This is a genomic window from Paenibacillus mendelii (assembly GCF_024498075.1).
In the GTDB taxonomy this organism is placed as follows: domain Bacteria; phylum Bacillota; class Bacilli; order Paenibacillales; family Paenibacillaceae; genus Paenibacillus_Z; species Paenibacillus_Z mendelii.
Map to the genome: position 1 here is coordinate 571396 of NZ_JANHOF010000002.1, position 115343 is coordinate 686738.

The 115343-nt window shown below is 51.6% G+C and carries 97 protein-coding genes (2 of these 97 only partly in view); 23 read left to right on the forward strand and 74 right to left on the reverse strand.

What is annotated here, in order from left to right; all coding sequences use genetic code 11:
- From NNL21_RS09865 to ilvB, 15 genes are all read right to left on the reverse strand, one after another.
- Positions 1-1277: the 5' portion of an MFS transporter gene (locus NNL21_RS09865; RefSeq protein WP_204817212.1), read on the reverse strand. Its footprint begins 4 nt before the window's first position; the window shows 1277 of its 1281 coding nt (coding positions 1-1277); its start codon is at positions 1275-1277; the stop codon falls past the left edge of the window.
- Between the two features lie 52 nt (positions 1278-1329).
- On the reverse strand, positions 1330-2862 hold the full coding sequence (locus NNL21_RS09870) for a leucyl aminopeptidase (RefSeq protein WP_204817210.1): 1533 nt from the start codon (positions 2860-2862) through the stop codon (positions 1330-1332).
- 286 nt (positions 2863-3148) lie between these two features.
- Positions 3149-4522, reverse strand: a complete 1374-nt coding sequence (locus NNL21_RS09875; RefSeq protein WP_204817207.1) for an ATP-binding protein — start codon at positions 4520-4522, stop codon at positions 3149-3151.
- Positions 4523-4795: 273 nt separating this feature from the next.
- Positions 4796-6319, reverse strand: a complete 1524-nt coding sequence (locus NNL21_RS09880; RefSeq protein ID WP_204817205.1) for an anti-sigma factor domain-containing protein — start codon at positions 6317-6319, stop codon at positions 4796-4798.
- Positions 6316-7125, reverse strand: a complete 810-nt coding sequence (gene sigI / locus NNL21_RS09885; RefSeq protein ID WP_204817203.1) for an RNA polymerase sigma factor SigI — start codon at positions 7123-7125, stop codon at positions 6316-6318. Before sigI ends, NNL21_RS09880 begins: the two co-directional genes overlap by 4 nt.
- A 105-nt stretch (positions 7126-7230) precedes the next feature.
- Positions 7231-7656: an FH2 domain-containing protein gene (locus tag NNL21_RS09890; protein WP_204817201.1), complete on the reverse strand. Its 426-nt coding sequence runs from the start codon at positions 7654-7656 to the stop codon at positions 7231-7233.
- Between the two features lie 191 nt (positions 7657-7847).
- Positions 7848-8396, reverse strand: a complete 549-nt coding sequence (locus tag NNL21_RS09895) for a peroxiredoxin (RefSeq protein ID WP_204817198.1) — start codon at positions 8394-8396, stop codon at positions 7848-7850.
- A 133-nt stretch (positions 8397-8529) separates the two neighbouring features.
- Positions 8530-9609: a 3-isopropylmalate dehydrogenase gene (gene leuB / locus NNL21_RS09900; protein WP_204817193.1), complete on the reverse strand. Its 1080-nt coding sequence runs from the start codon at positions 9607-9609 to the stop codon at positions 8530-8532.
- Positions 9610-9773: 164 nt separating this feature from the next.
- The gene (locus NNL21_RS09905) at positions 9774-11459 is read right to left on the reverse strand and encodes a DUF2339 domain-containing protein (protein WP_204817191.1); all 1686 of its coding nucleotides are present in this window, start codon (positions 11457-11459) and stop codon (positions 9774-9776) included.
- A 115-nt stretch (positions 11460-11574) separates the two neighbouring features.
- The gene (locus tag NNL21_RS09910) at positions 11575-12234 is read right to left on the reverse strand and encodes a response regulator (protein WP_204817188.1); all 660 of its coding nucleotides are present in this window, start codon (positions 12232-12234) and stop codon (positions 11575-11577) included.
- A gap of 10 nt (positions 12235-12244) precedes the next feature.
- A complete protein-coding gene (locus tag NNL21_RS09915) occupies positions 12245-13612 on the reverse strand; it encodes a sensor histidine kinase (RefSeq protein WP_204817185.1) in 1368 nt (455 codons plus the stop codon).
- Positions 13613-13871: 259 nt separating this feature from the next.
- Positions 13872-15416 (reverse strand): 2-isopropylmalate synthase, encoded by a 1545-nt coding sequence (locus NNL21_RS09920; RefSeq protein WP_204817182.1) that lies wholly within the window; start codon positions 15414-15416, stop codon positions 13872-13874.
- A 145-nt stretch (positions 15417-15561) separates the two neighbouring features.
- A complete protein-coding gene (ilvC, locus tag NNL21_RS09925; RefSeq protein WP_204817179.1) occupies positions 15562-16554 on the reverse strand; it encodes a ketol-acid reductoisomerase in 993 nt (330 codons plus the stop codon).
- A gap of 188 nt (positions 16555-16742) precedes the next feature.
- Positions 16743-17228, reverse strand: a complete 486-nt coding sequence (gene ilvN, locus NNL21_RS09930; RefSeq protein ID WP_204817177.1) for an acetolactate synthase small subunit — start codon at positions 17226-17228, stop codon at positions 16743-16745.
- Positions 17225-18970 carry a biosynthetic-type acetolactate synthase large subunit gene (gene ilvB / locus NNL21_RS09935; protein ID WP_204817175.1) on the reverse strand — a complete coding sequence of 582 codons (1746 nt, stop codon included), beginning with the start codon at positions 18968-18970 and terminating at the stop codon, positions 17225-17227. The genes ilvN and ilvB overlap by 4 nt, the downstream gene beginning before the upstream one ends.
- A 490-nt stretch (positions 18971-19460) precedes the next feature.
- On the opposite strand from ilvB, the gene NNL21_RS09940 reads away from it, so the two are divergent.
- Positions 19461-19931, forward strand: coding sequence for a GNAT family N-acetyltransferase (locus NNL21_RS09940; RefSeq protein ID WP_204817173.1), 471 nt, complete (start codon positions 19461-19463; stop codon positions 19929-19931).
- A gap of 14 nt (positions 19932-19945) precedes the next feature.
- On the opposite strand, the gene NNL21_RS09945 is transcribed toward NNL21_RS09940, so the two are convergent.
- From NNL21_RS09945 to NNL21_RS09970, 6 genes are all read right to left on the reverse strand, one after another.
- Positions 19946-20368: a hypothetical protein gene (locus tag NNL21_RS09945; protein WP_204817171.1), complete on the reverse strand. Its 423-nt coding sequence runs from the start codon at positions 20366-20368 to the stop codon at positions 19946-19948.
- Between the two features lie 199 nt (positions 20369-20567).
- On the reverse strand, positions 20568-20927 hold the full coding sequence (gene rplT / locus NNL21_RS09950; RefSeq protein WP_204817169.1) for a 50S ribosomal protein L20: 360 nt from the start codon (positions 20925-20927) through the stop codon (positions 20568-20570).
- A 51-nt stretch (positions 20928-20978) separates the two neighbouring features.
- The gene (gene rpmI / locus NNL21_RS09955; RefSeq protein ID WP_204817167.1) at positions 20979-21179 is read right to left on the reverse strand and encodes a 50S ribosomal protein L35; all 201 of its coding nucleotides are present in this window, start codon (positions 21177-21179) and stop codon (positions 20979-20981) included.
- 25 nt (positions 21180-21204) lie between these two features.
- Positions 21205-21702, reverse strand: coding sequence for a translation initiation factor IF-3 (infC, locus tag NNL21_RS09960; protein ID WP_204817930.1), 498 nt, complete (start codon positions 21700-21702; stop codon positions 21205-21207).
- Between the two features lie 354 nt (positions 21703-22056).
- On the reverse strand, positions 22057-22230 hold the full coding sequence (locus tag NNL21_RS09965; RefSeq protein ID WP_204817974.1) for a hypothetical protein: 174 nt from the start codon (positions 22228-22230) through the stop codon (positions 22057-22059).
- A gap of 120 nt (positions 22231-22350) precedes the next feature.
- A complete protein-coding gene (locus NNL21_RS09970; protein WP_204817164.1) occupies positions 22351-23589 on the reverse strand; it encodes a glycosyltransferase family 2 protein in 1239 nt (412 codons plus the stop codon).
- 699 nt (positions 23590-24288) lie between these two features.
- On the opposite strand from NNL21_RS09970, the gene NNL21_RS09975 reads away from it, so the two are divergent.
- Complete coding sequence (locus NNL21_RS09975) at positions 24289-24846, forward strand: phosphatase PAP2 family protein (protein WP_204817162.1); 558 nt, start codon at positions 24289-24291, stop codon at positions 24844-24846.
- On the opposite strand, the gene trmB is transcribed toward NNL21_RS09975, so the two are convergent.
- Both trmB and NNL21_RS09985 read right to left on the reverse strand, forming a co-directional pair.
- Positions 24765-25547: a tRNA (guanosine(46)-N7)-methyltransferase TrmB gene (trmB, locus tag NNL21_RS09980; RefSeq protein WP_204817159.1), complete on the reverse strand. Its 783-nt coding sequence runs from the start codon at positions 25545-25547 to the stop codon at positions 24765-24767. The two genes, NNL21_RS09975 and trmB, sit on opposite strands and share 82 nt — an antisense overlap.
- Positions 25548-25679: 132 nt before the next feature.
- Positions 25680-25883 (reverse strand): hypothetical protein, encoded by a 204-nt coding sequence (locus NNL21_RS09985; RefSeq protein ID WP_204817156.1) that lies wholly within the window; start codon positions 25881-25883, stop codon positions 25680-25682.
- A 519-nt stretch (positions 25884-26402) separates the two neighbouring features.
- Here NNL21_RS09985 and mnmL point away from each other — a divergent pair.
- The 4 genes from mnmL (at position 26403) to NNL21_RS10005 (ending at position 29589) form a co-directional block, all read left to right on the forward strand.
- Complete coding sequence (mnmL, locus tag NNL21_RS09990) at positions 26403-27365, forward strand: tRNA modification radical SAM protein MnmL/YtqA (protein WP_204817929.1); 963 nt, start codon at positions 26403-26405, stop codon at positions 27363-27365.
- A gap of 1 nt (position 27366) precedes the next feature.
- Positions 27367-27945, forward strand: coding sequence for a tRNA 5-(aminomethyl)-2-thiouridylate-methyltransferase MnmM (mnmM, locus tag NNL21_RS09995; protein ID WP_204817154.1), 579 nt, complete (start codon positions 27367-27369; stop codon positions 27943-27945).
- Between the two features lie 135 nt (positions 27946-28080).
- On the forward strand, positions 28081-28476 hold the full coding sequence (locus tag NNL21_RS10000; protein WP_204817152.1) for a VOC family protein: 396 nt from the start codon (positions 28081-28083) through the stop codon (positions 28474-28476).
- Positions 28477-28620: 144 nt separating this feature from the next.
- A complete protein-coding gene (locus tag NNL21_RS10005; RefSeq protein WP_204817150.1) occupies positions 28621-29589 on the forward strand; it encodes a type I phosphomannose isomerase catalytic subunit in 969 nt (322 codons plus the stop codon).
- A gap of 172 nt (positions 29590-29761) precedes the next feature.
- Here the strand turns inward: NNL21_RS10005 and NNL21_RS10010 are convergent, their stop codons facing one another.
- The 4 genes from NNL21_RS10010 to NNL21_RS10025 form a co-directional block, all read right to left on the reverse strand.
- The gene (locus tag NNL21_RS10010; protein ID WP_204817148.1) at positions 29762-30133 is read right to left on the reverse strand and encodes a VOC family protein; all 372 of its coding nucleotides are present in this window, start codon (positions 30131-30133) and stop codon (positions 29762-29764) included.
- Positions 30134-30399: 266 nt separating this feature from the next.
- Positions 30400-31392, reverse strand: a complete 993-nt coding sequence (gene mgrA, locus NNL21_RS10015) for an L-glyceraldehyde 3-phosphate reductase (RefSeq protein WP_204817146.1) — start codon at positions 31390-31392, stop codon at positions 30400-30402.
- Positions 31393-31611: 219 nt separating this feature from the next.
- Complete coding sequence (locus tag NNL21_RS10020) at positions 31612-33426, reverse strand: B12-binding domain-containing radical SAM protein (protein WP_204817144.1); 1815 nt, start codon at positions 33424-33426, stop codon at positions 31612-31614.
- 148 nt (positions 33427-33574) lie between these two features.
- On the reverse strand, positions 33575-35116 hold the full coding sequence (locus NNL21_RS10025; RefSeq protein ID WP_204817143.1) for a stalk domain-containing protein: 1542 nt from the start codon (positions 35114-35116) through the stop codon (positions 33575-33577).
- 210 nt (positions 35117-35326) lie between these two features.
- On the opposite strand from NNL21_RS10025, the gene NNL21_RS10030 reads away from it, so the two are divergent.
- From NNL21_RS10030 to csaA, 7 genes are all read left to right on the forward strand, one after another.
- Positions 35327-36412 (forward strand): RluA family pseudouridine synthase, encoded by a 1086-nt coding sequence (locus NNL21_RS10030; RefSeq protein WP_204817141.1) that lies wholly within the window; start codon positions 35327-35329, stop codon positions 36410-36412.
- A gap of 86 nt (positions 36413-36498) precedes the next feature.
- Positions 36499-37731 carry an aminopeptidase gene (locus tag NNL21_RS10035; protein ID WP_204817139.1) on the forward strand — a complete coding sequence of 411 codons (1233 nt, stop codon included), beginning with the start codon at positions 36499-36501 and terminating at the stop codon, positions 37729-37731.
- A 208-nt stretch (positions 37732-37939) separates the two neighbouring features.
- Positions 37940-39238 carry a TrkH family potassium uptake protein gene (locus NNL21_RS10040; protein WP_204817928.1) on the forward strand — a complete coding sequence of 433 codons (1299 nt, stop codon included), beginning with the start codon at positions 37940-37942 and terminating at the stop codon, positions 39236-39238.
- Positions 39239-39519: 281 nt separating this feature from the next.
- Positions 39520-40218 (forward strand): pirin family protein, encoded by a 699-nt coding sequence (locus NNL21_RS10045; protein WP_204817137.1) that lies wholly within the window; start codon positions 39520-39522, stop codon positions 40216-40218.
- A 424-nt stretch (positions 40219-40642) separates the two neighbouring features.
- Positions 40643-40978, forward strand: a complete 336-nt coding sequence (locus NNL21_RS10050) for a hypothetical protein (RefSeq protein ID WP_204817135.1) — start codon at positions 40643-40645, stop codon at positions 40976-40978.
- 24 nt (positions 40979-41002) lie between these two features.
- A complete protein-coding gene (locus tag NNL21_RS10055; RefSeq protein WP_204817134.1) occupies positions 41003-41455 on the forward strand; it encodes an NUDIX hydrolase in 453 nt (150 codons plus the stop codon).
- On the forward strand, positions 41455-41784 hold the full coding sequence (gene csaA, locus NNL21_RS10060) for a chaperone CsaA (RefSeq protein ID WP_204817132.1): 330 nt from the start codon (positions 41455-41457) through the stop codon (positions 41782-41784). The genes NNL21_RS10055 and csaA overlap by 1 nt, the downstream gene beginning before the upstream one ends.
- A gap of 122 nt (positions 41785-41906) precedes the next feature.
- Here the strand turns inward: csaA and NNL21_RS10065 are convergent, their stop codons facing one another.
- A complete protein-coding gene (locus NNL21_RS10065) occupies positions 41907-42566 on the reverse strand; it encodes an MBL fold metallo-hydrolase (protein ID WP_204817130.1) in 660 nt (219 codons plus the stop codon).
- Between the two features lie 196 nt (positions 42567-42762).
- On the opposite strand from NNL21_RS10065, the gene NNL21_RS10070 reads away from it, so the two are divergent.
- The 3 genes from NNL21_RS10070 to NNL21_RS10080 all read left to right on the forward strand — a co-directional run bounded on the left by NNL21_RS10070 (position 42763) and on the right by NNL21_RS10080 (position 47192).
- The gene (locus NNL21_RS10070; protein WP_204817128.1) at positions 42763-43518 is read left to right on the forward strand and encodes a TspO/MBR family protein; all 756 of its coding nucleotides are present in this window, start codon (positions 42763-42765) and stop codon (positions 43516-43518) included.
- Positions 43519-44926: 1408 nt separating this feature from the next.
- Complete coding sequence (locus tag NNL21_RS10075; RefSeq protein ID WP_204817927.1) at positions 44927-45532, forward strand: DUF2087 domain-containing protein; 606 nt, start codon at positions 44927-44929, stop codon at positions 45530-45532.
- Positions 45533-45677: 145 nt separating this feature from the next.
- Entirely contained in the window at positions 45678-47192 is a 1515-nt protein-coding gene (locus NNL21_RS10080) for a M14 family metallopeptidase (protein WP_204817125.1), read from the forward strand.
- A 178-nt stretch (positions 47193-47370) separates the two neighbouring features.
- Here NNL21_RS10080 and NNL21_RS10085 read toward each other — a convergent pair whose 3' ends face one another.
- The 19 genes from NNL21_RS10085 to NNL21_RS10175 form a co-directional block, all read right to left on the reverse strand.
- Positions 47371-48240, reverse strand: coding sequence for a carbohydrate ABC transporter permease (locus NNL21_RS10085; protein ID WP_204817122.1), 870 nt, complete (start codon positions 48238-48240; stop codon positions 47371-47373).
- A gap of 1 nt (position 48241) precedes the next feature.
- Positions 48242-49126 (reverse strand): carbohydrate ABC transporter permease, encoded by an 885-nt coding sequence (locus NNL21_RS10090; RefSeq protein ID WP_204817119.1) that lies wholly within the window; start codon positions 49124-49126, stop codon positions 48242-48244.
- A gap of 85 nt (positions 49127-49211) precedes the next feature.
- Complete coding sequence (locus tag NNL21_RS10095) at positions 49212-50624, reverse strand: carbohydrate ABC transporter substrate-binding protein (protein ID WP_204817115.1); 1413 nt, start codon at positions 50622-50624, stop codon at positions 49212-49214.
- Between the two features lie 178 nt (positions 50625-50802).
- Positions 50803-52383, reverse strand: coding sequence for a response regulator transcription factor (locus NNL21_RS10100; protein WP_204817113.1), 1581 nt, complete (start codon positions 52381-52383; stop codon positions 50803-50805).
- A complete protein-coding gene (locus NNL21_RS10105) occupies positions 52376-54181 on the reverse strand; it encodes a cache domain-containing sensor histidine kinase (protein ID WP_204817109.1) in 1806 nt (601 codons plus the stop codon). Before NNL21_RS10105 ends, NNL21_RS10100 begins: the two co-directional genes overlap by 8 nt.
- A 203-nt stretch (positions 54182-54384) precedes the next feature.
- Positions 54385-55374: a carbohydrate ABC transporter permease gene (locus NNL21_RS10110; protein ID WP_204817107.1), complete on the reverse strand. Its 990-nt coding sequence runs from the start codon at positions 55372-55374 to the stop codon at positions 54385-54387.
- An 11-nt stretch (positions 55375-55385) separates the two neighbouring features.
- Positions 55386-56258 carry a carbohydrate ABC transporter permease gene (locus tag NNL21_RS10115; protein ID WP_204817104.1) on the reverse strand — a complete coding sequence of 291 codons (873 nt, stop codon included), beginning with the start codon at positions 56256-56258 and terminating at the stop codon, positions 55386-55388.
- A 4-nt stretch (positions 56259-56262) separates the two neighbouring features.
- Positions 56263-58689, reverse strand: a complete 2427-nt coding sequence (locus NNL21_RS10120; protein WP_204817103.1) for a DUF5696 domain-containing protein — start codon at positions 58687-58689, stop codon at positions 56263-56265.
- Positions 58689-60800, reverse strand: coding sequence for a YIP1 family protein (locus tag NNL21_RS10125; protein ID WP_204817101.1), 2112 nt, complete (start codon positions 60798-60800; stop codon positions 58689-58691). The genes NNL21_RS10120 and NNL21_RS10125 overlap by 1 nt, the downstream gene beginning before the upstream one ends.
- Before the next feature lie 17 nt (positions 60801-60817).
- On the reverse strand, positions 60818-61717 hold the full coding sequence (locus NNL21_RS10130; protein ID WP_373567548.1) for a carbohydrate ABC transporter permease: 900 nt from the start codon (positions 61715-61717) through the stop codon (positions 60818-60820).
- 8 nt (positions 61718-61725) lie between these two features.
- Positions 61726-62733 (reverse strand): carbohydrate ABC transporter permease, encoded by a 1008-nt coding sequence (locus NNL21_RS10135; RefSeq protein WP_256555142.1) that lies wholly within the window; start codon positions 62731-62733, stop codon positions 61726-61728.
- Complete coding sequence (locus NNL21_RS10140) at positions 62711-65701, reverse strand: extracellular solute-binding protein (RefSeq protein WP_204817097.1); 2991 nt, start codon at positions 65699-65701, stop codon at positions 62711-62713. The genes NNL21_RS10135 and NNL21_RS10140 overlap by 23 nt, the downstream gene beginning before the upstream one ends.
- Positions 65702-65715: 14 nt before the next feature.
- Positions 65716-66834 carry an ABC transporter ATP-binding protein gene (locus NNL21_RS10145; RefSeq protein ID WP_256555143.1) on the reverse strand — a complete coding sequence of 373 codons (1119 nt, stop codon included), beginning with the start codon at positions 66832-66834 and terminating at the stop codon, positions 65716-65718.
- Between the two features lie 96 nt (positions 66835-66930).
- Positions 66931-68280, reverse strand: coding sequence for an ABC transporter substrate-binding protein (locus NNL21_RS10150; RefSeq protein ID WP_204817095.1), 1350 nt, complete (start codon positions 68278-68280; stop codon positions 66931-66933).
- Between the two features lie 225 nt (positions 68281-68505).
- Positions 68506-69282, reverse strand: a complete 777-nt coding sequence (locus NNL21_RS10155; RefSeq protein WP_204817093.1) for a hypothetical protein — start codon at positions 69280-69282, stop codon at positions 68506-68508.
- 14 nt (positions 69283-69296) lie between these two features.
- A complete protein-coding gene (locus NNL21_RS10160; RefSeq protein WP_204817091.1) occupies positions 69297-70679 on the reverse strand; it encodes a sensor histidine kinase in 1383 nt (460 codons plus the stop codon).
- Between the two features lie 5 nt (positions 70680-70684).
- The gene (locus NNL21_RS10165) at positions 70685-71383 is read right to left on the reverse strand and encodes a response regulator transcription factor (protein ID WP_204817088.1); all 699 of its coding nucleotides are present in this window, start codon (positions 71381-71383) and stop codon (positions 70685-70687) included.
- A 368-nt stretch (positions 71384-71751) separates the two neighbouring features.
- The gene (locus NNL21_RS10170) at positions 71752-73182 is read right to left on the reverse strand and encodes a S41 family peptidase (protein ID WP_256555144.1); all 1431 of its coding nucleotides are present in this window, start codon (positions 73180-73182) and stop codon (positions 71752-71754) included.
- Between the two features lie 141 nt (positions 73183-73323).
- Positions 73324-74271 carry an aldo/keto reductase gene (locus NNL21_RS10175; protein WP_309145318.1) on the reverse strand — a complete coding sequence of 316 codons (948 nt, stop codon included), beginning with the start codon at positions 74269-74271 and terminating at the stop codon, positions 73324-73326.
- 174 nt (positions 74272-74445) lie between these two features.
- Here NNL21_RS10175 and NNL21_RS10180 point away from each other — a divergent pair, with 174 nt between their 5' ends.
- Positions 74446-75246, forward strand: a complete 801-nt coding sequence (locus NNL21_RS10180) for a Cof-type HAD-IIB family hydrolase (RefSeq protein ID WP_204817085.1) — start codon at positions 74446-74448, stop codon at positions 75244-75246.
- A gap of 80 nt (positions 75247-75326) precedes the next feature.
- On the opposite strand, the gene NNL21_RS10185 is transcribed toward NNL21_RS10180, so the two are convergent.
- On the reverse strand, positions 75327-76343 hold the full coding sequence (locus tag NNL21_RS10185; RefSeq protein ID WP_204817922.1) for a YeiH family protein: 1017 nt from the start codon (positions 76341-76343) through the stop codon (positions 75327-75329).
- A gap of 158 nt (positions 76344-76501) precedes the next feature.
- On the opposite strand from NNL21_RS10185, the gene NNL21_RS10190 reads away from it, so the two are divergent.
- Together NNL21_RS10190 and NNL21_RS10195 are read left to right on the forward strand one after the other, a co-directional pair.
- Positions 76502-77404 carry a LysR family transcriptional regulator gene (locus NNL21_RS10190; protein WP_204817082.1) on the forward strand — a complete coding sequence of 301 codons (903 nt, stop codon included), beginning with the start codon at positions 76502-76504 and terminating at the stop codon, positions 77402-77404.
- 316 nt (positions 77405-77720) lie between these two features.
- Entirely contained in the window at positions 77721-78941 is a 1221-nt protein-coding gene (locus NNL21_RS10195; protein ID WP_204817080.1) for a hypothetical protein, read from the forward strand.
- Positions 78942-79038: 97 nt separating this feature from the next.
- On the opposite strand, the gene NNL21_RS10200 is transcribed toward NNL21_RS10195, so the two are convergent.
- The 14 genes from NNL21_RS10200 to NNL21_RS10265 all read right to left on the reverse strand — a co-directional run bounded on the left by NNL21_RS10200 (position 79039) and on the right by NNL21_RS10265 (position 98043).
- The gene (locus NNL21_RS10200; protein WP_204817077.1) at positions 79039-80223 is read right to left on the reverse strand and encodes a Gfo/Idh/MocA family oxidoreductase; all 1185 of its coding nucleotides are present in this window, start codon (positions 80221-80223) and stop codon (positions 79039-79041) included.
- 434 nt (positions 80224-80657) lie between these two features.
- Entirely contained in the window at positions 80658-82061 is a 1404-nt protein-coding gene (locus NNL21_RS10205) for an extracellular solute-binding protein (protein WP_204817073.1), read from the reverse strand.
- Between the two features lie 184 nt (positions 82062-82245).
- Positions 82246-83634: an extracellular solute-binding protein gene (locus NNL21_RS10210; protein ID WP_256555168.1), complete on the reverse strand. Its 1389-nt coding sequence runs from the start codon at positions 83632-83634 to the stop codon at positions 82246-82248.
- Positions 83635-83766: 132 nt separating this feature from the next.
- The gene (locus NNL21_RS10215; protein WP_204817068.1) at positions 83767-84678 is read right to left on the reverse strand and encodes a carbohydrate ABC transporter permease; all 912 of its coding nucleotides are present in this window, start codon (positions 84676-84678) and stop codon (positions 83767-83769) included.
- A gap of 8 nt (positions 84679-84686) precedes the next feature.
- Positions 84687-85565, reverse strand: coding sequence for a carbohydrate ABC transporter permease (locus NNL21_RS10220; protein ID WP_204817064.1), 879 nt, complete (start codon positions 85563-85565; stop codon positions 84687-84689).
- Positions 85566-85569: 4 nt separating this feature from the next.
- A complete protein-coding gene (locus tag NNL21_RS10225; protein ID WP_204817061.1) occupies positions 85570-87867 on the reverse strand; it encodes a DUF5696 domain-containing protein in 2298 nt (765 codons plus the stop codon).
- Entirely contained in the window at positions 87864-88487 is a 624-nt protein-coding gene (locus NNL21_RS10230; RefSeq protein WP_204817060.1) for a YIP1 family protein, read from the reverse strand. The genes NNL21_RS10225 and NNL21_RS10230 overlap by 4 nt, the downstream gene beginning before the upstream one ends.
- Positions 88429-89925, reverse strand: coding sequence for a 6-bladed beta-propeller (locus tag NNL21_RS10235; protein WP_204817058.1), 1497 nt, complete (start codon positions 89923-89925; stop codon positions 88429-88431). Before NNL21_RS10235 ends, NNL21_RS10230 begins: the two co-directional genes overlap by 59 nt.
- A 15-nt stretch (positions 89926-89940) precedes the next feature.
- The gene (locus tag NNL21_RS10240) at positions 89941-90828 is read right to left on the reverse strand and encodes a carbohydrate ABC transporter permease (RefSeq protein WP_256555145.1); all 888 of its coding nucleotides are present in this window, start codon (positions 90826-90828) and stop codon (positions 89941-89943) included.
- Positions 90829-90831: 3 nt separating this feature from the next.
- Positions 90832-91800 carry a carbohydrate ABC transporter permease gene (locus NNL21_RS10245; protein ID WP_204817056.1) on the reverse strand — a complete coding sequence of 323 codons (969 nt, stop codon included), beginning with the start codon at positions 91798-91800 and terminating at the stop codon, positions 90832-90834.
- On the reverse strand, positions 91793-94765 hold the full coding sequence (locus NNL21_RS10250) for an extracellular solute-binding protein (RefSeq protein WP_204817055.1): 2973 nt from the start codon (positions 94763-94765) through the stop codon (positions 91793-91795). The genes NNL21_RS10245 and NNL21_RS10250 overlap by 8 nt, the downstream gene beginning before the upstream one ends.
- Before the next feature lie 24 nt (positions 94766-94789).
- A complete protein-coding gene (locus NNL21_RS10255) occupies positions 94790-95902 on the reverse strand; it encodes an ABC transporter ATP-binding protein (RefSeq protein WP_204817054.1) in 1113 nt (370 codons plus the stop codon).
- A gap of 76 nt (positions 95903-95978) precedes the next feature.
- Positions 95979-97331, reverse strand: a complete 1353-nt coding sequence (locus tag NNL21_RS10260) for a sensor histidine kinase (RefSeq protein ID WP_204817052.1) — start codon at positions 97329-97331, stop codon at positions 95979-95981.
- The gene (locus tag NNL21_RS10265) at positions 97321-98043 is read right to left on the reverse strand and encodes a response regulator (RefSeq protein WP_204817050.1); all 723 of its coding nucleotides are present in this window, start codon (positions 98041-98043) and stop codon (positions 97321-97323) included. Before NNL21_RS10265 ends, NNL21_RS10260 begins: the two co-directional genes overlap by 11 nt.
- A 480-nt stretch (positions 98044-98523) precedes the next feature.
- Between NNL21_RS10265 and NNL21_RS10270 the strand changes: the two genes are divergently transcribed.
- Positions 98524-99402 carry a hypothetical protein gene (locus tag NNL21_RS10270; RefSeq protein ID WP_204817047.1) on the forward strand — a complete coding sequence of 293 codons (879 nt, stop codon included), beginning with the start codon at positions 98524-98526 and terminating at the stop codon, positions 99400-99402.
- A gap of 28 nt (positions 99403-99430) precedes the next feature.
- Positions 99431-99736, forward strand: a complete 306-nt coding sequence (locus tag NNL21_RS10275) for a hypothetical protein (protein ID WP_256555147.1) — start codon at positions 99431-99433, stop codon at positions 99734-99736.
- Between the two features lie 67 nt (positions 99737-99803).
- On the opposite strand, the gene NNL21_RS10280 is transcribed toward NNL21_RS10275, so the two are convergent.
- From NNL21_RS10280 to NNL21_RS10310, 7 genes are all read right to left on the reverse strand, one after another.
- Positions 99804-100985, reverse strand: coding sequence for a stalk domain-containing protein (locus NNL21_RS10280; RefSeq protein WP_204817044.1), 1182 nt, complete (start codon positions 100983-100985; stop codon positions 99804-99806).
- Between the two features lie 124 nt (positions 100986-101109).
- Positions 101110-102189 (reverse strand): sulfate ABC transporter substrate-binding protein, encoded by a 1080-nt coding sequence (locus NNL21_RS10285; RefSeq protein ID WP_204817041.1) that lies wholly within the window; start codon positions 102187-102189, stop codon positions 101110-101112.
- Positions 102190-102218: 29 nt separating this feature from the next.
- Positions 102219-103283, reverse strand: a complete 1065-nt coding sequence (locus NNL21_RS10290) for a sulfate/molybdate ABC transporter ATP-binding protein (protein WP_204817038.1) — start codon at positions 103281-103283, stop codon at positions 102219-102221.
- A 4-nt stretch (positions 103284-103287) separates the two neighbouring features.
- A complete protein-coding gene (locus NNL21_RS10295; RefSeq protein ID WP_204817035.1) occupies positions 103288-104085 on the reverse strand; it encodes a sulfate ABC transporter permease subunit in 798 nt (265 codons plus the stop codon).
- Complete coding sequence (gene cysT, locus NNL21_RS10300) at positions 104082-104897, reverse strand: sulfate ABC transporter permease subunit CysT (protein ID WP_256555151.1); 816 nt, start codon at positions 104895-104897, stop codon at positions 104082-104084. Before cysT ends, NNL21_RS10295 begins: the two co-directional genes overlap by 4 nt.
- 301 nt (positions 104898-105198) lie before the next feature.
- Positions 105199-105831, reverse strand: coding sequence for a YigZ family protein (locus NNL21_RS10305; RefSeq protein WP_204817034.1), 633 nt, complete (start codon positions 105829-105831; stop codon positions 105199-105201).
- A 51-nt stretch (positions 105832-105882) separates the two neighbouring features.
- Positions 105883-107232, reverse strand: a complete 1350-nt coding sequence (locus NNL21_RS10310; protein WP_204817032.1) for a glucose-6-phosphate isomerase — start codon at positions 107230-107232, stop codon at positions 105883-105885.
- A 602-nt stretch (positions 107233-107834) separates the two neighbouring features.
- Here NNL21_RS10310 and NNL21_RS10315 point away from each other — a divergent pair.
- On the forward strand, positions 107835-108731 hold the full coding sequence (locus NNL21_RS10315) for an NAD(P)-dependent oxidoreductase (RefSeq protein ID WP_204817030.1): 897 nt from the start codon (positions 107835-107837) through the stop codon (positions 108729-108731).
- 469 nt (positions 108732-109200) lie between these two features.
- Here the strand turns inward: NNL21_RS10315 and ppnP are convergent, their stop codons facing one another.
- The 5 genes from ppnP to NNL21_RS10340 form a co-directional block, all read right to left on the reverse strand.
- Positions 109201-109518 carry a pyrimidine/purine nucleoside phosphorylase gene (ppnP, locus tag NNL21_RS10320; protein WP_204817028.1) on the reverse strand — a complete coding sequence of 106 codons (318 nt, stop codon included), beginning with the start codon at positions 109516-109518 and terminating at the stop codon, positions 109201-109203.
- Between the two features lie 149 nt (positions 109519-109667).
- Positions 109668-111686, reverse strand: a complete 2019-nt coding sequence (gene tkt / locus NNL21_RS10325; protein ID WP_204817026.1) for a transketolase — start codon at positions 111684-111686, stop codon at positions 109668-109670.
- Positions 111687-112007: 321 nt separating this feature from the next.
- The gene (locus NNL21_RS10330) at positions 112008-113030 is read right to left on the reverse strand and encodes a succinylglutamate desuccinylase/aspartoacylase family protein (RefSeq protein ID WP_204817025.1); all 1023 of its coding nucleotides are present in this window, start codon (positions 113028-113030) and stop codon (positions 112008-112010) included.
- A gap of 35 nt (positions 113031-113065) precedes the next feature.
- The gene (locus tag NNL21_RS10335; protein WP_204817023.1) at positions 113066-113857 is read right to left on the reverse strand and encodes a phytanoyl-CoA dioxygenase family protein; all 792 of its coding nucleotides are present in this window, start codon (positions 113855-113857) and stop codon (positions 113066-113068) included.
- Between the two features lie 122 nt (positions 113858-113979).
- Positions 113980-114888: a nucleoside hydrolase gene (locus NNL21_RS10340; protein ID WP_204817021.1), complete on the reverse strand. Its 909-nt coding sequence runs from the start codon at positions 114886-114888 to the stop codon at positions 113980-113982.
- A 249-nt stretch (positions 114889-115137) separates the two neighbouring features.
- Here NNL21_RS10340 and NNL21_RS10345 point away from each other — a divergent pair, with 249 nt between their 5' ends.
- A protein-coding gene (locus NNL21_RS10345; protein WP_204817019.1) for an AraC family transcriptional regulator crosses the window boundary here: on the forward strand, positions 115138-115343 show its 5' portion. The gene runs 571 nt beyond the window's last position; 206 of the gene's 777 nt are visible here — the first part of the coding sequence; the start codon lies at positions 115138-115140; its stop codon lies off the right edge, out of view.

A 115343-nucleotide genomic window follows, 5' to 3' on the forward strand; every position in this document is an offset into this window, starting at 1 on the left:
CGTCTCTTGCGCCCATCCCGCATGACGACCGGACCAATCGTCAGCGCAAGCATAAGCAGCACGATTCCCGTCATGAAGGATATCCCATAGCTCTGCAGCCAGTACGGGCTATTCTCGATCTGTTTGTACAGGCGCCCGCCAAGCAGCGGCCCCACAAACCCCGTAAGTCCTGTCAGCGCCGAGAATATAGCTACGTACATGGGCCGGTCGGCCTTGGGCGTATCGCCAATCATAAAATTGAATACGAGCAGATTATAGCCGCCCATCCCAAATCCGAGCGCGGCATGTACGATCAGGAGAACGAGAATGACAGGCAGGACCTCAATCCCGGCCCACAGTACACAAGAGACCCCAATAATGGGCAGCGTCCAGAGCAGCAGCGTACGCGTCGCGAATCTAGCATTCATAACGCCCCAGTAATAGTAGCTGAACATCATAACAATCATTTGAACGGTTGTAATGAAGGTCACCCACCAAATGCTAATCCGAAGAATCTCCAGCATGACGAACGAAAATAGCGGAACTGCAATATTTTGCACCAATATAAATAGAGCAATGAATAGGGTTGCCTTCATGTAGGAAGGATCCTTGAGCGGCTTCATGAACAAGCCGGCTGAGCTGGACTCCGACGATCGCTCAAACGGAGGATTCGGATAACGCCACAGCTCGATCCCGTTCCACACCACGCACAAGACGCTGATCACATATAGGATAATAAAGGCGGTCTGCTGCTCGAATTGCTGCAGAATTTGACCGCCGACCAGAAGTGAGATGCTGGCCACCGCCCAATGAATCGTATTGCGAATTCCGAAATAGCGGCCGCGTACCTGAGCGGGCACCATATCCGCTATCAAGGAGGTAAAGAAAATGCCTCCGGTTGCACCCATAATGAAGGAGAAGAGGAACATGCCGATAAAGACGGCAACGCGCGAGCCCTCTGGAACCAGAAACGGGATAAGTCCAGTTGCGACCCATACGATCCGGTGGATTACACTGAATACCGTAAGGAGCAGACGGCGGTTATTGAATCGTTGAATATAATAAGCGGCAATGAGCTGCACCATGTTTGCTAGTGCGGGAATAGCAAGGGCCAGACCAACCTCTGCAGAGCCTCCGCCCAGATAGACGATATACGCGGTCAGGATTGGAGCACTCCCCAGAAAGTTGGCCATCATGACGGCCGGTATGCCTTCCACGATCGAGGTAAGAAGGCCTCGTCGTTGATCGGATAAATGCTTTCGATAGAAGACAGATAATATATGTCTGAAGAATGACATGGCGACCTTGCTCCTTCATGGTGTCTTATCCCTTGCCTTGCCTTATCTTGTCTTATCCCTCTTTATTCAATAGCTCTCCAAGGGTCCGAACCATGACGCCGGTACCGCCCTTCGGCTCCCATGAGCGTTCCCGGTCCAGCCATGCGGTAGCCGCGATATCCAGATGCACCCACGGCCGGTCTTCAGCGAAAGCGCCGATGAACAAGCCGCCTGTGATCGTGCCGCCCATCCGGCCTCCGCTGTTCTTCATATCCGCAGCATCGCTTTCCAGCTGCTTGCGGTACTCAGGGAAGGAAGGGAGCTGCCATATGCGCTCTCCCGACTGCTTGGAAGCCGTCATCACCTGCTCCAGCAGCTCCTCGTTATTGGTAATCGCGCCTGTCGCGACATTGCCCAAGGCAACGCCGACTGCGCCGGTGAGCGTTGCAAGATCGACCAGCTTAGTCGCGCCGCGCTTGATCGCGGTCGTAAGACCGTCGGCCAAGACGAGACGTCCCTCGGCATCGGTGTTAACGACTTCAACCGTCGTGCCGTTCATCATCTTCAAGACGTCGCCCGGTTTATAAGAACGGTCTGAAGGCATATTCTCCGCGGATGGGATGACGGCAAGAACATTCACCTTTGGCTTCAGTTCCCCGATAATACGCATCACCCCAAGAACGGAAGCCGCTCCGGCCATATCGCATATCATGCCTTCCATGCCTTCCGCCTTCTTCAAGGAAATACCGCCCGTATCGAACGTTATTCCTTTGCCGATCAAGCCCCATACCTCTGCACTGTCCGAAGCGCCTTCATAATGAATAACAATCATTCTTGGCGGGTTTGCGCTGCCTTGCCCGACGCCGAGCAGACCGCCCATTCCTTGCTCCGCGGCCGACCATTCGTCCAGCACTTCGATATCCAAGCCGTATTGCCCGGCCAGTACTTCCGCCTCCGATGCCAGCAGCTCCGGGGTCAGGTGGTTAGCCGGAAGGTTAGTCAAATCGCGCGCATATATGACCGCCGCCGCGAATACTTTTCCGCGCTGAATCCCTGCCTGCCATTGCTCCTGCGAATCCGGTGAATGACCGGCAGCTCCGGCAGGGGTAAAGTTGACCGATGTGACGGTGGATTGACGCAGACTATCGCCTGTCTTCACCGTCTTCCGCTTAAAAACGCCAAGTGCGTAACCTTCCGTCATGGCTTGCGCCGCTTGTGCCGGCGTACAAGCCGACGATCCCGCGCACGCTGCTTCTGGAAGCAATTGTTGAACACTGGCGGCCTTGAGACGCCCGGCGGCCTTGGCCGCTGCTGTTGCGGCATCCCTTAAGCTATCCGCCGTAAGCTCCGATCGGGCAATACCTACATAGATGACATGGCTGACCGGAAGCAAACCGAGCGAAGGGAGCGCAAGCACTTCCTTTGGTTCCGCTTTGAACAGCCCTCTCTCTACATGTACGCGAAGTGCCTCATCCAACTGCGGATGCACCCACTCCGCTTCCTCCTCCTGCAGCTCCTCGCGGCTGATCAGCTTGACGATGACATCAAAGTCTGCCGCTGCCTCACTGTTATTCACCCCGTATGTAAACTGAACCTCGCTCATCATTCATCTCTCCTCTCATATGTATCCGCTCACAAGAAGAAACGGTCCGCGCCATCCTTGGCAGCGTAGACAGCTTCTTCCCCTAGACTCTATCCAAATGTGTACATGCGAAACGTATCCATTCGGATACAATCACAAAAAGGGTTATCCCCGACCGCGTAAAACCGCCTCCCTCGCGATGATAAGTGACGTCGGACGGAAGCATACTCCCCGTTTCATCCTTCCATTATCATCACCCTTGCAGAGAGCCGATTGCCGGCGTTATCGGTTATAACCCGATTCTAATGCTTTACTCTACTAATGGCAAATAGATCTTGAATTCTGTTCCCTCTCCCATATCACTAGTCACTCTTATCGTGCCGCCGTGATTGCGGATGATTCGATAGCTGACGGATAAACCCAGGCCCGTTCCCTCGGCTTTTGTCGTATAGAACGGATCAAACAGCCGAATTTTCGTCGTATGATCCATCCCTTTACCGTTATCGCGTATCGCAATTTCTACATAGGAGCCCTCCCGCTTCGCAAAGATAACGATACAGCCGCTGCGCTCGCCGCCCAGCTCCTCGATCGCATCTAGCGCATTGCGGATAATGTTCAGAATAACTTGCTTGATCTGCTTCACATCAATGGAGACCGCCAGCTGTTCATCATAGATTTCCATCTGAATCTGACAGCCCTTCATCAGCGCTTCACTGTCACACAGCAGAACGACTTCCTTCAGCAGAGAGGTAATGTAAACTTTTTGCATCATCGGCGCAGAAGGCTTCGAGGAGTTGAGAAATTCGTATATGATATCGTTTGCCCGGTCAATCTCCGCCAATATAATCCGGGCGTATTCCTCTTTGCCAAGCTGCAGCAGGTGAGGCCTGAGCAGCTGGATAAAGCCGCGGATCGATGTTAACGGGTTGCGGATTTCATGAGCAATAGCCGCGGCGATTTTGCCGAGCATGGCCAGCTTATCATTCTGGTATGCGGTTTGTTCGATTTGTTTATATTCCGAGACGTCTTTGACGCTGAATAAATAATCGCCATCCAGCTGGTCCCCATAGGTAACCGTCACAAGCAGATGTTTGCCGTTCGCGTCTTGAAACTCCATATAGCGGCTTCGCCGCAAAAACATTTCCTTATACAGGCGAAGCAAGATGCGCTTCGTTCCCGTACGCAGCTGAGGATGCGTAAATAATTCCCGCAGGTTGCATCCGATAAGCGTTTTTCTCGGAATATCAAGCATCTTGGCCATCTGCAGATTAATGAAGGATAGGATGCCATCACTGTCGAAAATCGCAATTCCACTATCCATGTGCTGAAGCACATTCTCATATTTATTCTTGACCATGCGGAACGAGCGGTGTGAATTGAGCAGCATGTCGCGCATTTCGCTGAATCGCTGCTCTTGTGTTTGCTCTGGCTGTACTCGGAACCGGAAGGCTACCATCAGCTCAATCAGAAAGATGAAGGAGCGGCTGTACAGCTTTAATGCCTCTTCCGACTCTACATTCGCAACGAGTGTCTGCATCGACTCTTCATGAATCGCAATAATATCTTCCGGATGAACGCCGTGAAGCAACTTGCCTATCTCCGTTGCTTCGTTGAGAGAAGCTTCACTTCCGCTTCGTATGTATTCGGCAAGCGCCGGAAAATAGCGTTTTCGAATCGCTTGCATGTTCTATTCCTCCCTTGCGGCACAATAGGCGAAGCGAGTCATAGCCGGTTCACCAGCCGTTTCCAATAGAACAATAACCGTTTGTTTCACGACAAATATCGCTCTTTTCGGATAGGCTTACCGTAATAATAGTAATAGCTTCTAATAATTGTCAACAGGAGATCCTGTCGAATCACGCCTGCCCGCACAGCGGTTAAAAAGCCGCGCAAACACAGATTCAAAATACCTGAGTTCACGCGGCTTTCTCATGTTGTTCGGCGAATAAATGGACCTTTAGTGGCGATCATCGTCGCGCCCACGGTCTTTGTCATTCTTTTGAGTTTTCTCTTTCTCTTTCTCTTTTTCTTTCTCTTTTTCTTTCTGATCCTGCTGTTCTTTCTGTTTCTCTTTTTCTTGCTGCTTCAGCTTCTCTTGCTCGCGCTTGTTTTCCTGCTTACGGGTATCGTCCTCTTTATCACTGGTCTTGCCGGTCTCACCGGGTGACGGAAAAACGGCAGGGTGGCGGCCACTGCTGGTTTGTTTGCCAGCTTCCTGCCCGCCTGAACGATCCGAGTCATCCGAATCGTTTTTCGTATTCTTTTCTTGACTCTGCTTCTCCGACTGGGAATTCCTCGCTTGAATGACAGACCGGTCGTCATCGTCATCATCGTCGATATTCTTCTTATTCCAGCCGGATTCTCTTCGCTGGTCATCGTCGATATCGGTTTTATCCCGATCCGACTTGTTCTTGTCCTTATCCACTTTCCAATCCTTTTCTTTATCCTTGTGCGTAATCTTGTCTTTGTTCTTCTCCTTCTCTTGCTCCTTCTTTTCCTTTTCCTTATCCTTGTCCTTAGCCTTGTTCGAGTCGGTAACGGTAACGGCTTTGCCCCCTGTCGACACCGAACTTGCTTTATCGTTAAGCTTGGCGGTTAGGTCCTCACTATTCTTCACCCGCTGCTGCCTTTCTTTCTTCAAGAGCTCCTCGAGCTTCTTTTTCTGCTCCTGTTGTCTTTGCTCCGCTTTCAGAGCATCGGTCTGCTTCTTATCGTCCAATACCGCCCCAACGCCACCCCATGCCTTAGCCGTTTTGTGTATGGATGTACGCTTCAGCTTCATAATATCGACTTCATGACCTTGGCTTTTGGCTACCAGATAGAACGCCATTTTCCCCGAGGAGAGCCCGATCTCATTCGCTTCGTCCCGGACTTCCTTTGGAGCTGATACGGTATTGACCTGAACGGAGCGCTTGCTCTCTGCATCGTTCTTAGCCAGCGATTTCTTCACAGCTGCATCAACATGAGCGGTAAGCTGAGATTCAAAGTCAGCTTTGCCCGTCTCTTTGACAAGCACGCTTGCAATAAGTACATCGCCTTCTCCACTGTCAAAATAATGCGCGGCCTCCACACGATCCATGATCGTTTCAGCGACATGCTCCACCGGCAAACCCTCGTATTCCATGCCCTTGGTCAGCTGTCTGGCAGAGCCGTTCATCGCACGCAGCTCGATCACTTTCTCTTGGTCATCGACCCCAATCTCGATGCTTGGATTAATGTCCATTGTCAAATAGGCGACCACCGGAGACTCCGTCGTCTTCAGGCTCATAAACAACGGAACGAAGAGAAGCAGAACCATCGCCGCTGCACCGATACCCATACTGTACAGCATTTTTGGCTTGCGGATACGGGAGGTTTGATCGATTTGAATTTCGTCTCCGACCGAAACACCGGTTCTGGACGGTACACGCCGGAATTCGCCATCCGGCGTCAAGACGATGCTATGGCGTTTGTCAATTCCCATAATGATCCCGCGGTTCATGCTCTCACCCCTTTCACTTCGTTCTCGCTATCGTTCACCTGCTGCAAAGGCTGCAAATAAGCCTGCAGGTAGGGGTATTCCCCTTGATGTAATAAGGCAAGTGCAATTATGTATTTACGGTTCCGTTCGATGGTCTTTCTCGATACGCCTGCCAGCACGCAGAGCTCCTTGATCGGAATTTTTTGCGTTGCTTCGAACGAATGGAACAAGGCTGGCGTCGCCGCTAACGATAAGCTGATGGAAGCCAGCAGCAGCCTCGAATCCGCATGCTTTGGCGACAGGTCCGGCAGCTCGGCAAACGTGATGCCGTATTGCATCAGGCAGCTATCATATTCGGCAATCTCCATCCGCCTTGCATCAGCATCCTGCTGCATGCTGTAGCGCTGCAAAGCCTCTTGCGTTTCAATCGGATTAACAGCCTGCTCTTCTTCGTCGACGGTTTCAAAGGAACTGTATGAAATTGTATTGGAATGGCGTTGTTCTTTTCGGACATAGTCAATAAGCCTACGCCGAATGACCGTTTCGGCAAAGCCGAGAAACGATTTTCCTGCATGGCTTGCGTATTGCTCGATCGCTTCATTAAACGCGCTGAGCGCAATGCTGAATTCGTCATCGCGAGTAGGATCGATATATCTCTTGCAGAATCGACTCGTGACCTTGACGATATACGGCTGATAGGCGGCAATAAAATCATCGCGTGATGCAAGTCCTTCGCGTATTCGCGCGACGGTGTCTTCCGGTGATTCCTCACTGGTCCCAGCCGATCTTTGCTTACCGAAAAACCGCTTAAACAGTACGAGTAGCAACCGCTCCACCTCACATTATAGTTTTCGTGTTGTTCGCTGCAGTTGTGGGGGTCTTCGGATTAATTTATACAAATAAAAAGCCTCCTTCTACAGGAGGCAGAATGGTTAACAATATCCTTCTGAGGTGCGCCGCTGCCGCAGCTTAGCGCGGCGCTTACCGAGAATGCCCAAACGGTGTTTCAGTTCAGCCTCCCAAGCCTCATCGCTAATCTGCTTCGCAAAGCTCAGCAAATCAAGCGCCATATCGATTTGATTGGAGACGACGTCCATCGGATCCTCGTTCTCATTATTAACGCAGTTCTCGAATAGCTCATTGCCGTCCTGCTCGACATATTCAAGGAAATCAACTTCAGAAGCCCCATCCCCATGGGCATACTCAGCTAAAATTTCGTATTCATTCTCGATACCGTGGTGAATTTCAACCCGATGGCACACTGGACAAAACAATATTGGGACGTTATGGATGTGCGTCCGGAAATGCTTCAGTGTTCCGTTCGTGCCGATCATGCTGGCTCCGCAACAAAAACTCATGTCCGTCTCCCCCCTTACCACATTCTCATTCTCCAATTTACCGTGGAAACCCGGTTCGAACCTCTTCTAAAAAACGTATTCGAGATGGTGAGACGAAATTCCTGCTTTGCAAGTTTCGACAACAGCAAAAAAAACCCGGCATCGCTAGGCGATTCCGGGTTTTTGTAGGGAACATTAAAAATCGTTCATTATTATTTGGCTTGCAGATGCTTGTCGCCTGGTTTCCAGTTAATTGGGCAAAGACCACCGGATTGCAGAGCTTGAAGAACGCGAAGCGTTTCTTCTACGCTGCGGCCTACATCGTTATGGTTAACGACTTGGTATTTCACTTCGCCTTCTGGATCGATAATGTAAAGGCCGCGAAGCGCGATGCCTTCTTCTTCGATCAGGACGCCGTAGTCACGAGCAACGCTCTTCGTGATGTCTGCGGCAAGCGGGAAGTTCAATTTGCCAAGGCCGTTATCATTAACCGGTGTATTGATCCAAGCGCGATGGCTATGTTTGCTGTCTACGCTCACACCAAGAATTTCGGTATCAAGCTTGCTGAATTCGCCGGCTGCTTCGCTAAGCGCCGTAATTTCAGTTGGGCAAACGAAAGTGAAATCAAGAGGATAGAAGAAAAGTACGAGCCATTTGCCTTTGTAATCCGAAAGAGAAGCAGTACCAAAATCTTGTCCATTCCCTGTTGCCGTTTCCATGTTGAAATCTGGAGCCGGACGACCTACCAAACGTTCTGCCATTCGAGAATACCTCCTTGACGCTTTCGCGTTCCTAATTTAGATCAGTGTCACAAGGTGACTTCATTTAAAATCGTAACATTACATTGTAACAAAGTCAACATTGAAATTATTACATTATAATAATTATTATAAATTACTTTTTCATTGCCGCGATGATCAAATCGCCCATTTCCACAGTGCCGATTGCCTTGCTTTTGTCAACCGCGATATCGCCCGTACGGTGTCCGGCATTCAGAACATTCTCCACAGCATCTTCAATTACCTTCGCTGCTTCATGGTAGCCGAACGTCAAGCGGAACATCAGTGCAACGGACAGAATCGTTGCAATCGGGTTGGAAATGCCTTGTCCGGCAATGTCAGGTGCTGAACCGTGCACCGGCTCATACAAGCCGAAGCTTCCTTCTCCAAGCGATGCCGAGGAGAGCATGCCGATTGAGCCCGTCAGCATAGCTGCTTCGTCACTCAGAATATCGCCAAACATATTTTCCGTTACGATCACGTCGAAGCTTGAAGGACGGCGAAGCAGCTGCATCGCGCAGTTATCGACAAGCACATGCTCCAGCTCTACATCCGCATATTCCGGAGCGATCCGGTTAACCACTTCGCGCCATAGGCGCGACGTTTCAAGCACGTTCGCTTTATCGACAGAAGCAAGCTTCTTGCGGCGGGTTTGTGCGATTTCGAACGCTTGACGAACAATGCGCTCCACTTCCGTCACATTATATACGCAAGTGTCAACTGCCTCTTCGCCGTTTGCTCCTTCGCGGCGGAATTTCTCGCCGAAATAAATGCCGCCTGTCAGCTCGCGCACGACGATCAAATCCGTGCCTTCAAGCACTTCCGGCTTCAGTGTCGAAGCTTCCTTCAAGCAATCGAATACGTTCGCTGGACGGATGTTCGAGAACAGTCCGAGCGCTTTGCGGATTCCCAGCAAGCCTGTCTCCGGACGAAGCTCCTTGGAGTTGTTGTCCCATTTTGGACCGCCAACAGCTCCGAGCAGAACAGCGTCGGCATTCTTACAAATGTCGAGCGTTTCTTGCGGAAGCGGCGTGCCTTTCTCATCGATCGCAATACCGCCGAACAAGCCGTGCTCGGTTTCGAACTGGTATCCGAACAGCTCCTCCGTCTTTTTCAGCACTTTAAGCGCTTCGCCTACAACTTCGGGGCCGATACCATCGCCCGCGATGACTGCGATTTTTTTTACGTCTGCCATAGTGGTTGACACTCCTTCTGTTTCATTCCAGGCCCGCTTACGAAAGGTGGACGTTCGCCTCCGATTAGCAGGCCTTTGATTATTATTCTCAGTCTATCCTCAGTTGTACCACATTTACGTCCGTAAGACAAAGATATGAAAGCTATGATTTTTATAGGTTAGCTTTATAAGTCGGGTTTATCTTTGGTTGACCCCGCTTGTATCGCCGACCTGATCCTATTGATGGCCTCTTCCGGCAGCAGTCCCGCGCCGGCTTCTGCTGTCGGCTGCTGCTCAGCTTCCTGGCCCTGCCAGCGATTGTTGACCCACGAAATGAGGAACGAAATGGCGCCGAGCACGACGAATACGATCATTTTGTAAATCGTATCGGTATTTGACATATCGATGAACACTGCCTTCAGCGATACCAGCACAAGCACGATCGAACCAAACCAGCGGAACAGCCGCTGCCTGCTGTAAGCACCCCACACGAAGAGCAGCAGCGCATACACGCCCCACACCGCAGATAGCGTCAGGTTCAGACTGCCAGCGATATTCTGCTCTTCATAGAGGCTTTTAATTTGGACCGTGAGCAGCCCTCCGACCACCCAATGGGCAAATAACGCATATACGTTAGCAAATATCGCATTCGTCTGCTTATCTGCCACCCCATAATGAATGGCACGCGCACAGTAGAAACCGAAAGCCGCAAGCGCGATCCATGCGAGAGCTCCTCCGTTCAGGAAAGGTACGAATGTGCCGAACCAATTCAGCCTCGGCACATCCCACGACGTCACGAACCAATAGATGCCGGTGCACAGCCAGACCAGCGTTGCAGCTCCCTTAAGCACATCTGAGCGCAGCTTGCTGCCAAGAGCCAGCAGCCCTCCTGCTACACCTGCCCATACATAGACACCGATCATCGGGCGTATTTCCGAGCCGCTCCCAAGACCGGCCAGACCGATCAGCAGTGCGAGCCCTCCAAACGCCGCATGTATGGTAAACGAAAGGCTTTTCTCCCCTTCGCTGCGGTGCACAAACCCGGCAAGGGCAAGATAGAGCAGTCCAATGACCGTAAGTACGATCGTCACTTGGGCGCGGCCATCGAGCAGAACGGACATCCATAAGCCGAAGAGCACCGTATTCGCAAAGCTGAAGTAGACATTCAGACCGGCAAAGCTGCACTTTTCTCTCCAAGCAGCTGCATAAAACGCGATGGCGTAGAACAGGAACGCCGCCACGGCATATCGGACCGGCATGCTCCACCAGCCGCCAAGTTCCGGATCCATTTGCAGATAATAGACCCCGTACAGGATCCAAGTCAGTATAAAAGCGGCCGTCCGCAGCTCTACCCATGATTTGATTAAACTAATCAAGAAGAAAGCTGTATTGACGACGAATAGATAGAGGAACAGCGTGAATATTTGATCCGTATCCGGCCGCATGACGAGCGGGGCGAGCATGGCCCCGCCCAATCCCACCGCCATCAGCATCCGTGAATGAAAGGAGTACGCAATGAAAGATAGGGCAGCGGTAATAGCGATCATTACGAGCATCACGACGAGCGAATCCCACAGCGCCGTATAAACGCCGGCATAGGAGCAGGTCGAGTACCAGATGGCCGCACCGAGGCCGGTGCCGATCTCTCCGGCCATACGCCGGGTTCCGATTGGATTTCCGCCGCGACGGAAGCCGAATAGTGTAAGTCCAACCGCAGCGAATGCCGCGCCTGCCAGCAGGCCGATGCCGATCTTGATCGGATCGGTTAACAGTCCCTGATCCGATGTGTACTTAAACAAGGTTAATAGTGACGCGAGCATAAACAGCGATCCGACGAATGTCGTCCAATGCCTTTTCCATACATTCAACATGCTTTGGGCCTCCCGCTTGGGAACAAGTATTAGGATCAGATCCTTAATACTTATTGTACTCAGCCCCCGCTTTTGCAATAGTACCATCTTTCCATAGTACCCCGAACCCGCGTTCCTAGAATAAGCCCATATCCTTCGCCTGCTTGGCCGCTTCCTTGCTGCTCTTGCCGCCCAGCTTCCGCAGTATATTGTTGACATGGTTCTTCACGGTACGCAGGGACAGGAATGATTTTTCGGCAATTTGAGATTGGCTGTAGCCCTCGTTGATCATCGATAGAAGCTGAACCTCCGCAGGCGTCACCATCCGTTTGAACTTATCCACCTCATACTCCTGCTCCACTATCTTGAGACGGCGGAACTCCTGCAGCATATGCTGCGCCGCGGCTGCATCGATCGCAGATCGGTCCTCGGCCGCCTCCCGGACTGCCGACGGTATCGCAGCAAAGTCCGATTTCACGATATAGTTGACGGCCCCCGCTCGGAAAGCTTCCACGACGAAAGCCCGGTCCCCCATCGAGGTCAGCATGACAACGCGCGCACCGGAAGCGGCGGGCAGCTCTGCTGCCAGCCGAAGCCCTTCCGGGCTGTCAGCCATCATAATATCGAGCAGAATAACATCCGGCCTTGTTTCCGCAGCCATCCGGAGCGCTTCCTCCGGCGTCTCCGCTTCCGCCGCAACCGTTATATCCGACTCCTTGTTCAGATAAGCCTTCAAGCCCCTCCGCCAATCGGGGTCATCCTCCACAATCATGACACGTATCGATGTGCTGTTCATCGGCATCCTCCTACTCTGGCTCCTGATTCTTGCCCTTTACCGCCGGAAAATAAAACGTAACCGCCGTGCCCTTGCCCAGCTCGCTCTCGATTCGCAGCTCCCCGCCTTGCCGGCTCATCAGCTGGTAGCAGTAAGCCAGCCCAAGACCGAAATTCATCGTTCTTCCGCTCTTGGTCGTGAAGAAGGGCTCCATCACCTTACGCAGATGGCTCTTATCGATTCCGCAGCCGTCATCCCTAATTTCTATCGTGCTTCCGCGCTTGCCGCTTCGCACTTTAATATGGATCTGTCCGCCGCCCGGCATGGCCTCTACCGCATTATTCAACACATTGCTCAAGGCTTCCGCCGTCTGTGCATGATCGGCCACCGTGACGGCAGACTCGTCGTACTCCGCATACACCCGGATCCGGTCGCCGCCCAGCACCGCGATAGCCCCGAGCTGTTCCCGTACAATGTCCGCAAGGCGTAGTCGCTTCGGCTCGAGCTGCAGCTCTTGGGTCCGGTCGTGAACACTTCGGATCATCGCTTCTATATGGCTTGTCGCTGCCGCTATGACGCGAATGTCCTCGCGCAGCTCTGCCAGCTCCGCTGTGTCCGCTGCCTGTTCGATTTTGTGGCTGAACAGCTTGATCTTGCCAATATCATTCTTAATCGCATGATTCAGCATCGAAGTGCCGCTCGTAATGGCGCGAAGCGAGTAATTCATTTGGCGGCGCTCGATGAGCAGCTGTACACCCAAGAAACCGAAGTTGAATAGCGCGATAATGAACACTCCGAAGGCGAATGCAATTGGCCATACATTGTACCGCCACATCCGATAAATGCCAAACAGCGGCATCACATTATTCATCGTTAACGCAATTAGAACAGCAGGCAGCACCGCCGCAATCACAACCAGATGCGCTCTCCGCTCAGCCGGATTCATCCCCCGTTTGCGGAGAAGAAGCATGCCGCCGGCAAGCGTATAAGGAATCGCCCATACGGCAAGCAAATTGTGATGAACCGGAAGCTCCTCCGGGATCGGAAGCGCAAGCATCCCTAGCGGCAGAACAAGCGCCGCATAAGGAAGCAGTCTAGCAGCGGTGACCGGCAGCGCTTCTTTATTATATGAAGCAGCGAAGCATAGGAAGCTGTATGGCAAGCCGTAATAGCTCATCCATGAGCAGCCGCGCTGTGCGATACGCAGCCATTGCTCCTGGGCAGCCGTAATACGCGCCCCATCTGCAAGAGATACGATTACGCCTTCCATGACAGAGGCCAGCGCGCCGAACCCTCCGCAGAGAGACATCAGGCTGAGCCAGCGTACAACAGGATTGTTCCGATTCGTGACGAGCAGCAGCCCTGCTGCAAGCCACAGCGCGATCCATACAAACAACATGCGAATTCTCGTCCCCCGTGTCCAGCTCGTTTGCCCCATTATAGCATGGGGATCTAGTCCTACGGGACAACAAGTTCGAAGACGCCCATTACCGGTTCATCCCATCTAACAGCAAAAAAAGCCGCCTCCCCCCGCTTTCGTCCGGTTAACCGGTTCGAGAATGCGGCAGAAGACGGCCTGACCGAGAGCGGACAATCATCCGTTCTAAGCCTAACCCTGACTATTATAGCCACCTGTTATCAGATAGGCCGTGAATGCTTTAGATCAAGCTCATTTTGTCGCGTCGGCCCGGTGATTTGCGCTTCTCGATCAGACGATTCAGCGCATCGGTGTAAGCGCGGGCACTGGCTTCCAGAATGTCCGTGCTCAGGCCGCGGCCTTGTGCGGATACGTCATTCTGCTTTAACACAACATGCACCTCACCGAGCGCATCCTTGCCTTGTGAGACAGACTTAATGGAGTAATCCTCCAGCTCGACCGTCTCGCCCGTGGCCATATCGATTGCGTTGTAAATGGCATCGACAGAGCCGTTGCCTTCGGCGGAATGTTCTTTCGAACCGCCTTCCGGTGTACGGATGGTTACCGTTGCACTTGGAACAGAGCGGTTGCCGTACGTGACATGGATGGTTTCCAGTGCATACACTTCCGGCGTTTCGACAAGCTTCTCTTCGAGCATCGCCCGGATATCCTCATCGCTCACGTTCTTCTTCTTATCGGCTAGATCTTTGAACTTCGCGAATACGGCATTGACGGCTTCCTCGTCCAGCTCATAGCCCAGATCGATCAGCTTCTCGCGGAACGCATGACGCCCGGAGTGCTTACCGAGCACGAGCTTCGATTCCTTGAGCCCGATGGTTTCCGGCGAAATGATCTCGTACGTCGTCTTCTCCTTCAGCATGCCATCCTGGTGAATGCCCGATTCATGCGCGAAGGCATTCGCGCCGACGATCGCCTTGTTGCCTGGTACGACCATGCCTGTCAGCTTGCTTACCAGACGGCTCGTCTTCGCGATTTCCGTCAGCTTCAGCGAAGTCTTCGCACCGAAAAACTCAGCACGCGTCTCAAGAGCCATCACGACTTCTTCGAGCGACGTGTTACCGGCACGTTCTCCGATACCGTTAATCGTGCCCTCGATCTGATCGGCACCGTTCAGAACGGCTGCCAGCGCATTGGCTGTAGCCATGCCGAGGTCGTCATGACAGTGGGCGCTAAGCTGAATTTTCTCGATACCCGGCACTTCCGATTTCAGCGTCTTGAAGATACCGCCGAATTCCGATGGCGTCAGATAGCCGACCGTATCAGGGATGTTCACGACCGTAGCACCCGCACGGATCGCCATTGCCGTTACTTCGCACAGGAAGTCGATCTCCGTACGGCCTGCATCCTCAGGAGAGAACTCGACCTTGTCAAAATAACGCTTGGCATAGCGGATCGCCTTCTCGGCCGTTTCAAGCACCTGCTCCTTCTCCATTCGCAGCTTATGCTTCCGATGGATCGGCGAGGTTGCCAGAAACAGGTGGATACACGGATCTTCCGCGCCTTGAAGCGCTTCGCGCACCGCATCGATATCCTGCTCGCGCGAGCGTGACAAACCGATAATGGTCGCTCTCTTTACTGCACGTGCTACGGCGTTAACCGCAGCGAGATCACCAGGAGACGCTGCCGGAAAACCAGCCTCGATCCGGTCTACGCCGAGCTTCTCCAGCTGCAGGGCGATCTCGACCTTTTCCTTCGTATTCAGGTTGACCCCCGGGGATTGCTCGCCGTCACGGAGCGTCGTATCGAAAATGTATATTTTGCGCATCGCCAGCACCTCCATGAACAGAATCATCCCGAACGGGCGAAACGACCCCCGCATAAGCGTCTATGGCTCACACGGGCGCCGTTCCGATAATCGGGATTGCGTACATATCTATTCTTATTATTCTACCGCTTGCGGCAGACCGTTATTATTTCTTGATCCAGTGCATCAATTCACGAAGTTGTCCGCCTACTACCTCGATCGGATGCTCCGCTTCATTGCGGCGAGTAGCTGTCAGCATAGCACGGTTGGATTGGTTCTCCAGGATGAAGTCGCGAGCGAAACGTCCGGATTGGATATCTTCCAGAACCGCTTTCATCGCTTTCTTCGTTTCGTCCGTTACGATGCGTGGTCCAGTAACATAGTCACCATACTCAGCTGTATTGGAGATGGAGTCGCGCATCGATGCAAGACCGCCTTCATACATCAGGTCGACGATCAGCTTCAGCTCGTGCAAGCACTCGAAGTAAGCCATTTCTGGCGCGTAGCCAGCTTCAACCAACGTTTCGAAGCCTGCTTTGACAAGCGCAGTTGCGCCGCCGCAAAGTACAGCCTGTTCGCCGAACAGATCGGTTTCGGTTTCTTCGCGGAACGAAGTTTCGATAACGCCTGCACGCGTGCAGCCGATACCTTTCGCATAAGCAAGACCGATCGCTTTGGCATTGCCTGTTGCATCCTGCTCGATCGCGATCAGACCTGGAACGCCGAAGCCTTCCACGTATGTGCGGCGAACCATGTGGCCCGGGGATTTAGGAGCAACCAACAATACGTCAGTATCTTTATTAGGGATAATTTGTCCAAAATGAACGTTGAAGCCGTGGGAGAACATCAGCGCCGCGCCTTTTTTGAGGTTCGGTTCGATTTCGGCTTTGTACACGCTAGCTTGCGTTTCATCCGGCATCAAAATTTGTACCACGTCAGCAACTTTTACTGCTTCGCCAACGGAAAGTACTTCAAAGCCGTCGTTTTTAGCTTTTTCTGCAGATTTACCTGGGCGAAGACCGATAACCACTTTCAAGCCGCTGTCGCGAAGATTTTGAGCTTGTGCGTGGCCTTGGCTGCCGTAACCGATAACTGCAATTGTTTTGCCTTGAAGAACGCTTTGGTCTGCATCTTTTTCATAGTACAATGTAACTGCCATTTGGAATAATGCCTCCTTTAAATTTGAACCCTCTTGAGCGGGTGTTGAAGGAGGGAAACGCGATCATCAAGATGCATTCAGCTTCCCCCACTTGAACCCCCGCTCAAAGCGGGCGGTTCTCTTGTTCAATTATTCTTCAACTTTGTTGCCGGATGACTGCACAGCTGCCGACATCCGGCAACTCTTTCTTATCGTGCATTGCCGCGAACCATTGCGGTTACGCCGGTGCGTGACAGCTCGCGAATGCCATAGGGCTTCAGGAGCTCCGTCATGGCATCGATCTTCTCCGAATCGCCGACAACTTGTACCATTAAGGAATGAGTGCCGATATCGACGACAGCTGCACGGAACGTCTCTACAACGCCGAGAATTTCGGGCCGCGATGCCGGCTCTGCATTCACCTTGATCAGTGCAAGCTCACGTCCAACCATTGGATTCGAGCTCAAATCCACGACTTTAATGACATCGATAATTTTGTACAATTGCTTGGTGACTTGTTCCAGTGTCTTGTCGTCACCGCTCGTCACGATCACCATCCGGGACAAGCCGGCTTCCTCGCTTGTCCCGACAGTGATACTTTCAATGTTGAAGCCGCGGCGGCCGAACAAGCCGGAAACACGCTGCAGGACGCCGGGCTGATCGTTCACAAGAACGGAAATCGTGTGCTTTTTCATTCCGAATCCCCCATTAGCATATCATCGATCGTGGATCCTTGCGTAACCATCGGATAAACATTCTCGCCCTTGCGAACGACGAATTCGACAACTGCCGGACCCGGATGGTTCATCGCTTCGATCCACGCCGCGCGCGCTTCTTCTTTGTTCGTTGCGCGGAACCCCTTGACACCATAGGCTTCAGCCAATTTGACGAAGTCAGGGCTGCCGGCCAAATCGATATGGCTGTAGCGGTTATCATAGATGATCTCCTGCCACTGACGAACCATTCCGAGCACTTGGTTGTTGATGATGGCCACTTTGACAGGAATGTTGTTAATCGCACAAATCGCCAGCTCCTGCGCACACATCTGCATGCCGCCATCGCCATTGATGGAAACCACCAGCCGCTCTGGATGCGCCATCTGTGCGCCGATCGCCGACGGGAATCCGAAGCCCATCGTGCCGAGACCACCCGACGTAATCCATGAGCGCGGCTGGTTGAACCGGTAATACTGCGCCGCCCACATTTGATGCTGACCGACGTCTGTCGTTACGATCGCTTCGCCCTTCGTCTCGTCATGAATCATCTCAATGACCCATTGCGGCTTCAGCTCTACGTCGGAATCGATGTACTTGAGCGGCTTATCCTGCTTCCATTCAGCCGTCTGAGCACGCCATGCATCTGCCTTGCCTGCCCACTGTACATCCTGGTTCACAAGCTGAAGAACGGTCTTAATATCGCCTACAATCGGGATATCCGTTGGCACGTTCTTGCCGATCTCCGCCGGATCGATGTCGATATGAACGATCTTCGCGTGCGGTGCGAAGCCATCCAGCTTCATCGTCACCCGGTCGTCGAAGCGAGCGCCGATATTAATAAGCAGGTCGGCTCCTTGAATCGCCTTGTTCGACGCGTAGGTGCCATGCATACCCGGCATGCCCATCCATAGGTCATTCCCGCTTGGGAATGCGCCGAGTCCAAGCAGCGTCGTTGTAACAGGGATGCCCGTCTTCGTAATAAATTCGTATAATTCTTCGTGACCGCCGGAGTAGACGACACCGCCGCCCGCAAGCACGACCGGACGTTCCGCTTCCTGGATCGCCTTCAGCATCTTGTCGACCTGCAGCTTATTCGGCGAAACCGTCGGGTGATAACCGCGGATGTTCACTTCATTAACCGGTTGGAACAGCGTCGTCTTCGCCGACACATCCTTCGGAATATCGATAAGCACTGGACCTTTACGGCCGGTATTGGCAATATAGAAAGCTTCGTGAATGATGCGTGGTAAATCCGCCACATCACGCACCAAGTAGCTATGCTTTGTAATTGGCATGGTTATGCCGGTAATGTCCGCTTCCTGGAAGGCGTCCGTCCCGATAAAGTTCGTTGCGACGTTACCCGTTATGACAACCAATGGTACCGAATCCATATAAGCGGTTGCGATCCCTGTCACAAGATTCGTCGCACCTGGACCCGATGTTGCGATACATACGCCGACTTTACCACTTGCCCGCGCATAACCGTCGGCAGCGTGGATGGCGCCTTGCTCGTGGCGGGTCAGCAAATGGTGAAAATCAGAGAAACCGTGCATAGCGTCATAGATGAACAACACCGCTCCGCCGGGATAACCGAAGACGCAGTCCACGCCCTCTAATACTAAACTGCGAAGCAGAATTTCTGAACCAGTAATGACCTCGGGCTTCGACAGTCTTTCCATTATTTCTTCTTTAGACCTTAACGTTGCACTTTGCGCGACCATCAGTCGTCCTCCTCTCTAAGAACAAAAACAAAAAAAACCTTCCTATCCCTGATGCTTAAAAAGCAACCAGGGACGAAAGGTTTAGCTTCCGTGGTACCACCCAACTTTGTTACATGCCTCACAGCATGTAATCTCAATAGGTAAGAACGGCGTGCACGCAGTCGTTCATACCTTGGCACATTAACGCGTGCCCCGCGATTCTCCCTAATACGACCGATGGGTCTTTTCAGGAAAACAGCTCCGAGGTGAGCTCGTTGGAAAGGGATTCTGGCGACGGTTGCAGCAAATCCGTCCGCTCTCTGATCAAAAGAGCCCTTAACACTTCGTCCTCATCATAGCCGATGCATATATTAGCTTAAAACTTATTATATGCTTAGATAATCCGTTCGTCAAGGACTAGGATGCCAGCATCAGTAAAAAGTTATGTAACCTTTCGCGCACGGCATTCATTCCTTCTACATACGATACTACATCCAATGCAGAAAGCGGGATGAATGCTATCGCACTCATACGAAAACGCCGTTCCCGCACGGATGACTCTGAGATCATCCGTTTAATCCGAACGGAGCTGATGCCGCTCTCGTACACCGCCAATCCGAACGATACGAAGACGATCCGTGAGCTTCCTAACCGGCTTCGTCAAGGGGTCACCTTCGTCATCTCCCGTACGAAGACGAGCATGCCGCTTGGTTTCCTCCACCTTTATATTATCGGTGACGTACTTCAATACGACATGCTCGCCGTCCATCCCCAGCATCGCGGCAAACAATGGGGCAAGATGCTTATGGCGCACGGCGAAGCGTATGGCCGTTCCAAATCGTGTACGCTCGCCCGGCTATTCGTGGACGACGGCAACGACAAAGCCAAGCGGCTGTACGAAAAGCTCGGGTACCAAACAATCCGCTACTACCCGGACGTCCGATGCTATGAAATGCTAAAGGCCCTCACAGCTGCATTCTGATGATGGAGTCTTCCTTAATAAAACCCGTTGTTGTAACCGCCATAGCCGACAGGTCCGCCGTAACCGACAGGTCCGCCATAGCCGCCGGGTCCGTCGTAGCCACCAGGTCCATATCCGCCATAGCCGACAGGCCCACCGCAGCATTGATTATCGAAACCGCCGACAGGCGGGCAACAGCCACCACCGAACCCTCCACCAAAACCACCGCCGAAACCGAAATATGGAAGCGTGCCAATGGCAAGTAAATCGAATAAAACGAGCGGCAATATCGCCTTCGTTCTGACTTTCTTTCCTTTATCTTGGCTTGTCGGCTGTAGAAACAGTTTATTCTGATGAAGACGGACCAGTTTACCCGATGCAATAGATCCGTCCTTGCGCATTACGTAGACCGTCTTGCCAACCAACCTCTTAACTTGCTCTTTGGAGACGCGCTGCATGCGTATTCCCTCCTTTATCCCGTTATTCTATACGTTATTCGGAATGTGCCGGATTGGCCTGTACCGTTGTCCATACGGAGGGAAGATTGGGCAGGCGGCATGACTCCTCTCATCCAAATCAATACCTCCCGTCTCTAATGCGTCCAAAACAAAAAGAGCGCCTCCCTGCGAAGGGCGGACGCTCTTTGTTATCGCGTTGTTACGCGTTTACTTTCTCTTTTGCAATGCTTGCAAGCGAGTTGAACGCACTGATGTCGTTGACAGCGAGGTCAGCAAGCATCTTGCGGTTCACTTCAACGCCGGCTTGCTTCAAGCCGAACATGAACTTGCTGTAGGACAAGCCATTCTGGCGAGCCGCTGCATTGATACGCACGATCCACAGTTTGCGGAAGTCACGTTTCCGTTGACGACGGTCACGGTATGCGTAGATCAGGGACTTCATCACTTGCTCTTTTGCTGTTTTAAATAAGCGGTGTTTAGAGCCGAAGTAGCCTTTGGCCAGTTTCAAAATTCTTTTACGACGACGTGCACGGACGAATCCGCCTTTAACTCTTGCCATAAGTAGTAACCTCCTGAAAGTTGGATAAACGTATTGATTTCCGTAACCGGATTATTTGATGTTAGCTAGGCCTTGCTTCAAGCGACGAACGTCGCCTGGCGCCATCAGCGGCTGCGTTGCAAGAACGCGTTTTTGACGAGCGGATTTACCGGAAAGCAAATGGTTTCTGAACGCTTTGTAGCGTTTCACTTTGCCGGTACCCGTAATTTTGAAACGATCTTTCAAGCTGCTATGCGTCTTCATCTTCGGCATATGGTGATCCTCCTCAAGAATTTCTTTAGTTAGTAGTTTTCGGTGCCAGAATCATGATCATGCTGCGGCCTTCCAGCTTCGGAAAGCGCTCAACAACACACAGATCGGCAACCTCTTTCGCTAGCCGGTCAAGAATACGCTGACCGATGGCGGCATGTGTAATTTCACGGCCGCGGAAGCGGACGGAAGCTTTCACTTTGTCGCCTTCGCCAAGAAACTTCACGACGTTGCGATACTTGACTTGGTAGTCGTTTTCTTCGATGTTAGCACGGAACCAAACTTCCTTCAGATCCACAATCTTCTGGTTCTTGCGTGCTTCCTTCTCTTTCTTCTGCTGCTCGTAACGAAATTTACCGTAGTCCATAATACGACATACCGGCGGCTTCGCGGTCGGCGCGACGTTCACGAGGTCAAGGCTCAAATCGATTGCCATCTGAAGCGCCTCTCGCAAAGGCTTGATCCCAATCTGTTCGCCTTCCGCGCCTACGACGCGTACTTCTCTCGCCCGAATCTCGTCGTTGATTTGATGTTCCCTGCTAATAACGTGCCACCTCCAAAAGTGTTTTCATATATAGCGCCCGCAGGCGCAGGCTCAAATAAAAAATGCGAGCCCTATCGGGACCCGCATTCCATTAACCAAGATTGTTGGCATTTCAATCATCGCAAGCTTGCGATGCTGCCAGGGCAATTCTTCGGTCGCATACCAGCCAGCAGTGCCAGGCAGGTGAGAAGCGGGTGCTTCTGCTTGTGCGTCTGATGCATTCATCAATCGTACCGACTTACTATAGCATAGTGCTAAGCATGATGTCAACACCCATTCATGCAGCATCGGGGCAAAAAAAAACAGGGCACAACGACTTGCATGCCCTGTTCCTTCCTACTCTTCGGTATGGATGTATTCGTTCGGAATATCCTCACCTTGAGGATTATTATTTTTGAATAAGCTCTTGCGTCCCTTCCGGAATTCACCGCCATGCACATTGGAATTGCTCTGGCCGTTATTATCGCTGCCCTTGTTGCGGTTCCGGTTATAGTTGGCATTGCGTGACATCTTTGGTCCACCCCTTTTGCTTCAAGCATGGATATCGCTAGATCAGCGCTCCATCATAGGTTCTGAAGCCGGGGCCGACTTTATGCATCGCAAACGGGCTTACCAAGAATTCATCCTTGCTTATACCTGCTTGCTCTGTACCTCTTCCAGCCGGATGACGCGCGTATGCTGGGTATGGCTCCACTGCTTGTTGTTCTGCGTGAAGAACGCGTAGAACGTAATCGGCAGCCAGGACAGCTGGAAGAAAATCATCGATATCAGGTGTGCGTACATTTTCCAAGACTTCACGCGTTCGAGCATCATGACGAGCGGGAACATCAGAGCGGCCAAACTAATGGCAACGACCGCGATCCAACTTGGCAAGTATTGATAAATCGAGACAAATACGTTCTCCGCCGGAATGATGTTATCGATCCAGATCATTGCGGTCGCTATAAAGCCGAAGAACGTGGTATACACAGAAGCCGAGTAAATGGCAGCATCGAATTTAATGAAGCTGCGCTCTTTAATACTCGCCCAGATGAGCGGGAAGAAATAATGACGCGCCACGGTGAAATGTCCCTGCATCCAGCGCAGGCGCTGACGGGCAGACGCTTTGAACGAAATTGGCTTCTCGTCGTATACCTTCGCCTCGTAGTTCAGTACCGGGTGAATGCCGCGTTTGATACAGCGCATGGAGAATTCCAGATCCTCCACGAGGCTTGTTGCACCCCAGCCCATTTCCTTGAGCAAGCTGGACTCAAAGCACATCCCTGTACCGCCCAGAAAGTTGGCCATATTCAGGTTGCGGCGGGACAGCTGCCATAGCCGGTTGCAGTACCAGTACGTAATGCCATAGGATGCCGTTACCCATGAGTCGTCCGGGTTCTTCGTATCCAGGTATGCCTGGATTACTTGGTGTCCATCACATAGATCGTTGTTCATATGCTGCAGGAAATCTGTTTTGACCAGGTTATCCGCATCGAACATGACGACGGCGTCATATTGGCGGGGCCTTGCCCACAGCTCCTTGAGCATCCACTCGATCGCATGGCCTTTGCCGCGAAGATGCGGGTTGTTCCGTTCACAGGCTATGACGCCATGTTCCCGGGCAATGTCCGCTGTTCCATCCGTACAGTTATCGCAAATCACAAAAATATCGTAAAGTTCCTTCGGGTAGTCAAAATTTTTCAGATTCTCGATGAGCGCGCCGACGACAGCCTCTTCGTTATGGGCTGCGACGAGGACGGCAAACGATTTTTGCGGTTTGTGCTTAAGCTCCTTGCGCTTTCTTACGATTCCAAACAGGGCAAGACCAAACTGGTACACGCCGACAAAAGCCAGAAACACTTGAAGCGCGATTAAAACAACGTTAATCATATACAAATACTGCCCCCTTGAGACCCCATTTTTGATACTCTCTCTGTTTGTTTAATTCCTTTAATCAAGCTGCATCATCGGCGGCTTCTTTTTTTTTTAGCCGCGACCATACTGATTTTCCACACATTGAGCCATTTTGTCAAAACCGTAAATTGCGCCTTTACAGCCGGAAGTGCGATGAAAAACGCTTGCAAAGCGCTTCCACCTGCCCGAAGCCTTGTTTTTCAATCATCCTGGTCTTATTTTCTTCCGTTTACGAAAAAAACATGACACATTCCCTTAACGATTCAGAGGTAAAAAAGGTTTCAAAATCCTTTGTTTGCCGCAGGAACCCACTTGCGAGTCGGTGGCACACTAAAACAGCGGCTGCTCGATGCCGCGGATCTCGGGCATAAATAGCCGCCCCTGGGGATCCTTACCCATTTGTTTAAAGGGTGAATCCGATTGTATCTCAATAACATCTTAACCATCCAATGCGGTTTGTAAAACGGCAAATAGCAGTCAAAATACGTATAATACGCAATGACCCAAAAATCGTTTCATTTTGGTTGTTATACAGGGGCTCGTCCTAAGGAGTTAAGGAGTCCAGGAAGAATCTAACATTAATCCGTTGTTGGCAAACCGTTTACATGGCGGAAACAGTGTTGCGTTATAATGGGTAATAATCAGCAGGAGAAAATAGTTGCGGAGGGGATAGGTATGGAACGCATGGTTACTTGGCTGCGGACATTCGAGCACGCCATGCTGCAGTGGGCGAACCGCCGTCCGGCACACACACGCGTTAACATATGGCTAGGTCGCTGGTTGGGGACGGTGACGCACATGGGCGGCGCTACTTTCACGCTTATGACCGCCCTTCTGTGCGCACTGCTTGCGCCCGAACCATGGGGGACGGCAGGCCTCCAAGGCCTTGCCGCCGTCGTGATCAGCCACATTCCCGTCGCCGCGGTCAAGCGGCTGTTTCGACGTCTTCGTCCGTATCAAGCTCTGCCCAATGTCAACACATGTCGTAAGCCGCTTCGTGATTCGTCATTTCCTTCCGGACATACGACTGCGATCTTCGCTTGGCTGACGCCCTGGCTGCTAATCGACACGGCATGGCTGCCTCTGCTGCTGCCGATTGCCGTCATTTTGGGACTTTCAGTCGCATGGTCACGCATGTTTCTAGGACTTCATTACCCCTCGGACGTTATCGTCGGGGCGATGCTCGGCTCACTCGTCGCCACAATCGTATCGCTTTCTTGGCCGTTTGCCTGAGCGGCCTTCTTCGCAGTCCGATAGCGGGAGAGTGCCTCGCTTCCGATAACGGCTTCAAGCCGGTAAATATTGTTGCCCCGCTCCACGAACTTGGATTCGTATTCAGTCAGCACCAAATCGTCGCGCAAGCCGTCCTTATGCAGATGGAGTGAAATATTGCGCATCTGCAGCTCCATCTCGGAGAAGCTGTTGAGCGAGAATTCGAATAGCGACTGCGAGTCCGTCTTAAAATGGATCTCGCCCTGTTCATTAAGAATTTCGCTATATTTCGCCAAAAATCTCGGATGCGTCAGACGACGCCGCGCATGCTTGCTTTTCGGCCACGGATCGCTGAAATTCAGATGAATCCGCTCAATCTCGCCCGGTGCAAAAATATCCTCGATGCTTTCAATATTGGCACGCAGCAGCGCCAAATTGGGCGGCTCGGCAACTCCCTGCGCTCCCCAGGCCGCATGCGCCTTCTCACTCGCACGGCGGATCAGCTCATCGTACATGTCAATGCCGATAAAGTTAATATGCGGATTGCGTACGCTCATATCGCTGATGAACCGTCCCTTACCCATCCCAAGCTCAATGTAAATAGGCTGTTTATTCCCAAAAAATTCATGCCAGCGTCCCTTATGCGGAGCCGCGTCCAGCACGATGAGCTCGGGCTGACTTTGAATGCTTTCCAGAATTCCTTTTCTTCCTCTAAGACGCATAGTCGATTAATTCCTCCAATTCAAACTAGACACTATTGTGCCGAACATTTCGGCCATTGTAAAGCCCATACGAAACAAAATAAAAAGCCGAAGGCGCGTCGGCCAGTCGGCTTGAAGGGATCGATCCGTTTATTAGTTGAGCATTTGGCGGGGGACACCCTGCTCATTCTCAAATTCATACGATTCTTCGAGCGCTTCGTTTAGCTTCTTGCGTGCGGATATCTCAATGTTGTGATTTCCGTGAAAACGAATGCCGGCCAGCGCCATGACTTCCTTAATGGTAAGTTCTACCGTAACCTTAGAATCGCCCTGCGGGATTTTTACTTGCGTGCTCATTCTCATCACCTCGACGGTTTTATAAAAAGCCTTTCCAGAAAACCGACCTGCTATAACAAAAGGATAAGAGGATCGATAAAATAGCTGCAACCATTGATTTTCCGCACTTTTAATATAACACCTCATGTAAGGTATAGCAAGCCCTTTTCCGTAAATAAAGTTGGAATATAACCGGTTTTTCAACACGCCTGTCCAACGGAAGCGAACTAACGCGATTGGAGCATTTGCAGATGCTGCGTAGCTTTCCAACGTATTTTTCGCTACAATTATATTTAACCTCAGTTGAAATGACTCAACCTCGCCTTAACCGGTTGTCTGTACAAATCGCACGTACCCGAAGCACCCCAGGTGTAGAGGTCGATGCTTAACTTAGATGCTCCGCTATCTGCGGGATCGAAGCTGGAAAAAGCGAGCTGTGACGCCTATTTAGCGTTACAGCTGCGGAAACCGCACTTTCATGCGGCTGATTCGGCGCCGGAACGGTACAGACTACAAATTTATACGTATAGGAGCATGAATATGCAAGCTTGGGCACAAACCGACTTGGCCGCGCCACTGCTGTGGAATGACAAGCGGTTTCATACATGGAATTACGAAATGCGGGAGCAATTTAACGGAAAAGTGTTTAAAGTCATGCTCGATGCCGGCTTTACTTGTCCGAATCGGGACGGGTCGACCGCTATTGGGGGCTGCACCTTTTGCAGTGCCCGGGGGTCGGGTGACTTTGCCGGCAAACGCCGAGACGACCTGATCACACAGTTCAATACGATTCGCGATATGCAGCATCAAAAATGGCCGGATGCGCAGTATATCGGCTACTTTCAGGCCTATACCAACACGTATGCGCCAGTCGAAAAGCTGCGTGAATACTATGAAGCGATTCTAGCTCAGCCCGGTGTTGTAGGCTTGTCGATCGCTACGCGCCCGGACTGCTTGCCTGATGATGTGGTCGATTACTTGGCCGAGTTGAACGAGCGCACCTACCTATGGATAGAAATGGGCCTCCAATCGATTCATAAATCGACATCCGAGCTGATTAACCGCGCGCATGATACCGAATGCTATTATGATGCCGTCGCCAGGCTCCGGGCCCGCGGCATTCGCGTCTGTGCGCATATTATCCACGGCCTGCCGCAAGAAACGCATGAGATGATGCTCGAAACGGGCAAAGCGGTTGCCGGCATGGACGTTCAAGGCATCAAGATTCATTTGCTTCATCTAATGCGCAAAACGCCTATGGTCAAGCAGTATGAGGCCGGGCTGCTCAACTTCCTTGAACGTGACGAATATGTAAAGCTAGTCGTAGATACGCTGGAGCTCCTTCCTCCGGGCATGATCGTCCATCGATTGACCGGGGACGCGCCGCGCGACCTGCTGATCGGGCCCATGTGGAGCCTCAAGAAATGGGAAGTGCTGAATGCGATCGACCAGGAGCTCCTCAGCCGGAATACCTGGCAGGGACGGCTGTGGGAGGCGAAGTAATATGGGCTTCCTATCCGTGCTTAGCATGGCTCACAAATTGGCCGCTGAACGTGTCCATTCCGGGGATACCGTCATTGACGCTACCTGCGGGAATGGTGTAGATACGCAATTTCTGGCCGAGCGGGTGGGCCCTCGGGGGGCCGTCTACGCATTCGATATCCAGGAACAGGCCATTGCCCGGACGCGCGAACGGCTGGAGTCGTTAGAAGCGGCAGATAAGCTGCCTCGTTTGCGCCTTGTGCAAGGCAGCCACGCTGCTATGAAGGAGCATTTGGCTTCTTCTGAGCATGGTCATATTGCTGCAATTATGTTCAACCTCGGTTATTTACCCGGCGCAGATCCTCATGTGATTACACTTGTTGATTCCTCGCTCGAAGCACTTAAGGCGGCTATTGTGCTGCTGCGGTCCGGCGGCATTCTAACCATCGTTCTATATCCCGGACATGAAGGGGGCGACACGGAGGCTTCAGCAGTCGAAGCATGGGCGGCGGCGCTTCCGCAGTCAGTGGGACAAGTCCTAATCTATCGGATGGCACAGAAGCCAGCTGCACCCTACCTCATTGCTATCGAGAAGAGATAAACGATCATGATTAGCGCTGCAGACTCATAGATAGCGACATAGATACTAGGTTATCTAGACCGTTATTGGCGTGCTCTTGCACGATGTTACGGTTAGATATATATTGGTCTCGATACCCCAAAGGAGGAATTGTTTATGGCAGTCCGCAAACTCGAGCATGTCGGTATTATGGTAAAAAATATCGAGAAGTCCATTGCCTTCTACACTGAGGTCGTCGGCTTGACGCATCTGTACACGATGACGCACACAAACGGCGTAATCCGTCTCGCTTTTATGACAGGTACGGACGGTCAAGAATCGGAGATTGAACTCATCGAAGGCTTTGACGAAGAGCTCGCGGCTGAAGGCATCGTCCATCATTTGGCCTTCACCGTTGACGACGTGGAAGAAGAATTCGCGAGAATCAAGGGGCTGCCGAATGTGGAGCTCAAGGAAACGGAAATCACGACACTGCCGAACGGCGCTCGTTATTTCTTCTTCTACGGTCCTGATGGCGAGTTTCTAGAGATGTTCCAGCCCGCTGCTAAGTAAGAGGAACGTATAGAACCCGTGACCCGGACTTCATTCATCCAAGTTAGGGACGTTGATAAGATCGGCATTCAAAGCCGCAGCTATTGAGCTGTGCGGCAGCAAGAACAATCATAGAGAATCTACATCCGATTGGAGAGAACCACTGTGACACAAGCATATCCACTGCAATTTAAGCCTGAGATGAAAGAACGGATTTGGGGAGGCCGGGCGTTGGAGCAATTTGGCCTTGAGCTGCCGGACGGCGTTATCGGCGAGGGCTGGATGATCGGCGACCACCCCAATGGGACGACGAAAGTGATGAACGGCGAGCTTGCCGGCCTCGGGCTGGATGAAATCCGCGAGAAATACGGCCGCGAGTTTTTCGGTACGAAGGGCTTCTCAGAACGGAACGGCCGCTTTCCGCTGCTGATTAAGCTGCTGGACTGCAATGACGATCTCTCGGTTCAGGTTCATCCAACCGATACGTACGCGGGACTTCCGGAGGGAGAGCTCGGAAAGACCGAAATGTGGTATATTCTCGAAGCAGCGCCGGGAGCAACCATCCTATATGGCCTACAAGAAAATGTTGACCGCGCCGCGCTTGCTTCGGCTATCGAGGAAGGCCGTGTCATGGATTGTCTGCAGGAGGTTCCTGTTGAAGCCGGGGATGCTTTCTACATACCTGCCGGCACTGTGCATGCACTCCGTGCAGGTGTCGTTGTCGCCGAAATCCAGCAGAATTCGGACACCACGTACCGCCTGTACGATTATAACCGTCCTGGCTTGGACGGCAAGCTCCGCGAGCTCCATATCGAGGATTCGCTCAACGTTATCGCTTATGATGGCTCCGGCGCAGCGCGCATGAAAACCGACGCGATCGGCTCCAATGAATGGCTGCAAATTGCGGAATCTCCTTACTTTGTCGTCGAGAAAGGCATCGTAAGCGCACCTTGGCAGCTGACGACAACGAGCGAGAGCTTCGTTATTCTCGTTGTCGCAGGCGGAACGGGTTCGCTGAGCTGGGATGGCGGCAAGCTGAATGTCAAGGCCGGGGAATGCTTCCTGCTTCCGGCAAGTCTGGGCAGCTATGAGCTGGACGGCAGCATGACCGTTCTGCGAAGCGTCACCCCTTAAGGTTCACATTCAATATTCAAATAAGCTCCATCTGATCAACAACAGGCAGCCCGGTACCTCTACCGGGCTGCCTGTTTCGTTGCCATGCATAGGTTACCGCTGCCCATCGATCAGTGAATCTATCCCACCATACACCAAGCCGTCTGGGTGAATCGCTTTGATTACGACATTGTTACTCGCGACAAATCATAATGAGGTTCCCGTCGGGATCCTTCACGACAAACCAATGATTATGCTCGATAGCAGAAACAAGCTCCATGCCGCTCTCCTGTGCAAATACATATGAGGCATCGAGATCTGACGTGAGCAGCATACAGATTGGCGTCGTAATCGGAGGAGCGCCTCCAGGCTCTTCCCCTCCCCACATCGGCATCGTATCCAAGATAAGACCTGTACCCTGCATCGGGAGCGGACAGAGGTGGCCGGCCATGATCTCGCAATCAGCGGGTATGCCGAGCAGCTTGCAATACCAATCGCGTGCCCTCTCGATATCTTTGACGGGAATAAATACACCGCCGACTTTGTTCTTAATCGGACTAAACATAGGATCTCCTCTCGTAACTTGAGAATGATAGGGAACACATCACGATTCATCACGAATATAGGTGCATCTCATCAAGCTCTAGAAAGAATAGCCTGCCACTATTATCCATGTAATCCCATTATAACAAACAAACGTTCGTACTTGAATAGAAAACTAGAAATTTCTGTAACCCTTCTCATTACAAGCTATAGCCGATGAGAGTGAAACAGCAAAAAAAAGCTTCCCCAGCGACGAAAGTCACTTGAGAAGCTTCTAATAATATTCGATTAAGATTTTAAAATGGCTTCAATCCGCGATAATTCATCTTCTGAGAAATCGAGGTTATCCAGTGCGGCCACGCTATCCTCCACTTGGCTGACACGGCTAGCGCCAATTAGTGCCGAGGTAACGCGTCCCCCGCGTAGAACCCATGCCAGCGCCAGCTGAGCCAAGGATTGGCCCCGATCTTCCGCAATGGCGTTCAGCTTGCGAAGCTTGTCCACCACTTCCGGTGTGACAGAGCTCTCCTGCAGGAATCCGGTAGGCTTCGCTGCTCTGGAATCACTCGGAATTCCATTCAAATACTTATCAGACAGCAGACCCTGCGCCAATGGGCTGAATACGATGCTGCCGACGCCGCCTTCATCCAGCACATCCTGAAGGCCGTTCTCGATCCAGCGATTAAGCATGCTGTATGATGGCTGATGGATCAGTATCGGAGTACCAAGATCCTTGGCGATCGTAATAGCTTGCGCAGCTTGCTCCGCGCTGTAATTGGAAATCCCTGCATATAAGGCTTTCCCCGAGCGGACAATTGCGTCCAGCGCGCCCATCGTTTCTTCGAGCGGCGTATCCGGATCCGGACGGTGATGATAGAAAATATCAACGTAATCCAGTCCCATCCGTTTCAAGCTTTGGTCCGCTGAAGAGATCAGGCTTTTGCGTGAGCCCCACTCCCCGTACGGGCCAGGCCACATGTAATAGCCCGCCTTGGTCGAGATAATCATCTCATCCCGGTACGGCTTGAAGTCAGCTGCAAGCACACGGCCGAACATTTCTTCCGCCGAGCCTGCCGGAGGTCCATAGTTGTTCGCCAAATCAAAGTGCGTTATGCCGAGGTCGAATGCCCGATGGAGAATGGCACGGCCGTTCTCATGCGTATCCACACCTCCGAAATTATGCCATAGGCCGAGCGAAATCGCTGGAAGCTTCAGTCCTGATTTTCCGCAGCGATTATACTTCATTGAAGCATAGCGCTCCTTGCTTGCCGCGTATACCATTTGTATCACTCCTTTATATTCGTATATCTATATAGATTGAACGAAAGAAAGGGACAATGAGTGGAGCAGGAAGAATGATTCTGGAGAAGCGTTAGCGGTCGCCTTTGTTCCCGGATATCAACCTATAAATACAATTCAATGAAATCCGGGAACAACAGCGATCGGAAGAACATTCTGCCTGCGCAACGGCTTGTGCAAATCTTTCGTTCGAATAGCCGATTACAACGATACCGCCTTGTCCAGAAGCAGCGTGAACGCCTTCGGAGGCGCACCGTCCTGACGGCCGCCGTTGCCATATACAACGATTAACAATGTTTCGGAAGCTTGAATTTCACCTGTCTTGAGATAGGTCTCCAGATCAAATGGAAGCCGTTCGATGACCGAATGCTTGTGCATCTCCTTCTCGCCAAGAGCCAGTTCTGCAAAGTCGCCGGAAACCTCACCAGGACGATCCGCAAGACGCTGCATCCAACCGTTCAAGACTGCTTTATCCATGACGAAATCCCACCAAACCTTGCGCGGCTTGTATTTATGGTTCAAGAAGTAATCGAGCTTCATCAGGCCGAGTACGACATCTGGCCGCCAAGTAAGCGCGGTGCCGGAAATCCGGGCATCTTCAATCGTTTTCTCCAGGAATGACCAGAGTCTGGAGAACAGATCCTCCAGCTGATGACCGATCTTCTGCCAGCCCTTGCTCTCCCAGAAATCGCCGAAGCGCTGGAAGAAATCGAACGGCGAAGGAAACGCCCGCTCCACGAGATAGAGCAGCACATGATCCATCCGATGCGCATTCCAATACTTCTCCAGCACATCCTCGACGCGTTTAATCCTTACAATATCACCAAACGGAAGCAAATTGTTGCCCAGAATTTCATAAGGCGCCCGGTCCATATAAACATAACCGTGTTTCTCTGCCTCTCGCCGCATTCCCGTGCCGCGCAGCATCTTCAGAAAGCCCAGCTGCATCTCCTCCGGACGGAGAGCGAACACTTCGTTAAAGGTTTTGCTGAACGTGTCGTAATCCTCATGCGGCAAGCCTGCGATCAAATCAAGATGCTGATCGATCTTACCGCTTTGCTTGGCTTTCAGGACGGTCCGCGACAGCTTCTCGAAGTTCTGCCTGCGCTGAACCGCTTCATTCGTCAGATCATTCGTCGATTGCACGCCGATCTCGAATCGGAAGATGCCCGGTGGCGCATGCTCAGCTAAGTAATCCATCACATCCGGGGGCATAATGTCGCCCGTAATTTCGAACTGGAACACGCATCCGCGATGGTTCTCGATCAGAAACCGGAACATCTCGAGCGCATAATCCCGTTTGATGTTGAACGTCCGGTCAACAAACTTGATTAATTTCGCCCCGGAATCGATCAGATACACAATGTCTGCCTTCGTCCGCTCGATATCATAGTAGCGAACGCCGCTCTCAATGCTGGATAAGCAGAACTGGCAGCTGAATGGGCAGCCCCGGCTCGTCTCGAAATAGACGACCCGGTTTGCAAGGCTGGGCACATCCTCGGCGAACCGGTGCGGCGAAGGAAGCTTGGCCAGGTCGAGCTTCGGCCTAGGCGGATTAACGATAACCTCTTCTCTGCCGTCCGCGTGCCGTTTCCGGTAGGTCACACCGAATACCATATGGAACTTCTGCGTGTCCCGAATCTCAGTGAGCAGATGGTGGAAGGTTTCTTCTCCTTCGCCTACGACGATAAAATCGACCTCAGGAAGCCGCTCCATCCAAAAGTTCATATCGTAGCTCACTTCAGGCCCGCCGAGCACGATTCGTACGGTCGGCATGATTTTTCGCAGCATATCGATAACCGTAATCGTCTCCTCAATGTTCCAGATGTAACACGAGAAGCCGACCACGTCCGGATTGCGCGCATACAGATCCGAGACGATGTTCATCACCGGATCTTTAATCGTATATTCCGCAATATCCATGTCGAACTCGTCTCCGCAGTACGCTTTCAGGCAGCGCAGCGCGAGCGAGGTGTGAATGTATTTGGCGTTCAAGGTCGCCAGTACAACTTTCATTTTTGTAGTGTCCCTCATTTATGAACCAAAGTTGTTTCCATTGTACCGAAAATACGGTCAAAAAAGAAGGGCTCCCCTTCTGCAGCGCGAAATCGCTCTGTCAAGGTCAGCCCTTCACTCTTATACGCTATCGATAAGGATGTCAAGATTAAGAACGTACCTGCACATGCATCTTATCCTTCTCCTGCATGTCGATCACCGGATAACGCACACGCCACGTTCCGTTCCCCAGGTTCGTCACTTCACCCTCTTTGAAACCACGAGGCTCGAAGTTGAATACCTGCTCATAATATACAACTAATTGAATCTGGTCCTCAGGAAGCATGCGACGAAGCTCTGCCCCCGCATCGACTGCCCAGTAACGCAGCTCATCGACCGTGGAATGACCGTATAGCATATAGAAGGAAGGATCAATAATGGCTGTAATAAGCAATCCGCTCTTCGCATCGCGCGATACGTTCCAGCGCTCCAGCTTCGTCTCCCCTTCTGAGGTCGGCAGCGTTCCGAATTCGTCCTCCATCAGCTTACGGATTTCATCTGTAGAGGATCCAACCAGCGTATCCGGGAGACGGCTCGGCAGGAATGCCACCTCCCCGACAGGATACTCTATGCTATCAAGCAGTGAAAAGACATTCGACATCGGAATGGCAAAATTCAGATCGGCGGAAGATTTATCTATGCCGGAAGAGGTGATACCCACCAGCTCGCCGTAATCGTTAAACAGCGCACCGCCTGAGCTGCCGTGGTCGATTGGCACACTGATTTGGATCGCATCATAATAAATATTGCTTACAATTCCTTCGGACACGGTATTCTGCACACCGAGCGGGCTGCCGATCGCCACGACATGATCGCCCTTCTGCAGATCGTAGCCGGTTCCAAGCAGAACCGGGTCATATCCGATTTCCTGCTTGGTCTGAATAACGGCAAGGTCGTAATCTTCGTCGTAAGCAACGATGCCTTCCACCTCTAGCGAATCGCCGTCTATGGTGATCACCGTTGCTTCGGATGCATCGGCTATGACATGATAATTGGTCAGAATCTGGTTGCCCCCGATGACAACACCGCTTCCCTGCGCACGTTTCGTATTAATCATAACTACCTTCTCATCATTCAACTGTACGATCTTGCTCGTTGTCAGCTTCGGCTTCGCAGCCTCCAAAGCTTCCTGTGCCTTCCGCCAGGCTTCCTCTCGTGCTGCATAGAGCCTCTCGGCGGAGGTGATTCGAATCACCTTCGTCTTCGAATCCATGGCAACATCGGCGCCTAATGCCTCTGCCACGAAGCGCAGCGGTACGAATGTAGCGCCATTCCGTTGCTGGGCAGGCACGTCCAGCTTCACGGCCTTTCCGTTCTTAATCGCCTGCTTGGTGCCGATCTGCAGGGATATCTTCGTATTGCCTTTGCTTGCAATGATTGTTTTGGTCTCCGGCTCCCAAGCTACATCCGCATTCAATGCGGTGAAGATCGCCCGCATCGGTACCAGTGTTGTCCCATTCGTAACGATCGGTGACGGGGATAAAATTAATTTCGTTCCATCTAAAAATACGGAGATGGTGGAGGATTGCGAGGCTGCGGTACTTACAGGCGCTGCGGCAGCATGACTGGGTGAAAGTCCCGACAGCGGCGCTAGTACAAGTCCGGCAGCGAGCACGGACAGCAGCATGTGTTGCTTCATCTTTAATTTCACTTCTGATTTCCTCCAATTATCTCCTAAAATTCCATGTGGCTATCGTATCACCCCCCCTAGCTTTTTGTCTATGAAAATGATGAAAACAGGCCTCTTCTCATAGGAATAGCGGTAGATTCATAGTCACGGGCGCAACCAATCCCTTCATGGCATTGCAAGGCTGTTCGTGCTATATTGAGGTTAACTTGCAGAGGACGGTGTTATAGCGTAATGACGGATCGACAAAGAGACAAGAAACAAAGCAGGGATAATGGCAGCCGTGGAACGAGGCGTAAAGGTACCGTTCCTCCCCCCGCGGCAAAGCCCGGGCATGCCCCTAGCCGCGCCAAGACGCCCTCAAGCCGCGGTACAGGTAATGGAACAAGTCAGAGAAACGACCGGACCCGTGTCGATCGTGATCGCAGAACGATTCCGGACAAACAATTCACCGTTCAAGAACCGGCCGAGCTGCTGTCGTTCCTACTGCTGAATCTCTCGCATATGGGCCGCAACTCCGTCAAGGCATTGCTTGCCCGCGGACAAGTATCGGTCAATGGACATGCTGCCGTAACGACCTACAACTATCCCTTGCAGCCGGGACAGACAGTCACCATCCGCATGGATAAGACTGATGCCGCTCCACCTATGATCGGTCTTACGATCTTGCATGAAGACGAAGACATTATCGTCATATCGAAGGATGCCGGTTTGTTATCGATCGCTTCATCCCAGGAGCCCGAATTAACCGCCTATCGCCAGCTCACCGACCATGTTCGCAGAGAAAACGCCAAGAACCGTATATTTGTCGTGCACCGCTTGGATCGGGACACTTCGGGAGTCATGATGTTCGCCAAGAGCGAGCAGGTGCAGCAAACGCTGCAGAACGGCTGGAAGGAGCTCGTTAATGAGCGTCTGTACGTTGCCCTTGTCGAGGGATCGATCAAGAAGCCTGAAGGCACCATATCCTCTTGGCTGAAAGAGAGCAAGACGCTGAAGATGTACTCCAGCCCTTATCCTAACGATGGTCTGCATGCCGTAACGCATTATAAAGTGATACAGACCAATCGAAGCTTTTCCTTATTAGAAGTCCAGCTCGAAACCGGTCGGAAAAATCAAATACGCGTACACATGCAGGATATCGGGCATCCCATCGCAGGCGACAAGAAATACGGCTCTACCTCGAAGCCCATCGGCCGCTTGGGGCTGCATGCGCGCGTCTTGTCCTTTACCCACCCCACGACAGGGGACGCGATGCGCTTTGAGACAGACATTCCCAAGTCCTTCCTCACACCTTTTCGCACTGAATCCCCACAATAAAATCGTGCGGGGTGAATTATGAATCCTTCGGCCAAGTGAGGTATACTAGACAAAGTAAGCGACATTCTTGAAGGGAGTTTGATACCATGGCAGCATTGGAACAACAACTAGAGCGTTATGCAGAATTGATCGTTAAAGTCGGTGTTAACGTACAGCAGCATCAAGAAGTGTTTATAACCGCTTCCATTGAGATGGCTTCCCTTGCGCGACTTGTCGCAGGCAAAGCCTACGAAGCCGGCGCGAAGAACGTGCATGTGGATTGGGTCGACGAAGCATTGTCACGTTTGAAATACGAGAAGGCCGAGGATGAAGTGTTTAATGTATTCCCCGAGTGGGAAACCGCCAAACGAAACGATTTTGTCAAGCGCGGCGCGGCATTCATCTCCATCGTTTCGTCCAGTCCCGACCTGCTCAAGGGGATTGATTCCAAGCGGATCGGCAGCTATCAGAAAGCATCCGGCCTTGGACTCCGCGAGTTCCGCCGGGCGATTCAATCGGATAAAGTGAGCTGGACCGTTGTCGCAGCAGCTTCGAAAGCATGGGCGGCGAAAGTATTCCCGGATGCTACGGCAGATGAATCTGTCAGCAAGCTGTGGTCGGCCATCTTCGATTCCGTTCGTCTCCAAGCTCCCGATCCGGTTCAAGCATGGAAGGACCACAATGCGAACCTACATAGCAAAGTCGATATTCTCAATGAGCGGCACTACCGGAAGCTGCACTACCGGGCTCCAGGAACGGATCTGACGATAGAGCTTCACGATAAGCATCTATGGGTAGGCGCGAGCAGCACCAATGTGGACGGCATTCCATTCATGGCTAACATGCCGACTGAAGAAGTATTCACGGTTCCGCTTAAGGAAGGTGTGAAAGGCTATGTGTCCAGCACCAAGCCGCTTAGCTACGGCGGGAATATCATTGATCGGTTTAAAGTCACCTTCGAGAACGGCCGCATCGTGAAGACGGAAGCCGAGGAAGGGCAAGCTATCCTCCAGCAGCTCGTCGATAGCGATGAAGGATCCCACTATTTAGGCGAGATCGCCCTGGTGCCGCACGAATCCCCGATCTCTCAATCGGGCGTGCTGTTCTACAATACATTGTTCGACGAGAATGCCTCGAATCACCTTGCCATCGGCAGCGGATATGCCTTCAATGTAGAAGGCGGCAAATCGATGAGCCCGGAAGAGCTGGAGAAGCATGGGGTTAACAGCAGCATTACGCATGTCGACTTCATGATTGGCTCGGCGGATATGGATATCGACGGCATACGTCCAGACGGTACGGTCGAACCTATATTCCGTAAAGGCAACTGGGCGTTCTAACTGCGTATTAACCGTTCAACAAGTTCATAAGGAAATAATCACAGGACGGGGCGTCTGCTGACAGGCGTCCCGTTTGTTATTTCATTTGGTCATATTTTGTCTAAAGACCGCTCAATCTGGTATCATACATCTAAAAGGCCTTCTGGAGGCGATCTTCTTGCGTTTACCTTCCCGCAAACGGAGGTTAAGTTCTGTACAACTTGTCGTTATGCTCTATATTCTAACAACCTTCCTTGCTGCGGTTCTGCTTCGCCTCCCGATCTTTCATAAGCCAGGGGTCAGCTTGAGCTTCATCGATTCTTTGTTTACGGCAGCCAGCTCGGTGAGCGTGACAGGTCTTAGTGTCGTTACCGTTCATGAGGTGTTCAACAACGGGGGTATCGTTCTGCTTACCGTCTTATTTCAAATCGGCGGTATCGGCATCATGACGCTCAGCACACTATTCTGGCTGCTATTCGGCCAGCGGATCGGACTAGAGCAGCGTATGGTCATTGCGACAGATCACAATCGTCCGGGACTTTCCGGTCTCGTTCAATTAATGCGAAGCATTCTGATGATCGCTCTCATTATTGAATTGATTGGAACCGTTCTGCTTGGTACCTATACATGGTTAGCCGGTTATCACGATCACTGGTACACCGCCTATTTCAACAGCTTCTTCACATCTGTCAGCGCGTTCACCAATGCAGGCTTCTTCCTGCAGAGCGATTCCATGATCAGCTATGCCAATGATTACATCTATCAGGTGATCGTGATGTTTCTCATTATTAGCGGTGCAATCGGATTCCCGGTTCTGCTTGAGCTGAAGCGCCGGCTGGTGAACCGGAAGCAGCGGCAGCATTTCTCGCTCTTTACGAAAATAACGACGCTCACCTTCGCTGTATTGATCGTTGTCGGGGCGCTCTTGTTCTATGTATTCGAGCAGGGACGGTTTCTGCAGGATAAATCCTGGCATGAATCCTTCTTCTACGCTCTGTTCCATTCCGTTTCATCCCGCAGCGGCGGGTTGTCGACGATGGACATTTCGCTCCTCTCGACATCGACGATGATGATGCTGTCCGGACTGATGTTTATCGGGGCATCGCCAAGCAGCGTCGGCGGCGGTATCCGCACCACCACTTTCTTCGTGTTAGTGGCGGCGGTATTCGCCTATATGAGGGGCTATAAGGAGGTTAAAGTATTCGGCAGGGAGCTGGAGGAGGATGACATTAAACGTGCCTTCATCGTTTTCTTCGCGGCCATTGGCCTCATCTTTACATCCGTCCTTCTTCTTACGGCCTTTGAAGACATTCCATTCGAACGGTTATTGTTCGAGGTTTGCTCCGCATTCGGAACGACCGGCCTCTCCGCAGGTATAACCGAAACGCTAGGTACCGCAAGCAAGATCGTACTCATTATCACGATGATTATCGGCCGGATCGGACTCGTCAACCTCCTTCTCCTGAAGAAGGACGATCAGCCGGTGCGGATCCGCTATCCCAAGGAGCATGTCATCGTCGGTCAATAACGGCTGCGTCCGCTGTTGATACGTACTACCGAAAGGTTGAACTCTTTCCCGAAAGAACAAAGGCGCACCCCGCAATTCAACGGGATGCGCCTTTGTGCATTGCAGGGCTTCTTTCCTATTGCCCGGGAAATTATGACACGTTCCGAACATCCTATACTGCTGCAGCGAAGCTATTGTTTAAAAACCAATCGTCAGACTAGCCTCCATACTCATTGTCCCAATTTTGCAACCCAACAGCTAGTCATGATATCGTAATAAGTAAATGAAGGGAGCGATAGCTCATGATAAAGATTTATCCGGATTCATCCCGTTTTGCGGGGGACAGAGGATGGCTGCGCAGCCGGTTCAGCTTTTCATTCGGCGATTATTACGATGAAACCAACACCGAATTCGGTGCATTACGCGTTTTTAACGATGATATTATACAAGGGGGCCATGGCTTTGGCGCTCATCCGCATCGCGAGATGGAGATCGTATCCGTCGTACTCAAGGGACAACTGAAGCATGAAGACAATACAGGCCATACGGCCGTTACAGGCTTCGGAGGCGTACAGCGAATGTCGGCAGGTACGGGAATCATCCACTCGGAGGTTAATCCATCGGACGAGGAATGCCGCCTGCTGCAAATATGGTTCACGCCGGGAGAGAGCAAGCTTCCTCCTTCCTACGAAACAACTTCTTATGACCCAGCCGCTATGAAGAACGCGCTGCTGCCTATCGTTTCGCACCAATCCAGCATACATGTCGCGCATATCCACCAAGATTTGACGATGTATTTATCGCAGCTGGACCCCGGACAATCCTTGCGATTCCAGCAGCCGGAAGGCCGTAGAATCTATCTCTTCGTGATCGAAGGCGGACTGTTGCTGGAGGGCTCTATACAGCTTGAAGAACAGGATTCCGCTCGAATTACCGAGCAGCCAGAGCTAACGATGGAGTCCGAATCAGGCGCAATGTTCATGCTGATTGATTTGCCATAGCTCCACAAAACTTTAAGCCTATGCTTCCGAAGCGAGTTTTGTTACGAAGATTATCCAGAGAAGTCTTGCTCCACAAAACTTTAGCTATGCTTCCGAAGCGAAGTTTTGTTACGAAGATTATCCAGAAGTCTTGCTCCACAAAACTTTAAGCCTATGCTTCCGAAGCGAGTTTTGTTACGAAGATTATCCAGAAGTCTTGCTCCACAAAACTTTAAGCCTATGCTTCCGAAGCGAGTTTTGTTACGAAGATTATCCAGAAGTCTTGCTCCACAAAACTTTAAGCCTATGCTTCCGAAGCGAGTTTTGTTACGAAGATTATCCAGAAGTCTTGCTCCACAAAACTTTAAGCCTATGCTTCCGAAGCGAGTTTTGTTACGAAGATTATCCAGAAGTCTTGCTCCACAAAACTTTAAGGAGGTCCATTATGCCCGAACAGGTGAATAAAAGACTGCTGATTAAACAAGTCATCGGGAGACTTTTGCTGGATACTTCCGTCACTGGTTGTCCGTTCACACTCGAACCAACCGGTGAGCATTGGACCGTGACGGTTCAGAATGTCCCGCTGCCTATCGGCGCAGAGGTGAAGCGCCTCGCAAACGATCTCAATCTCTTTTACTTTGAGGAGCTGCCCGGCTCCACTGCGCCGCGGAAGTGGTGGTTATACGACCGCCATCAGCCAGCGGTTGAATGGGATGAAGCTCGGCATAGTCTCAAGCTCACACTGGACTCGCGGGTATCCTATACGAACGAGAACGTTTGATTCTTGCCAAGAGGAGGCGATGCTGTGTTTATCGTGAATGTCGAGGTGGCTCTATACCGGGAGCGTAAATGGTTAATTATCGAGCGTAATGATCCAGACACGCATGCTAACGGAGCACTTGCCTTTGTTGGCGGGAAGGTCAAGCTGGCGCATCATGACGCTGATATATTAGAAAGAACGGCAAGACGCGAGGTTATGGAAGAGGTGGGGCTGGAGGTTAGCGGCCCCTTTCATTATGTACATAGCACTTTATCTGCTATGGATTCCGGAGAACCGGTTATAAACATCTTATTTCTGTGCGAAGCCGGGGAAGGAAAACCGTATCTAGCAAGTCCGGAAGAAATCGCAAACTTAAGCTGGATGACAACGGAGGAAGCATTATCCCATCCAAGGACTCCTGCTTATACCAAAGAAAACGTGAGACGCGCAGAGCGTCTTCGCCGTTCTATGAATCATGCTCAGGAGGTTTCTTACTAATGGCCGAAATTGAAGATTTATTCAAGCTGGATATTCGAATCGGGACGATTATCGGCGCTGAGCCATTCCCAGAAGCTCGTACTCCGGCTATTAAGCTGCAGATCGATTTTGGGGAGCTTGGCATCAAGCCGTCCAGTGCCCAGATTACACAACGCTATTCGCCTGATTTGCTGATTGGCCGTCAAGTAGCGGCCGTCGTTAATTTCCCCCCGCGCCGGGTTGCCGGTTTCAAGTCCGAGGTTCTCGTGCTGGGAGGCGTTCCTGTTGAAGGCGACGTCGTACTGCTTCGCCCGGACGAATCTGTCCCGAATGGCACTCCAATAGCGTAATAAGTCTTAGCTCAAGAGCAGGCAGACCCCTTCGTCCGCCTGCTCTTATTATGAAGGCCCATCTTTCCTGCAGCCAAATCTTGATACGAGTCCCCGCTCCGCCGGCCATTCATCCAAAACGCTCATTGCTGCAAATAAACCTTCATTTGCTCCGCAGGAGCAAGCACCGGCCCGCCATGGCAGACCTCAAGCCGCTTGGGCCGCAGCTCGCTTACGATCCTGCTGCTCCGCATCGCTTCATCCATATCCGCCGTGAACATCGCCATGGGCTTGCGAAGCTTTCCTCTCTTCGAGGTAAACAAGTCTCCCGCCAGCAGCACACCATCTTGCTCGTGGTAATACACTACATGTCCGGGCGAATGCCCCGGGGTAAAATGCGGCTTCAAGCTGCCCACTCCCGCGAGTTGTCCCTCCTGCATTTCTTGAAGCGCCTTCGCAACTCCTTTCCTCACGGATTGTGCGGCTTTCTTACGGCGTGGATAGGCAGCATCTCCCTCCATATAAGGCATCTCAATATGATGCACATAGATCGGAACAGACCTCTCCTTCAAAATACGTTCCACTGCGCCTACATGATCGGAATGCCCATGTGTCAGCAAAATGGCTTTAAGCGGTCCTGCATTCAGCCTGTCAATGAATGATAAGATTCCTTTGGCCATGCCGGGAATGCCAGCATCGATCAGGACGACACCATCCTCCTCTTTGACAACCCACACGGTGACAGGGATAAGCATCCACGTTCGTAGGCTCCATACATGCTTCGATATTTGTTCGATCTTCATCTGATTTCCTCCGTTTCATTTTCAATAACCATTGGTTACTAACCGATGGTTATAATATATCGTGCCTTCTTTCAGCTGTCAATCCTTTTTCCTTCGTACAAGTTCGTTTAATCAACAAACGTAATGGTGAATATATACCATCATAGAGGTCCGTTACCTATCTCAACGATTGAATGCCAAGAAGGAGGGAATCTACATGTATACCCGAAACGTATATCGCCTGTGGAACATCTTCGGAATACTTGCCGTCATCGTCATTAACGCCTTAGCCAATCTACTGTCGATTAACGGAAAAACAACCGGTGAGTTATCCGCTAAATACCCCGTTCTCATTACGCCAGCCGGATACGCATTCTCCATTTGGACGCTCATCTATGTGCTGTTGATCGGATTTGCTATTTATCAAGCTAGAAGAAGAGCAATGGATCGAACAACGGTTAAGAGTATCGGACCCTGGTTCCTATTCAGCTGCGTGTTGAATATGGCCTGGATCATCGTCTGGCATTATGAATATGTGACGAGCAGTGTTTTTGTCATGCTCGCTCTTCTTATTACATTAATCGTCATCTACTCACGCGTTCAATCCGCCACCTCTGCCCCGACGACAGGGGAGCGAATTCTGGTGCAGCTGCCTTTCAGCATCTATCTTGGGTGGATTAGCATCGCTACGATTGTCAACGTTACCGTGGCTCTCTATAAATTAGGCTGGGAAGGATTTGGATTATCCGCTTCTGCATGGACCGTCATTCTTCTCGCTCTTGCGACACTTCTCGCACTGGTGATCGGAGGAATCTATGGCGATCCGTTCTACGTACTCGTGTTGGTATGGGCATTCATCGCCATTGCAGTTAAGCAGCAGGAGAACAACACGGTCGCCGCTGCTGCTAGCATCGCCGCCGGCCTGCTTGCGGTTTACGCCATCTGGATCGCAATCCGTAAGTTCCGGAGATAGATAGTTAATCTGGTTGTTCTATAAAGAGGCTTAGCCCTGCTGCGGCGGGGTTAAGCCTCTTTCACTATGGTGTATGCCATATTTATCCACCAAGCAATATGGAGGAATTGTAAAGAAAACTAAGGAAATAACAGCATATAGGCAGTTAACTTGTACCAATCACTGTTTTTGCAATTTTCTGAATATTTACATAATTGTGCATCCCCCTTACAATAAAGACATATCATTCAACTTCAGTTTCGCAGATGAGCTGGAGAGGGATGATGCACTACACCGAAAGGGGATAGTCCAATGAAGCAGGTTAGCGAAACATGTCTCTGAACTGCAACCGTTAGATCCGAGATTTATCGGAGCTCGGTTGACAGTAAACTGCAACCGTTAGATCCGAGATTTATCGGAGCTCGGTTGACAGTAAACTGCAACCGTTAGATCCGAGATTTATCGGAGCTCGGTTGACAGTAAACTGCAACCGTTAGATCCGAGATTTATCGGAGCCCGGTTGACAGTAAACTGCAACCGTTAGGTCCGAAGTTAATCGGAACTCGGTTGGTAGTAACTGCAACCGTTAGGGCCGTAATTAATCGGAACTCGGTTGGCAGTAACTGCAATCGATAGGTCCAGAGTTTACACGGACTCGGTTGACAGCAAAGGAAAGAATTTGGAAAGGAGTAAGCAATGTGCTTGCTTGAGACATGTGGGAACCCAAGAACTAGGATGAAACTTTTCGAAGTGATGATGACCGGTTATTATTAGGCAACGCGAGTTGTGTTGAACGGAGTGTGTCAGTAACAATTGAATAGTATGGATTGGATGAAATAGGGATTTCGGTTGTCATTGGACAAGCGAAATCCCTATTATCGTTGGTCTGTAATTTCCAGCAAGCATTGCAAGCCCAAGTTAGCTTTACATAAAAAACAGACGCTCTCTATACAAAGACGGCCTGTTTCGACACGCATGCACATAAGTCTATGGAGTCCTGAAGCTCATTTACCCATTTTGCCCCAATCACACAAGAACCGATATCGATGTCGTTCAGCGGATGCTTCCAAAGCGATCGCAGCAGTGAGACAGGAATTGCAGCAATATGGCCGCCGGCAATAGCTGCCTGCACCACATGGCCTACGTTACGAATGATGGCAACGATAATCTCTGTAATTATCGATGACCGTGCGCAGCTCAATCAGCCTCATGCCGTCTACTGCGCTATCATCAAGTCTTCCGACGAACAGCACTCCTCATGATTGGTCATCGCTTGACCTCTCCTTTTAGTTTACTCCTTTTTCTAACCATCTCATAACGAAAATAATACTTTACCCCGGACGAAAGTGGATTGACTTCCGATCTTTAATTAGATTAATATCTAATTAGATAATTATCTAAATAAAGAAGGTTGTGATCCATAATCATGATGCAGCTGGATAAAATCGTCGGCTACCACAAAGCACTTGCAGATCCGACACGTGTTCGAATATTAATCTTATTGGCGGATGGGGAGCTGACAGGCCAGGCACTCGCAGAGAAGCTCTGTCTCTCGCCTGCAACGGTCACTCATCATGCTGCGAAGCTGCGCGCTGTCAGCCTCATTAATGAACGGCGGGACAAGAACGCGATTTTCTTTTCATTAAATATGTATTTTTTGAAGCAGTATGCGGGTGCCATGCAGCGATTGTTTGACCGCCCAACTGATGAATTAAAGGAGAACGAGCCGATGGATGAGAAGAATGAACGATTGAAGCAGTCCGTCCTAAGAAACTTTATAACCTCCGAAGGCAGGCTCAAGCATATCCCCGCTCAGCTGAAGAAGAAGCGCATTGTACTGGAGTATCTGGCCGAGCAGCTAGAGCCCGGAAGATCTTACAAGGAAAAAGAAATAAACGAGTTTATTCAGCAGTTTCATCCCGATTTCGCCACAATTCGAAGAGAGTTTATTATGCACGCTTATCTATTTCGTGAGCAGGAGATCTACGAACGAAACCCTCGGGATATGTGGGAGAAATGGGAAACATTAACGTGACCATAGTCTTCTATTATTCGAAAGCAAGGTTCTTTCGATATAATTAGGACAACGAAACGGATCGTATTGGAAGGATTTAGGCCTATAATGTCGAATTAAGTCATCCTCACCCAAAATTCGACATTATAGGAGCGACTTAAGTCTTATGCAGCCTTACACACAGCAACATACCCGTCATCCATTCCGCTGGATAGCCTTGCTTTGCGCAATTACCCTTCTCTGCATCGCTGTACCGAGTACACCACCTGCCCATGGTGCTTCATCGACCATTGTCAAACCGCAGCAAATCTATACCTATGACCGTATGAGCGCCGATCTGCAGCTGCTTGCAGCCCGTTATCCCGAACTCATTCATATTGGTTCCGCCGGCGAGAGTGAATACGGCCGCGAGCTGTGGACCGCCGAAATTGGCAAAGGCCCCGCCGTCATTCTGCTGCTCGGCTCCCATCATGCCCGGGAATGGATTACGACCGTCACCATGATGACGCTGATGGAACAGATGGCCGTTCAATATGATAACAATGCCGCCACCCCAGACGGGTATAATGCCCGCGATCTATTGGACAGAGTTACGTTCAAGTTGGTGCCGATGGTCAATCCGGACGGCGTAACCCTGCAGCAATTGGGCTTGTCGGCCTTCCCTGCCTCCGATCACGCATCACTCCTGCGCATGAACGGAGGAAGCACGAATTTCAAACGATGGAAAGCCAATGCGAAGGGAATTGACCTGAATCGCCAATATCCAGCCAATTGGGCCAACATTCGCAACCCTTCACCCGGTCCTCATTATATGAATTACAAGGGTAAGCAGCCTCTGCAGGCAAAGGAAGCCAAAGCGATGTATGAGCTTGCCCGCTCCATCCAACCGGAAATTGCGGTTGCCTATCATAGCTCAGGCGAGATTCTATACTGGAATTTCAAGACCAAGCCAGCTAACCTTGCACGGGATCATCAATTCGCATCCTCTTATGCGAAGCTTACCGGCTACCATCTGGTCCAGCCGACGCCAAATCCGTCCGGAGGCGGATTCACCGACTGGTTCATCCAGGATTTCGGCCGTCCCGGGCTAACGCCGGAGCTTGGCCGGTCGGCTGGGGAAACACATGTCCCCCTATCGGAATGGCCCCGAATTTGGGGACAGCACAAGCACACGGGCTGGTTGCTCGCCCAAATCGGTTACGACCTGTGGCTGCAGCGTCAGCAGGCGGCTTCTCTCACCTCCAATATCCGGTTGACGACAGCCGAAACCAGCTATTTGTTTCCGGATTTAAAGTCGAAGCAAGCCGGTCGTCTTGCTCCCGGGCGTTACACAACAATTCACTTGAAAGGCGATTGGTTGGAAGTACGGACCGCAGACGGCTCTAGCTGGATCTCATCGCGAGCCGTATTGAGCGGCCCTTATGAGAAGACGGAGAACATGACTGTAACAATCGGTCCTGATACCCCTCTGCATGATTCGCCGCTCGTTGCGGCTCCATCGAGCATTCAGTTGACCAAGCAGACAGTAATTGTACGCGAGAGATGGAAGGGCTGGCTGTTCATTGAGACGACCAGCGGCATGCGCTGGTTGAAAGAGTCGGACCTGCCCGAGCAAAAGCCGGGTGCGGAAGCTCCGAACGGAAACGTTGACGAAGTGCCTGCCGAGTCAAAATCAAAGTAAACTCCTGCTAGCCAAGATTGGCTCTATCACCGCCATTCATACAATAAGCCCCAATGAGAATCAGCTAATGCTGCTCCTCATTGGGGCTTTCGTCTATGAGCTCATATGTGAAGAACATCGAGTGAAACAGGATGAAAGATTCTGAAGAACACAGCAGTACGAGCTCCAATCATACGGATTAACCTTTCACGCCGCCAAGCATCATACCTTGTGTCAGCTTCTTCTGGAGAAGTGCGTATACAACGATGGTCGGCACGAGAACGATAACCAACCCGGCGAACAGGGAGCCCCAATCCGTGGCATATTGCTGAATCGACATCAGATTGGACAAGCCGATCGGGATCGTTTTCTTCGCGTCGCTCGTAATGAAGGTCATCGCCAGCACATATTCATTCCAGAAATCAAAGAAGCTGAATACGATCAAGGTGATAATCCCTGGACGGGCCATCGGCGTAATGATCCGGAAGAGCGTGCCGAAATAGCCGCAGCCATCGATCATGGCCGCTTCCTCATAGTCGTGAGGAATGGACTTCATGAAGCCTGTCAGCAGAAAGACTGAGAATGGCAGACTTCCTGTCGCATATACGGCGCTAAGCCAGAAACGATTGTCGAGCATATTCATGTCGTTCATCATAATGAACAGAGGAACGATGATATACACGCCGCCAATGAATAAACCGGCCATATAGAAATTGGTCAGAAAAGACCGCCCGCGGAATTTCATCCGACCGAGCACGTAAGCGGTGGGAACAGCCGTTAATAGCAATAACGCCATCGACATGACGACAACGAGAACCGAGTTGATCATGTAGTCGCCGATTTTGGCTGTCGTGAACGCTCGCACGTAGTTATCGAAATTCAAGACGGAAGGAAGCGACCACGGGCTTTCCATGACCTCTGCGTTCGATTTGAACGAAGCTAGTATGTTCCATAATAATGGGTATACGACGATTAACGTCTGAACGATTAGGAAGACGCGCAGCACAAGCTTGCCGATAACCGCAGGCGCTTTCCTTCTTGTTTGGATTGCCGTGGGGTTAGCGGACATATCAGTGCGACCCCCTTTCCGTTAATTTGTTGCTGATCAAGGCGAGCAGAAGCGATACGATGAATATAAACACGCCGATAGCCATCGCATAGCCGAAATTCGAATTCGTGAAAGCTTGACTGTACAGATAAGTCATCACAACTTCCGAATGTCGATCCGGTCCGCCGCCGGTCATGATGGACACGATGACGAAGCTGATCGTCAGCACGCCGTTGATGCTGAAAATAATCGTCACCCGAATAATTTCCCAGAGCATCGGAATCGTAATATGGAAAAATTGCTGAATGCGCGTCGCGCCATCCAGGCCTGCCGCTTCATACAAATCGGGCGAGATGCCGTCAATCCCTGCCATGTACATGACCATGTAATAGCCTGTTGCCTGCCAGATCAGTGTAATCGCCAATGCCCACAGCACGGTGCGCTGATCGCCAAGCCACGATAATGCCCAATCGCCCAAGCCCAGCAGCTCGAGACCGGAATTAACGAATCCCATCGTAGGATGATAGATGAACGACCACAGGATGGCAATGACAACGAAGGATAGAATGCTCGGGAAGAAAAAGACGGTCCGGTAAATGCCGCGTTCCTTCAGCTTCGTTTGCGTCAATAAGGAAGCATTGATGAGCGCGATCAAAAGAGAAAGAACGGGAACAATAAGCATGAGGAATCCGGTGTTGCGCAGTGCGAGCAGAAACGCTTCGTCATTAAACATATCTACGAAATTCTTCAATCCAATAAATTTGGGTGTGTCGCCGACTCCGGTCCATAAATACAAGGATTTCTGAAAGATTTGGATCGTCGGATATACTTTGAACAGGATAAATAATGCGAGCCCGGGAAGCAGGCAGGCCGCAATGAAGAATCCCCGTCTAGTTTTCATATTCATAGGTTAGTTCCTTCCTTTCGCCCTCAAGCAGAAAACCTGCCGGGTTCGTCCAAACGCGCGGCAGGTTTCCGGGAAGCGGGAGCTCTTACTCGGCAGCTCCGTTATCTTTTAGCTCTTGTTGAATGTCTGTGTAGATTTTGTAAAGCTTGTCGCTGTATTCGTCAATCGTCATCTGTTTGTTCATAATCGAAGAGATCGGCTTGAATACTTCATCGTTCGGGTTGTACTTGCTGCCTTTCGCCACGGACTTGAACGCTCCGTTGACGGTGGTCATGCCGTTGTCTACCGCTTTATACACATTGTAAGTCGACTCCGAGATGAATTCCTTCGCTTGATCGGCAGCGCCTTTAACAGCCAGCACGCCCTTCGATTTCTCGGCGTTCAGCTTAACGCTTTTGTCGCTATACAGATATTTCAGGAATTCCTTCGCGAGCTCGGGATTCTTCGCTTTCGCCGGAATAACCATCTGCTCGATCAAGGTCATCGCCACCGCTGGCTGATCCGCTTGGAAAGCCGGGGCTCCAAGGAATCCGAATTGGAAGCCTTCTTCACGAGGCGCATCCTTCATTTCGTCTTCAAACCAAGTGCCGTTCGGGATGAACATGGCTTTGCCCTGCATGAACGCTGTCTGTGCTTGCGTATGATTCAAGGCAATCGTGCCCTTCATCAGTGCGTTGTCTTCGCTGGCGATCTTACCCAGAACGCCCCACACTTGTTTAAACGTATCGCTCTTCCAAAACTCAGGATCATAGTTGTAGAATTGATCCAGTGCTTCTTGCCCGCCAACGTTATAAATCGAAGGAACGATCATCTCCTCCAGATAGCCTGGATAGAGTCCTTGGTAGGTAAAGAGCGCACGGCCGTTCTCTTTAGCCGTGGCATTCAGCGCGATGAATTCGTCCCACGTCTTAGGTACGGCAATTCCTTTGTCATCCAGCATCGTCTTGTTGTACCACAGGCCCATCACACCGAAGTTGTATGGAGCCAAGAACACTTTGCCGTCTCCGTATGGGGAGCTGGATCTGGATTCAAGAACACCAGGAATAATTTTGTCCTTGAGCGGTGCTCCGCCCTCTTCCGCAGGTGCGTTGAACACGTCGCTTAGATCCAGTAAAGCTTTATCTTTAATCAATCCGGCGAGAATCGGCGTATTGTCGCTGCCCGCGATGTACATGAAATCCGGCGGGTTGCCTGCTACGATTTTCGGCCGGACGAGCTCGGCGATTTTGGGGCTTGCCGTAATGTTGATTTTCGTGCCCGGGTAATCCTTCATGAAATCCGCAGCAATGGTATCCCAGTACTCACGGCCATAACCGCCTTGGAATACGGCAACGTTCAGCTCCATGTTATCGAACTGTTTACCTCCGTTAGCTGCGCCATTGGACCCCGTAGCTGCAGAACCGTTGCTTTCGCCGCTATTGTTTGAACCGCATCCAGCCAATACCGACAATGCCATCACGGAAGCAGCGACTGTCGTCAACCATTTCTTATGTCTCATAGTTGGTCCCCCTTATCCTTCATGGCTCTAATTATAAACGCCAAGGGTTCTCGGCCAAATGAACAAAAGGCATGATGTTCATGGACAATTTTAATCTTGCCGGACCGGATTTCAGGCGGAACTGGACAATTATCTGACATCATCTTAAAATCGTACAGGTTTCGAGTTTCACCGTCAGCTAGGTCATTTTCACATTCTTAGGTGCGATCCCATAGCGCTTCTTGAACAGCCGGTTAAAATAAAACGGATCGGGAATGCCGACTTCGATCGCCACTTGTTTGACCAAGTATTTGCCGGAGGCAAGCATTTCATGCGCTTTGACCATGCGTATCTCATTAAGCGAGGTCAGGATGCTCACCCCGGTTTCAGCCTTGAACACCTGACATAAATAAGGCTCCGACAAACCAACATGAGAGGCAATATCCGCGATGGTTATCCGATTCGAATAGTTCTCCTCCAAGTACAATTGCGCTTGACGCACTTCCCCTCTCGCGACGGGAAGATCAGGGAGTCTTCTCGCCGAATCGGCGACTTCCTCGGCGAGCTCCCGGATCGTTTCCTTCAGCGCTGAATCACCGTTTGCCGCTTCGATTCGCTCGAGCCACGGCTTCTCGTCCCACCCGTACCGGACCCCCAGCTCCTCCGTGTTGGCCAGGCTCCAGACGCCGCCGCTAATCGCCCGTTTCAACATGCGCGGGTGGACATTGCGCTCGGCCGCCGTTTCAATCAGACGCAGCGCACTCTCCGCCCATATGTCAATCGAGCCGGCACTCGGCTTCCGCAGGCTGTCAACCAGCTTAGCCTCTGCCAGCCGGAATTTCTCGTCTCCTTCGATCGTCATCAAGCGATTTGATAAACAGCCCACTCTTGGCTGCGCATAGAAGAACAATCCTTCCGCTTGCCGGCTGAGGTTCATCTCCGCAGCAAGCTCCTCCATATTGGCCGCTGCCGCAGCGTAAACCACGCTAATTTGCACATTGTAATACATCGACGCCAAGCTGATCATTCTTCGGGCAAGATCATCCGGGTCCGCGAACGCTTGGTTCGCCAGGTAAGCCGTCACGAGCAGAAAGCGCAGTTGATCTGAGCGTATGGCGTACGTCCATCGGCTTCCTGAGAATAAGCTGTCGGCAAGTTTATCCAGTGTTTCCTGAAAGCTGCCTGATTGACGAAGCCCTTGCTCATCTGCTGTCAGCAGCACAACGAAGGAATAGACTCGAAGCCCCGCAGCCGCGATCAAGTCTTCATTCTTGCCGGCTGCATGCCTGAGAGGAGCGGCCGGATGAGCCGAATCCATCTCCCGAAGCATCGCGGGGATGTCATCCTTTGCCTCCGGGCGATTCGCGGATATCTCCGGCTGAACACCTCGCTTCTCCTGTTTAGCATCCAGCTTAGCCGCCATCTCCTCCAGCACGCGCATGAAGCTTTCCGTTTTTAACGTCAGTTTGAGCAAATAATCATGCGCCCCGCATTTTAACGCTTCACGTACCAGATCGAAATCATTGTAATTGCTCAAGACGAGCACTTCTCCGTCGAAACCGCCTGACATCAGCTGCTTGATCAGCTCCAGGCCATCCATCTCCGGCATCTTAATATCCGTAATTATAATGTCGGCGCCCACATTACGGGCCATGTCCAGCGCAGATACGCCGCTGGCAGCTGCGCCGGCGTATTCAAAGCGGCTGCCTTCCCAGCGGATCAACGTTTTGACCGCATGGCGCACAATCATTTCATCATCGACAATAAGTACCTTATACATGTCCCTGACCTTCCTTCGTCAGAATTGGCAGCGTAATGATCGTTTCCGTGCCTTGGTTCACCTGGCTGCGGGTCACTAAGCCATAGGCGGATCCGAAGTGGATGCGGATACGCTCGTCTACATTGGATATCCCGATTCCCGACAGCTTCTCATGAGAAACCTTCCGGGATTGCATGTCATTCATGTCGAAGCCCTTGCCGTCATCTGCAATTCGGATTCGGAGGAAAGGCCCCTCCTTGAATCCCTCGACCCGAATGCCTACCCTGCGCCCATCCTCGCTCCCGGCATGAAGAATGGAATTCTCGACGATCGGCTGCAGAATGAATTTGGGTACCAGAAACGTATATAACTCGTCCTGCTTCATCTCGCAAGAAAGCTTGAACGAATCTCCGTATCGAATGCGCTGAATCGTCGCGTAGTGGAGCAGGTTGTTAATTTCCATCTCCAGCGGAATATACTCTTCCTTGACGAGAATCGTGTTGCGGAGCAGCTCGGATAAGGATTCGATCCCTTGGCGGACCGGATCGATGCCGCTCATCATGGCACTCCACTTGAGCGAATTCAGCGTATTAAATAAAAAGTGGGGGTTGATCTGCGCCTGAAGCATTTTTAATTCAGCCTCCCGCTTCGCCTGCTGCTCCGATTCCACCTGGTAGATCAGGTTCTTGAGCTGCCCGACCATCCTGTCGATCGTTTCCGTCAGCTTGCCCATCTCATCCGGATGGGATCTCCCGATCTTGGTCTCCAGCTGCCCCATCCGGATCTGATTGGCATACTGCAGCAAGGATTTCATCGGACTGTTGATACTGAAATAGATCCACATCGCCAGCATCCCGGAAAGCAGCAGCGTGATGAGGCAGATAAAGACGATATTGCCTCTCATCGCGGACAGCTCCGAGACGAGGAACGAGTGAGGGACAAGACCGATCAGGTACCAATCGGCGGACCGGATATAAGAGCTTGCCACAAGTGTCTTCTTCTCTCCGACCTGCGCATAGAACGGCTGATCTTTGTGAGGTCCGGTCACCTGCCCGTACACGTTCTGGTTCTCAAACAATGTGCCTTGGGGGATATCCGGGGATACGGACGACACGACCGTGCCGCTTGCATCGGAGATGTAGATGCTGCTGCCGGCACCCAGATCGGATTGTCCGTACGTATTTCGGGTGAAGACCTTCTCGTCGATCAGAATGATAAGATAGCCGAGCCGCTTGTTCGTATTGTCCTCCGCAAATACCGCGCGGCTGAGCGCAATCCGATTCGTTCCCCGGTTGGAGCGGATATATGTCCAATTGGCGTTCCCTCGCGCCGTGTTGACCCCTTCCGCGATATGGCTCAATTGATTATCCGGATACCATTCGAAACCCAAGTCGAACAGCGGGCGTCCATCATTCGTAAGAATAATGACATTCGAGAGATTGCTCAGCCGAAAAATCTGCTCTCCCAGCTCATTGCTGATCCGGCTCTGCAGCTCGTTCTTCTCGTAATCGGTCAACGAGTCGAATTTAGGCAAGCCGCCCTGAATCAATGGGTGGATGATGATATTCTCACTGAGGGTTTCATACTGCTCCAGCTCGCGGGTCACGTTCTGAGACAGCTCGGATAAGATTTGCATCGTCGAGGCGCTCAGCTTATTGGTGATTGAAGCCTCATATCTCATGTTCGAGTAGAAGGCGACGAATAAGACCGGCAGTAAGGATGTGATCAGAAAAGCGGCCAACAGCCGGTGTTTGATCGAGAGCCGCCGCAGGATGAATGATGCATTCTTGAGATTCGCAATTCGATTTTCACTAGCCATTATCCGCACCTACTTTAGTCTTGCAATTTAGTATTATTATGTTAACAGCAGATATGTAGATTGACAAACAGCCAGCGCAATGTCGTTTCTTATTATGCCCCTGATGTTCATAACTGCCCCTGCTAAAGTAAATCATTCCACAAAAAAGGGCAGCCCCCGATTGCTGGGGCTGCCCTGTCCTGCTTCGAATTATGATCTCGTGTTTATTCCACCAATCCCGTTCTCTCCACGCTCTCCACGAAATACCGCTGAGCGAATAAATAGAGGAGCAGCGGCGGCAGAATCGTCAAGAAGCTCGCCGCCATCTTAATCGGCTCCGCCAAATAGGCGGGCATCTCCGAGGCCTTCATCAAATTGTCGAGCGACTGGCCCAGTCGGGACATCTGCACCGCGAGCGGCACATCTTCTGCTCCTCCGAGAAACATCCTCGGCATATAGGTATCATTCCACGTCCAGACGAAGGAAAAGAGGAAGACAACGATAATCGCCGGCTTCGCCAGCGGAAACATCACCTTCAAGTAAAATTTAATTGCGCTCGCGCCGTCGATTTTGGCTGCCTCCTCCAGCTCTCTGGGCTGGGTCATGAAAAACTGCCGGTAGATGATCACGAACAGCGAGCCTTTCACCCCGAAGCCGAATAAGGCCGGTATGACCAAGGAAACGAGCGAATTATCGAGTCCTGCCCAGCGGTAGGCGAGAATCGAAGGCAGCACGACCACCTGAGGCGGGATAATAAAAGCCACCAGCAGCAGCACGAACGCGATCCGCTTGAACGGAAATTCAAGACGGGCGAAGGCATAGCCTGCAAACCCGCAGGAGATGCAATGAAATACGGCAACAAGCAGGGCGACAATGATACTGATGATGACCGACTTCTCATACTTCAGCACTTCCCAAGCGGCAGAGAGATGCCCCATGTAGAGCGTGGATGGAATCCAGGTGACCGTCGGATCGATGATATCCTTACCGTTCATGAGCATCTTGACAACCATCTTTAGAACCGGCTGAATGTAAATATACGAGGTCGATAAGAATATCGCGTATAGAAAGAGCTTGAACACGAGGCCATTGTTTATTTCGCGTCCAAGCAGGGCGTAACGCACCTTCCTGACTTTGTTTTTCATGCCCAGCTTGCGTCCGAGCCCCCGCTTGAGCGTCCACTTGCTTTTGACAAGATCCAGTTTTGTTGACATGAGCAGCCCCCTTATCGCCTTGCTCCGGAACGGTTTCGGCTTAGCCTGACGTAGAAGAGCAGAACCACGGACAAGAAAATGATGATAATCATAAAGTAGATCCAGACCAACGCGCTGTTATATCCATATGAACCCTGGCCGTTCCCTATCAAATCCATGATCGGATTGAACGGATAAGTAAACAAATCGACGACCGTGTAGATTAAATTCAGCAGAATGAAGGGGGACATCGCCGGCAGCGTGATTTTCCAAAACACTTCCCAAGGCGAAGCTCCGTCAATTCTCGCAGACTCATAAGCTGAGGCGGATATCGTCTGCCTTCCCGCCAAGAATAGAATGATCTGCACGCCTGAGAACCATAGGACGAGAACGAAACGGTTCAATACCTGCTTGATCGGATTCGTCCATGAGCTATCGCCGAGAACCATATTCAAGTAGCTGGACAACTCGTACCGTTCAAGAAATCCCAGGCTGCCTTCGCCCTGATTGACGAATTCCGTCAGCACATACCCGGTTGAGAATATGACGGGCAAGAAGAAAATCGCCCGGAACAGCATTCTGCCGCGCAGCTTCTGGTTTAGCAGAATCGCGATAAGCAGGGAGAAGACCAGGATGACCGGAATCATCACAATCGCTTCCTGAAAGAACGGTATGATACTGTCGTATAGTGCCGAGCTTTCGAACAAGATCGATTTGAAATATTTGAATCCGACATAGTCGTATTTCATCTGAAACGGCAGCACCTTGACGTTGTGAAAGCTCATGTAGAGCGAGAATAGGAGCGGAAACGCCAGAAATGCCATAAAGCCAAGCAGCCAAGGAAGGATAAATAACGAGCCTTCCAAATTGCGCATGGTTTTGCCCTTAAGGATCCGTTTTTTCATCGCCCTATTCCCCTCCTGTTGCGATAAAGTCATTCGCCTTCACCGAAATGCCGCCGCCCGTATACGGGACTTCGTTATAATTGACCACAATACGCCTGCCATTCGAATATTCCGTTTCGAATACGCCCTCGGCCAGCTCGCGATGCCCGACAATAAACTGATCGCGCACGCCAGCAAGCGCATCATTATAGTGCTGGTACAGGGAAACCATCTCTTCCGTCCAATCCTTATAGCTCGTGCTGTAGAAGATATTTAGCGATTTCGATTTCATCAAATCCTGGGACGGCGCATACGTGATCAAGAAGGACGGCTCTGCCCCGTACTCGATCCCTTTCAAATAATTGTTCACATAGTCCCCGCTCAGATTGGCATACGAGTGCGAATAAGATACAAGGCCGTGCAGAGCAATTTGCGCGAAAGGGACGATCCGGTCGACGAACATGTCATATGAATAATCGCTGTACATTTGATCCAAATGATCCGCGTAACGGGCTGTGTAGAAGTTACCCTCCGACACCATCACGCTGCCAAGCTTTTCTTTCGCCGTACGCAGGATATCCTCTTGCACCTGCCTCGATTCTTGCCGCATGACGGGATAGTTATCGTTATAATCCGAGTTGATGAACGAGCCGATCGCCTCGCCGAACAGGTAGCCGTCTACATTCAGCCGCTTCGCATCCTCGAGATCCTCTTTAATGATTTTCTCCGTGAATTTCGGGCTGACCAGCGTAATATTCATCACTTTGTTGCGGAAATCAATTACTGCGGAGCTCAGATCTCTCAGGCCATCCCTGCTCTTGCGAAAGCCGTCTCTGCCCGTGTTGTTGAACGAGTAGGAGCTGGCATCGAGATAGACCGGGAATCCCTTCGAATGGGCATAATCGACGAAGGTCCGCATTCCATCGTTGCCGCCCAGCCCGCCTGCAATCGGAAAGTGACCGCCGTATTCGCTATAGCCGCCTTTTTGCCAGCCCATATAGGCGATCGACATCTGCTCCACCCCGAGGCTGCTGAGCTCCCGCACGATCTTCTTCGCTTGATCGGTTGTCGTCAGCGGCAGATAGGAGTCCCATAAAAACCCCTTCTCGGTATCTGCGCCAAGCAGATTGAGATGCAGCGGGACCGCTTTGCGATCATCCTTCAACGGCTTGACGCCCGCTTCCTCCGTCAAATACATGCGGTACCGCACCGCCAAATCCACATAATCCGGATTGCCGCCGCTTAAGAAATAGTACCGCGTTGCCCGGTCACCCTGAATAAGGTCTTGGCTGTACGTGAAGAACCCGCCATTCCTCCGTGTGTCCGTCGGCTGGAAAAATTTAAACCGATAATGATGCTCCGGCGTTACCCAATTGTATTGGCTGAACGACTTCGACGGGACCGCATAGACACTGGCATACTCCGCACCTTCCTGCAGGATGCCCAGGACGGCTTGCTGCCCGGATTTGATACCGAACACAGGCATCTTGACCGCCTGCCGGTTCGAGAAGCTCGAATTGTAGCTGTACGCCCAATCCTCGCCATAGATCCGTTCATTATAGAAATTGATCAAATCCGGCTGATCCTTCTTGAAATCGATCAGTGCGCCAGGCCCATCCGGGATGAGCAGAAACCCGTTCTCCTGATCGGATGTCTCCGAGCCTAGAAAAGGAAACAGCCGGATCGAGACGAGCCTTGCCTTCGGATCCTTCGCGCTATCCGCTGATTTGCCCACCGCCTTCTCGTCGATAAGCCCCTCCTGGATGATCCGGGTCTCTACATAATCATCCTTCAGCCGGACCTGTACAGGGATGACGAACCCGAGCTCAGGCAGTTCATAGACGACGCGAAATCCGTCCTCCGTCTTATTGAAGGAGGTTACTTTGCCGTTCTGAGCGATAAAATTCGATTCCTTCTCTAAATCCTTGCGAACATTAAACTCGACATAACGAAGCATAAAGGGCGACTGCAGATGCAGCTTCCAGGCATCGGTCGTTGTATCGCTCCACCCTTCCGGATTCGGAAACGAGCGCCATGTGCTTCCGTTTATCTTATCCGTTACGATGAAGTGACCGGTACTCGGGTCAGCCTTCAGCTCCAGACGGTCACTTGCCGCTATGGCTTGAAACACATCGGCGCCCGGAAGCGGCGTTGCGCGCGTCCCCTTGCCAGCACCTTGATCCGGTGCTTGCGCCGGCTGCTGAACAGCGCGATCCTCAACCTGCCCGCTCTCCGCCGGTTCGGCTGCTTGATCTGCCTTCGTATTCGTTTCCTCACGATTCTGCTCTTGCTGCTCTTGCTGAACCTGAGCCTGATCCTGCGTCTGCGTCTGCTCTGCTTCAAGCTGAGGTTCCTCCGACGGGGCGGCCACCGCCCACAACGTAATCGAGGTAAACGCGGCAGCGGCAAGCAGCGCGAGCAGAATCCATCTTTTCGTACGGAGCCTGCTCATCACATGGTCACCTCCTGATAGATCGTATACGTGAAGTTAAGCAGCTCCGAGGACAAGCCGACAAAGATGAATATAAGCACCCATAGAACGATCATTGAAAAGGCAGTCAACAGAACGTTGATGACCGTTTCGCCAAAGCTGTAATTTTGCAGCGATTGGATATTCCAGAAGAATAGCAAGCCGCTCCACACGACCATAACCGATTCGAGAGCGTGATATATCGACGACTCGCTCATCGTCATAACGTTTGATACCAGGGCCAGAGGCAGCCCAAGCATCGCAATCGGCAGAAGCGAGTAGGAGCTCCCGACAAAGACGTCCTTGAAGCGGGCTTCCCCTTGATAGATCGCGCCGATCAAGTAGTTGCACACCACCCATGAGAACCAGGTTACGATGAATATGGTCAGGATGGAGCTGCTGCTCTGGTCAGCAACCGGAATCGGATTAAACGTAAAGCTCGTATAGTACGTCTTCACCAGCAGCATGATCACAACGGTTAGGAGCAGGATGAAGGCGCTCAAGTAGCCCCCGCGATTCAGATAGCGCAGATCGCTGAACCCTTCCAAGGGATGCTTCAAGATGAAGAAAGCGTGCTTCAGCTGACGAATCAGCTTGGCGTTCTTCCCTTTCAACCGTAACTTGCTTGTGAAAGGAATCGAGATAGGCAGCATTCGTTTCAGTCTCGACCACAGCATGGCGAGGACGGCCACCACAAGAACACAATTGGCAAGCAGCGGGAAGTGGCGTTGGAACCACTGGAGGCGCAGCTGCCAGTAGGCATCCGAGTAGCCGGTTGAATCACCCGCCAATTCGTAAAGCTCCCTTGCCTGATCGTAATCGCCATTATAAAAGGCCGCTTGCGCGAGGCCCTTGTAAGCCGGGGAATACAGCGCATTCAGCTTAACGACCTTATTCCAATAGTCCTCGCTCTCTTGGTACTTCCCCTGCTGCGTGAGCGAGTAGGCCTGATGAACCGCAGTCCCGAACTCGGTGGGCTTGAACACCTGAAGTAAATTGAGCGCATCATCCAGAATGAACAGCTCGTTCTTCGAATTGGTCGCAACTGCAACCGGGCTTTGGTTAATGCCGACCTGCGGCGTACCGACCGCTACCGGACCCCGCCAATAAAATAACAATTTGCCGGATGAATCGTACTGAAGCACGACGTTAGATGTCTTGTCGATCACGGTCATATTCCCGTCATGATCGACCGTAATATCCGCTAACACACGGCCCGAGGACGGGGTATCGGTATCCGGTATCTTCGTCCCGAACGATAACCCCTTCCATAGATTGTCGCCGCGGATATTCAGCTTCTTCACCTGCTCCGACGACGAGCCCGATACGGAATAGATGAAGCCGTCGGCATCGATATCGATATTCCGAATGGTGGAGGGCAGCAGCCTTACCTGCCTGCTGAGCTGCTCCTTCGAATAGAAGGCGGCACGAATTTTATCCATCAGGCTCGCGTCTGTTGCATTCGTCCCGAAGAATCCGTAAAAATCCCCCTCCGGATCAAGCTGCACGATCCCCTGGTAGCTGCCGTTGGATACGACATAGATGAAGCCCCGCTGATCTACGACCATATTGGTCGGCTCATAGATGAAGCTTTCGTTGATGAATCTCGATTCGGGCCGGGCATACTGCTGCTCGAGCTCGCCATCCTTATTCAACCGGACGATTCTCTTATTGCCGGTATCGGCAATATAGATGTCCCCATTATCCGCAACGAAGATGCCCTGCGGCTGATTAAGCGGACTATCCGGTATCGTCAGGACGCGCTTAACCTCTCCCTCGGGGGAGAACTGCACGATCCGGTTATTGTCCGTATCCGATATATAGATCTCATCATGGTTGTCGATATAAATGCCCTGCGGCCGTTTCAACGGCGAATACGTTTGCTCTCCCTTTTCGTTCACAATGTAAATGTCTCTTGCGATCACCCTGGACGGCGCATACGCCGGCTGCGTATAGATCGTCCGATCGTAGCTATCCTTGGTGAACGTGGAATAGGGAACCTCAGCTTGCACGGACAGTGGACATGCAGCCCATAACGAAATCAAGCAAACGAGCGCCAAGGCGAGCTTGTATTTGCTTCGATAAACGTGCATCGTTTCGCCCCTTTCGATTACTTGATTCCCGAATGTGCCATTGTGGCGATGAATTTGCGCTGATAGATCAGGAAGATGATCAGCGATGGTAGAAACATGATGAGAGCTCCAGCGGCGGCGGCTCCCTGCCTGGCGACTGAGTTGGCCAAATTCGACGTCAATGTTCCCATATAGAAGGGCAATGTCTTCATGGCATCGTCCTGCATGAACAAGGTTGACGTCTCGGCGTTCCCCCAAGCCGTCTGGAAGGCGATGATCGTAATCGTTGCCATGGCCGGCGTGACCAGCGGAAGTACGATGCGAAGAAAGATTTTGACCTCCGATGCACCGTCAATCTTAGCCGCCTCCAACAGCTCGTTGGGCACCTGATCCATAAATTGCTTCAAGAGAAAGACGCCGACGGGCAGCGCAATCATAGGCAGTACATGACCGAGATACGTGTTCATGATCCCCAAGCTCTGCACAACCACATAACGGGGAATGGAGATGACCTCGGTTGCGAACAAGAGCGATACCATGATCGCGCCGAAGAACCAATTGCCTCCCGGAAATTTATGCTTGGACAGCGGGTAGGCGCACAGGGATCCGGTAAAGACCATGCCCGCCGTAGCCAGCACCGTGACGATGACGCTGTTGAAGATGTAGCGCGACACGGGAATGAACGTCGTTTGGGTTAAAGCCATGAGGTCCGTAAAATTCTGCATGGTCGGTTCATTGACAATGAAGGTCGGCGGGAACAGCAGCAGCTCATGCAGCGGCTTAAAGGCATGATTGAACAAATAAACGAGCGGAAGCAGCATGAACGCCGAGAGCAGCGTCAAGCCAATGATGATCACGATTTGCGTACGGTCAATCCGCCGCACCGCTGCCAGCCAGTCCTCGAAGCGATAAACAAGCCGCTTTCCTTGCAAGCGCATGTCTACTTTCATACCTCATCCTCCTTCGGGGTGAACAAGGCGTGAAGCAGCTTATTCAGCAGCAGCATAATCACTAACAGCACGATGGAGATGGCGCTGGCATAGCCAAGCTCGAAGCGAATGAAGCCGTAGTCGTCAATATGGCTCACCATGAGCTGTCCCGCGTAATCAGGTGTCGGATTGCCGGCCATCGCCGTACCGACCCCGCCCGATTTGAGCGTGCTCACAATGGAGATGACGGCGGCGAACAGCATCTGCGGCTTCATCGACGGTACCGTGATGTACCAAATTTCCTGCAGCCTGCTCGATATGCCATCGATTTTCCCCGCTTCGTACAGCTGCTTGTCGACATTGAGAATACCGGCGAGCAGCGCGAGAAAACCGATGCCCATGCTCCCCCAGATGGAGACCAGAATCATGATGTTCATTAAGTAGTCTTTGTCCGCCAAGAAGAGAATCGGCTTCTCGATCAGTCCCAGCTTTAGCAAGAAGCTGTTGATATAACCGGTCCGGTCTCCCGTGAACGCGACCTGCCAGACGACAGCGATTGCAATCCCTCCTGTAAGCGAAGGAGCATACATCGCCAGCGCGTACCACATGCGCAGAGCCGATGGCAGCTGGGCGATGAGCCAGGCGAGCATGAATGCGCACACATAGCCTAATGGACCGACGAATAAAGCAAATTTGAAGGAATTGGGCAACACGTGCTGCAGAAAGATAATGTCCTGCGAGAATAAATTTTGAAAGTTCAGCCAGCCGACCCAGGTCGGAAATTCGATCGCGTTGAAATACGTAAAGCTAAGCATGACCCCTGCCGCGATCGGGATGACGATAAAGATGGTGAATGCGGCGAAGAACGGGGCGATGAACAGATAGGACAGCCGATGCTTCCATATATCTGCCAGCAGCTCCTTCAGCTTCACAGACGGACTCCGCTTGACGCTCCCGGCTATAACGGCCCGTTCGGCACGGACCCGCGTATTAACCTGCACATTACTTGACATATCGTTCCGCACCCTTCCATGGCTCCTCCATCTGCGGCAGATCGAGTGTCTTTTGTACGTTCCCATTCTGATCGACAATGTGGAATTCACGCTGCTTCCGGATCAGCTCCCTGTTGATCTCTCTCACGGCTTTCTCCAAGGAGACGCGCGGGGTTTCCCCGTCGATAACCGCCCGGTTCCAAGCGAATCCCAGCTCACGCGCCGACATGTAGCCGCCGGGTACGTTAGGAAACTCCTTCATCCACTGCCACTGCTCGAGAAATACCTTCAGGTCATCTTGATTCCATGGCATATTGGCGAACGCGCCTACGTTGGCCGAGTTCCAGCGGAAGGTCTCGCCGTTGTACTGCTCCAAATTCAAGCCGAACTCGGTCTGCGTCTCTTCCGATAAATACCACTGCAAGAAATCCCAGGCCAGATCCCGCTTCTTCTCCGAGCTCCCTTTGAACATCATGGAGCTCACCGATTGCGAGCCGCCGATCCAGCGGGATATGCTCCCATCCTGGTTCACGGTCCCCGGTACTGGAGCAATGGCCCAGTCCTCCATAATTTCCGGCGCCGCTACGAGCAGCTGCATGTATTGATTAAAGTCCGAGATCCCCACCGGGATCGTCCCTTTGCGGAATTGATTGTAGAAGCTCTGCACCTGCCGCTCCAGACCATGCATATTGAACAGATCCGTCCACCGCTTGAACGCGTCGAAGGCTTCCGGCTTCGTCAGCGCTGTCGATAACCCGTCAGGCGAGTACAGATCCGCGCCATTCTGCATAAACAAATACGAGTAATCGCCAGGCTCGACGTAAAAGTTATATTCATTCTGCAGCAGCGTCGGCAGCATGCTGTAGACATCATTCCATGTGTCAGGTACCGACAGACCCAGCTGCCTCAATATATCCTTGCGGTAAAATAACACCTTGAAGTTCATCGTTTCCGGCACGCCGTAATATCCGCCATCATAGTAATACGGCAGCATCGTACCCGGACTATATCGCTCCAGCACTTCATCCGCCCCGGGCAGCTTCGACAGATCATATGCTGCATGTCGTACTGCAAGCTCGAACGGCATGCCGCTTGGCACCCCGAGCGCAACGTCCGGGATAATACCGGCGGCATTGCCGAGGATAAGCAGCTCGGACGACTGTACGAGATTGATTTTCACTTTAACGCCATGCTTGGGGGTAAACTTCTCATCGGCCAGCTGTTGAAGCTCATTCACATAGTCGCGGCCCCAGAACATCCATACATTGATTTCATTGTCCTTCTGCTTACGGCTGATCGAATTTCGATCGTCGAACGAATAGACCAGCGAGGAGAACAGCCCTTTGGACTTTTCCCACAAATTCGCCTTCATTCTTGGAAAATCGGTGTCCGCCGGCGCAATCATAATGCGGTCCAGCTCAAGCGGACTTTCCATCAAATCCCTGCGCTGATTAATTAATTTTTCCTGAAGCGTTCCGATGGCGAGCTGACTGGCTGGAATTTCATTCGGATTATCCAGCATGTCCTGGATATCCGTGGCGCTCGATAGAAACGATTGGGAGATCGAATCCACCTTGCCATTGATGCCGACCATCATTTCGGAGAGGTGCTTGAGCTGCTTCTCCAGCTCCGCCAGACGATCCGTCAATCCCGGAATATCCTTCTCGACGTCCCATACCCGGTACCGGTCCTCGCGATTGCCGGTCGCCGTTCGAAGATCGGTCGATACAGCCCGGAACTCACTGAGCATACGATCGATCTCAACGAGAAGCGGCATATAGGGCTCATAATTGGCTCCCATCCTCAGCGTGTGATGCCCCTTCTCCAGATAGAACTCGTAGGGCTTGCCCTCGTCATCCTGAAGGGTCAAGGCTTCCCAACCTGAGCGATATGGAAAGGGATAACGAAGCATCTCTTGGAACGGTACCTTCCCATCGATCGATACTGTTCGAAAGACCGACAGATTCGATCGAAAATTCTGATGGGACCGCATCCCAATCTTGTATAAGCCGTCTTCAGGAACGTCGAATTCCCACGTAACGGCTTGCCCGCCTTTATACCAGCTCCAGCCGCCGAGCGTATTATAACGAATGGCGTTTAGCGACTTCGGCGTCGTAAGCGGATCTCGATTGTATTGCGCCTGAATTGATGAATAATTTTTGAGGCTGAATTGCTCGGCTTCGATCTCGATGACATCGCCGTTCCGCGCGGCGGATGTGCCGCTTGCCGCCTTCGTATCCTCGTAATCCGGGATGCGGGCTTGCGGCTTCAACGTTAACGATTGGAGCGCTAACGGCTGCAGCATCGCCTCCAAGCGGATCAAGTTGGAGCCTTTCTTAAAGTGCCACAGGGTCGGCTCCGCGTAGGACCCGTCTGTATCCCGCAGCGGCCTGCTGCTCCACGCCTTCGTTTCATCGATAAGTGAACGCATTTGATTGCCTTCTTCATCGAATTTATCCGGCTTACGGTCGCTAAAGCTTCGCTCCAGCATCATCGACCGGGCTTCCACATAGGGATACGATCCGTTAAGCTGAACCGCGAGCAAGATGCGCTGCAGGCCGCCGCCATCCTTCGCAACAATCGGTATATACCTGGCATCGAGCTCATATAGACCATCCTGGTCCACCTCGACTTCATATTCGACCCATCCCCTTGACTGGGTAAAGAGCAGTGCGCCGTCTTCACCCTCGTAGGAACCGACCTTTGCATCATCCGATTTCTTCAGCCATCGGTCTGCCGGTATCTCTATCGATGCTGTTCCAAGCGGTACCTGATCCTTCTCCCACTGCTGACGCACCTCGTAATAGAACGATTCCGCGCGGCCTTGGGAAAGGCTGGGCCGCAGCTCCTTCGTCTCATTAGCCGCCGCTGCCGCCAGGATCTCTTCACTCGCGTAAGCTGCCGATCCGCCCTTCGGTGAATGGGGAGTGCTGACGATCGTAATCGATAGAGTAACGATGGCCAATAGAGAGCAGATTATCTTAGCATTTCGGCTTGCCATCCCTTTCCCTCCAGTCAGTCCGTCAACAGGTTTTCCGTTTCTTTATGGTAGAACAGCGCTTTCTCCATATCGATCGCAGCTGTAACTTTCATACCGTCATTGAAATGATATTTCGGGTGTGCCCGTGCAATTAACAAGCTTTCCATTCCAATCTTAAGATGGTAGTATCGATCGGATCCGACAAACTCGCCGAATTCCAGCACGCCAGAGATGAGCGATTGCGGATTGCCCCCGATTTCATTCTCCTCAAAGCTGATATGCTCCGGACGAATGCCCAGAATGACTGTCTTATCAATCAAATTCTGCTTTCGCAATTGGCCTGCATGCTGTTTCGTCAGCAGCAGTGCAAAGCGGTTCGTATGAAACTCCAGCCCACCGCTCCCCTCCTGCAATTTACCAGGAATAAAGTTCATGGGGGGATTACCGATAAAGTTGGCGACAAAGATGTTATTCGGACGATTATAGAGGCGTTCCGGCGTATCGACCTGTAAGATGACTCCTTTATTCATGACAACGACCCGGTCTCCCATCGTCATAGCTTCAACTTGATCATGGGTGACATAGATCGAAGTCACACCCATTTTCTTATGCAGGCTTATAATTTCCGATCGCATCTGCACGCGCAGCCGCGCGTCCAGATTCGATAGCGGCTCATCGTATAAAAAAGCCTGCGGCTTACGGACGATCGCCCTGCCCAGAGCGACGCGCTGCCGTTGGCCACCAGACAATTCCCTTGGTTTGCGTTCAAGAAAATTTTCAATTTCCAGCACGCGCGCCGCACGCTTCACGGACAAGTCGATCTCATGCTTAGGCAGCTTGCGCAGCCTCAAACCAAATGCGATATTCTCATACACGCTCAGGTTCGGGTACAGCGCATAATTCTGGAATACCATGGAAATATCGCGATCCTTCGGCGAGAAGTCATTGACGACCGTATCGCCAATGTAGATTTCACCGCCTGATATATCCTCAAGCCCGGCGAGCATGCGAAGCGTCGTTGACTTGCCGCATCCGGACGGCCCGACGAACACGAGAAACTCCCCGTCCTCGACCTGCAGATTGAAATCATTGACGGCCACTTCTTTATATTTGCCATAGCGTTTATAGACATGGTTGAACAGGATCTTGGCCAATGAATACCCCCCCTTCCAATTCATAACAGGGAGGAGCGGGCTCCTCCCCTCAGATTCCACATTTACTTACCTAATCATGATGATGATTTGCCTGCTTTATTTCGCTGCTCCGCCCGCCATGGCTTCTTTAATCTTCGCTTCCGATTCTTCCTTCAGCTTACGAAGGTGCGTAGCGACATCCATATCCGATTCGGCAAACTTGGCCAAGCTGCCGCCGATATCAACATATTGATCCCACAAGCTGAAGCGTTCCTTCGGAATCGCAGGCCATACTTTGAAGAAGGCGCCAATATTCTTACCTTTATACGCGTCGACATTAGTTCCATACATTTTGCGGATATCCGGGTTGGAGACCGCCGGTCCGGAAGCCATATCCTTCAAGATATTCGTTTGATTCTCGTCGGAAAAGTATTCCGCAAGAACCTTGAACGCCTCGTTCTTATGTTTGCTGAAATTCGTAATGACCATCGGAGATGTACCTACAATCGGGCCGTTGGTCGGCGCGTCCGCCCATACGGGAACCGGCAGGACGTCCATATTTTTCTGGAATTCCTTGTCGCCCCAGCCCCCTGCTAAGAATCCGTTCCAATTCAGAGTCATAGCCGCTTGCTTAAGCGCGAACAAACTTTGACCTTTCGTGTGCTCGCCGACAATACCCGGTATGCTGTAAAACTTCTTCATCCATTCGAAGTATCTCGTGAAGCCAGGGTCCTTCGTAATGAGAACTTCTCCGGTTTCAGGATCAGTTTTATTCAATCCCATTTCATTCAGAGGAATAGTGGCATCCCCATCCATGGAGCCGTATCCAAACTCCAATCCGACATATTTCTTCCCGTCGCGTTCCGCTGTCATCTTTGCCGCCAGGTCGAGCAGTTCATCCCACGTCAAGCTTTTCTCGGGATCCGGATAGGGAACGCCGAATAGGTCGAATATTTCCTTATTGTAGAACAGCACTTGACCGCCTTGGCCGTCCGGGAACCCCATCATCCGGCCCTCCGGATCTTGAGCCCGCAGGTATGCCACCAACGAAGCATCGAGGATAGATTCATCGAAATTGTTCACCGTCATCAATTCGTCGAGCGGTTCGACGACTTCGAGGTCGAATAACGGTCTGAAGCCGTGATTACCGATAATAATATCCGGCTCAACCCCGGAAGCGAACAGCTCCTGCAAGCCTTCGTTCGTCGATCCGTTCACATTGACATACTTGACAGTCACATTCTCCAGCTTCTGTTCAATCGGCTTAAAACGGGAATTAAACTGCTCTTCTCCCCACGGATAGGCTACTGTGATCGTTACAGGTTCCGCTGGCGGTGCAGGCTTCTGCGGTTCGTCTTCGTTCTGTTTAACAGTCTCGTTCGTTGGTTCTTCCTTCGCGGGCTCCTTGCTATTGCCGCTGTTGGAGCATGCTGCCGTGAAGATCGTAAGTAGAATAAGAACTGCCACCAGTACAACTTTCCTCTTCATTAAATAGTGGATACAAACTCCCCCTTATTCGTTCTGGCCGCTTAGCTCTGGTCGTTATCCCGGTTGCTCATCCTTCAATGAGTAAGCGCTTACTACCTTAGATTAGCAAACATCCTGTGAAGACGACGTGAGTTTCCTGTGAATTTGCTGTGAAGATCACAAAAACCTCACCTTAAGGGTGAGGTTTTTGTGATCTTCATTCATTTAGGCTTGCGATTTCGTCTGCAGCAAAACCATCATAAGCGCCAGCTGTATGCCCGTTATCACATACGCGTATACGGGAATGCCGATGATAATGGCTGCCAGGCTCCATGTCCGGTGCAGCAGAAGACTGATCAATCCCGATCCTGCAACCAACACGACGACGATCATTCCTGTTTGAGCCAAGGAGCTTCGGAAATACGCCCTGCTTTGCCCCAGCACTTGATCCCATGATAACCGGTCGACGACCATCGTGAATTCGATATAGATGAATATAATACGCAGCACAATGAATACAAGCAGCGAAAAGAATAAGCCGGCTGAACCGAATAAGGCCGACAACCCAAGGGTAAGCCCCATTTGGGCTGCAAACACGATGGCGTTAAACATGAAGAAGCGGACAAAGAAGACTCTCCCGCTGCGCATGAACTGGGAGAAGCTCGGCTTGGCCCCCGAAGCGATCAGCTGCAGGCTTGCGATATAGCCTCCCTGCGCATAGCATAAGACCAGCAGCAGCAGGAGCACGACGATTACGGCCGGTACCGAACCCTCCTGACCAAATAAACTTAAATAACCTAATGTATTCGCCAATACCGGCAAATTCAATGAATGACTCAAGGACGGCAGCCCCATATCAAGCAGCAGCTTGAGCGACCATTGAGGCTCTCCTCTAAAGCCAGCCAACCCCCATCCCGCTCCTAATGCAATCATATCAAGTATGATCGGGTACAGCAGAATCGAAAGATTCCTGTTCAGCCTGCGATAGGCCTCCCTCAGCACAATAGTTAACCTCCTTATTCAGCCAAGGCCTCCGGCTCCTGACGATCTGACTTGGACATGATCGGCAGCCGGATGGTGAATGTAGAGCCTATTCCGAGCTCGCTTTCCACTTCCATCGTTCCTCCATGTGCTTCCACAAGAACACGCGCAATGCTAAGACCGACGCCAAGCCCTCCGCTGTCCCGGGAACGGGACTTGTCCGCACGATAGAAGCGGTTGAATATGTAGGGCAAGTCCTCGGGTGAAATTCCCATCCCTTTATCGGTGACATAGATAGCGGTTTCATAATCATCGGTCCGCAGTACGATATCGATCTCTCCGCCAACCGGCGTATATTTAATGGCATTGGAAATGACGTTCGATATCACTTGAATCAAGCGGTCGGGATCAACCTCGGCATAGATGGGAACATACACCGGCTGCGTGGTGAACGCGATATCCTTGTCATGTGCGAGGAATAGAAACCCTTCGTGAACGCTTCGGAGCAGCTGCACCATATCGACCCGCTGCAGATTCAATGTAAACCGGGCGCCTTCCGCCTCCGACAGCTTCTCCACGTCTTTAACAAGACGCGACAAGCGGTCAATCTCCGCATAGATGAGATTCATGTTTCTCTCTGTTAACGGATAGATGCCATCGATCATCGCTTCCAGCCTCGACAGGACCGAGGTCAGCGGCGTTCGGAGCTCATGGGTCAAATCCTGCATCAACTGCTTCCGCCATTTTTCCTGCTGCTTAAATTCTGCCAATAAATAATTGATCGTCTGAGCCATCTGCGTATGCTCGAAGATTCCGCCCGCCGGTATTTCCGTTTCATGATCGCCATTCATAATGGTATATGCGCGCTTGGCTTTCAATCGGAGCTGCTTGGTCATCATCACGGAGATCCATAAGCTAAGAAGAATAGCTATCAGCAGCAAGCCAATATATACGATTCGGGCTTGCTTCTTCGCGGTATTGTTCATGTTCGTGAAATAAGGAAAGTAATTATCATTGCTCAAATCGTACGAGGCTGTTAATAGGCCGGCCAATTGACCTTCTATCATGAGAGGAAGCTCCACCTCGTATGGTGTAACTAACGGCTCCTGTTGAAGCGAAGAGTCCAACCATACCTTGTCGCCGGTGGGGTCGGTATATTTGACGAAACCCGAATATTGCTTGGATAAGCTGTAGATCCACATGAGCTGGTTCTCGATGAGCGGTTCGTGCTTCACCTTCTCTTGTATGGCGAAAGTCATCTTTAAGGTCTGGTCGTCCAAGTACTCGGTCTTGTACGCCACCAGAAGCTGATTCCACAAGAGAATAAAGATGACATACATCGCGGAGAGCAGCAGAGCGGAGAACAAGGATAGGACCGTGAAGTAGACCGTCACGGATTGCTTCATCCAAGCCGGCAAGCGGTTCAATCCTCATCCGGTATAAAATTAAATTTATAGCCGGCTCCAACCTTCGTTGAGATATAGATCGGGTTTTTCGGATCCTCTTCGATTTTTCGGCGAATGTTCTTTATATGGGCATCCATCGTACGGTCGTCGCCGATATAACGGTAGCCCTGCACCTCGTAAGACAAGTCATGCCGGCTATATAATTTGCCGGGATTTTTCGTTAAAATATTCATGATTTTGAACTCGGTCAATGTTAAATTCGTCGGCCGTCCGTCGACAATGACTTCCTTGGACTCGAAATAGACGATTAATCGCCCCCGGTTAAATCGCTGCACCGTTTTGCTGCCAGATGAATTCACCTGCATTCTGCGCTGCAGGGCATATATGCGGGCAACCACTTCTTTCATACGGAAGGGCTTCGTTATATAGTCGTCGGCTCCTAAATTCAATCCGTTTATGGTATCGATTTCATTCGCCTTCGACGTCAGCATAATCAGAGGAACATTCGAGAACGTCCGAATGCTTCGGCACACATCCTCCCCCGATATCCCGGGCAGCATCAGGTCCAACACGACCATATCCAGCCGGGTTGTCCGGACTTTCTCTAACGCATCTGTGCCATCCGTAGATACATGTACTTTCCAGCCTTCATTTAAAAAGTAGGATTGCAGCACGTCCCGGATCGGCGTCTCGTCCTCAACGATCAGGATATCCATAACATTCCCCTCTCATGATGATCCGTCCTTCTTGCATATGTTTCACATACGACCCGCTCATCCATTAACGATTAAAACAAAAGGGAACCGAGTCAAGAAGCAGGCAATCCCACAGCAAGGTGGTTCGGGGCAAGCTTCTACGCTCGTTAGCCGGGAGCGAAACAAAGAAAAACCACTCGGACGCTGAACTATACCGATTTTGACATATAGGCGCATCGATTTGCAAGGGTTATTTCCACATACTGGACACCGCGGTCCTCTCCTTCGCATGCATCCGATCTAGACAAAAGAACCCCGTGAGCCGCTAAAGCACTCATGGGGTTCCTCCGTACATCCTGCAGCAATTGGACATATCCGTCCGTAAGCCTTTATTCCTCTGCTGCGGCAGCCCGCAGCTCTTCCATCGCCGTGAGCATCTGCGGATCCTCCGCCCGGTATTTCTCCATCAACCGGGTTGTAATCCGATAAGCCGTCCGGTCGTTCAGAATACCATTGGCCGGAATGCCTTCGCTTAGCTGGAATGCCTTAACCGCCTTGATTGTATCCGCATTGTAGATCCCCGGCGGTTCTCCTGTAATGTACCCGAGTACCTGGAGCATCTGCTGCGCAGTCTCAACGCGTTCACCGTAATCGCCTTCCTGCAGCTTCAATCCTACCGGAAGCCGTGGCAGCTGGGTATACGCCGGCGCCTTGACCACTCTTGTAGGCTCGATGCCCTTCTTATGAATCCATTGTCCATCCGGCGAGCGCCACTGTGCTTCGGTCAGCTTCAGTACCGAGCCGTCTGCCAGCTGGCGGAACTGCTGCACAATTCCTTTGCCGAAGGTTTGCTCACCGATGACGACCGCACCAGCCGTATCCTTCAAGGCTGCGGTAAGCACCTCTGCCGAGCTGGCGGTATTGCCATCGACGAGAATGGCGACCGGCAGCTTCCATGGTTCCTTCTGCTCCGACTTATGCGTAATGATCCGCTTCTCGCCTTTATATACGACTTGAACGATCGTCTTGCCCTTCGGCACGAAACGATTCGCAATATGAATCGTCGGCTCCAGCAGTCCGCCCGGATTGCTGCGCAAATCAAGCAGTAGCTTCTTCATGCCCTTGGCCTGCAGCGCTTCGATGGCCTTGTCGAACTCATCTCCTGTCTTATCGGCAAACCGGTTAATCGCAATCGTACCGATGCCATCCTCCTTCATAGCGAAGGATACCGTGTGAACGGGCACGGCCCCCCTGACCACCGGCAGCTCGAGCGGTTCTGCCAGTCCCTCCCGGCGGATCTGTAGCTTGACCTCCGTGCCTTCCTGGCCGCGAACCAGCGTCATCAATTTGTCCAAGGTCATCCCCTTCATGGGTGTGCCGTCCACCTTGAGCATGACATCCCCTGTCTTCAAGCCCGCTTTCTCCGCAGGCGCGTCCTTAATGGCTTCTTCGATGACAAATTCGCCGTCCTGCTCCCGGATCGTCACGCCGATCCCGACAAAGTGATCCTCATACGACTGAATAAACTGCTCACCCTTGGCCTCCGTCAAATAAACCGAGTAAGGATCTCCGAGAGAGCCGACCATGCCTTCAATTGCTCCGTTGACAAGCGATCTCGAGTCCGCGCCTTCCAGGTAGTCGTCCATAATTTCATCATAGGCGAAGGACAAATTGCGAAATCCCGGGTCATCCATGATCGGATTCTGAACATAGACCCAGAAGCGTCCACCTGCAAAGCCGATCGCGCAAACGGCAATAAGCGCCAAGCCCATCATAAGCCGCTTTCGCTGTCTAACCGCTTGCGATCCATGTATATTCAATCGTCATCTCTCCGTTTCACGCATGCTGATCCCTCCACTTTATCTTATTTACCGGAGGCGCCGCAAGCTTGCAGGGGGCCTTCAATGATGACAAATTCATGAAGAAGGAGCCCCCAGCAGCGGCGGCTCCCCTTCCTTGCATTATGAATTCGCGCCAAGCGCATCCGAAGCTAAATTAAGCCAGGCGAGCTCGCTGACGCTTAGTTCAACCTGCTGGCCCTTCACACTATCGGCCAGTTCTTCGACTTTATGCGGTCCAATGATAGCCGCCACCGGGAACGATTGATTCAGTACATAAGCAAGCGCAATCTGATTCGCGGTAACACCGTACCGCTCTGCCAGAACGCGAGTCCGTCTAAGCCGTTCCCAGTTGCTGTCATTGTAATACACGCGCACCATATCGGCGTCATCTGTCTTCTCCGGCGAATAACGCCCCGTGAAGAAGCCGCCTGATTGGGAGGACCAAGCAATGACGGGAAGCTGCGTTTCTTGATGCCATGCTTCATCCTCTGCCGACATCGACACGCAGCCTGCCCAGCGGGGCTCATTAGGCTTGGCCAAGCTCAGGTTAGGACTGCTGCAGGCAAAGCCCGTCAGTCCATGCTTAGCGGCATAAGCATTCGCTTCACGAATACGCGCGACACTCCAGTTGGAAGCGCCCAATGACCGGCAGCGGCCTTTGGCCAGCTGATCGTTCAGACCATCGAGAATGTAAGCGACGTTGACGTTCGGATCATCGCGATGCAGCATATAAATATCGACATAATCGGTCTTCATCCGTTCAAGCGATTCAAGAAGATCGTTCTCGATGCAAGTCTTCCTCATGCGGGACTGTTCATAGGGATGGGCTCCTTTGCCGATCAGGACCATGTCGCTGCGGTTGCCCCTCTCCTCCATCCATGCCCCGATCGCCATGGCGGAGGCAGCTCCATAGATATGGCCCGAATCGATCGTGTTGCCGCCAGCTTGGACATACGCATCCAGCAGCTCGCGCACATCGTCCATTCTGTCCTTGTGAAGCATCATCGAGCCCTGCACAAGCTGGGATACGCCCTGCGGGACACCCTCGACCGTTAACCTTTTCATCATTCGCTCACCTCTCTCTCATTTTATCTACATGCAGCCGCCCGTCAACACTTTCTATTAAGATGGGAGCTATGGAACCTGGGCTGCAAGAAGCATGAGCGGGAAATAGCTTGTCCGCCTTGATGTTTTCCGCTACAATCAATGCAAACAGAGAGAGAAGGAGCGGTAGAAACCATCATGTATAAACTGATTGCCATCGATATTGACGATACGCTGCTGACGGATGACTTGATCATCACGGAGGGAACGAAAGCGGCTTTGGCCGCAGCCATTGAACAGGGCGTGTTCGTCACCCTAGCTACCGGCCGCATGTTTCCATCCGCCCAGAAGATCGCAGCACAGCTGGAGCTTAATGTTCCAATTATTACGTACCAAGGTTCCTTAATCAAAACCTTGTTCGACGAGCAAGTGCTGTATGAACGCAGCGTACCGGCCGATGCAGCCAAGGAGCTCTTCGCGTTCTGCGAAGAGCACGGTCTCCATCTGCAGCTGTACATCAACGATGTGCTCTACGTGAAAGAAGATAACGAGAAAGCCCGCGGCTATTCGGCGCTTGCCAAAATTCCATTCGTCGTCGAGCCGGATTACGAGAAGCTGCTTACGCAGCCTTCAACGAAGATGCTCATTATCGACGACCCGGATGAACTGGACAAAATCGCGGCGAAGCTCGCCCCATTGATCGGCGACCGTGTACACATTACGAAATCGAAGGCGCATTACCTCGAATTCATGCACAAGGAAGGCACCAAGGGCCACGCGATCGAGTTCATGGCCGCGCATATCGGCTGCACGATGGATCAGGTCATCGCCATCGGCGATTCCTGGAATGATCACGAGATGATTGAGGTCGCCGGACTCGGCGTCGCCATGGACAACGCGCTTCCGAAGCTGAAGGCCATCGCGAATTATATCACCGCCTCCAATAACGACGAAGGCGTCCGCCTCGTTGTGGAGAAGTTTGTATTGAATAAAGAATAAATAGACAGCCTCATGCTCATGATATGAAAGGCTGTGCCTGGCAGATTCCTGCCGAGCACAGCCTTTTTGACATGTAGAATTTACCCGATGGCGGATGAAATATACGCCATCGCCACAGATAGAATAACCGAGACGACAGCCATTGCTGCCAGCGTGCGAAGCGTCTTGGCTTTGAAATCCTTCAAGCACACATTTAGCCCAAGCCCGACCATCCCCATCGTCAGCAGGAATGTAGTCAAGGTCGCGATGCCGTTCATCACGTGCTCCGGCACTACGATCCAATGCCCGAGAACGAAGCTCCCTAAGATGCTCATCCCGATAAATCCGGCCAAGAACCATGGAAACTCGATTTTCCCTCCGTGAGATGTACCGCCGCTCCGCTTCATCCATATCATAAGGACAATGCTAAGCGGAATGAGCAGAAAGACTCTCCCGAGCTTCGCAAGCAGCGCAAGCGCCAATGCATCCTCCCCGGCAGGCGCGGCAGCCAGCGCAACATGTGCGATTTCGTGCAAGCTTACGCCGGACCAAATGCCGTATTCGGATTCGCTAAATCCCAGGAGCGGCTGAAGCAGCGTATAGCTGATCGCGAATACGGTACCGACCATCGCAATCATTCCCGCCCCGATTGCCGTATCCTTTTCTTTGGCATTCAGGATCGGGGAGACGGCAGCTATAGCCGCAGCCCCGCATACCCCTGTGCCAATGCCGAGCAGCAGCGATAAAGACAAATCGGCCTTCAGCCATTTGGCGATCAGCAGCGTAAGGCCAATCGCACTCACAACCATCACCGTATCCAAGAGGAGCAGCCCCAGACCCTGCTGAAGCACGATCGCGATATTCAGCTTCAAGCCGTATAAGACAATAGCGGCTCTTAGCAATGTTTTCGATGAGAATTGTATGCCCGTACGAAGCGCCTCCGGATATCCTGCGATCTGACGATATACGACCGCAAGCAGAATCGCGCAGCCCAGCTGCCCAACGCGGTCGAGGCCGGGCAGCTGGGCCAAGCCGTAGCCCGCGATAGCGAATAATAGCGTGAACCCGATGCCGCTCATTCGTTTATGGTTACGGACAGCTAAGCCGATCTGTCCCATTCTTGCTTTCAAGTGTGCTGCCACGATTATTCGCCTCCGTTCATTTACAATCCCATCTTATGCGATTAAGATGAATAAGAAAAATAAATCATTATAATACATATCATAAGCAATCACTTATTATAGATGCAGATAAATCGTTAAGGAGCGATCGAACTATGGATCAATCACTGCTTGTTTTCGTTACCGTCGCTGAGAAGCGCAGCTTTACCCGTACTGCGGAAGAACTGCATATGACGCAGCCGGCGGTCAGCCAATATGTTCAGACCTTGGAGAAAACGACTGGCGCCAAGCTTCTCGACCGGTCCAATAAATATGTAAGGCTAACGAAGGCCGGGGAGATCGTCTACCATCATGCCAAAGAAATATTAGGGCTCTATACCCGCATGGATGCTCTCGTCGCTGATCTCATGCAGGTGGCAAGCGGTCCGATTTCCATTGGGTCCAGCTTCACCTTCGGCGAGTACGTGCTTCCTCATGTTATCGCCGACATGCTGGCGGAGTACCCCTTGATCGAGCCAACGATTATGATCGGCAATACGGCCGATATTGGCGGGGCGCTGCTCGCTCATCAGCTTGATATCGGGATTATCGAGGGGGATTACAGCCATGATAAGCTGCGAGTCACCCCATTCGCGGAGGATGTCATGGATCTGATCGTATCCGCCAATCATCCATTCGCTGCAGCCGCGCCCGACTTCAGCGTTTCACTAGCGGACATGGCTCCCGAAACATGGATCGTGCGCGAACGAGGCTCCGGTACGCGCGAGGCAGCCGACCGATGGTTCGAATCGTTTGGCTTTGTCCCCCGCAATATGATGTCGTTCGGCAGCACCCAGCTTATCAAAGAATCGGTCGAAGCCGGCTTGGGCGTTACTCTTCTGTCCCGTTTATCGGTCCGCAAGGAGCTGCAGCTTGGCACCTTGCGGGCTGTGAATGCTGCCGGCACGCCGGTGAAACGGAAGTTTTCCCTCGTGACACATGCCTCGCCCTATCATACCAAGGCAACGCAGGTATTCATCGCCTGTCTGCAGAATGGCCATTGGGGAAGGTTAAGCTGAAATTATACCCGAGGTATACTTAATTACATCCGCCGGGCCTGCATGTATACTGTCATAAACATTTCGGCCGCTTTGTATAATACGGTGTGAACGGTCTGGCGTTAATGCCGTTTACACCATTATGGAGGGACGGTGAAGGGATGAGGAAAGGTTGGAGACGCCATTTATCTGTATCCGCAATACTGCTTCTGTTATCCATCGTCATTGTTGGCAGTCAAGTTTTTGCCGGAGCAACGACATTCTCAGGGTTAACCTTGTCGCGAACCGGGTATGATTATGCCCCTTCGGTCATGCAAGGGGACGCTCGGAAATTAAGATGTGGTGGTGCGGTCAAGCCACAGGCGGCGATGGTATTTTCTATTCGCGGCTGACTGCCTCGGGGTGGACGTCGCCTCAGCTCGTTCTGAGCGCATCATCAAGCGGATGGGACAGCAAGCATGTATGCGATCCTTCCGTTATTAAAGGTTCCTTCAGTATCGGGGGTACCTCCTACACGTATGCTATGTATTACACGGCAACCTACGACACCGTCGGCTATGACAGCCATATCGGCGTTGCTTTCTCCAATGACGGCGTAAACTGGACCAAGTATAGCGGGAATCCCATCATAGCACCGTCGTCCAGCGCCGCCCCTTCTACTCTGCAGTACGGCGCAGGCATGCAAACCGCTTATCGAGCGAGCGGTACGAGCGCCAATGTTACACTTGCCTTCTTCGATTCAACCAGTTCGGGCAGCCGGGCCTATATGGTCACATCGACCAACGGCGTCACGTTCGGCTCCAGAACCGAGCTGCCGAATCCGATCGGCGATACGGCGATCGGGGATATTGCGTACTCGCCTTCTGAGAATGTATGGTACATCGCAACCAAGCATAACAGCGATACGGAATCCTATGTGCTCAAATCGAGCGGCAGCTCGCTCACCTCGGCCTGGCAGGAATGGGGAGGACGAATCAATAATATTTTAACCGGCAATGCCAAGAATCATAATCCCGGATTCATACGGCAGCCTAATGGAGACATCTACACCGAATCAGGGACGCAGTATAAGTATGTGCTGTTCGGAACCGGCGGCACCAGCCCGAGCGACTGGAATATCGGTCAAGCGATCGTAACGGACGGATGGCTGTTCGATGTGAACGGGAATAAACAAGGATGGACGACGGCCAATGTAGCGACTGATTCCGGCCCTTCAGGCGGGCTGTGGGTCGTAACGGCCAATGCTCTGGATCCGTATTGGCAATCACCGCCTCTGAGCATCCTTTCATCGAACTTCTCAAAGGTTGAAATTAATATGGCGAATCAGAATGCGAATACAACCGGTAAAGTGTATTTCAAGACCCACACAGAGGATTACTACAGCGAAAGCAAAAGCGTATCCTTCACGGTCAGCAACTCCGGGGGCTGGGACACGTATACCGTGAATTTGAGCGCCAATACCAAGTACACCGGGATGATCACCGGCCTTCGCGTCGACCCGATCGAAACCGGCAGCAACGCACCGCTTGGCATCAATTACATCAAGATCGTTCCTTAATTCTTACATTCCTTATCCAATAGAAGAGACCGGCCTCGGGCAGCATCTGCTGCTCAAGGCCGGTCTTCTTACGCCATGATTGGCGCTCATAAGCGGCTTAGATCCGGAAATTAGGAATAGCCACTTCAGCGCCTCGCTTGGCGACAGACTCCATCGATAACGGGAAGATGCTGCTCCACAATACGGCATCGTACACATCGATGATAGGGCTGCGGTTCTCGCGAATGGCGGCCGCGAACTCCCGGATGACGAACAAGTCCCCGCCGCCATGTCCGGCTTGGTCGGCTTCCGCCCCCATATCGCGCCACCAGCTGTGCTCGAACTCATCCGAATAATTCCACAGCGATTCCCATTCGGCCGGGGAGCCCCATGACGTACCCGGGGAGCGGCCCTGAACCCAGACGGACGGAGCCATGGTGCTGCTCCACGTATAGGCGCCATTCTCACCCTGCAGCCCATAACGCGCCATATCGTGCGGAACGCCGGATGTCCAGTCCAAGCGCAATTGGATCAGAACCCCGTTTGCCGTGCGAAGGATCGTTACGGCAGAGTCGCCCTGCTTCCAATCGACATCCGGAACATGCGGATGAGCCGCCTGGATCACGTCCGTATGATAATGGCGCGCCGCTACGGCGGGAGACGTGAAGGTCGAGATCGATTCCAGCCGGTCGCTGCCGTCGCGGTTCATCTCCATCCACATGGCCAGCGGACCGAAGGAATGGGTTGGATAATTCATCCCGTTATAATCCCGCTGCAGCCTTCCACGCCAGGTTAAATCCCCCTTCGCATCATGCAGCAGGCTGCGGCAATCATGGATGTAAGCGCCTTCCAAAAAGGTCAGCTTACCGAATACATTCGCTTTAACCATATTCATGATCATCATGTTCGGGCGCATGAAGCAGTAGTTCTCCGCCATCATGTACTTCATTCCTGTCGCCTTGACGGTCTCGATCAGCTCCCAGCCTTCCTCCATGGTGGTCATCGCAATAACCTCGCTAAGTACATGCTTGCCTGCGCGCATAGCCTGTATGGCCTGACGCGCATGAATTAACAGCGGTGTTGCCAGGAACACGGCATCGACATCAGGATCGCTTAGCAGCTCCTCATAGCTTGTATAGCCTCTCAGCTGGCTGTCGCTCTCCTGCCACTGGCGAACGGTGGTCTCATCCAAATCACATACCGCGACCAGCTTGATCTCGTCTTGAAGGTAGCTCATGACGTGCGAGAAATGAGCACCGCGATGACCGCCTACAATGGCCAAACGAACGGGTGATGCATTCATATGAATTCCTCCTTGAATATGAGCGTGACACGGCCCCGACGTATATGAGCATAATCACTCCTATTGGAATCGTTAATCGCAACCAGGCCGAAAAAGGGATGAATATCCATTTACAACTCATATTAAACACCGTTTAGCACACGTATGTCAACATAAAAATGGATTCATAAAACCGAGTGTTTATCAGAGGTTAAAACGTTTTTATTGTTTCACTAAAGATTGTAAAAGAACATGGCTTTTTCAGTTTGTTTCAATCGTGATTCATCCTTAGCAACCATACTTTATTACATATATTGTAATTAAATAGAGTCCGTTCGCTGTTTAGAAATTATGAATAACTCAACGTAATATTGTGTCTTGTGTCGGCACACCCAGAAAACGAAGAAGGCCCCGACTCCATCGCTGGAGTCGAGGCCTATCCTCCTTACCATTCCTTAAGGTTTCTGTTCATCCAACAGGGCTTGCGTAAATGTGGTCATATGATCGAGGAACGCTTTGGGCTCAAGCGTGCCTGCCATGACCTCCGCCCATTTCGTATCGAATTCCTTGCCGATGTCTACCGGTATCGTTGGCGGCAGCTTCTTGGCGTTCTTCAGTACTTCAAACGCTGACGCGGTTACCGGATCCTTCTTCGCTTCCGATTCCAGGTACGGATTGTCCTTAATGCCCGAAATCCAGCCAAAGTGCTTCTGCTGCGATTCGGCTCCGGCCTTCGTGGAGGTCATCCACTTCAGCAGCGCCCAAGCGGCATCCTTATTCTCTTTCTTGCCTACCGATGTGAGCGAGAACGACCAGCCTCCGATCCAGAGCGACTCCGCCGGCATCGGCGCAAACTGCAAATCCGCATTTTGTTCAAGAAGCCCGCGCAGTGAAGGCGTAACATGAGGCTCCATCAACGATTTGCCGGCTGAGAATCTTCCCGTATTCTCCGGCAGCGTGGAATTTAATTTGCCCATGCGCTCATCATTAATGTTCTCCCGCTTAAAGTTGACGATCCAATCCAGCGCTTCGACAATGAGCGGATCGTTGAACGAAACCTTACGCTCGGAAGGATTATAGAAAGTAGATGCATCCGCACCATTGAGAAAGCTCATCGTAATCAGGCTGTTGAATGGGCCGTATACTTCATGCGGCGAGAAGGTCGTCATGACCTGCTCCCCGTTCTCGGTTACCCAGAACTTGCGGAGGAAGTCGCCAAACTCCTGCAGCGATTGTACTTCTGGAATTTCCGTAAACCCGTACTGCTCGAGCACATCGTTATTGTAGGCAAGGGCAAAGTTCGGATCCACATGCCAAGGAAGCGCCCAGACTGAGCCATCCACATCGACGGAACGCGCATAGGCCGGTTCATAGTATAGATCTGGCGTAATATCAGGACTTGAATTTAAATATGGCGTTAAATCTTCAATCATATTGTCTTTGCGCAAATCGATGGCAAGGCCGTTAGAGGAAATCACATCCGGCGTCTCGCCTGCGGCAATAAGTGCGGCAAGATCGGCTGTCGTTTGCTCCATATAGATAACCTTTACATTCGGATAGTCTTTATTGAAATCCTCGAACATCTTCTTGAAGTTCTCCCCGAAGCCTGCGCCCCATGGCGTAATAACCCGGACCTCGCCTTTGACATCGGCTAAATTGACAGTCGGCGCGTTAGCGTCATCCCCTCCAGTATTTGTGTTATCCTCGGGCTTCGTAGTCGCATTCGTATTGTTCGGTGTTGTGGGACTGTTCCCCCCATTCCCGCCAGACCCGCTGCAAGCGGCCACCATCGTGACCAGCAATGCCAGCGCGCAGGTTAAACTCAATAAACGGAATCCCTTTTGGCTAGACTTCATCATTTCCGCATTTCTCCCCCATAAAGTATTTGTTCTTTCACGGGCATCTACTTCTCATCTAGGTTGAAGAAATCAGGTGATCTTATTGTCGTCCAAGCGTGATAGATGATGTTCCAATGATCTGTATTCTCTCGCACAAATATTGCGTTACCTGAAGTCCCTATCCCCCTCCGGCAGTGTATTACTTTCACTTCGCTTTCTGATCGTCCAACAGCGATTGCGTATATTTCGTCATATGGTCGAGGAAGGCCTTCGGCTCGAGCGTCCCGGCAACTACCTCCGCGAACTTCTGGTCGAACTCGGTCTCATATTGGACAGGGAAGAACGGCGGCAATTTCTGGGCCCGCTGAAGCACATCGTAAGCCGCTTTCATGATCGGATCCTGCTCGGTCTGTTCGAGAAAATACGGGTTGTCCTTGAATGCTGAGATGTTCCCAAGCACTTTCAGATTCGCTTCCGCGCCCTCTCGAGATGCGCTGAGCCACTTGACCAGTGCCCAAGCCGCATCCTTGTTCTCCTTCGCGCCCTTCACCGTCATCGAAATGCCGTGACCGCCTATCCATAACGATTCCGCCGGCATCGTCGTAAGCTGCAAATCCGGATTCAGCTTCATATTGTCTTGTACATGCACAATGACATTCGGTTCAAGCAGCGATTTCTGGGCCGCAAATCGGGTGGTGTTTTCCGGCAGCGCCGCGTTCAAATTATTCATTCGATCGTCGTCGATATTTTCCCGTTTAAACCGCACCATCCATTCGAGCGCTTCGACGATCTTCGGATCGTTGAACGTGCCGGTGTTCGTCTCCGGGTTATAGAAGTTCGTTGAGTCGGCGCCGTTCAAATACGCGATCGTCAGCAAGCTGTTGAAGTTGCCATATATTTCGAAAGGGGATACGGTCGTCATTACTTGCTCGCCGTTCTCGACAATCCAGAACTTTTTCAGGAAATCGCCGAATTCCTGCAGTGAATTCATCTCCGGAATTTCCGTATATCCGTACTGCTCCAGCACGTCCTTGTTATAGATGATCGGAAAATTGGGATCGACCAGCCAAGGCAGCTGCCACACTTTCCCGTCGGGATCTCCCCCTCTTCGATAGGCGGGCTCGTAGAACATCTCCGAGTTGACGTCCGGATCCATCTCGATGAACGGGGTCAAATCTTCAATCAGCTTGTCTCTGATCCAGTCGCGTGGGAACCGTCCGCCGTCGGCAATCATAACGTCCGGCATTTCTCCGGCGGATACGAGCGTAGCCAGTTCGCTTATCGGTTGCGGCATATACGTCACTTTGATATTTGGATAGTCTTTGTTGAAGTCTTCCATCATCGTGTTGAATTTGTCGCTCAAGCCCGCGCCCCAGACGGAAATCACTTTGACCTCACCTTTAACGCTCGACTTCTCCGGCATGGCTTTGTCGCCTTGCTCTCCCTGATCGCCTTTTTCTTTTTTCGCCGGAGTATCGGCTGCATTGCCCCCGTCGTTCGTGCTTTCGGATCCGCCTCCGCTGCAGGCGGCCATCGTCATCACCAGCAGCAGCAATAGGCTCCCTATACGGATCCCTTTTGCCCGTTTTCGCATTGTCAATTTTGTTCACTCCCTTCTTGATTGATGTGCTGACATAACCTTCACCGTCCGGTGAAGTGCGCATCACCCCCTGATAGGTCCATGCTCGCTTCGCGTTCCTTTCATTCAGCGCCCTTGCGGTCGGCCTTACTCGATTAATCCGGTCCGTTCCACGCCCTCGACAAACCAACGCTGGCCAATCGCATACAGTATCAACGGCGGGATAATAATCAGAAAGCTGGCTGCCATCCTTATCGTTTCGTTGAACATCTTATCGGCCTCGCTTTCATACAGCCCCTGCAATACGGTCTGTAAGTTAAACAGGCTTAGCGTTAACGGCGTATTCTCGGCCCCGATGACAAGTGAGGTCAAGTACGTTTCGTTCCAGTGCCAGATGAAAGAGAACAGAAAGACAACGAGAATGGCCGGTTTGGCAAGCGGGACGATAATTTGAAACAACACGCGTAGTGAGCCTGCTCCATCAATCCGGGCTGCTTCATCCAGCTCCTTGGGCAGCGTCCGGAAAAATTGCGTGAAGATGATCACGAATAGTGCTCCGCGAATGCCATGTCCGAACATCGCCTGACCGATGATGGCGAACTTCGTTCCCATCCATCCCAAGTTTTTAATGAGGATGAACAGCGGGATGACAATCGTCTGCGGTGGAATGAGGAAGCTGAGAATGAGCAGGCCGAACAAGATCGTCTTCCCCGGAAACTTGAATTTCGCAAACGCATAGCCAGCCAGTGCGCAGGCGATGACGTGAAAGATAGCGCCGAGTCCGCTGATCATGACGCTGTTCTTCAGCGCACTCATATAATTCAGCCCCTGCCAGGCCAATTTCAGATTGTTCCATTCGAAGCTGCGGGGAATCCAACGGACCGAAGGATCCAGCAGATCGACCGAGTTCTTAAGCATGGTGGAGGCCATGTAAAAAATCGGGTTTAAATACAAGTAAGCAATGTTGAGTAGAATCGCGTAGAGCACTAAGATCGTCAGCCATCCGGTTTTCTCCTGCGTCCCGAACAGCTTCTTCTGGGTCCATACCACTTTGTCCATACCATTCCCTACCTTCGATTGTCGGAATGACGAGATATGCGTTTAAAGAACAGCATTACGAGCATGATGACGACGAATACGATGGAGAAATAAATCCAGCCTAGTGCGCTTGCGTATCCGTAGCCCGTATACTTCATATGATGCTTGATGAGCTCGAGTATGGGACTGAACGGAAACGTAAACAGATCGACAATCGTATAGATCGTATTAAGCAGAATAAACGGCTTGAGCGCAGGCAGCGTAATTTTCCAGAAGGTCTCCCATGGAGACGCTCCGTCAATGCCCGCTGCTTCATATACCGGCTTACTGATCGTCTGCAGGCCGGCAAGAATGATAATGATTTGGACGCCTGAATACCACAGTACGATGACGAACTTATCCAAGACCGCCAGGAGCGGTTCGGCGAATACCTGCGGCACATTCATCTGGATGTACGGCTTAATATTGTACTGGTCCAGAATGGACAAGCCCGCGGCCCCTTGATAAAAAATTTCGGTCAACACCTGACCTGTGGCAAAGATCACCGGAAGAAAGAAGATGGCCCGAAACAGCGCCTTGCCCGGGTATTTCATATTGAGCAGAATGGCCACCAATAGGGCAAACAGAACGATGATCGGAATAATGAGCAGCGATTCCTTCAAATAGTTGACCAATGATGCGGAGAACTGATTATCAAGCAGGAACGCATTCTTGTAGTTCAGCATACCGATCGGTTTCATGATCATGCCGTCGCCGGTAATACGAACATCTTGAAAGCTCATATAAAGCGAGTAGGTTAACGGATATAGAACAAACATGCCAAGTCCTATCAACCACGGAGTAAGCAGGGCATATGCGGAGAACGCCTCGCGGACTTCAATCGATAATCTTCGCTTCCGTTTCTGCATTCCGTCACCCCTCTCTGCCCACTAAGGCGAAATCTTTAGGCTTCACGCTGATGCTTCCCGCCTCATATGGAACATCTCCGTAATTAACGACGACAGATTGACCGTTATCATAGGTAGTCTCGAAAACCTCGTCAGCGATTTGACGATGATTCACAATAAGACTGTCCTGCAGCCCGCCTAGTACGGCATCCATCCGCTTGTATTCCTCAACGATCGTGTTCAGCCATTCCGAGTATGCGCTGCTGAAAATATATCGGGTATACGTATCCTTCAATATGCCGGGATCCTCATAGGTCAGCAGATAAGCCGGCAGCGCCCCGTATTCAACGGAATTCAACATTTCAAAGTTGTATTCGTCCCGCAAATTGCCGGGTTGCCCGGAATAGGTGACCAGACCATGAATCGCAATCGGATAGAAAGGAACGCTTTGCTTCGCCAGCAAATCATAACTGACGCTTAGCGGGAGCGCGCTTATATGGTCGGCCTTGCCAAGGACATAGGCATTTCCGTGCGCGACTCTTGCTTGCCCCAGCTCCTCCTTCGTCTTCTCGAGCATTTGCTCGAAGACATCTGCAGTGGCTTCCCGGGTGTACGGATTGGACGGGTTATTGTCGGAATACAGCAGATTGCCTATGACATCATGTCTTAATCCGTCGATACCGAGCTCCTTATATTGGGGTAAGCTGTCCATCGTATATTCCAATGATAAGTTTGGCTTCATCCAATATTTGCGGGTCGCCTTACGGAACGTGAACCCGGAAAAGCCGATTTGATCCTCAACGACCCTGGCATTGGAATCGCGGATCGCATTTCCTCTGGCCAGAAAGCCGTTGCCCGAAAAAGCAGTCACATAGTTATCATCTAAGAATATGCGGTTGCCATGGCGATGAACGGCTTCAATCAGACGCGCTAATCCATCCGTGCCGCCCAAGCTTTTCTCCGGCGGGAATCTTTTGGGGAGATAACGCATATAGCCGCCTGTCGACCACCCCGTGAAGGTCACATTCAGCTCGGAAACCCCCACGGCATTTAATTTTTCGACGATTTCCCGGGCTTGATCGAATGTCGTTGTCTTCACCAGCTTCGAGCCAAGTATGCTCGGTTCACGATCCCCGCCAAAAAAGCTGACCTCCAGCGGGATATGATTCGTCTCCGGCTTAATTCGCTGCAGCCCTTTGGCTTCCATTAAATAGCTGCGATAAATAGAAGCCATCCCGACATAATTGATATCCTTCTTGTCACCCTGCAGGAAGTAGTATCGGATTCTCCGATCCTGCTCAAGTCTCTTATCTTCAAAGACATTAAACCCTTGACCGAAGCTGCTTGTTCGCCGGAAATATTCCTGTCTATACACGAACTGTGGCGCGATCCAATTATAGGAGGTATACAGTCCGCTCGGTGTCGCGTTGATTCTGGCATTCGCTTCCCCTTCGGTAATGATGCCAAACAATGCATTTCGTCCATAAGAGATGCCGAATACGGGCAGCAGCGCATCGGAAGCTGCATCACGCTGGTAACGTACCGATTGGGCGGATATGGCTAAGTCCGGTCCGTACAGCTCGGCGGAATACCGAAACGGATAAGAGCCGCTTTGCTCGAATTCAATCGTCGCCCCCATTCCGCTCGGAACGAACATATGTCCATCCGGCGCATCGCTTCGGGAGGCGCCGAGGAATGGGAAGGCCCATAAGTTAACGATGTGGATATTCTCTCCTTCGACAATGCGGTCTGAAGGAATGTAAACTTCGATATGATCGTCCTTCAACGTTACGACGAAGGTAAAGCTGCTCTCGATCGTCTTCAGGTCATATGTTATTTCAGCACCGTCTGCGGTCTTTTTGACCGTCGTCTTTCCTTGCAATTCGGTGTCGTTCCCGTATTTCAGCTTCGACGCCGCCTGCTTGATATCGGTGTACTCCAGATAGAACGCGGACTCCAGGTTTTTACGCCAGTGTCCCTTCACCGCCTCGTCGGCCAGCGACTCCTTATCGGGATTGCTTCGCCAGGTGTAGTTATTTCTCTTATCCGTAACGGCAATCTTCCCATGCTGGCTTACTTCCAGACGAAGCCGTTCATTTTCTTGAAAGGTCGTATATTTGTCTTCGTCACGGGCCTTAACGGTCGGCTTAATTTGGATGAGCTCTCTTTCATCCTCGTCGGTCTCCTCCTCCTCAGTCTCCAAGGCGGCTTTGCCTGCTGGGTTACCGCTGTTAAGGCTAATGCCGGCGGCAACGGCTCCAAGGAGGAGAAGGATCGCTCCCGCAAGTAGGATATAGCGCCGATAAAGTTTGATTTTACTCACCGGAATGAGACCTCCTCATACAGCTGCTCGATGAAATCGACGAGCTGCACGCTTAGCCCCGCGAAGATAAGCAGCAGGATCCAAATCGCGAGCATGAACAGCACCGATAACACCGTGATCCAGATCGTCTCGCCAATGTCGTAATTATGGATCTCTTGGACCAATACGATAAACAAGAATCCCGTCCAACCGATGATGATATAGTGGAAGAACATGTAGATCGAGCTTTCGCCAATGGTCAGTACATTGGATACGAGACTAAGCGGAATGGTAAAAAAGATATAAGGGACCAGCGCATAGGCGCTGCCAATCATCACGTCGAGCAGCCGGCCTTGCCCCCGGTTAATGGAGCTGACCAAATAATTCGCGAGTACCCAGGTCAGCCAAGGTATGGATACCTGAGCCAGCACTAACCACGGGTTGATAAATTTGATCTCGATCGGATTGAAAATAAAGCTCGTTGATATTTCGGAAATCAAGGTAGCTAAGTAAGCTAGCAAAAGTAGAATTAATGCGGAAATTAAGCTTCCCCGCTTCTCATAGCGCAGCTCCCAAAAGCCGTCAACCGGATGCCGAAGTATTCGGATGGCTTGCTTGAGGTGAATGACCAGTTCTCCCATCGCCTTTCCTCCACTTCTTGTTTTTCCAGACCTTCTTCCCCGCATAATAAAGAATGATGAGAACAAGGATGCTTGTTGATACGATGCCGAAATTGTTTTGCAGCCATAAGACGCGAATTTGCCAGAAGGAATCGGAGTAGCCTTGAACATCCTTCGCAAGCCGGTATTCCTTCAGCGCCGTCTGCCAATCCCCTTTACGGTAATGCGATTTGGCTAGCCCAAGATGAGCCTTATAATATTTGCTGTTGAGGTGTAGAACTTCCCTCCAATACCCTTCGCTCTCCTCGTACTTGCCGAGCATGAACAGTTCATTGGCCTTATGCACCAACTGGGCGAACTCTGTCTGCCTAAAGATCTGAATCAGATTGGATACCCGGTCGGCAATGTATAGATTCCCTTTGGAATCAACGGCAATGCTGGAAGGGTAATCGAACAGCCCCAGCTTGTTGAACCCGGCATTCTTCCCGCCGAATGCGAACAATAGTCCGCCCTGCGAATCGTATTGATAGATATATCCACTCTGTGCTTCGATTGCGGTCATATTGCCACTGCGGTCGACCGCGATATCACGAAACAACGTCTCTTCATTAATGCGGACATATCGATCCCCGTATACCTTCTCGCCCAGCAAATCCTTCCCGGCAAAATTCAGCTTCTTAATATGTCCGTTCGGGACGGAGATGCTCGTGGTATAAATCAGTCCATCGCGGTCGATCATGACATTGCTCACGGTACCGGGTAATTTCTTGATCTCCTTCTTCAATTGATCCTCGGTATAGACTTTCCGTTTCAAATAATCGATCAAGTTGAAGGGAACCCGGTTCGCCCCGAAAAAGCCTTGGAATGCGCCCTCTTCGGAATCGAGAACGATCAGCCCTTGATACCCGTTATTCGTCGTAATAAAGAGAAATCCCCGTTTATCGACCGTCAGCTTGGTCGGTTCAAATTCGAAGCTCTTCGGCAGTAACGTCGTATCTGGCCGTTTGTACTCCCGTTCGAATGTCCCGCTCCGGTCATAGACTGCAATCCGCTTATTCCCGGTATCCGCAACGTAAACATTGCTCTCGTTCACATAAATTCCGTTCGGCTCCTTTAATTGTCCAGGGCCTGCCTCTGCGCCGATCGTCCGGATATATCGGCGATTCGCATCCAGATGGACGATCCGGTTGTTCTTCGTATCCACGATATACATGTTATCCGTATCGTCAATAAACAGATCGTTGGGGTTATTTAAATTTGCGGGGCCACCGCTCTCCGGAGGAACCAGGTTCAGACCGATGTAGCCGAAAGGCACGTAGGCCGGTTGGACATAGAACTCCCCGTTACCGCTGTCGTAAGAGAATGTCCGATAAGGAATCTCCGCCTTCACCATCGCGGGCTGAAACCCGATTCCGGCTATAAACACCGCTGCGATAACGAAGCGAAACCAATTAGGCATGCCTACTCATCCTTTCTATTTAATGCCTGAATGCATCATCGTCGTAATGACTTTACGCTGCAGCAGCAGGAAGATGATGAAGTTGGGTATGAATAGCAGCAGTGCAGCTGCGGCTGCAGCCCCTTGGTTCGCCACGTTGTTCGCCAGCTGATTCGTCAATGTGTTCACGAAGAAGGGAAGCGTCTTCATCGTCTCGTTCTCCATGAACAACGTGGACGTCTCATCCGTTGACCATGCCGATTGGAACGAGAGAATTGCCGTGGTTGCAACTGCCGGCATGCAAAGCGGAATGACGATTTTCAAGAAGATCATGTGCTCCTTCGCACCTTCCACCTTCGATGCCTCCAGCAGCTCATTGGGAATCTGATCGATAAACTGCTTCATCAGAAATACGCCGACTGGCATCGCAACAAGAGGGAGCACATGTCCCCAATACGTATTGATAATGCCGAGCTGGCTGATGACGAAGTAACGCGGAATACCGACCATCTCCGGCGCGAACATCAAGGAAATGATGATACCTGAGAAAATAAGGCCTTTACCCGGAAACTTGTGCTTGGATAACGGGTACGCACACAATACGCTGAACAAACAGGATGTCACGACGACGAGCAGGCTGGCTACGATGCTGTTGAATAAATATCTCGTCATCGGCACGATGGAGGATTGCGTGACTACAATCAAGTCGATAAAGTTCTGGAAACTCGGATTGCGGGCAATGAATGTAGGCGGATACAAGAACAGCTCATAGTAAGGCTTCAGGGCATGATTGAATAAATAGACGATCGGCAGCAGCATAAACATGGCGAGCAGGGACATGAGAATAAACAGGATCCATTGAAATGCACTGACTTTGCGAAGGGAGCCGATCCCTTTTCGCAGCGCGTTATTCCAAGCTTGCACGCCTCATTCCTCCTTCGAGCCGAACAGTTTCCAGCATAGCCTGCTTACGAGGTAAGTCATGACAAGGAGGACGACGGAGATGGTCGACGCATACCCCATTTCATAACGGATAAACCCGTAATCGTCGATGTGGTTAATCAATAAGTGGCCGGAGTATTGCGGCGACGGGTTTGCACCCGACAGCTGGACGCTGATCTGACCGGCCTTCAGCGTCCCCACGACCGCCATAACGGCTCCGAAGAGCATCTGCGGTTTCATCGATGGAATCGTGATGTACCAAATTTCCTGCAGCCGGTTGCGGATCCCGTCGATTTTGCCCGCTTCATACAGCTGCACGTCCACGTTCTGAATACCCGCCAGCAAGGCGAGGAAGCCGACACCCATGCTCCCCCAGAGCGTCACGAGAATCATGACGTTCATCAAATATTTCGGATCCTGGGTCCACAGCTGCGCTTGATCGATAATGCCCACTTCCAGCAGAAAGCTGTTCAAATAACCGAGCCGGTCTCCGCTGAATACGATCAGCCAGACAACAGCCATCGCCACGCCGGCCGTCATCGAAGGCGTATACAGCGCCAATGTGTAGATAACCCGTATTCGGGCAGGCAGCTGCGAGACCAGCCAGGCCAGTATAAAGCCGGCTATATACCCGAGAGGACCTACGATGACAGCAAATTTGAAGGTATTGGGAATGGCATATTTCCAGAACACCATATCCTGCGTCAGCAGGTTGCGGTAATTCAACCACCCAACAAATTTAGGCGCCTCAATCGCGTTGAAATACGTAAACGACAAGCCGATGGCCGCTAAGGTGGGAATGACGATAAATAAAATAAATGTGATCAGAAACGGCGCTACGAATAAGTAGGAGAGCCAGTGCTGCTTGATCGCCTGGACAAACGGTGTGATAACGGCAATCTGTTTGGGCCTCTCCATCGGCTGCTGAATCGTTCCTGAAGCAGGGCTACTCATCCTCGGTACCACCTCCGGTCGGTTTTTCAATCTGTGGAATATCCAGCGTGCGGATAATTTGGCCGTCCTTGTCGACGAATCCAAACTCCTGCTGCTTGCGCAGCAGCTCCCGGTTAATTTCGAAGACCGCATTCTCCAATGATTCGCGGAAATTCATATTCTCAAGCACGGTCCGGTTCCATGCAAAGCTCAGCTCACGTGTCGTAAAGTATCCGCCGGGCACGTTCGGCATTTCCTTGAACCAATTCAGCTGCTTGGCGATTTCACTGCCATGCTCGCTTGGCCAAGGAATTTGCTTGAACGCTTCCTTGTTCGCCGTATTCCAGCGGAACTCGATGCCATTGAACATCTCCATATCGTTGCCGAAACGGGATTGCGTCTCCGTCGACGTCCACCATTTCAAGAACTGCCATGATTCCTCCGGATGCTCGGTCGACTTGAATATGGCCCCGGATTGCAGTCCGCCGCCACCCCACCGTTCGATCTCTCCGTCTTCGTTCTTCGTGCCCGGCAGCGGAGCAACCGACCATAAGCCCGATATTTCCGGAGCAGCTACGAGCAGCTGCAAATAGGTATTGAAATCGGCGATACCAATCGGCATGTTGCCGTTGCGGAAATGCATGTAGAAGTTGGGCACTTCTCTAGGCAAGCCATAAATATTGAAGAAGTCGGTCCACCTCTTGAAGGCATCGAAGGCTTGCGGAGAATCCAATCCTGTCTTCATCCCGTCAGGAGTATAGAAGGACGCCGCATTCTGGTAGAACAAGGGGAGATACATCATCGGCTGGTAGAAGAAATCATATCCTTTCTGCTGCAGCGTGGGCAGCAGATCGTAAATATCATTCCACGTTTCCGGCACCTTCAGCTTCAGTTCCTCCAGAATATCCTTCCGGTAGAACATCACGTTGAACATGATCGTTTCCGGCAGCGCATAATCGCCCTTGTCATAATGGAAAGGCAGCAGCGATCCTGGCAGGAATTGCTTGGCAACCTCCTTGTAATCGGCAAACTGATTCAAATCCAGCAGCGCATTGCGGACCGCAAAGTCGACCGGAGTCAGCTGATCAAGCCCCATAGCAACATCCGGTTCCCGATTGGCCGCATTACTCAATATGAGCAGCTGAGGGTTCGGCATAATATTGATATTCACTTTAATACCGGTCGAAGGGGTGAAGCGTTCATCGACCATCTGCTGCATTAAGGTGACATAGTCCCGGCCGCGATTAACCCATACGGTTATGGCCGCATCCTCGTCCTGCCGGCCATAGTCAATATAATCGGGATTGAAGGTCAGAAAGAACGTCTTCACAGTATTCTTCGTAATTTCCCAGCGCGATGGCGCGAAGTCGGGTAATTCGGTTGTCGCTTTGGAAATATAGATCTGATCCAGCATCAACGGCTGCTTCGTTAACTCGATGGCGTACGAAGACAGCGATTCCTGAACCGATGACAAATACTCCGGTTTGAATGGAAGTTCGTTGGGATCGTCCGCCAACCGCTGCAGCTTGTCAATCGAAGCGCGAATGGCCGCAGCGCCATTGACATCATTGCCGTACAGCTGCTGCAAATAGGACAGAATCTGTTCTAAGCTTTGTTTCATGTCGAGCAGCCGTTGCTCTATGTCCGGCAGCTGCTCAGCGAGGTTCCAATCCCGGTTTTTGTCCAAATTATCTTTGCTGCGCACACCGGTAACCAGACGCAGCAGACGGTTAATTTCTTGTACTTCTCTCGTGATATACTGAATCGACTCGACAATCGGAGTGACCGGCGCATTCGTTACGGTCATGGAGAGCTCATGCTTGCCCTTAGCCAATTCGAATAAGAATGGTTCCTCTGCCGATGACCCCAGCGTTTCCATCGACCAATTGCGTTTATAGGTGAATGGGAACGCTTGCAGTTCCTGGAATGGAACCTCGCCGTCGATCTCAATCATCCGGTAAGAGTTCGACTCCTTGTTGTACCCTTGAAAGTATTTCATATCAATCTTGTAAAGCCCGTCTTCCGGTACTTCGAAAGTCCAAGTAGCCGATTGCCCGCCCCGGAACCAGGCTCCCCCGCCCATGGTATTAAAGATGATCTTGCCATCGGACTTCGGACGGGCCAAGTCATCACGGCTGGCTTGCATCTGCACCGAGGGCTCTGACTTCTCGAGCATCTGCTCCGCTTCGATCGTTGTATACCAATCAGACTTATCACTAGAATCCTTCGAATAATTCGCTTGCACAGCTTCATATTGCTCTACCTGCCTTGGGGCATGAAGCCCCAAGCCGGATAGAGCGATCGGTTCGAATACTGATTGAATTCGAATCGTACGCTTGCCCTGTTCCAAGTACCAGCGCAGCGGTTCGCTTGCAGCGTAAGAGGAATCGACCAAGGTGCGGTCGATCCAATCCTTAATTGCGACTTGTCCCGGCCGGATCTGGTTGTCTTTTCCGTCCACTCTCGGAGGAAACTGGTCATCTTTCCATAACCGGTCCAGCTCGATTCCCTTCGCTTCCACATAGGGAGATTCGCCGTCGACCGCCACGCCGATCTGAATCGGGATATTCGAATCCTCGATGGAGTAGTACTGCAAACGGAGCTGATACAACCCGCTCTGAGGGACATCGACCTCGTACTCCACCCACTGCCCTTCATCCAATGCCACCGTATCCGATACCCCCTGCAACGGCTCTGCCTGGACGGTGACACCGGGAGAGGCGTTCTTGAAATCGGCAGCCCGCAGCTTCAATTCCGAGACGGTTACATCCTTTGCCCCCTGCTCTTTCCATTGCTTGAGAATCTGCGAATATAACGGTTCCATGGATGCCGTCAGAGGTATCGATAACGAGTCCGGGCTCGGCTGCTCGATTCCGCCATCCTTAATGGCATCGCTTACATTTGAGAGTGCGAAATAACTACTGAGCAGCATGCAAATCATCAGCAGAAGCCAAATACGTTTTCCGCTTTTAAACGGATTCGCCATGTTAACGCCTCGTTTCTTTGATAATTACCTGATCGCCAACCCGGAATCGCGATTGAAGAAAATCATGTACTCCATATTCAAGGAAACCTCAAGCTTCGTCTTATCCGGAAATTTAACGAAAGCAGGCACTCGAATGACCAGCTTCTCTCCATGCCCAAGATCGAGATGTATGTAACGGTCCGCGCCCATCAATTCAGAGAATGTAATGGTTCCGGTGATCGGCGTTTCTTCCTGCGATACCCCTTCCATCTCGTTGACGATATGCACATATTCCGGACGTATGCCCAAGGTGACAATCCGGTCGAGATAAGGACGAAGCAGGGTATACATCGGTTTGGGTACTTCGATCGTATACCGGTTCGTATCGAAATAGATGATTCCATCCTTCTCGATAATGGTGCCCTGCAGGAAGTTCATTTCCGGCGAGCCGATGAAACTGGCCACGAACCGGTTGACCGGCCGATTATAGAGCAATTCAGGGGTATCCACCTGCATAATAATGCCATCCTTCATCACGCAGATCCGCGTCCCCATCGTCATCGCTTCCGTCTGATCATGGGTAACGTAGATCATCGTCGTCTCCAGCTCGCGGTGCAGCTCAATGATCATCTCGCGCATCTGCACCCGCAGCTTGGCATCCAGATTCGAAAGCGGCTCGTCCATTAGGAACACCTGCGGCGTTCGCAGCACCGCCCTGCCTAATGCCACCCGTTGACGCTGTCCACCAGACAGCTGCATCGGCTTCCGTTCAAGTAAATGCTCGATCTCAAGCGCCCTTGACGTCGATTTAACGGATGACTCGATCAGATGCTTCTCCACTTTTCGCAGCCGCAGCCCGAAGGCCATATTCTCGAATATGCTCATATTGGGGTATAACGCATAATTTTGAAATACCATGGCGATATCTCGCTTCTTCGGCGGTATATCGTTTACAAGCTGGTTGCCGATGTAGATTTCTCCGCCGTTGATTTGCTCAAGTCCGGCTACCATCCGCAATGTCGTCGACTTGCCGCAGCCGGATGGACCGACTAAGACCATAAATTCTTTATCTTCAATTTCCAGATTGAAATGATCGACAGACACCGGACCGGATTTGTTATAACGCTTCACAACATTGTTAAACAACACTCTTGCCAATGGCTCTTCCTCCCTTTCTTTCGCTGCATGGATTTATTATAGTCCGTGCATTATGAATTCGTTGTGAATTTTGGATTCACATCGAGGAGGCGGGTATACTCACCGTAAAAACGCTTCCAATACCAGGTTTGCTGGATACATCGATCCTCCCGTCATGCGATTCAATCAGCCGTTTGGTTATGGTTAATCCCAGCCCGCTCCCGCCCGCTTCCCTTGATTGTGACTTGTCGATCCGATAGAACCGCTCGAAGATCTTAGGCAATTCTTCTTGGGGAATGCCGACTCCATTATCCTTCACATGAACGACAATTTGTCCGGTTTCCCGCATATGCTCGGTAATAATTTCGATTTTCCCGGACTCCTGCGTATACTTGATCGCGTTGTATACAATGTTGACGAAGACCTGCGTCATTTTATCCACGTCCACGAGAATCGGGCACGGGATCTTGGGCGTGATCAGTTCAATGACCATATTCTTCGCCCGGTAGGCTTCTTCCAGACTAGCGATCGCCTGTTTAATGACAGGCACCACGTCGATTTCCTCCAGACGCAGCTCGAACCTTGCGCTCTGCGCTTGGATGATGCGTTCAATGTCACCCACAAGCCTCGTCAGCCTCGACAAGTCGCGCAATATTTTTTCCATCCGGGTTTGATCGGGTTCAAATATGCCGTCCGCTATCGCCTCGATTTGATTCGAGACCAGCATAAGCGGAGTTCGCAGCTCATGAGCCAAATCTTCCATCATCACCTGCCTCCATTTTTCCTGTTCATCCAGTTGGTGCACCACATAATTGATTCCCCGCGCAATACGAGAAGCGTCTCCATTCCCTTCTTCATCAACTTGTACGATTATTCGTTTCGACAATACATCCTCCATCGCATGTGCAATTCTCCCGAACGGTCTCATGAGCTTGATCGCTAACAGCAGGTTTAGCGGTATGGCACATAGTCCCCCGAGCAGCAGTCCCACCATCAAGGTATGACTAGCTTTATTGACCAAGCTGTAGCCCGGATAGCTGTTTTCGCTGACATTCGACCAGACCACCATTAATTCCCCTACATGGGTCTTCTGATTCCACGACGGTACTGATATCCCCTCAGCCTCATCGTATCCATCCCGGAGGGTATTGAAATAAATCTCATCGTCAATCCCCTTCCAACGTACAAAAACACCTTCACGCAGTGAGAACTCATGAAGATCCAGCTTCTCCTTCTCGGTGAGCGGTGGCAGCAAGCTGCGGGTTCTGATTTCATCGGAAATTCGAAATAGAGCATCCTGAAGGTGATCCTGCTTAAATTGGGCATAGATCGAATGCCATTGATAGAATAGGAATGAACCGGTGATCAGCAGTACGGTAACCGTGCAGAGAAAGACGGAGCCGAACATCGTGAACATCGTCCCGGATAGACCTCGATCCTTATTTTTCATCACGGGTCATCCCCATTTTGTAGCCCGCCCCGACGACGGTCATCAGAATTCGGGGGGATTTGGGATCCTGCTCGATTTTCTGCCGGATGTTTTTCACGTGTGCATCGATAATGCGAGGATCTCCGACGAAACGGTATCCTTGCGCGTAGTATAGAAGCTCCGCACGTGTAAACACTTTTTCGGGCGCCCGCGAAAGTGCCGAGAACAATTTATATTCGGTATTGGTCAAATTCGTATCTGCGCCGTCTACATATACGATCATCTTCTGATAATCAATGAGCAGCTGGCCTGAGCCAAATGTAACCAGCTTCGGCTGCTTCGCATCGACCTTCGTTATATACATCAAGGACCGCCGGTATACGGCATTGGCTCTTGCCAGAAGCTCCTTCGGGCTGAAGGGCTTAACGACATAATCATCCGCGCCGAGCTCGAATCCGTTCAACCGGTCCTCCTCCCGCGATTTCGAGGTAATCATAATAAAAGGAATGTTAGAGCGCGCACGTATCTTCTGAGATAATTCTTCGCCCGAGGTAGAGCCCAGCATAATGTCGAGTATGACTAGATCAGGAATGTTTTTGATGAACTTTGCGATGGCAATGTCTGCATCATACGCTACATCCACTGCCCATCCGTCTTTTTCCATGTAGGCTTTAATGACCTCTGAAATCGTCGGTTCGTCATCCACAATAAGAACGGTACGGTTATAATTCATACTGAATCCTCTCCCCTTACATTATTTGGATTACTACTTGGAGTAGTAATTCTCTCTTTTCGTCTAAAACTATAGTGATCCTTCTATTTAAAGCTATTTCGACAAAAGTTCCGATCGTTTTACAAGGAATATAGGATCGTCATTATCCTTTAGTCATACATCCATAGGGACAATATCCCATTATCGAGGTAGAGCCTGGTTCAGCTTACATTGGCCTGCCGCATAGGCAAATTCACATCAGAAAGAAGCCCGGACAGGAAACGATAACCGTCCTGTCAGAGTTCTTTCTCTATTAATTTACATTATTTGTAAATTAATATTATACCCGTTTTGGGTAACAGGATTTTGGCTTCCATACGCGGCGTTGCCGTCCTAGTAATTAGGACATTAGACTGTTCTGAAAACCTATAATAAAATGAACGATATACTTTTATTACAACCTATACGATAGCTTCCAGGTTAGAAAGAGGTTGAACCGATATGGATAAAAAAAAGCTGAACGTGCTCAAGAAGCTTTATGGACCAACGAATTACAAGTACGATGCGGAGCGAGAAGTGAGATTGTACAAGGAGGAATCCTTAACGGATTCAGAAAGAGAACTATTGAGGGAAATGGACTGGGCCGCCAATCAGCTGGAGCGACTTACCCACGATTCCTGCTTATATGAATTAATCAAGCTTCGGAATGACAGCAGGTTAACAAGAGAGCGCATCATGGAAGGATTTATTGCCGGTGTCGGAGGAAGCTATCCTCGTGGATTGTCTTCTTTGGTGAGCTACTATACGATGATGAACATTCCTACGCATCCCTATCAGGAAGCGGACAAGTACGCGGCGTGCAAAATATGTTCTTTTTCCGCTGATCAGAAGGACGGCTTCTGGGAAAACATATCCCAGTTGAAATATGTTCTCTATTTGGGGAATGCATACGGTTCAAGCCCGTGGGGGGCGCTGATTGATCTCAAGGAAATCACCGAGCTGCCGCCCATTGAGGCAACAAAGGATGACGTCGTCACCTTTAACCAGCTGCTGTTTAGTTTGGCACGTTCCCACGAAGGTGAGACTCCGGGTGAATATGAGAAGCGGCTTAGCTCGGAAAAAATAATGCCGAAAAACAAATATGTGCGGCGTGGGATATTGAATTCGTTAGCTATCGTTGGTGTTGCTCCTAATGTGTGTCTGCCTAATCATTTTAACAAATGGACTGATTATGAAACCATGGTTAGTCAGGAAGAAAAGCTGGGAAATACAAAGGGCCGCTCGGATATGGAGATACCGTGGGCCGCTTGGAAAGGTGAGTTGAAGATCAACCGGGATATAGCGAAAGAGCTGTTCGGAGAGAAGGTCAATGCGCTGTGATTTCATGTCAATGAAGGGAGGGCAATCCATGAGCAAGGCGCAAAATGTACTGAACAAGGCATTAAAATACTTGGATTTGGGCCGATCGGAGCAAGGAGAGCTTTGCCTGAAGCAGGCAATCGAAATCGCTGAGGCTGAGAGAGACTGTACAACCTATATCAGGGCAGCAATCTGCTATGGTGATTTGCTATGGGAAATGGAGAGAGCCGCGGAGGCTGAACGTTGGCTAACACTTGCCCTCGATCGTTACGCTTCCACACAAACTGACACGGATGTGTTGGATATGGAGATGAACCGCGCTAAAGCGTTGTTAGATGAGATGGCAAAGGAGTAAGCGGGGGGAAATGGAGAAAATCGAATATCTCCCCTCTTTTCTCCATTTAAGCCACTGAACATTTATACTAGTCAAGACTGAATGTTAAGAAGCTCTCCTTATGACCAAGCAGTTCCTTGTGTTTGAAATAAAATGTATTTCCTTCCCGCTTCTGAAAGATCAGCTTATCCCCCGGGAAGTCTGCATCTGTTTGTCCCCAGCTCTCGAGAATCCCCTGCTCTTCCTGCGACAGCAGCTCTTTATAGAGCACCACAGCGGCGCCTTCGTCAAACGTATACAGCATTAACGTCTGCTGGTTGTAGGGACGGAACAAGATCACGTCTTGGTCCGCGTACTCAACCGTGAACGGCTCATCCAGCGCAAACTTCTTCTTCAGATCCAGCGCCTTCGCCTCCACGCCATCCGGACGGACCCAATGTACGTTGTCGTTGTCCAGCATGATCACGTGACCATCGGCCTTCTCGATGCTAGCGGTTGAATGGAAGCCGTAATAGTTAACCTCGGTTTCTTTGACAATCTTCCCTTGGTGGATGAGAACCTTGTGCAGATCACTCGCGAGATGAGGCTCGCCGTGCGAATGGGTTACGCTGACTACGATCGATTGCGGATCAAGCGGCGCAGCAGATATGGAGATGAAGCTGTTCTCATCGAATTTGCCCTGAACCGTTCCGGCTAAGCCCGGCTTCTCGGTTCCTCTTGAAGTATACAGGCGATGAGTTTCCCGGCTGCACCAGGCCCATGCTCCGGGTGATCCTCCTGTACTGTAGCGCGGCGTATAGGCGCCATGGATCATTCTCGTCTTGGCATTGTAGGCAACCGTGCCTTTCAATAGCTTAGCGAGATCAGCAATAGCCAGAACCGGACTATTCTTGGTCCCAGTCAAAGCGACGCCACCAAGATTCACTGCCTTCCCGTTCACATTCGCCCTTGAAGAGCCGGGTATGAATACAACACGGAGATCAGGATGGAGCATCGTTACATTCGGAGAAGTTGAACTGCTCGTAAAGATCGCATCCGGGAACAGCATGCTGGCATCCTTAAGAGTGAGGTAGAATCGGCCTTTCACTTGCTGCAATCGATCATTCAGCTGCCACTGCTCTCCATTGAGGACAATCTGAGAGGGCATTATGATTTTCTTCTGTACCGGCATGACAGCTTCGGCGGAAGGGACGTTCATCGCTCCCCCTGCCAGTGATATAACGACAGCCGCCGCCAGCCCTTGCCATATCCGTTGCTTCCGCTTCAACATCACTCATCTCCTTCGTAGGTCCATAATCACCTGACGGCATATGTCTGCGATTGGTTTCATTGACAAGAAAAAAAGCGGTGCCAGATTGGATATCCATTCTGGCACCGCTTCGTATTGAACGGTTCTATAAATCGGCCAGCACTTGATACCAGATGCCCTTCGCCGAATATAGGCGTTCCCGCACCTCGCCCCAACCGCCGAGATAACCAATATCAAACAACCCTGCAGGTGTCACGAACCGATCGCGAACCTCATCGCTTACGGTTGGGTCTACCGGCCGGAAACCATACTCCGCGAAGAGCCGCTGAGCCTCGCTGCTACGGATATAGTCAACGAATGCTTCCGCTACCTCGCGCGTGCCGTGCTTGTCGGCATTGACATCCACAACGGCGGCTGGGTTCTCGATCAGAATCGTCGACTCCGGGACGACGATATCGTAATGGACCCCCTGCTTAATTCTTGCCAGCAGCTCATTCTCATAGGTGACGATCACATCGCCGACCCCGTATTCGAAAGCCGCCATGGAAGCGCGGCCGCTCTTGTCCAGCGATTCCACATTCTCATGAACCCGCTTCAGGAACGCTTTGGCCAATGCCGGATCCTTCTTGCCGGTCTCCGCTTCCGCACGCTTCAAGCCGGCGCCGTATATGGCATTAATATCCCACTGAGCGCCGCCGGATGTCTTCGGATTCGGGTACAGCACCTTGATTCCCTTGCGCGTCAAGTCTTCCCAATCCCGGATTTGCTTCGGGTTTCCTTCACGCGTACCCATCACGACGATCGAACGGGTAATCATGCCATTGTTCGGAGACTGGCGCCAATCATGGGTAATAAAGCCGGCCTTCTGAATCTTGTCGATATCGCTTTCCATCGCCAATACGGCAACATCCGCCTCAAAGCCGCCTGCAATCGCCCTTGCCTGCGTGCCCGAAGCTTCATACGATTCCTGGAAGACGACCGTCTGTCCCGTCTTCGCCTTCCACTTCACCTGAAACATGGGCAGCAGCTCAGCGAAAGCATCCTTGGCAACTGAATAGGCGCCAATGACCAGCGTGACCTCATTCTTCGACCCTGCCGCTTGACCACCGGTTTCACCACTATTGCTTGGTGTACCTTCATTGCTGCAGGCCGCTGTGATCAACAGGATCAGCGAAAGAAGTGCCCCGCCGATAAGCCGCCATCCTTGTCTATGAATAAGTTTCATATTGCACACAACGCTTTCTGTAACAGATGTTAGATATGAATCGGCATCGGGTCTTCCTTCAGCGTGTTCTCCATGACCCAGCTATCATTATCGTTGAACAGGTATGCACGGTGAACGAGCACGCTCACTTCGTCGCCTGGCTGCAGGACATCCTTCTCCAGAGAGCGGTACGTAATCAGCTTGATGTCGTCTACCATAACCTCGACCATCCACTCGCTTCCTCTAAAGTGAAGATGCTTCACTTTTCCCTGCATTGTTGCAGATGGCAGCCGGAACTCGCTGCGTTTGCCGATTTCGATATATTCGGGACGAATAAGCGCCTGCGTACCCGGCCAGTTGGTGGCATTCTCGAAGCCCTTCAGCCGCTCGACACGCTCCACAATCGTCGATTCGCCAATGAAGCTGGCGACGAATTGCGTTTGCGGGTTCTTATAAATATCCCAAGGCGATCCCTTCTGCTCGAGCCGGCCCTTATTGATAATCATAATTTCATCGGCAACCTCAATCGCCTCATCCTGATCATGCGTAACGAAGATTGAAGTAATGCCCAAGCGCTCGATCATTTCTTTCAGCCATGTACGAAGCTCGCTCCGGATTTTGGCATCGATCGCCGCGAACGGCTCATCGAGCAGCAGCAGCTGCGGCTCTGGTGCCAGCGCGCGGGCGAAGGCGACACGCTGTCTCTGACCGCCTGAGAGCTGGTGCGGATAGCGGTGCTCGAAGCCCTTCAGCCCCGTAAGCTCGACCAATGACATGACACGCTCACGGATTTGTTCTTTCGCCTGCTTCTTTACCTTCAGACCGAAGGCCACATTATCATACACCGTCATATGTTTGAATAGCGCGTAGTTCTGAAAGACGAAGCCAATGCCGCGCTCTTGAGGCGGCAAATCATTGACGCGCTTGCCATGGAATATGATATCGCCTGAAGTTGGCGCTTCGAGCCCTGCGAGCATGCGGAGAATCGATGTTTTGCCGCCGCCGCTTGGACCCAGCAGGCCGATCAGATGCCCTCTCTCAATCTCGAAGCTGACATCGCGTACCGCTTGAAAGTCACCGAACTGTTTATTTAATCCGTTTACTTCGATATGCATACGTCTAGTGCACTTCCTTTCGCTTTTTGGCCCATTCCATGATCAGCAGCAAGCCGACCGAGAAGGCCGCTAGCACGAGAGCGACACCGTTCGCCGCCGTGACGTTGAAGTTCTCAACATCTTGATAAACGAGCGTCGTGGCCGTCTGTGTCTTGTTCATGATGTTACCGGATACGACGAGAACGGCTCCGAATTCACCTAACGACCGGGCTACGGTTAGAACGATGCCGTAGATGACGCCCCAACGAATGGAAGGCCAAGTCACATGCCAGAAGGTGTACCAGGAGTATGCGCCCAGCGTAGACGCCGCTTCCTCCTGCTGTGATCCGATTTCCTGAAGCAGCGGCATCACTTCACGCACCATTAGCGGGAACGTCACGAACAACGTAGCCAGAACCATACCAGGCAAAGCGTAAACGACCTTGAATCCGATATCCTCGAAGAACGCGCCCATGATCGAGCTCGGACCGAGCATGAGTACAATCATCAAACCGCCGATGACCGGCGATACAGCGAAGGGCAGGTCAACCACGCTGTTGAGCAGCTGCTTAAGCCGTCTTCCGAGCCAAGTCGCGCGGACGAGATAGAGGGCGAGCATGACGCCGAATATCGTGTTGATAGCCGTTACAATAACTACGATCATACCGGTCATCATAAGAGCATGAAGTGATTGCTTGCGGCTAAGAGCCTCGATAAAGCCGCTCCAGCCTTCCTGCCAGGCTCCGGTAAATATTTTGACGATGGGTACGACAAGAAGCAGAATAAAGACGAGATAAGTCAATGTGATCCATAATTTCTTCATTTGCCGAGCCTCCTCGTCTGGACGAGGTTCACGGCCCATAATATGATGAACGAAAGCGTCAGCAGCAGCACGGAGACTGCAGCGGCGCCTTGCGGATTGTCACTTTCAATTTCCCCGAAGATGTATACTGATGCAATTAGCGTCTTGCCCGGAATGTTGCCTGCAACCAGCACCACGGCCCCAAACTCCGCCAGCGCTCGAGAGAATGCCAGCATCGCGCCGCTCAATATGCCGGGAAGCATGGACGGGAAGATGACATGGAAGAAGGTGCGTGACTTCGAAGCACCGAGTGTATAAGAAGCTTCTTCCTCCGACTTATCGAGCTCTTCCAGCAGCGGCTGCACCGCGCGTATCACGAACGGGAAGGTGACGAATACCATGGCAATGACAATGGCCGGTTCATGAAATACAATTTCGATGCCGAATTTCTCGGCTAGACCTCCTGCGAAGCTATTGGGACCGAGCAGCAGCAGAATCATCAAACCGCCGACGGCAGTCGGCAGCGCAAAGGGAAGATCAACCAGACTGTTGAGGAGCCTCCTGCCCGGAAACCGGTAGCGGATCAGCACCCATCCAATCATCGTTCCAAGCAGAACGTTGATCACCGTTGCAATGACGGATAACCGGATCGTCAGGAGAACGGACCTCCAAGCAAGCGGGTCGCTGACACTGTCCCAGAACGGCTGCCAGCCGAGTTCAAACGACTGCGTGTAAATCCCAATGATCGGAAGGACGATAAGTAAAACGAAATAAAGCATGATGGTAGTCCGGAACCCGAAGCTCCACCAACGGCTGCGAAAAATGGCATTCAACCTTGCTTACCCCCTGACGCTTTCCTGATGGAATCGCGTACGATGTGTGACCTTTAATTCCTATGAGCTTACTAGGTATTAATACTATATCCGAATCCAGGATGTCCCGTCAATGAAAAAATCAGTATAATTGATGAGACCAATAGCAACTTCTGATAGACCAAGCTGTTGCAGCTCCGTCTATCATCGAGCTGTATCGTAATCGTTTACATTCCCAATATAAAACAATAACCGCCGGATATAGTATCAGGCGGTTATTGTTAGTAAGGGCGCCGCTCCCTTGCGGCCCATTCCTGTGTGCTTATTCATTTTCAATATAATACCGATCCTCACCGGTGGCGATCACCGCCTGCCCTTGGGTAATGTCGGTTATCCATGCCACGAAGGCATCCACTTCCGTTACCTCAGGCAAGCAAGTGATCGTGACCCGGTCGGTAAAATCAGTCCCGCCAACGCGGACACCGCGTGCGTGAAACTCATTCTCCAGCTTGCCGTACCACGTGTAATCGACATCGACGATTACCTCGCGGTGGAGCACCTTCACGATGGCCTCAGCCGCTTCGATTGCGGCAACCGCGCCATCCGTATAAGCCCGGATCAGCCCGCCTGCCCCGAGCATAATGCCGCCAAAATATCGCGTAACCACGATCACGACATTCTTTAACCCCTGATGCTTCAGAACCTCTAATATTGGTTTGCCCGCGGTACCGCTCGGTTCGCCGTCATCCGATTGCTTCTGGTATTCGTCCCGTTCACCAACGATGTACGCTGAGCAGTTATGTGTGGCATTCCAATTCTGCTTCTTGATCTCCTCGATAAAAGCAATTGCTTCTTCTTCGGATTCAACCGGCTTACCGTACCCGATGAAACGGGATTTCTTGATGACGATTTCCTTGCTCGCCTGCTTCCGCAAGGTCTTATACTTATCCAGCATAATCGCATGACCGCCGATTCTGCGTTATGGCCCTTGTGGACCCGCGTATGATTACAACCGGGCTTCGAGCTCGGCTTTTTCCTTTTCGAAACCGGGTTTGCCCAGAAGCGCGAACATGTTGCGTTTATACGCTTCTACGCCCGGTTGGTCGAATGGATCTACACCGAGCAGATAGCCGCTGATTCCGCAAGCCTTCTCGAAGAAATAGACCAGATAGCCGAACGTATACGGCGACATATCCTCGATATTGACGATGAGGTTCGGCACTTGACCGTCCGTGTGCGCCAGAAGAGTCCCTTCGAAAGCCTTCTTGTTGACAAAATCCATCGTTTTGCCCGTCAAGAAGTTCAATCCGTCGAGGTTGTCCTCATCATGACCGATCGTCAGATGCTCGGACACATTCCCTACTTGAATCACCGTTTCAAAGATGTTCCGGTTCCCTTCTTGAATGAACTGGCCCATGGAATGGAGATCCGTCGAGAAATCAACGGCTGCCGGGAAGATCCCTTTGAAATCCTTGCCTTCGCTCTCCCCGTACAGCTGCTTCCACCACTCCGATACATAATGAAGCGCCGGTTCGTAATTGACGAGAATTTCCGTTGCCTTCCCTTTCCGGTAAAGGGCATTGCGGGCTGCAGCATATTGGTAAGCGCCGTTATCCGCCAGATTCGGATTGCTGTATTCGTCGGCAGCGTCGGCAGCGCCCTTCATCATGGCTTCAATATCGATTCCAGCTACGGCAATCGGCAGCAAACCGACGGCTGTCAGCACCGAATAGCGTCCGCCTACGTCATCCGGAATAATGAAGGATTCGTAGCCTTCCTCCATCGAGAGCTTCTTAAGCGCGCCCTTCTCGCGATCAGTCGTCGCGTAGATGCGTTTGCGTGCTTCGGCTTTGCCATATTTCGTCTCCAGTGCTTCACGGAGAATACGGAATGCAATCGCCGGCTCGGTCGTTGTACCGGATTTGGAGATCACGTTGATCGACCAGCTGCGGCCTTCGAGCAGTTGAAGCAGATGCGTGACGTATGTAGAGCTGATATTGTTACCGGCGAAAAGAACCTGCGGCGTCTTGCGCTGCTCCGCCGGAAGCATGTTATAGAACGAATTGGAGAGCATCTCTATCGCAGCCCGCGCTCCAAGGTACGATCCGCCGATGCCGATTACGACCAGCACCTCGGAATCGGATTGAATCTTGGCAGCCGATTGCTGGATGCGCGCAAATTCTTCCTTATCGTAGTTTTTCGGCAGGTCGATCCAGCCCAGATAGTCCGAGCCTGCACCGGTTCCGTTATGGAGCTGGTCGTGTGCAACGCGAACCTGCTGAGTAAAATAATCGATTTCGTGCTTGCCGACAAATGTCAGCGCCTTGCTATAATCAAATTGAACGGCTTTACTCATGAATGATGAAACCTCCTAAAAGTTTGTGGGCATAACGCTTCGAAGGTGCGTCTAGAACAAACTTGCTTCGTAAGCTTATACCCAGTTTGTGGGCATAACGCCGCCGAGCGCCTAGAACAAACTCGCTTCGTAAGCTTATACCCAGTTTGTCGCCATATCGCCGCCGAAGGTGCGCCTAGAACAAACTTGCTTCGTAAGCTTATACCCCGTTTGTCGCCATATCGCCGCCGAAGGTGCGTTTAGAACAAACTCGCTTCGTAAGCATGTACCCAGTTTGTGGGCATAACGCTGCCGAAGGTGCGCATCGTATACTACTACGGCCCCTCTTTTGCGGGTATAATGCCCGAAGGTCCGAAGATGCGTCCCTATCAGCACTCGCTTCGTAAGCACTGCCCATTGTGGCATGAACGGAACAACCATTAGGTTAGCGCAGAGACACCGCCCTTGGCACAAGGTGCCCTGCAGGTTGTCCCTTTTTGGCATAGCAATAGGATAATGGATTTCGCAGCCAAAAACAAGCAATTAGGCGGTCCTCGTACCTCCCAAAAGAAGGTTATGATAGAATGGGGGGAGATCCTATTCGGAAAGCAGGCGATGAAGCAATGATTAAAGTTGGATTTATTGGGCTTGGAACGATGGGCTTACCTATGGCAGCAAATTTATTGCGCAAGGGCTATCCGGTTACCGTATACAACCGGACACCCGGCAAAGCCGGAGAGCTCACAGAGCTCGGCGCTGCTACTGCTGCTACCCCGGCGGAAGTCACGCGCGATGTTGAACTTGTCATTACCATGATCAGCAACGACGACGCTATACGTGAAGTATATTATGGAGAGAACGGTATATTGGGCGCAATCAAGCCCGGAACGATCGTCATCGACAGCAGCACGATCTCCCCGCAGCTCGCCAAACAGCTTGCGGCAGATACATCCGCGAAGCAAGCCGATTTTCTTGACGCGCCCGTTACGGGCAGCAAACCGGCCGCAGAGAGCGGCACGCTCGTGTTTATGATCGGCGGCGACGAAGCCGTGCTGAACAAAATAAAAGAGCCGCTGCATGCTATGGGCCGTAGTATCATCTACATGGGACCCAGCGGGAGCGGAGCAACAGCCAAGCTGGCCCATAATACCATTGTTGGCATTAACATAGCGGCATTAGTGGAAGGCTTGGCTATCGCCTCGAGCGGCGGCATTGATCCTTCCGCCTTCCTGGAGCTCGTGAATTCAGGTGGTGCTGCCAGCAAAATGGCAGAGCTGAAAACCCCCAAGCTGCTCGCACGCGATTACAGCGTCCAATTCTCTCTCGAGCTCATGCTGAAGGATCTACGGCTTTCATCGGTTCTTTCAGACGGCCTCAAAACACCTACACCTATGCTTGAAACGGCCAAGGGTCTCTTCCAAATGGGCGAGTCCAAAGGACTTGGCGCACTCGATGTGTCCGCTCTGGGCCAATGCTATGAGGAATGGATCGGTAAGCAGCTCAGTGATCGGAAGGAATAGGACGTTCAAACGGTATTCCAGTTCGGATACCCGTGTTGTAACGCTAGTTCGGGCACTGTAACGGTAGAAAGCGGCGTTTCAGCGTTTCGCGCGAGGCGATATGCAAGCTGTAACGCCACTTTTCGGCGTTACAGCAGCAGAATGCGCTAGGCCGCACTCGATTGCGGCGCTGTAACGGTAGAAAGCGGCGTTACAGCGTTTCGCGCGAGGGAATATGCAAGCTGTAACGCCGCTTTTCGGCGTTACAGCAGCAGAATGCGCGAGGCCGTACTCGATTGCGGCGCTGTAACGGCGTTTAAGCATTTCGCGCGGCGGCAGTATGGCGTGCTGGCTGGCTGGTACTCCCTTTTTGGGGTTACAGCAGCAAAGTTCAGACAGTAGATAGCGACTCCACACAAAAAAGGCTGCTCCACGCTTCGCCCCTCAGGGCAGCAGCGTAAAGCAGCCTTTTTACTTCTTCTGTATTGTGTTATTCCTGCACGTAAGAGCAGCAGTAGTCGGTAACCGTTGCAATTTGCAGCTTGAACTTCGATTGGGCAGGTACAGTAAACTCACCTTCACCGGAAATTGAAATCCATTCGGTATCGCCTGGCAGAAGAACCTTCAGGTCACCGGCGAGAATTTCCATGATTTCCTTCTCATCCGTACCGAACTCATACTCGCCCGGCATCATGATGCCGAGTGTTTTTTTCGTGCCGTCCGCGAACAGAACGGTACGGCTGGTCACTTTACCGTCAAAATAAACGTTTGCTTTCTTGACGATTGATACTTGATCAAATTGGGACATCGTTTATCGACTTCTCCTTTATTATGCATTATAATTGCCAATCCTTGGAGCAGGTGCAGTGCTTGGCTCCATACCTTATTCAACAACAAAGCGAGGCAAGAAGCCGCTTCATTAGCGGCTTGCAAGCCCCGCGTCTGCTCTGTGGTGTGCTACAGCAGCGCTTTGACTTTGCTGACTACATTGTCGACAGTAAAGCCGTATTCCTGGATCACGCGATCGCCTTTGGCCGAAGCGCCGAATGTGCTGATTCCAAGAATCGTGCCTTTATCGCCAACGTAGCGCTCCCAGCCGAATGGCGATGCCATTTCGACGGCCAGGCGTGCCTTAACGTTAGGCAGCAGTACCGAATCTTTGTAGCTTTGCGGCTGTTGATCGAACAGATCCCAGCTTGGCATGCTGATGACGCGTACTTGGATACCCTCTGCCGCCAGTGCTTGTTGAGCCGCAACAGCGAGTTGAACCTCAGATCCAGTTGCAATGATTTGCGCTTGCGGGTTACCGTCAGATGCATCTGATACGACATAAGCGCCTTTCTTGATCCCTTCGCGAGCGTTCACATTGGTGCCCTCGAGAATCGGCAGGTTCTGGCGCGTCAATACGAGCGCAACCGGCTTGCTTTGATTCTCAAGTGCGAGCGCCCATGCTGCCGAGGTTTCGTTCGCATCTGCCGGGCGGATAACCGTCAGGTCCGGAATAATGCGCAGCGAGGCCAACTGCTCGATCGGCTCATGCGTAGGGCCGTCTTCGCCGACTGCGATGCTGTCATGCGTCAGGACGTAGACCACGGGCTGCTTCATCAAGGCCGACAGACGAACCGCAGGACGGAGGTAATCAGTGAAGACGAAGAACGTCCCGCCGAAAATGCGTAAGCCGCCGTGCAGGCTGATGCCGTTCATGGCGCAAGCCATGCCGAATTCGCGAACGCCGAAGTAAATGTTGCGTCCTTCGTAGCTGCCCGGTTTAAACACAGGCAAGCCTTTAAGATGCGTCATTGTCGAGCTTTCCAGGTCAGCCGATCCACCTACGAGGCTCGGTACGTTGGCTGCAAGGCCATTCAAGGCGTTGCCGGAAGCAACACGCGTTGAGATTGCCTTGTCTGCCGTCGTGTAAACCGGCAGATCGCGATCCCAGCCCTCAGGCAGATTGCCGTTAACAGCTGTTTCGAACTGAGCAGCAAGCTCTGGATAGGCTGATTTGTAAGAAGCAATCAATGCATCCCAATCGGCATTCGCTTTCTCGCCGCTGGCCTTCACGTCCGCAAAGTGAGCTCTCACTTCAGCAGGTACCGTGAACGCTTCTTCATGCTCCCAAGCATAGAACTCTTTCGTCAGCTTCGTTTCGTCAGCGCCAAGCGGATTGCCGTGCGTGCCGCCATGTCCGCCTTTGCCGCCCTTATTCGGGCTTCCGTAGCCGATAACCGTCTTTACTTCGATCAATGTCGGCTTCGCGCTCTCGGCTTGCCCAGCCGCGACCGCTTTCGCAAGAGCTTCCAGATCATTGCCGTCTTCAACGCGGAGTACCTGCCAGCCGTATGCTTCAAAGCGGGCTTGTACATTCTCGGAGAAGGACAGATTCAGTTCGCCGTCAAGGGAGATATCGTTGGAATCATACAGCATAACGAGCTTGCCGAGCTTCAGGTGCGCCGCAAGGGAGGCCGCTTCGCTGGACACGCCTTCCATCAAATCGCCATCGCCGCAAATCGCGTATGTGTAATGATCAATGACGTTCATGCCGTCTTTATTATAAGTCGCGCCTAGCTGAGCTTCCGCCATCGCCATGCCGACTGCCATTGCAACGCCTTGTCCAAGCGGACCGGTCGTAGCATCTACGCCGGCTGTGTGCCCGAATTCCGGGTGGCCTGGCGTCTTGGAGCCCCATTGACGAAAGTTTTGCAGCTCCTCGAGCGGGAGATCGTAACCGGTTAAGTGGAGCAAGCTGTATAGCAGCATGGAACCGTGGCCTGCCGATAGTACGAACCGATCGCGGTTGATCCAGCTCGGGTTCGACGGGTTATGCTTCATGCTTTTAGCGAATAATTGATAACCCATCGGGGCTGCACCCATTGGCATACCAGGGTGTCCGGAATTCGCTTTATCGATGGAATCGATCGCTAGCGTCCGAATCGTATCAATGGAAAGCTGATCGATGGATTTTTGCGTAACTGTCATTGCGAAAACTCCTCCTATTCCTTGCTTCTGAATTATGTTCTCTCATTCTTTATGTAGCACGTATTACGCGTACAGGCTTTGAAATATTGTACCATTAGCGTTGTCGCATTTCCACAGGTAGTAAAAAATTGTGCCGCTTGATGGCAGTTAAGCGCGAAGTGGCAGAAGTGACGATCGTTTCGCGATAGAGGGCCGGTCTTCTGCCTTTAGAATGGCCATCGATCAAAAATCGCACTCCATATACCCTAACAAAAAGAGACATACCGTTTTATGCTGGACGGTTATGTCTCTATTTACGTTTTTGATGAGCAGCAGCCCGCTTTACGGTAAAGGAATCTCTTCGGCAATCACCATCACGACGTTCCCTTGAGGAGTTTCCGCCCGGAATTGACGCGCCAGCACATACCCGTCCCGATCCGCCCTGATGATGCAGCCGGGTCCGGCTAGATCCTCGAAATTATGAATGCAAGTGACCGGATCTCCCTTGCGTACGAATGCTCCGATCGGGACAAGCGGTTCGGAAATACCGGAAACCGGAGCGGTGACCCAGTGATCGATATTTGTATTCGCAACTAATATAGTCCGTTCCCACCCGGGAGGCAGAAGGGAAACCATCTCGCCTGACAGCATGCCGTGAAGCTTCATGACATTACACAGGCCCTCGTACCCCCATCTTACGCCGTCCAGATCGGTTGATTCGCCATAACCAAGCTCGCTGCCGATCGTAATTTTGCCCATCTTCTCCGCTTCTTCGGTTAACAAGCCTAACCCCATGTCGCTGGTGTAGATCATTGTAAACGGGGTACCGAAGGCAAATGCCGTTTCAACGGTTGCCTTGAAAAGGGAGGGATCGGCAAGCTGGTGAAAGCTGGTGCAGCGAATCGTCTCCAGCTCCTTGCCTGCCGAATGAATATCGACCACGATATCGGACCGCGACAACACTTCGTCGGTGACGAACCTGGCAATACGTGAGGTGATGGTTCCCTTGGCATCTCCAGGGAAAGCCCTGTTCATATTGCCTCCGTCCAGCGGCGATTCCCGGCGGCCTGCCTGAAAGGCAGGCACATTCAAGACCGGGATAATGATGACACGCCCGCTCAATTCCTTGTAATCCAAAGCCGCCATCAGTTTTTTCGCTGCGATCGGCCCCTCATATTCATTACCATGCGTTCCTCCGATTACAGTCAGCGTCTTGCCTGGTTTCTCACCGCAGATTACGCACAGCGGAACGCGCACGCGCGCCCAGGTACCGTCGCTGGTAAACGGGACATGATAGGTTCGCTTGCCGGGCTGCTCCCAATCAAGCTTGGATACGGGCGTAACATCCATAATCAAGCTGCTCACTCCTCTCCCTCATTTCATATCCTCGCGGCTCTAGCTCAATTCAGAACCATAGATTTGGAAAACCGCTCCAGCAGAGCACGAACACGCGGCCCGAACCTTTCCATTTCGACTCCGCTTATCCAATCCCGCTGTCCTTCATACTCACGATGCGGAGAGTCAGCCGTGCGAAAGGCATGATGCAGCGACCAGCGGAAATGACCGTCCGGGTTATAGCCTCTATGAAGAATGTTAGGGTAGTAGAATACCGCATCGCCCGCTCCGAGTTCCACGACAAGCTCGCCCGGCACAGAGCCGCTCGGATTTAGCCTCAGTGCTTCATTCTGCTCGTCCGTCAGCTTCCGCAGATGGCTTCCCGGTACAATCGTCAAGTAGCGGTCATCGAAGAGCGCGGCGTTCATCTGGCATAAGTCTCTTGCGTCGCGCAATAAATCCGTCACTTCGGAGGGACTGTTCAACGGAACTAGATCCCGGTGCCAATTTTGCACGTATCCTTGTCCGTCTCCGCTTGCAAGCATTCCAAAAAGGCTGTATCGGATCGGTTGCTCGAGTATGCTCTCAATGATTTCGATTATAGGGGAGTGTTCCAACGAATCCGCAAGCTCCTTCTGAAAGTATCCCGGACTTAGCATACTGCCGATCCGATTGACAATGCCTTTCTCCTTGTTGATCCAAGGAACGTCGCTGCCTTCCCCCGATTTTGCACGATCGATAATTCTCTGTATACCTTGCTTGATCGTCTCCATTTGCTCCTCATTGTACAGCTGCCGGACAATGAAAAAGCCCTGCTCATAGTAATGCTCTCTCTCAGCCGTTCCCAAGGTAATCATCTACATCCCCCTCCATTAGCTTTGATACGCTGCTTGTCGAGATTGCGATGCCAGTAACATGCTGAAAATACGTTAGAATGAACGTGCTTACTCTCTAATCTCCGGCTACCCTCTAGTCAACCTCAAGTTTTGTTATTTATCAGCCTATCCATGAGCAGTGTGATGAACCTGTCCTGATCGACATCCAAACAAACCTCGACGTTCCCGTCATCGGCGAGCACAGCAACGGTTTGACCGGTCCGCGGCCGGTGATCGTACTCCACGTGGATCTTCATTTTTTTCGTCTTCACGAGTGTCCGGTCGATCAATAAAGAGACGGTTAACGGATCATGCATGCACGTTTGCGGTTGTTTGACGAAAGCAAACCATTCTTCCAGCAGACCCGCCAATGCCATATTCAGCGGATCTCCCGTTTGCTGCAGCCTGCGCCGTTCATCATCGGTGATGATGACCTTGAGGGTAACATCGTAGCCCGCCATGACGATCGGGGCGCCGCTTTCAAAAACGACCGCAGCTGCTTCCGGATCGCAGATGATATTATGCTCAAGCGTTCCTAGCTGAAGCCCATTGTCACCCAGCCGCGTTACGCCCCCCATCAGAATAATTTCCTTCACCGAGCTTGCGAGTTCCGGCTCGCGAATCAGACTTGCCGCGATGTTGGTCAACGGCCCTATCGGCACCAGTGTGATTTGTCCCGGATTGGCCATCACGGTCTCGATAATGAAATCTACCGCATGCTTCTGCTCATACTCCAGATAATCGTTTTCTGTCAGGACACCCTTTCCTTCATGGCCGGCCATCCATACTTCCCGGCGCCGGAGCAGCGGTTCTTGAATGCCGGCAAAAACCCGGACATCCTCTCTTTTTCCGAGTTGAAGCATTTTCTTGGCCATTCTGGCCCGCAAATCGACATCCCCATATACAGTCGTGACGCCTTCGAGTACGATTTCCGGCGATCTCATCGCAAGCGCCAGCGCCATAGCGTCATCAACATCAGTCCCGATATCCGTATCAATAATAATCCGATTCATATTCGATTCCCTTCCTATGTCCGTTGATTGAAGTACGAGCAAGAGCAGGCGCCGCTGCGCAGGCAGCATGCCGCTCCCAGATCCGTTATTTGGTTCATTTTTGTACAACTGTCAGGCGAATCGATCCTTCTCCTTGCGATCCAGTTATACCGTGATATGATGATAACAAAAAAGCTAGAACCTCTATTATATCTTTACGGCTTATTTCTTATAGGATTCGGCTAAACCTATCGAGGGGGCGAGTGTCCGATGAATAAATTGAATTTCATCTTCACCATCAAGCATCCCGAACATACGTACATCAAAACGCATCAGCATGGTTGTTACGAGCTCGTCTACTACGTGCAAGGATATGGAAAGACGCAAATCGGCTCCGGCCAGTATGTCTTCCGGCCGAATACGTTTGCGATCATCCCTCCCCACGCTTTGCATGACGAGAATCACGGCGCAGAGGA

Excerpts from the sequence above, each read along its gene's own strand:
- rplT (WP_204817169.1), bottom strand. The coding sequence starts at position 20,927 with ATGGCAAGAGTTAAAGGCGGATTCGTCCGTGCACGTCGTCGTAAAAGA.
- NNL21_RS10280 (WP_204817044.1), bottom strand. The coding sequence starts at position 100,985 with ATGTTGAAGCGGAAGCAACGGATATGGCAAGGGCTGGCGGCGGCTGTC.
- NNL21_RS10335 (WP_204817023.1), bottom strand. The coding sequence starts at position 113,857 with ATGATTACCTTGGGAACGGCTGAGAGAGAGCATTACTATGAGCAGGGC.
- ilvN (WP_204817177.1), bottom strand. The coding sequence starts at position 17,228 with ATGAAAAAGCACACGATTTCCGTTCTTGTGAACGATCAGCCCGGCGTC.
- NNL21_RS10045 (WP_204817137.1), top strand. The coding sequence starts at position 39,520 with ATGATAAAGATTTATCCGGATTCATCCCGTTTTGCGGGGGACAGAGGA.
- NNL21_RS10065 (WP_204817130.1), bottom strand. The coding sequence starts at position 42,566 with ATGAAGATCGAACAAATATCGAAGCATGTATGGAGCCTACGAACGTGG.
- NNL21_RS10130 (WP_373567548.1), bottom strand. The coding sequence starts at position 61,717 with ATGCGCTTGCAAGGAAAGCGGCTTGTTTATCGCTTCGAGGACTGGCTG.
- NNL21_RS10115 (WP_204817104.1), bottom strand. The coding sequence starts at position 56,258 with ATGAAAAAACGGATCCTTAAGGGCAAAACCATGCGCAATTTGGAAGGC.
- NNL21_RS10210 (WP_256555168.1), bottom strand. The coding sequence starts at position 83,634 with ATGCGAAAACGGGCAAAAGGGATCCGTATAGGGAGCCTATTGCTGCTG.
- NNL21_RS09905 (WP_204817191.1), bottom strand. The coding sequence starts at position 11,459 with ATGTTGAATGTATGGAAAAGGCATTGGACGACATTCGTCGGATCGCTG.
- NNL21_RS10140 (WP_204817097.1), bottom strand. The coding sequence starts at position 65,701 with ATGGCAAGCCGAAATGCTAAGATAATCTGCTCTCTATTGGCCATCGTT.
- NNL21_RS10090 (WP_204817119.1), bottom strand. The coding sequence starts at position 49,126 with ATGAATATGAAAACTAGACGGGGATTCTTCATTGCGGCCTGCCTGCTT.
- ilvC (WP_204817179.1), bottom strand. The coding sequence starts at position 16,554 with ATGGCAGTTACATTGTACTATGAAAAAGATGCAGACCAAAGCGTTCTT.
- NNL21_RS10000 (WP_204817152.1), top strand. The coding sequence starts at position 28,081 with ATGGCAGTCCGCAAACTCGAGCATGTCGGTATTATGGTAAAAAATATC.
- NNL21_RS10075 (WP_204817927.1), top strand. The coding sequence starts at position 44,927 with ATGCAGCTGGATAAAATCGTCGGCTACCACAAAGCACTTGCAGATCCG.
- NNL21_RS10315 (WP_204817030.1), top strand. The coding sequence starts at position 107,835 with ATGATTAAAGTTGGATTTATTGGGCTTGGAACGATGGGCTTACCTATG.
- NNL21_RS09915 (WP_204817185.1), bottom strand. The coding sequence starts at position 13,612 with ATGTTGTTTGTATGGATCGCGCTGTGGCTTGCAGCAGGGCTGCTGCTC.
- NNL21_RS10105 (WP_204817109.1), bottom strand. The coding sequence starts at position 54,181 with ATGGCTAGTGAAAATCGAATTGCGAATCTCAAGAATGCATCATTCATC.
- NNL21_RS10285 (WP_204817041.1), bottom strand. The coding sequence starts at position 102,189 with ATGAAACTTATTCATAGACAAGGATGGCGGCTTATCGGCGGGGCACTT.
- rpmI (WP_204817167.1), bottom strand. The coding sequence starts at position 21,179 with ATGCCGAAGATGAAGACGCATAGCAGCTTGAAAGATCGTTTCAAAATT.
- mnmL (WP_204817929.1), top strand. The coding sequence starts at position 26,403 with ATGCAAGCTTGGGCACAAACCGACTTGGCCGCGCCACTGCTGTGGAAT.
- NNL21_RS10290 (WP_204817038.1), bottom strand. The coding sequence starts at position 103,283 with ATGCATATCGAAGTAAACGGATTAAATAAACAGTTCGGTGACTTTCAA.
- NNL21_RS10340 (WP_204817021.1), bottom strand. The coding sequence starts at position 114,888 with ATGAATCGGATTATTATTGATACGGATATCGGGACTGATGTTGATGAC.
- NNL21_RS10110 (WP_204817107.1), bottom strand. The coding sequence starts at position 55,374 with ATGTCAACAAAACTGGATCTTGTCAAAAGCAAGTGGACGCTCAAGCGG.
- tkt (WP_204817026.1), bottom strand. The coding sequence starts at position 111,686 with ATGACAGTTACGCAAAAATCCATCGATCAGCTTTCCATTGATACGATT.
- NNL21_RS09895 (WP_204817198.1), bottom strand. The coding sequence starts at position 8,396 with ATGGCAGAACGTTTGGTAGGTCGTCCGGCTCCAGATTTCAACATGGAA.
- NNL21_RS10165 (WP_204817088.1), bottom strand. The coding sequence starts at position 71,383 with ATGGATATCCTGATCGTTGAGGACGAGACGCCGATCCGGGACGTGCTG.
- NNL21_RS09910 (WP_204817188.1), bottom strand. The coding sequence starts at position 12,234 with ATGAACAGCACATCGATACGTGTCATGATTGTGGAGGATGACCCCGAT.
- NNL21_RS09975 (WP_204817162.1), top strand. The coding sequence starts at position 24,289 with ATGGAACGCATGGTTACTTGGCTGCGGACATTCGAGCACGCCATGCTG.
- NNL21_RS09890 (WP_204817201.1), bottom strand. The coding sequence starts at position 7,656 with ATGAGTTTTTGTTGCGGAGCCAGCATGATCGGCACGAACGGAACACTG.
- NNL21_RS10125 (WP_204817101.1), bottom strand. The coding sequence starts at position 60,800 with ATGCACGTTTATCGAAGCAAATACAAGCTCGCCTTGGCGCTCGTTTGC.
- NNL21_RS10120 (WP_204817103.1), bottom strand. The coding sequence starts at position 58,689 with ATGAGCAGGCTCCGTACGAAAAGATGGATTCTGCTCGCGCTGCTTGCC.
- NNL21_RS10030 (WP_204817141.1), top strand. The coding sequence starts at position 35,327 with ATGACGGATCGACAAAGAGACAAGAAACAAAGCAGGGATAATGGCAGC.
- NNL21_RS10305 (WP_204817034.1), bottom strand. The coding sequence starts at position 105,831 with ATGCTGGATAAGTATAAGACCTTGCGGAAGCAGGCGAGCAAGGAAATC.
- NNL21_RS10050 (WP_204817135.1), top strand. The coding sequence starts at position 40,643 with ATGCCCGAACAGGTGAATAAAAGACTGCTGATTAAACAAGTCATCGGG.
- NNL21_RS10035 (WP_204817139.1), top strand. The coding sequence starts at position 36,499 with ATGGCAGCATTGGAACAACAACTAGAGCGTTATGCAGAATTGATCGTT.
- NNL21_RS09940 (WP_204817173.1), top strand. The coding sequence starts at position 19,461 with ATGAATGCTATCGCACTCATACGAAAACGCCGTTCCCGCACGGATGAC.
- NNL21_RS09970 (WP_204817164.1), bottom strand. The coding sequence starts at position 23,589 with ATGATTAACGTTGTTTTAATCGCGCTTCAAGTGTTTCTGGCTTTTGTC.
- mgrA (WP_204817146.1), bottom strand. The coding sequence starts at position 31,392 with ATGGTATACGCGGCAAGCAAGGAGCGCTATGCTTCAATGAAGTATAAT.
- NNL21_RS10010 (WP_204817148.1), bottom strand. The coding sequence starts at position 30,133 with ATGTTTAGTCCGATTAAGAACAAAGTCGGCGGTGTATTTATTCCCGTC.
- trmB (WP_204817159.1), bottom strand. The coding sequence starts at position 25,547 with ATGCGTCTTAGAGGAAGAAAAGGAATTCTGGAAAGCATTCAAAGTCAG.
- NNL21_RS10275 (WP_256555147.1), top strand. The coding sequence starts at position 99,431 with ATGAGCAAGGCGCAAAATGTACTGAACAAGGCATTAAAATACTTGGAT.
- NNL21_RS10260 (WP_204817052.1), bottom strand. The coding sequence starts at position 97,331 with ATGAAAAATAAGGATCGAGGTCTATCCGGGACGATGTTCACGATGTTC.
- NNL21_RS10070 (WP_204817128.1), top strand. The coding sequence starts at position 42,763 with ATGTATACCCGAAACGTATATCGCCTGTGGAACATCTTCGGAATACTT.
- leuB (WP_204817193.1), bottom strand. The coding sequence starts at position 9,609 with ATGGCAGACGTAAAAAAAATCGCAGTCATCGCGGGCGATGGTATCGGC.
- NNL21_RS10205 (WP_204817073.1), bottom strand. The coding sequence starts at position 82,061 with ATGATGAAGTCTAGCCAAAAGGGATTCCGTTTATTGAGTTTAACCTGC.
- NNL21_RS10230 (WP_204817060.1), bottom strand. The coding sequence starts at position 88,487 with ATGGGAGAACTGGTCATTCACCTCAAGCAAGCCATCCGAATACTTCGG.
- NNL21_RS10080 (WP_204817125.1), top strand. The coding sequence starts at position 45,678 with ATGCAGCCTTACACACAGCAACATACCCGTCATCCATTCCGCTGGATA.
- ppnP (WP_204817028.1), bottom strand. The coding sequence starts at position 109,518 with ATGTCCCAATTTGATCAAGTATCAATCGTCAAGAAAGCAAACGTTTAT.
- NNL21_RS10250 (WP_204817055.1), bottom strand. The coding sequence starts at position 94,765 with ATGGCGAATCCGTTTAAAAGCGGAAAACGTATTTGGCTTCTGCTGATG.
- NNL21_RS10295 (WP_204817035.1), bottom strand. The coding sequence starts at position 104,085 with ATGAAGAAATTATGGATCACATTGACTTATCTCGTCTTTATTCTGCTT.
- NNL21_RS10200 (WP_204817077.1), bottom strand. The coding sequence starts at position 80,223 with ATGAATGCATCACCCGTTCGTTTGGCCATTGTAGGCGGTCATCGCGGT.
- NNL21_RS10095 (WP_204817115.1), bottom strand. The coding sequence starts at position 50,624 with ATGAGACATAAGAAATGGTTGACGACAGTCGCTGCTTCCGTGATGGCA.
- NNL21_RS10100 (WP_204817113.1), bottom strand. The coding sequence starts at position 52,383 with ATGTATAAGGTACTTATTGTCGATGATGAAATGATTGTGCGCCATGCG.
- NNL21_RS10190 (WP_204817082.1), top strand. The coding sequence starts at position 76,502 with ATGGATCAATCACTGCTTGTTTTCGTTACCGTCGCTGAGAAGCGCAGC.
- NNL21_RS10175 (WP_309145318.1), bottom strand. The coding sequence starts at position 74,271 with ATGATGAAAAGGTTAACGGTCGAGGGTGTCCCGCAGGGCGTATCCCAG.
- ilvB (WP_204817175.1), bottom strand. The coding sequence starts at position 18,970 with ATGGTCGCGCAAAGTGCAACGTTAAGGTCTAAAGAAGAAATAATGGAA.
- NNL21_RS10195 (WP_204817080.1), top strand. The coding sequence starts at position 77,721 with ATGTGGTGGTGCGGTCAAGCCACAGGCGGCGATGGTATTTTCTATTCG.
- NNL21_RS09870 (WP_204817210.1), bottom strand. The coding sequence starts at position 2,862 with ATGATGAGCGAGGTTCAGTTTACATACGGGGTGAATAACAGTGAGGCA.
- NNL21_RS10085 (WP_204817122.1), bottom strand. The coding sequence starts at position 48,240 with ATGTCCGCTAACCCCACGGCAATCCAAACAAGAAGGAAAGCGCCTGCG.
- NNL21_RS10220 (WP_204817064.1), bottom strand. The coding sequence starts at position 85,565 with ATGCAGAAACGGAAGCGAAGATTATCGATTGAAGTCCGCGAGGCGTTC.
- NNL21_RS10265 (WP_204817050.1), bottom strand. The coding sequence starts at position 98,043 with ATGAATTATAACCGTACCGTTCTTATTGTGGATGACGAACCGACGATT.
- NNL21_RS10180 (WP_204817085.1), top strand. The coding sequence starts at position 74,446 with ATGTATAAACTGATTGCCATCGATATTGACGATACGCTGCTGACGGAT.
- NNL21_RS10020 (WP_204817144.1), bottom strand. The coding sequence starts at position 33,426 with ATGAAAGTTGTACTGGCGACCTTGAACGCCAAATACATTCACACCTCG.
- NNL21_RS10310 (WP_204817032.1), bottom strand. The coding sequence starts at position 107,232 with ATGAGTAAAGCCGTTCAATTTGATTATAGCAAGGCGCTGACATTTGTC.
- mnmM (WP_204817154.1), top strand. The coding sequence starts at position 27,367 with ATGGGCTTCCTATCCGTGCTTAGCATGGCTCACAAATTGGCCGCTGAA.
- NNL21_RS10235 (WP_204817058.1), bottom strand. The coding sequence starts at position 89,925 with ATGCCTAATTGGTTTCGCTTCGTTATCGCAGCGGTGTTTATAGCCGGA.
- NNL21_RS09875 (WP_204817207.1), bottom strand. The coding sequence starts at position 4,522 with ATGCAAGCGATTCGAAAACGCTATTTTCCGGCGCTTGCCGAATACATA.
- NNL21_RS10245 (WP_204817056.1), bottom strand. The coding sequence starts at position 91,800 with ATGAGTAGCCCTGCTTCAGGAACGATTCAGCAGCCGATGGAGAGGCCC.
- NNL21_RS09920 (WP_204817182.1), bottom strand. The coding sequence starts at position 15,416 with ATGCGCAAAATATACATTTTCGATACGACGCTCCGTGACGGCGAGCAA.
- NNL21_RS09945 (WP_204817171.1), bottom strand. The coding sequence starts at position 20,368 with ATGCAGCGCGTCTCCAAAGAGCAAGTTAAGAGGTTGGTTGGCAAGACG.
- NNL21_RS10185 (WP_204817922.1), bottom strand. The coding sequence starts at position 76,343 with ATGGGACAGATCGGCTTAGCTGTCCGTAACCATAAACGAATGAGCGGC.
- NNL21_RS09985 (WP_204817156.1), bottom strand. The coding sequence starts at position 25,883 with ATGAGCACGCAAGTAAAAATCCCGCAGGGCGATTCTAAGGTTACGGTA.
- NNL21_RS10040 (WP_204817928.1), top strand. The coding sequence starts at position 37,940 with ATGCTCTATATTCTAACAACCTTCCTTGCTGCGGTTCTGCTTCGCCTC.
- NNL21_RS09880 (WP_204817205.1), bottom strand. The coding sequence starts at position 6,319 with ATGAACCGCGGGATCATTATGGGAATTGACAAACGCCATAGCATCGTC.
- NNL21_RS10270 (WP_204817047.1), top strand. The coding sequence starts at position 98,524 with ATGGATAAAAAAAAGCTGAACGTGCTCAAGAAGCTTTATGGACCAACG.
- NNL21_RS10215 (WP_204817068.1), bottom strand. The coding sequence starts at position 84,678 with ATGGACAAAGTGGTATGGACCCAGAAGAAGCTGTTCGGGACGCAGGAG.
- csaA (WP_204817132.1), top strand. The coding sequence starts at position 41,455 with ATGGCCGAAATTGAAGATTTATTCAAGCTGGATATTCGAATCGGGACG.
- NNL21_RS09965 (WP_204817974.1), bottom strand. The coding sequence starts at position 22,230 with ATGTCACGCAATGCCAACTATAACCGGAACCGCAACAAGGGCAGCGAT.